At 65.0% G+C, this 115,343-nt stretch carries 107 protein-coding genes, 1 other RNA gene, 1 pseudogene and 1 riboswitch (1 of these 110 running past the window's edge); of the genes and pseudogenes, 47 read left to right on the top strand and 62 right to left on the bottom strand.

Annotated elements, in window-relative coordinates:
* The 22 genes from ileS to ACFI9K_RS09895 form a co-directional block, all read right to left on the bottom strand.
* On the bottom strand, nt 1-583 hold the beginning of the coding sequence (gene ileS / locus ACFI9K_RS10000) for an isoleucine--tRNA ligase (protein WP_462663349.1). The gene continues 2,555 nt to the left of window position 1, outside the view; the window shows 583 of its 3,138 coding nt (coding positions 1-583); it begins with the start codon at nt 581-583; its stop codon lies beyond the left edge, outside the window.
* Nucleotides 584-872: 289 nt separating this feature from the next.
* Nucleotides 873-1,049: a hypothetical protein gene (locus tag ACFI9K_RS09995; protein ID WP_462663348.1), complete on the bottom strand. Its 177-nt coding sequence runs from the start codon at nt 1,047-1,049 to the stop codon at nt 873-875.
* A gap of 81 nt (nt 1,050-1,130) precedes the next feature.
* Nucleotides 1,131-1,982 (bottom strand): DivIVA-like cell division protein Wag31, encoded by an 852-nt coding sequence (gene wag31 / locus ACFI9K_RS09990; protein ID WP_462663347.1) that lies wholly within the window; start codon nt 1,980-1,982, stop codon nt 1,131-1,133.
* A 159-nt stretch (nt 1,983-2,141) separates the two neighbouring features.
* Nucleotides 2,142-2,429 carry a YggT family protein gene (locus ACFI9K_RS09985; protein WP_032379036.1) on the bottom strand — a complete coding sequence of 96 codons (288 nt, stop codon included), beginning with the start codon at nt 2,427-2,429 and terminating at the stop codon, nt 2,142-2,144.
* A gap of 82 nt (nt 2,430-2,511) precedes the next feature.
* Nucleotides 2,512-3,159 (bottom strand): cell division protein SepF, encoded by a 648-nt coding sequence (locus ACFI9K_RS09980; RefSeq protein ID WP_462663346.1) that lies wholly within the window; start codon nt 3,157-3,159, stop codon nt 2,512-2,514.
* An 82-nt stretch (nt 3,160-3,241) separates the two neighbouring features.
* The gene (locus tag ACFI9K_RS09975; RefSeq protein WP_462663345.1) at nt 3,242-4,000 is read right to left on the bottom strand and encodes a YggS family pyridoxal phosphate-dependent enzyme; all 759 of its coding nucleotides are present in this window, start codon (nt 3,998-4,000) and stop codon (nt 3,242-3,244) included.
* A gap of 19 nt (nt 4,001-4,019) precedes the next feature.
* Nucleotides 4,020-4,787, bottom strand: a complete 768-nt coding sequence (gene pgeF, locus ACFI9K_RS09970; RefSeq protein ID WP_462663344.1) for a peptidoglycan editing factor PgeF — start codon at nt 4,785-4,787, stop codon at nt 4,020-4,022.
* Nucleotides 4,784-6,052 carry a cell division protein FtsZ gene (gene ftsZ, locus ACFI9K_RS09965; RefSeq protein WP_462663343.1) on the bottom strand — a complete coding sequence of 423 codons (1,269 nt, stop codon included), beginning with the start codon at nt 6,050-6,052 and terminating at the stop codon, nt 4,784-4,786. Before ftsZ ends, pgeF begins: the two co-directional genes overlap by 4 nt.
* Nucleotides 6,053-6,224: 172 nt before the next feature.
* Entirely contained in the window at nt 6,225-6,944 is a 720-nt protein-coding gene (locus tag ACFI9K_RS09960; RefSeq protein WP_462663342.1) for a cell division protein FtsQ/DivIB, read from the bottom strand.
* Between the two features lie 71 nt (nt 6,945-7,015).
* Nucleotides 7,016-8,485, bottom strand: a complete 1,470-nt coding sequence (gene murC, locus ACFI9K_RS09955; RefSeq protein ID WP_462663452.1) for a UDP-N-acetylmuramate--L-alanine ligase — start codon at nt 8,483-8,485, stop codon at nt 7,016-7,018.
* Nucleotides 8,486-8,587: 102 nt separating this feature from the next.
* On the bottom strand, nt 8,588-9,730 hold the full coding sequence (gene murG, locus ACFI9K_RS09950) for an undecaprenyldiphospho-muramoylpentapeptide beta-N-acetylglucosaminyltransferase (protein WP_462663341.1): 1,143 nt from the start codon (nt 9,728-9,730) through the stop codon (nt 8,588-8,590).
* Nucleotides 9,727-11,340 (bottom strand): putative lipid II flippase FtsW, encoded by a 1,614-nt coding sequence (gene ftsW / locus ACFI9K_RS09945; protein ID WP_462663340.1) that lies wholly within the window; start codon nt 11,338-11,340, stop codon nt 9,727-9,729. The genes murG and ftsW overlap by 4 nt, the downstream gene beginning before the upstream one ends.
* The gene (gene murD / locus ACFI9K_RS09940) at nt 11,337-12,797 is read right to left on the bottom strand and encodes a UDP-N-acetylmuramoyl-L-alanine--D-glutamate ligase (RefSeq protein WP_462663339.1); all 1,461 of its coding nucleotides are present in this window, start codon (nt 12,795-12,797) and stop codon (nt 11,337-11,339) included. Before murD ends, ftsW begins: the two co-directional genes overlap by 4 nt.
* A gap of 3 nt (nt 12,798-12,800) precedes the next feature.
* Nucleotides 12,801-13,886 (bottom strand): phospho-N-acetylmuramoyl-pentapeptide-transferase, encoded by a 1,086-nt coding sequence (gene mraY, locus ACFI9K_RS09935; protein ID WP_462663338.1) that lies wholly within the window; start codon nt 13,884-13,886, stop codon nt 12,801-12,803.
* On the bottom strand, nt 13,883-15,388 hold the full coding sequence (locus tag ACFI9K_RS09930; protein WP_462663337.1) for a UDP-N-acetylmuramoyl-tripeptide--D-alanyl-D-alanine ligase: 1,506 nt from the start codon (nt 15,386-15,388) through the stop codon (nt 13,883-13,885). The genes mraY and ACFI9K_RS09930 overlap by 4 nt, the downstream gene beginning before the upstream one ends.
* Nucleotides 15,385-16,986, bottom strand: a complete 1,602-nt coding sequence (locus tag ACFI9K_RS09925) for a UDP-N-acetylmuramoyl-L-alanyl-D-glutamate--2,6-diaminopimelate ligase (RefSeq protein ID WP_462663336.1) — start codon at nt 16,984-16,986, stop codon at nt 15,385-15,387. Before ACFI9K_RS09925 ends, ACFI9K_RS09930 begins: the two co-directional genes overlap by 4 nt.
* 157 nt (nt 16,987-17,143) lie before the next feature.
* A complete protein-coding gene (locus ACFI9K_RS09920; RefSeq protein WP_462663335.1) occupies nt 17,144-19,000 on the bottom strand; it encodes a peptidoglycan D,D-transpeptidase FtsI family protein in 1,857 nt (618 codons plus the stop codon).
* On the bottom strand, nt 18,997-19,836 hold the full coding sequence (gene ftsL, locus ACFI9K_RS09915; RefSeq protein WP_462663334.1) for a cell division protein FtsL: 840 nt from the start codon (nt 19,834-19,836) through the stop codon (nt 18,997-18,999). The genes ACFI9K_RS09920 and ftsL overlap by 4 nt, the downstream gene beginning before the upstream one ends.
* A complete protein-coding gene (gene rsmH, locus ACFI9K_RS09910; protein ID WP_462663333.1) occupies nt 19,833-20,864 on the bottom strand; it encodes a 16S rRNA (cytosine(1402)-N(4))-methyltransferase RsmH in 1,032 nt (343 codons plus the stop codon). Before rsmH ends, ftsL begins: the two co-directional genes overlap by 4 nt.
* Nucleotides 20,865-21,083: 219 nt before the next feature.
* Entirely contained in the window at nt 21,084-21,515 is a 432-nt protein-coding gene (gene mraZ / locus ACFI9K_RS09905; RefSeq protein ID WP_027497352.1) for a division/cell wall cluster transcriptional repressor MraZ, read from the bottom strand.
* Nucleotides 21,516-22,043: 528 nt separating this feature from the next.
* A complete protein-coding gene (locus tag ACFI9K_RS09900) occupies nt 22,044-22,481 on the bottom strand; it encodes a DUF3040 domain-containing protein (protein WP_462663332.1) in 438 nt (145 codons plus the stop codon).
* A 227-nt stretch (nt 22,482-22,708) separates the two neighbouring features.
* Nucleotides 22,709-23,164 carry an SAV_6107 family HEPN domain-containing protein gene (locus tag ACFI9K_RS09895; protein ID WP_462663331.1) on the bottom strand — a complete coding sequence of 152 codons (456 nt, stop codon included), beginning with the start codon at nt 23,162-23,164 and terminating at the stop codon, nt 22,709-22,711.
* Between the two features lie 195 nt (nt 23,165-23,359).
* Between ACFI9K_RS09895 and ACFI9K_RS09890 the strand changes: the two genes are divergently transcribed.
* From ACFI9K_RS09890 to ACFI9K_RS09870, 5 genes are read left to right on the top strand one after another with little or no spacing between them, the layout of a single operon-like run.
* Nucleotides 23,360-23,977, top strand: coding sequence for a GNAT family N-acetyltransferase (locus ACFI9K_RS09890; RefSeq protein ID WP_462663330.1), 618 nt, complete (start codon nt 23,360-23,362; stop codon nt 23,975-23,977).
* A gap of 4 nt (nt 23,978-23,981) precedes the next feature.
* Nucleotides 23,982-25,589: a phytoene desaturase family protein gene (locus ACFI9K_RS09885; protein WP_462663329.1), complete on the top strand. Its 1,608-nt coding sequence runs from the start codon at nt 23,982-23,984 to the stop codon at nt 25,587-25,589.
* Nucleotides 25,586-26,449, top strand: coding sequence for a carotenoid biosynthesis protein (locus ACFI9K_RS09880; RefSeq protein WP_462663328.1), 864 nt, complete (start codon nt 25,586-25,588; stop codon nt 26,447-26,449). Before ACFI9K_RS09885 ends, ACFI9K_RS09880 begins: the two co-directional genes overlap by 4 nt.
* A 27-nt stretch (nt 26,450-26,476) precedes the next feature.
* On the top strand, nt 26,477-27,232 hold the full coding sequence (locus ACFI9K_RS09875; RefSeq protein WP_462663327.1) for an LppM family (lipo)protein: 756 nt from the start codon (nt 26,477-26,479) through the stop codon (nt 27,230-27,232).
* Entirely contained in the window at nt 27,229-28,392 is a 1,164-nt protein-coding gene (locus ACFI9K_RS09870; protein ID WP_462663326.1) for a glycosyltransferase family 2 protein, read from the top strand. The genes ACFI9K_RS09875 and ACFI9K_RS09870 overlap by 4 nt, the downstream gene beginning before the upstream one ends.
* Before the next feature lie 11 nt (nt 28,393-28,403).
* Here the strand turns inward: ACFI9K_RS09870 and ACFI9K_RS09865 are convergent, their stop codons facing one another.
* Complete coding sequence (locus ACFI9K_RS09865) at nt 28,404-29,330, bottom strand: methylenetetrahydrofolate reductase (RefSeq protein ID WP_462663325.1); 927 nt, start codon at nt 29,328-29,330, stop codon at nt 28,404-28,406.
* A gap of 198 nt (nt 29,331-29,528) precedes the next feature.
* Here ACFI9K_RS09865 and ACFI9K_RS09860 point away from each other — a divergent pair, with 198 nt between their 5' ends.
* From ACFI9K_RS09860 to ACFI9K_RS09845, 4 genes are all read left to right on the top strand, one after another.
* Nucleotides 29,529-30,635 (top strand): polyprenyl synthetase family protein, encoded by a 1,107-nt coding sequence (locus ACFI9K_RS09860; RefSeq protein WP_462663324.1) that lies wholly within the window; start codon nt 29,529-29,531, stop codon nt 30,633-30,635.
* 11 nt (nt 30,636-30,646) lie between these two features.
* Nucleotides 30,647-32,230, top strand: coding sequence for a phytoene desaturase family protein (crtI, locus tag ACFI9K_RS09855; protein ID WP_462663323.1), 1,584 nt, complete (start codon nt 30,647-30,649; stop codon nt 32,228-32,230).
* Nucleotides 32,231-32,388: 158 nt separating this feature from the next.
* Nucleotides 32,389-34,026 (top strand): alpha-(1->6)-mannopyranosyltransferase A, encoded by a 1,638-nt coding sequence (locus ACFI9K_RS09850; RefSeq protein WP_462663322.1) that lies wholly within the window; start codon nt 32,389-32,391, stop codon nt 34,024-34,026.
* 13 nt (nt 34,027-34,039) lie between these two features.
* Nucleotides 34,040-35,005 (top strand): phytoene/squalene synthase family protein, encoded by a 966-nt coding sequence (locus ACFI9K_RS09845; RefSeq protein ID WP_462663321.1) that lies wholly within the window; start codon nt 34,040-34,042, stop codon nt 35,003-35,005.
* On the opposite strand, the gene ACFI9K_RS09840 is transcribed toward ACFI9K_RS09845, so the two are convergent.
* Nucleotides 35,002-35,373: an Rv2175c family DNA-binding protein gene (locus ACFI9K_RS09840; RefSeq protein ID WP_462663320.1), complete on the bottom strand. Its 372-nt coding sequence runs from the start codon at nt 35,371-35,373 to the stop codon at nt 35,002-35,004. The genes ACFI9K_RS09845 and ACFI9K_RS09840 overlap by 4 nt on opposite strands.
* A 203-nt stretch (nt 35,374-35,576) precedes the next feature.
* Here ACFI9K_RS09840 and pknB point away from each other — a divergent pair, with 203 nt between their 5' ends.
* Nucleotides 35,577-37,562, top strand: a complete 1,986-nt coding sequence (gene pknB / locus ACFI9K_RS09835) for a Stk1 family PASTA domain-containing Ser/Thr kinase (protein WP_462663451.1) — start codon at nt 35,577-35,579, stop codon at nt 37,560-37,562.
* 18 nt (nt 37,563-37,580) lie between these two features.
* On the opposite strand, the gene ACFI9K_RS09830 is transcribed toward pknB, so the two are convergent.
* A complete protein-coding gene (locus ACFI9K_RS09830) occupies nt 37,581-38,966 on the bottom strand; it encodes a class II 3-deoxy-7-phosphoheptulonate synthase (protein WP_462663319.1) in 1,386 nt (461 codons plus the stop codon).
* 45 nt (nt 38,967-39,011) lie between these two features.
* Nucleotides 39,012-39,503, bottom strand: a complete 492-nt coding sequence (locus ACFI9K_RS09825) for a polyadenylate-specific 3'-exoribonuclease AS (RefSeq protein WP_032379547.1) — start codon at nt 39,501-39,503, stop codon at nt 39,012-39,014.
* Between the two features lie 78 nt (nt 39,504-39,581).
* Here ACFI9K_RS09825 and ACFI9K_RS09820 point away from each other — a divergent pair, with 78 nt between their 5' ends.
* On the top strand, nt 39,582-40,871 hold the full coding sequence (locus ACFI9K_RS09820) for a glycosyltransferase 87 family protein (RefSeq protein ID WP_462663318.1): 1,290 nt from the start codon (nt 39,582-39,584) through the stop codon (nt 40,869-40,871).
* A gap of 20 nt (nt 40,872-40,891) precedes the next feature.
* Here ACFI9K_RS09820 and ACFI9K_RS09815 read toward each other — a convergent pair whose 3' ends face one another.
* From ACFI9K_RS09815 to ACFI9K_RS09790, 6 genes are all read right to left on the bottom strand, one after another.
* Entirely contained in the window at nt 40,892-41,620 is a 729-nt protein-coding gene (locus ACFI9K_RS09815) for a lysophospholipid acyltransferase family protein (RefSeq protein WP_462663317.1), read from the bottom strand.
* Nucleotides 41,621-41,797: 177 nt separating this feature from the next.
* A complete protein-coding gene (locus ACFI9K_RS09810; RefSeq protein WP_462663316.1) occupies nt 41,798-42,772 on the bottom strand; it encodes an ROK family protein in 975 nt (324 codons plus the stop codon).
* A 63-nt stretch (nt 42,773-42,835) separates the two neighbouring features.
* On the bottom strand, nt 42,836-43,402 hold the full coding sequence (locus tag ACFI9K_RS09805) for a hypothetical protein (RefSeq protein WP_462663315.1): 567 nt from the start codon (nt 43,400-43,402) through the stop codon (nt 42,836-42,838).
* 25 nt (nt 43,403-43,427) lie between these two features.
* Nucleotides 43,428-44,669, bottom strand: coding sequence for an ArsA family ATPase (locus ACFI9K_RS09800; protein ID WP_462663450.1), 1,242 nt, complete (start codon nt 44,667-44,669; stop codon nt 43,428-43,430).
* Nucleotides 44,670-44,701: 32 nt separating this feature from the next.
* Nucleotides 44,702-45,136, bottom strand: a complete 435-nt coding sequence (locus ACFI9K_RS09795) for an SRPBCC family protein (RefSeq protein ID WP_462663314.1) — start codon at nt 45,134-45,136, stop codon at nt 44,702-44,704.
* Nucleotides 45,137-45,286: 150 nt separating this feature from the next.
* On the bottom strand, nt 45,287-45,661 hold the full coding sequence (locus tag ACFI9K_RS09790; RefSeq protein ID WP_462663313.1) for a polyketide cyclase / dehydrase and lipid transport: 375 nt from the start codon (nt 45,659-45,661) through the stop codon (nt 45,287-45,289).
* Between the two features lie 133 nt (nt 45,662-45,794).
* Here ACFI9K_RS09790 and ACFI9K_RS09785 point away from each other — a divergent pair, with 133 nt between their 5' ends.
* Nucleotides 45,795-47,597 carry an AMP-dependent synthetase/ligase gene (locus ACFI9K_RS09785; RefSeq protein ID WP_462663312.1) on the top strand — a complete coding sequence of 601 codons (1,803 nt, stop codon included), beginning with the start codon at nt 45,795-45,797 and terminating at the stop codon, nt 47,595-47,597.
* A gap of 25 nt (nt 47,598-47,622) precedes the next feature.
* Here ACFI9K_RS09785 and ACFI9K_RS09780 read toward each other — a convergent pair whose 3' ends face one another.
* The 5 genes from ACFI9K_RS09780 to ACFI9K_RS09760 form a co-directional block, all read right to left on the bottom strand.
* The gene (locus tag ACFI9K_RS09780) at nt 47,623-48,747 is read right to left on the bottom strand and encodes a glycosyltransferase family 4 protein (RefSeq protein WP_462663311.1); all 1,125 of its coding nucleotides are present in this window, start codon (nt 48,745-48,747) and stop codon (nt 47,623-47,625) included.
* A gap of 23 nt (nt 48,748-48,770) precedes the next feature.
* Entirely contained in the window at nt 48,771-50,108 is a 1,338-nt protein-coding gene (locus ACFI9K_RS09775; protein ID WP_462663310.1) for a hypothetical protein, read from the bottom strand.
* Nucleotides 50,109-50,138: 30 nt separating this feature from the next.
* Complete coding sequence (locus ACFI9K_RS09770; RefSeq protein ID WP_462663309.1) at nt 50,139-51,200, bottom strand: C40 family peptidase; 1,062 nt, start codon at nt 51,198-51,200, stop codon at nt 50,139-50,141.
* A gap of 321 nt (nt 51,201-51,521) precedes the next feature.
* Nucleotides 51,522-52,076 carry a C40 family peptidase gene (locus ACFI9K_RS09765; RefSeq protein ID WP_462663308.1) on the bottom strand — a complete coding sequence of 185 codons (555 nt, stop codon included), beginning with the start codon at nt 52,074-52,076 and terminating at the stop codon, nt 51,522-51,524.
* 16 nt (nt 52,077-52,092) lie between these two features.
* A riboswitch (cyclic di-AMP (ydaO/yuaA leader) is annotated at nt 52,093-52,255 on the bottom strand.
* Nucleotides 52,256-52,370: 115 nt separating this feature from the next.
* Complete coding sequence (locus ACFI9K_RS09760; protein WP_462663307.1) at nt 52,371-52,595, bottom strand: hypothetical protein; 225 nt, start codon at nt 52,593-52,595, stop codon at nt 52,371-52,373.
* 229 nt (nt 52,596-52,824) lie between these two features.
* On the opposite strand from ACFI9K_RS09760, the gene ACFI9K_RS09755 reads away from it, so the two are divergent.
* Nucleotides 52,825-54,540: a DEDD exonuclease domain-containing protein gene (locus tag ACFI9K_RS09755; protein WP_462663306.1), complete on the top strand. Its 1,716-nt coding sequence runs from the start codon at nt 52,825-52,827 to the stop codon at nt 54,538-54,540.
* A 110-nt stretch (nt 54,541-54,650) separates the two neighbouring features.
* Nucleotides 54,651-54,926 (top strand): Lrp/AsnC family transcriptional regulator, encoded by a 276-nt coding sequence (locus ACFI9K_RS09750; RefSeq protein ID WP_462663305.1) that lies wholly within the window; start codon nt 54,651-54,653, stop codon nt 54,924-54,926.
* A 24-nt stretch (nt 54,927-54,950) separates the two neighbouring features.
* Here ACFI9K_RS09750 and trpD read toward each other — a convergent pair whose 3' ends face one another.
* Together trpD and ACFI9K_RS09740 are read right to left on the bottom strand one after the other, a co-directional pair.
* The gene (trpD, locus tag ACFI9K_RS09745) at nt 54,951-56,012 is read right to left on the bottom strand and encodes an anthranilate phosphoribosyltransferase (RefSeq protein WP_462663304.1); all 1,062 of its coding nucleotides are present in this window, start codon (nt 56,010-56,012) and stop codon (nt 54,951-54,953) included.
* A 50-nt stretch (nt 56,013-56,062) separates the two neighbouring features.
* Nucleotides 56,063-56,539: a hypothetical protein gene (locus ACFI9K_RS09740; protein WP_462663303.1), complete on the bottom strand. Its 477-nt coding sequence runs from the start codon at nt 56,537-56,539 to the stop codon at nt 56,063-56,065.
* A gap of 151 nt (nt 56,540-56,690) precedes the next feature.
* Between ACFI9K_RS09740 and ctaE the strand changes: the two genes are divergently transcribed.
* From ctaE to ACFI9K_RS09715, 5 genes are all read left to right on the top strand, one after another.
* Entirely contained in the window at nt 56,691-57,302 is a 612-nt protein-coding gene (gene ctaE / locus ACFI9K_RS09735) for an aa3-type cytochrome oxidase subunit III (protein WP_057476090.1), read from the top strand.
* 83 nt (nt 57,303-57,385) lie between these two features.
* A complete protein-coding gene (gene qcrC, locus ACFI9K_RS09730; protein WP_462663302.1) occupies nt 57,386-58,234 on the top strand; it encodes a cytochrome bc1 complex diheme cytochrome c subunit in 849 nt (282 codons plus the stop codon).
* On the top strand, nt 58,231-59,409 hold the full coding sequence (gene qcrA, locus ACFI9K_RS09725) for a cytochrome bc1 complex Rieske iron-sulfur subunit (protein WP_462663301.1): 1,179 nt from the start codon (nt 58,231-58,233) through the stop codon (nt 59,407-59,409). The genes qcrC and qcrA overlap by 4 nt, the downstream gene beginning before the upstream one ends.
* Entirely contained in the window at nt 59,406-61,193 is a 1,788-nt protein-coding gene (qcrB, locus tag ACFI9K_RS09720; RefSeq protein WP_462663300.1) for a cytochrome bc1 complex cytochrome b subunit, read from the top strand. Before qcrA ends, qcrB begins: the two co-directional genes overlap by 4 nt.
* A gap of 224 nt (nt 61,194-61,417) precedes the next feature.
* A complete protein-coding gene (locus ACFI9K_RS09715; RefSeq protein ID WP_462663299.1) occupies nt 61,418-61,693 on the top strand; it encodes a helix-turn-helix domain-containing protein in 276 nt (91 codons plus the stop codon).
* A 410-nt stretch (nt 61,694-62,103) separates the two neighbouring features.
* On the opposite strand, the gene ACFI9K_RS09710 is transcribed toward ACFI9K_RS09715, so the two are convergent.
* Both ACFI9K_RS09710 and ctaC read right to left on the bottom strand, forming a co-directional pair.
* A complete protein-coding gene (locus ACFI9K_RS09710) occupies nt 62,104-62,520 on the bottom strand; it encodes a cytochrome c oxidase subunit 4 (RefSeq protein WP_462663298.1) in 417 nt (138 codons plus the stop codon).
* Nucleotides 62,521-62,538: 18 nt separating this feature from the next.
* Entirely contained in the window at nt 62,539-63,618 is a 1,080-nt protein-coding gene (gene ctaC / locus ACFI9K_RS09705; protein ID WP_462663449.1) for an aa3-type cytochrome oxidase subunit II, read from the bottom strand.
* Nucleotides 63,619-63,842: 224 nt separating this feature from the next.
* Here ctaC and asnB point away from each other — a divergent pair, with 224 nt between their 5' ends.
* On the top strand, nt 63,843-65,771 hold the full coding sequence (gene asnB, locus ACFI9K_RS09700; RefSeq protein WP_462663297.1) for an asparagine synthase (glutamine-hydrolyzing): 1,929 nt from the start codon (nt 63,843-63,845) through the stop codon (nt 65,769-65,771).
* 42 nt (nt 65,772-65,813) lie between these two features.
* Here the strand turns inward: asnB and ACFI9K_RS09695 are convergent, their stop codons facing one another.
* From ACFI9K_RS09695 to ACFI9K_RS09685, 3 genes are all read right to left on the bottom strand, one after another.
* Nucleotides 65,814-66,788 carry a carbohydrate kinase family protein gene (locus tag ACFI9K_RS09695; RefSeq protein ID WP_462663296.1) on the bottom strand — a complete coding sequence of 325 codons (975 nt, stop codon included), beginning with the start codon at nt 66,786-66,788 and terminating at the stop codon, nt 65,814-65,816.
* A gap of 107 nt (nt 66,789-66,895) precedes the next feature.
* Nucleotides 66,896-67,261, bottom strand: a complete 366-nt coding sequence (locus tag ACFI9K_RS09690; protein WP_222094231.1) for an iron-sulfur cluster assembly accessory protein — start codon at nt 67,259-67,261, stop codon at nt 66,896-66,898.
* A gap of 66 nt (nt 67,262-67,327) precedes the next feature.
* Nucleotides 67,328-68,401: a glycerate kinase family protein gene (locus ACFI9K_RS09685; RefSeq protein WP_462663295.1), complete on the bottom strand. Its 1,074-nt coding sequence runs from the start codon at nt 68,399-68,401 to the stop codon at nt 67,328-67,330.
* Between the two features lie 101 nt (nt 68,402-68,502).
* Between ACFI9K_RS09685 and ACFI9K_RS09680 the strand changes: the two genes are divergently transcribed.
* The 4 genes from ACFI9K_RS09680 to ACFI9K_RS09665 are packed head-to-tail and all read left to right on the top strand — an operon-like array spanning nt 68,503 to nt 71,595.
* Complete coding sequence (locus tag ACFI9K_RS09680) at nt 68,503-69,162, top strand: DUF3043 domain-containing protein (protein ID WP_462663294.1); 660 nt, start codon at nt 68,503-68,505, stop codon at nt 69,160-69,162.
* Nucleotides 69,163-69,167: 5 nt separating this feature from the next.
* Nucleotides 69,168-69,737, top strand: coding sequence for a bifunctional adenosylcobinamide kinase/adenosylcobinamide-phosphate guanylyltransferase (gene cobU, locus ACFI9K_RS09675; protein ID WP_462663293.1), 570 nt, complete (start codon nt 69,168-69,170; stop codon nt 69,735-69,737).
* Complete coding sequence (gene cobT / locus ACFI9K_RS09670) at nt 69,734-70,831, top strand: nicotinate-nucleotide--dimethylbenzimidazole phosphoribosyltransferase (protein ID WP_462663292.1); 1,098 nt, start codon at nt 69,734-69,736, stop codon at nt 70,829-70,831. The genes cobU and cobT overlap by 4 nt, the downstream gene beginning before the upstream one ends.
* Before the next feature lie 2 nt (nt 70,832-70,833).
* Nucleotides 70,834-71,595, top strand: coding sequence for an adenosylcobinamide-GDP ribazoletransferase (locus tag ACFI9K_RS09665; protein ID WP_462663291.1), 762 nt, complete (start codon nt 70,834-70,836; stop codon nt 71,593-71,595).
* Here ACFI9K_RS09665 and ACFI9K_RS09660 read toward each other — a convergent pair.
* Both ACFI9K_RS09660 and gcvT read right to left on the bottom strand, forming a co-directional pair.
* Nucleotides 71,592-72,695: a branched-chain amino acid aminotransferase gene (locus ACFI9K_RS09660; protein WP_462663290.1), complete on the bottom strand. Its 1,104-nt coding sequence runs from the start codon at nt 72,693-72,695 to the stop codon at nt 71,592-71,594. The two genes, ACFI9K_RS09665 and ACFI9K_RS09660, sit on opposite strands and share 4 nt — an antisense overlap.
* A 41-nt stretch (nt 72,696-72,736) precedes the next feature.
* Nucleotides 72,737-73,837, bottom strand: coding sequence for a glycine cleavage system aminomethyltransferase GcvT (gcvT, locus tag ACFI9K_RS09655; protein ID WP_462663289.1), 1,101 nt, complete (start codon nt 73,835-73,837; stop codon nt 72,737-72,739).
* 99 nt (nt 73,838-73,936) lie between these two features.
* Between gcvT and ACFI9K_RS09650 the strand changes: the two genes are divergently transcribed.
* Nucleotides 73,937-75,460: a leucyl aminopeptidase gene (locus tag ACFI9K_RS09650; protein ID WP_462663288.1), complete on the top strand. Its 1,524-nt coding sequence runs from the start codon at nt 73,937-73,939 to the stop codon at nt 75,458-75,460.
* A gap of 41 nt (nt 75,461-75,501) precedes the next feature.
* Here the strand turns inward: ACFI9K_RS09650 and ACFI9K_RS09645 are convergent.
* Nucleotides 75,502-75,842, bottom strand: a pseudogene (locus ACFI9K_RS09645) (oxidoreductase).
* 378 nt (nt 75,843-76,220) lie between these two features.
* Between ACFI9K_RS09645 and sucB the strand changes: the two are divergent.
* The 5 genes from sucB to ACFI9K_RS09620 all read left to right on the top strand — a co-directional run bounded on the left by sucB (nt 76,221) and on the right by ACFI9K_RS09620 (nt 81,701).
* The gene (gene sucB, locus ACFI9K_RS09640) at nt 76,221-78,017 is read left to right on the top strand and encodes a 2-oxoglutarate dehydrogenase, E2 component, dihydrolipoamide succinyltransferase (RefSeq protein ID WP_462663287.1); all 1,797 of its coding nucleotides are present in this window, start codon (nt 76,221-76,223) and stop codon (nt 78,015-78,017) included.
* A 150-nt stretch (nt 78,018-78,167) separates the two neighbouring features.
* On the top strand, nt 78,168-79,058 hold the full coding sequence (locus ACFI9K_RS09635) for a TIGR01777 family oxidoreductase (protein ID WP_462663286.1): 891 nt from the start codon (nt 78,168-78,170) through the stop codon (nt 79,056-79,058).
* Nucleotides 79,059-79,079: 21 nt separating this feature from the next.
* Nucleotides 79,080-79,859, top strand: coding sequence for a lipoyl(octanoyl) transferase LipB (gene lipB / locus ACFI9K_RS09630; RefSeq protein ID WP_462663285.1), 780 nt, complete (start codon nt 79,080-79,082; stop codon nt 79,857-79,859).
* A 10-nt stretch (nt 79,860-79,869) separates the two neighbouring features.
* Complete coding sequence (gene lipA / locus ACFI9K_RS09625; protein WP_200936507.1) at nt 79,870-80,883, top strand: lipoyl synthase; 1,014 nt, start codon at nt 79,870-79,872, stop codon at nt 80,881-80,883.
* Nucleotides 80,884-80,945: 62 nt separating this feature from the next.
* Nucleotides 80,946-81,701 (top strand): DUF4191 domain-containing protein, encoded by a 756-nt coding sequence (locus tag ACFI9K_RS09620; protein ID WP_462663284.1) that lies wholly within the window; start codon nt 80,946-80,948, stop codon nt 81,699-81,701.
* A gap of 40 nt (nt 81,702-81,741) precedes the next feature.
* On the opposite strand, the gene ACFI9K_RS09615 is transcribed toward ACFI9K_RS09620, so the two are convergent.
* Nucleotides 81,742-82,206 carry an RDD family protein gene (locus ACFI9K_RS09615; RefSeq protein ID WP_462663283.1) on the bottom strand — a complete coding sequence of 155 codons (465 nt, stop codon included), beginning with the start codon at nt 82,204-82,206 and terminating at the stop codon, nt 81,742-81,744.
* 167 nt (nt 82,207-82,373) lie between these two features.
* Here ACFI9K_RS09615 and glnA (ACFI9K_RS09610) point away from each other — a divergent pair, with 167 nt between their 5' ends.
* The 6 genes from glnA (ACFI9K_RS09610) (at nt 82,374) to ACFI9K_RS09585 (ending at nt 88,684) form a co-directional block, all read left to right on the top strand.
* Entirely contained in the window at nt 82,374-83,810 is a 1,437-nt protein-coding gene (glnA, locus tag ACFI9K_RS09610; protein WP_027497406.1) for a type I glutamate--ammonia ligase, read from the top strand.
* A gap of 206 nt (nt 83,811-84,016) precedes the next feature.
* Nucleotides 84,017-84,667: an ABC transporter permease gene (locus ACFI9K_RS09605; RefSeq protein WP_462663282.1), complete on the top strand. Its 651-nt coding sequence runs from the start codon at nt 84,017-84,019 to the stop codon at nt 84,665-84,667.
* Nucleotides 84,660-85,880, top strand: a complete 1,221-nt coding sequence (locus tag ACFI9K_RS09600) for an ABC transporter ATP-binding protein (protein WP_462663281.1) — start codon at nt 84,660-84,662, stop codon at nt 85,878-85,880. The genes ACFI9K_RS09605 and ACFI9K_RS09600 overlap by 8 nt, the downstream gene beginning before the upstream one ends.
* Nucleotides 85,877-86,683: an ABC transporter permease gene (locus ACFI9K_RS09595; RefSeq protein ID WP_462663280.1), complete on the top strand. Its 807-nt coding sequence runs from the start codon at nt 85,877-85,879 to the stop codon at nt 86,681-86,683. The genes ACFI9K_RS09600 and ACFI9K_RS09595 overlap by 4 nt, the downstream gene beginning before the upstream one ends.
* Complete coding sequence (locus ACFI9K_RS09590; protein WP_462663279.1) at nt 86,683-87,666, top strand: glycine betaine ABC transporter substrate-binding protein; 984 nt, start codon at nt 86,683-86,685, stop codon at nt 87,664-87,666. The genes ACFI9K_RS09595 and ACFI9K_RS09590 overlap by 1 nt, the downstream gene beginning before the upstream one ends.
* A 34-nt stretch (nt 87,667-87,700) precedes the next feature.
* Complete coding sequence (locus ACFI9K_RS09585; protein WP_462663278.1) at nt 87,701-88,684, top strand: glycine betaine ABC transporter substrate-binding protein; 984 nt, start codon at nt 87,701-87,703, stop codon at nt 88,682-88,684.
* On the opposite strand, the gene ACFI9K_RS09580 is transcribed toward ACFI9K_RS09585, so the two are convergent.
* From ACFI9K_RS09580 to ACFI9K_RS09570, 3 genes are all read right to left on the bottom strand, one after another.
* Nucleotides 88,681-91,728 carry a bifunctional [glutamine synthetase] adenylyltransferase/[glutamine synthetase]-adenylyl-L-tyrosine phosphorylase gene (locus ACFI9K_RS09580; protein WP_462663277.1) on the bottom strand — a complete coding sequence of 1,016 codons (3,048 nt, stop codon included), beginning with the start codon at nt 91,726-91,728 and terminating at the stop codon, nt 88,681-88,683. The two genes, ACFI9K_RS09585 and ACFI9K_RS09580, sit on opposite strands and share 4 nt — an antisense overlap.
* A 142-nt stretch (nt 91,729-91,870) precedes the next feature.
* Nucleotides 91,871-93,211: a type I glutamate--ammonia ligase gene (gene glnA, locus ACFI9K_RS09575; protein ID WP_057476065.1), complete on the bottom strand. Its 1,341-nt coding sequence runs from the start codon at nt 93,209-93,211 to the stop codon at nt 91,871-91,873.
* A 102-nt stretch (nt 93,212-93,313) separates the two neighbouring features.
* On the bottom strand, nt 93,314-94,876 hold the full coding sequence (locus tag ACFI9K_RS09570) for an alpha/beta hydrolase (RefSeq protein ID WP_462663276.1): 1,563 nt from the start codon (nt 94,874-94,876) through the stop codon (nt 93,314-93,316).
* 83 nt (nt 94,877-94,959) lie between these two features.
* Between ACFI9K_RS09570 and ACFI9K_RS09565 the strand changes: the two genes are divergently transcribed.
* The 4 genes from ACFI9K_RS09565 (at nt 94,960) to pip (ending at nt 99,110) form a co-directional block, all read left to right on the top strand.
* Entirely contained in the window at nt 94,960-96,690 is a 1,731-nt protein-coding gene (locus ACFI9K_RS09565) for an NAD+ synthase (protein ID WP_462663275.1), read from the top strand.
* A gap of 118 nt (nt 96,691-96,808) precedes the next feature.
* A complete protein-coding gene (gene panB / locus ACFI9K_RS09560) occupies nt 96,809-97,660 on the top strand; it encodes a 3-methyl-2-oxobutanoate hydroxymethyltransferase (RefSeq protein ID WP_222094255.1) in 852 nt (283 codons plus the stop codon).
* 42 nt (nt 97,661-97,702) lie between these two features.
* A complete protein-coding gene (locus ACFI9K_RS09555; protein ID WP_462663274.1) occupies nt 97,703-98,152 on the top strand; it encodes a hypothetical protein in 450 nt (149 codons plus the stop codon).
* Between the two features lies 1 nt (nt 98,153).
* Nucleotides 98,154-99,110, top strand: a complete 957-nt coding sequence (gene pip / locus ACFI9K_RS09550) for a prolyl aminopeptidase (protein WP_462663273.1) — start codon at nt 98,154-98,156, stop codon at nt 99,108-99,110.
* Here pip and ACFI9K_RS09545 read toward each other — a convergent pair.
* From ACFI9K_RS09545 to rnpB, 3 genes are all read right to left on the bottom strand, one after another.
* A complete protein-coding gene (locus ACFI9K_RS09545) occupies nt 99,100-100,530 on the bottom strand; it encodes an RNB domain-containing ribonuclease (protein WP_462663272.1) in 1,431 nt (476 codons plus the stop codon). The two genes, pip and ACFI9K_RS09545, sit on opposite strands and share 11 nt — an antisense overlap.
* Before the next feature lie 2 nt (nt 100,531-100,532).
* Nucleotides 100,533-100,715, bottom strand: coding sequence for a hypothetical protein (locus tag ACFI9K_RS09540; RefSeq protein WP_222094260.1), 183 nt, complete (start codon nt 100,713-100,715; stop codon nt 100,533-100,535).
* Nucleotides 100,716-100,775: 60 nt separating this feature from the next.
* Nucleotides 100,776-101,217, bottom strand: an RNA gene (rnpB, locus tag ACFI9K_RS09535) — RNase P RNA component class A.
* Between the two features lie 63 nt (nt 101,218-101,280).
* Between rnpB and ACFI9K_RS09530 the strand changes: the two genes are divergently transcribed.
* Both ACFI9K_RS09530 and ACFI9K_RS09525 read left to right on the top strand, forming a co-directional pair.
* On the top strand, nt 101,281-101,805 hold the full coding sequence (locus ACFI9K_RS09530) for a DUF1697 domain-containing protein (RefSeq protein ID WP_462663271.1): 525 nt from the start codon (nt 101,281-101,283) through the stop codon (nt 101,803-101,805).
* Complete coding sequence (locus ACFI9K_RS09525) at nt 101,802-103,052, top strand: SLC13 family permease (RefSeq protein WP_462663270.1); 1,251 nt, start codon at nt 101,802-101,804, stop codon at nt 103,050-103,052. The genes ACFI9K_RS09530 and ACFI9K_RS09525 overlap by 4 nt, the downstream gene beginning before the upstream one ends.
* A gap of 11 nt (nt 103,053-103,063) precedes the next feature.
* Here the strand turns inward: ACFI9K_RS09525 and ACFI9K_RS09520 are convergent, their stop codons facing one another.
* The 4 genes from ACFI9K_RS09520 to cobC form a co-directional block, all read right to left on the bottom strand.
* The gene (locus ACFI9K_RS09520) at nt 103,064-104,215 is read right to left on the bottom strand and encodes a bifunctional RNase H/acid phosphatase (protein WP_462663269.1); all 1,152 of its coding nucleotides are present in this window, start codon (nt 104,213-104,215) and stop codon (nt 103,064-103,066) included.
* A 5-nt stretch (nt 104,216-104,220) separates the two neighbouring features.
* Nucleotides 104,221-104,958: a zinc ribbon domain-containing protein gene (locus tag ACFI9K_RS09515; protein ID WP_462663268.1), complete on the bottom strand. Its 738-nt coding sequence runs from the start codon at nt 104,956-104,958 to the stop codon at nt 104,221-104,223.
* A 124-nt stretch (nt 104,959-105,082) separates the two neighbouring features.
* Nucleotides 105,083-106,204: a Nif3-like dinuclear metal center hexameric protein gene (locus ACFI9K_RS09510; protein ID WP_462663267.1), complete on the bottom strand. Its 1,122-nt coding sequence runs from the start codon at nt 106,202-106,204 to the stop codon at nt 105,083-105,085.
* A 14-nt stretch (nt 106,205-106,218) separates the two neighbouring features.
* A complete protein-coding gene (cobC, locus tag ACFI9K_RS09505; protein ID WP_462663266.1) occupies nt 106,219-107,280 on the bottom strand; it encodes an Rv2231c family pyridoxal phosphate-dependent protein CobC in 1,062 nt (353 codons plus the stop codon).
* A gap of 56 nt (nt 107,281-107,336) precedes the next feature.
* Between cobC and ACFI9K_RS09500 the strand changes: the two genes are divergently transcribed.
* The 3 genes from ACFI9K_RS09500 to ACFI9K_RS09490 are packed head-to-tail and all read left to right on the top strand — an operon-like array spanning nt 107,337 to nt 109,474.
* Complete coding sequence (locus ACFI9K_RS09500; RefSeq protein WP_462663265.1) at nt 107,337-108,029, top strand: HAD-IA family hydrolase; 693 nt, start codon at nt 107,337-107,339, stop codon at nt 108,027-108,029.
* A complete protein-coding gene (locus ACFI9K_RS09495) occupies nt 108,026-108,499 on the top strand; it encodes a low molecular weight protein-tyrosine-phosphatase (protein WP_462663264.1) in 474 nt (157 codons plus the stop codon). Before ACFI9K_RS09500 ends, ACFI9K_RS09495 begins: the two co-directional genes overlap by 4 nt.
* Before the next feature lie 18 nt (nt 108,500-108,517).
* The gene (locus ACFI9K_RS09490) at nt 108,518-109,474 is read left to right on the top strand and encodes an SURF1 family cytochrome oxidase biogenesis protein (RefSeq protein ID WP_462663263.1); all 957 of its coding nucleotides are present in this window, start codon (nt 108,518-108,520) and stop codon (nt 109,472-109,474) included.
* Here ACFI9K_RS09490 and ACFI9K_RS09485 read toward each other — a convergent pair.
* Together ACFI9K_RS09485 and ACFI9K_RS09480 are read right to left on the bottom strand one after the other, a co-directional pair.
* Nucleotides 109,415-110,383 carry a cobalamin biosynthesis protein gene (locus ACFI9K_RS09485; RefSeq protein WP_462663262.1) on the bottom strand — a complete coding sequence of 323 codons (969 nt, stop codon included), beginning with the start codon at nt 110,381-110,383 and terminating at the stop codon, nt 109,415-109,417. The genes ACFI9K_RS09490 and ACFI9K_RS09485 overlap by 60 nt on opposite strands.
* 46 nt (nt 110,384-110,429) lie before the next feature.
* Entirely contained in the window at nt 110,430-110,555 is a 126-nt protein-coding gene (locus ACFI9K_RS09480; protein WP_462663261.1) for a hypothetical protein, read from the bottom strand.
* 398 nt (nt 110,556-110,953) lie between these two features.
* Between ACFI9K_RS09480 and ACFI9K_RS09475 the strand changes: the two genes are divergently transcribed.
* Nucleotides 110,954-112,120: an iron-containing alcohol dehydrogenase gene (locus ACFI9K_RS09475; RefSeq protein WP_462663260.1), complete on the top strand. Its 1,167-nt coding sequence runs from the start codon at nt 110,954-110,956 to the stop codon at nt 112,118-112,120.
* Here the strand turns inward: ACFI9K_RS09475 and ACFI9K_RS09470 are convergent.
* Nucleotides 112,117-113,526, bottom strand: coding sequence for an amino acid permease (locus ACFI9K_RS09470; protein WP_222094276.1), 1,410 nt, complete (start codon nt 113,524-113,526; stop codon nt 112,117-112,119). The genes ACFI9K_RS09475 and ACFI9K_RS09470 overlap by 4 nt on opposite strands.
* Before the next feature lie 113 nt (nt 113,527-113,639).
* On the opposite strand from ACFI9K_RS09470, the gene ACFI9K_RS09465 reads away from it, so the two are divergent.
* Nucleotides 113,640-114,581, top strand: a complete 942-nt coding sequence (locus ACFI9K_RS09465) for an NAD(P)/FAD-dependent oxidoreductase (protein ID WP_462663259.1) — start codon at nt 113,640-113,642, stop codon at nt 114,579-114,581.
* Nucleotides 114,582-114,592: 11 nt separating this feature from the next.
* On the opposite strand, the gene ACFI9K_RS09460 is transcribed toward ACFI9K_RS09465, so the two are convergent.
* Nucleotides 114,593-115,267: a nitroreductase gene (locus tag ACFI9K_RS09460; protein WP_462663258.1), complete on the bottom strand. Its 675-nt coding sequence runs from the start codon at nt 115,265-115,267 to the stop codon at nt 114,593-114,595.
* Between the last annotated feature and the right edge of the window lie 76 nt (nt 115,268-115,343).

Below are 115,343 nucleotides of genomic sequence, written 5' to 3'. Positions count from 1 at the left end.
CCCGGTAGCCCTGATAGATCAGGCCCTTGTCGTGCAGCGTCTTGAACGCCCACATGACCGACTCCATGAAGTCGACGTCGAGCGTCTTGTAGTCGTTGTCGAAGTCGACCCACCGTGCCTGACGCGTGACGTAGTCGCGCCACTCGTCGGTGTACTGCAGAACCGACTGCTTGCAGTAGGCGTTGAACTTCGCCAGACCCATCTCGTCGATCTCGGACTTGTCCTTGATGCCGAGTTGCTTCTCCGCTTCCAGTTCGGCAGGCAGGCCGTGGCAGTCCCAGCCGAACCGCCGTTCGACCTTCTTGCCGCGCATGGTCTGGAAACGCGGGACCAGATCTTTGACGTATCCGGTGAGCAGGTGCCCGTAGTGCGGCAGACCGTTGGCGAAGGGAGGACCGTCGTAGAAGACGAATTCCTCGGCATCCGCGCGGTTGTCGATACTGGCTCGGAACGTTCCGTCCTCGGCCCACTCGTGCAGAACGATGCGCTCGAGATCGGGAAAAGGAACACTGCCCGAGCGTCCCTCGGCCAGATCCACCAACGGGTACGACGAGCCCGTAGGCCGTGCGCTCTGTTCTGTCATGATCTGTCTCCTCCGTGCCGGACGCGTACGAAACGCGACATCTGTTGGCACGGGGACGACATCGGGCGATCTGGACGCCCGGTACCGCGGTACCACCCCGCTTGCTCGCACTCGACGGCGTCACCGTCGGCGCGAGCCACTCCACGTGAGCTGTGACGGGCTCACCCGTTCGGTTCTACTGAACGTCGCTGGGAAACACCGAGGCATTTCCATGGACGTCGTTCTTCCGAAGGCTCCCCGGTGATGGCCGGATCGACGCCTGATTGTTCATTTGTGGTCGAAGGCGATGTTACCTGTCCACTTCGGGCGGTGGTCGACGGCCTGTCAGCGCACCGACCAGGAGCAGGATCGCGCCGACGACACACACCACGATGCACGCCCATGCCCACACCACAGAGCCCGTCATCAAGGCGAGAACCAAGAATCCGAAGCCGATCGCCGCTGCGCCGAGAGTCAGGACCAACACGGGATTCCTCGCTCACCACTCGCCTCGACAACCGAATCCGACGCTGCCGTACTCGGCAGCGTCGGCGGACGCAGTGGTGCCTCAGTTGCCCTTGGCGTACGACTGGCTGTACCCGGACGACTGGTTGTCCTGATTGAAGTTGTCCTGACCGTTGTCGACCGGCAGAGCCGAAGAACGGTTCTCGAGCTCTTCGAGCTGCGATTCGAGGTACGACTTCAGGCGAACACGGTACTCACGCTCGAACGTCTTGAGCTGCTCGATGCGTCCTTCGAGAACGGACCGCTGCTGGTTGATCGTCGCCATGATCTCGGTGTGCTTGCGCTCGGCATCCGCCTGCAACGCGTCGGCCTTTTCTTTGGCCTGACGAAGCTGAGTCTCGGAGCGAGTCTGAGCGTCGGACAGCAGCGACTCGGACTTCTGGCGTGCCTCGGACATCATCGACTCGGAGCGCGTGCGCGCATCGGACACCAGACGTTCGGCATTGGTGCGAGCGTTGCCGAGCAGCTGCTCGGACTCCGACTTGGCGTCACCGGTGAGACGGTCGGCCATCTCCTGAGCGAGACCGAGGATCTTCGCGGCCTGCATGTTGGAGTCGCCACCCTGCTGCGGGGCTGCAGCTACCGGTGCGACCGGTGCGGGCTGCTGAACCACGGGCGCGGGCTTGGGAGGATCCACCGGGCGCGGCGGCTCGACCTTCGGAGCCGCAGCCTGGGTGGGCTGCGGGTTCTGCCGAGCCGAGCTCTTTGCATCAGCGAGCTCCTGATCGAGCTCACCGACTCGCTGGCGGAGGTCGGCGTTCTCTTCGATCAGTCGCGACAGCTCTTGCTCGACGAGGTCGAGAAAAGCGTCGACCTCGTCTTCGTTGTAACCACGCTTACCGATAGGCGGCTTGCTGAACGCTACGTTGTGCACATCAGCTGGAGTCAGCGGCATGGAAGGATCCCTTCACGCGTCTTGGGGCGGTAGAGCAAGCATTCAGTTATATGCCATTCCGCGCGAGTGCAGAACAATCAAACTGTAACTGGCGTCCATTCTGTCACACAGGACACGCAGCCTGCGCGCGTCCCGCGTTCTAACATTCCATCTTCGACCTCAGGCGGCGAGACCGCTGGTCACATTCCACGCGATGAAGACGACGAACAGCAGGACCATAATCGACAGGTCCAGCCGAACTCCACCCAGGTTGAGCGGCGGAATTATCCTCCGAAGGAACTTCACCGGCGGGTCGGTGACCGTGAAGATCGCCTCGAGCAAGATGACGACGACCCCCGTCGGTTGCCAATCCCTCGCGAAAGTTCTGATGAACTCGACGATGATTCGACCGATGAGAAGGAGCCAAAAAAGAAACAATACGATGTTGATCACCGTGAACACGATCACGGCTATACTCTGCCTGACTTCGCCGAGCTGAGCAAAGCGCGCTGGTCACAGCCCCGATTTACCGATGCGGACTGAGAATCTCTCACTGCTGACTGTAGAAGCCGGTCTCGGCGATACGCCTGCGCTCCTGCGGCGACACATCGACGTCCGCCGGCGAGAGCAGGAAGACCTTCGTCGCCACCTTGTCGAAGGATCCGCGAAGCGCAAAGGCCAGGCCTGCAGCGAAATCGACCAATCGCTTGGCGTCCGCATTGCTCATCTCCACCAGGTCCATGATCACCGGAGTGCCGTCCCGGAACCGCTCACCGATGGTACGAGCCTCGCTGTAATCACGGGGGCGCAGCGTGGTGATCTTCGACAGCGGGCCACCGTCGTCGGCGATCGGGCTGCGGCGGGTCTCCGCACGCACGTCCATACGAGTGTCCATCGCCAGCGCTCCTCGAGTTGCCGGGCCGCGCGTGGACGGAGCCGAACCACGTCCCCGACCACCGATGGGGGCGAGTGCGGCAGCCGGACGCGGTGCCTCGTAGTCGTCGTAATCGTCGTCGAGTTGCGCATGCCGAGATCCACCGAACGACGGCTTCACGAACTCGCGCTCGTCGATGTCGTCGTAGCTGTCACGCCCACCGCGAGGGCTACGCCGCGCATCGGGATCGTCGAGGTAGTCGTCCTCGTAGTCGGCGAGCGGAACCATGCCGAAGTACGCCTTGAACTTGTGCAGGGTGCTCATCGTTCTGCCTTCCGTGGAGGTGTGTCTACCGTCGATCCCCAGGTTCGCAAGTGTCTGTTGTGACTGATGTGATCCTGGACCGTTATTGCGAGGTTATCGGCCGGGCCCCGAGTATTGCGGTACCGACACGCACGCACGTCGATCCGTGGCGCACAGCAGCTTCCAGGTCTCCGGTCATGCCCGCGGACAACTCGACTGCCTCGGGATGATCGAGCAACAGGGACTGGTGAAGGTTCTCGAGGTCGGCGAACGCGGCGTCCGGTTCGGCGTCGAGCGGCGGCACTGCCATCAACCCCGCCAGGCGCAGACCGGGTGCGTTCGACACGGTCTCGGCGAGCTCGTGGAGGTCGTCACGTTCGACTCCTCCGCGGTGCACATCCCCGTCGAGACTGACCTGCAGGAGCACATCGAGTTCTCTCTGCCGTACGCCGTCGTCCAGGGCCGATGCGACCGCTTTGGACAGCGCGGCCACCAGCCTCGCGCTGTCCACCGAGTGGATGGAATGCGCCCAGGCCGCGACGGCCTTCGCCTTGTTTCGCTGCAGATGTCCGATCATGTGCCACCGGGGCGGATCACCGACGAATTCCTCGGCCGTGTCGGCCACCTTCGGAGAGGCGTCCTGCTCTCGGGATTCGCCGAAGTCGCGGCAGCCGAGACGATACAGAATGCGTAGGTCCGATGCCGGAAAGAACTTGGTCACCGGGAGTAATGCCACTTCGGCAGGTGAACGGCCCGCGTCCACGCACGCACTACGGAGTCTCTCGCGCACCGCCGTCAATGCAGTCTCGATCTCGGCGGCGCGCGCGCTGCCCGCCCCGCCGTCGACGATGGGCTCGTTCATGACATCCCTTTCCGCCGGTTCAGCGATCGACCGCTGTGGGCCGCTCGCCGGTCGATGCACTGTCCATCCACACCACGCTCGCAATCCGGCCGGTCGACCCTTCTCGGCGGTGGCTGAACAGAGTTCTGTCCTCGATGGTGCAGCGCGGATCCTGCGCTACCGCGGACACTCCCGCCGCGAGCAGTTGGGCCCGCACGCCGGCGGGGATGTCGAGCCCGGGAGTCTTGCGAACCGTTGTGGTCGCGCTGCCAGGGAGATGCTTCTCGACGTCCGCACGCATGGCCGCGGGCACCTCGTACTGGCGTCCACTGGCGGCAGGGCCCAGAAAAGCACCGATTCTTTCGGGCACCGCGCCGAGGTCGATCATGGCCTTCAGGACCCGGGGCACGATGCCTATACGCGCCCCCACCCGGCCCGCGTGCACGGCGGCGATCACGCCGGCGTCCTCGTCGGACAGCAGGATCGGCACGCAATCGGCGGTCAACACCACGAGCCCCAGATCACGCTGCGTCGTCACCAACGCGTCGGTCATCGGCACCGGCTCGGTCACCGGCCCGTCGACCACGGTGACGGTGCGTCCGTGCACTTGTTCCATGAAGACGAGCCGCTCGACTCCCATTCCCAGTCTCTCGCCGAGACGACGGCGATTGGCCTCGACCGCAGAGGGCTCGTCACCCACATGATCGCCGAGATTGAAGGTGTCGAACGGGGGTGCCGACACACCGCCCGCCCTCGTCGTCGAGACGCGTCGAACGCGGAACGAACCAGCGGATACGGGGTCGGTCACCGCCGCATGAAGGACGGCACGTCGACCTCGTCTTCGCCGTCGTCCTCGGCGACGGGAACCCGGCGGCCGGAACCGACGGACTCACGCCCCTGCCCACCCGAATCGCGACCGTGGCCCGATTCGCGGCTGGAGGATTCACGATTGGACGAACTCGACGAGTTCAGCGGTGGCAGGCTGCTGCCACTCGGTGCACCGACGGGGTCGCGGAACACGGCACCCTCGGAGCTCTCGTTCGTGCGAGAAGACACCTCGCCCGAGCGGGCCGATCCGATCGGACCACGCGTGGAGGTGGCAGCTTCCACCGGTCGGCGCGTCGGGGTGCCGCCGTCGAAGCCTGCGGCGATGACGGTCACGCGGACCTCATCGCCCAGCGAGTCGTCGATGACCGTTCCGAAGATGATGTTGGCGTCGATGTGGGCTGCTTCCTGCACCAGCGACGCAGCCTCGTTGATCTCGAACAGGCCGAGGTCCGAGCCGCCGGCAATGGACAAGAGCACACCGCGCGCCCCTTCCATCGATGCTTCGAGCAAGGGCGAGTTGATCGCCGATTCGGCGGCCTTGATCGCGCGGCCTTCGCCGCGGGAGGAGCCGATGCCCATCAGTGCACTGCCCGCGCCGGACATGACGCCCTTGACGTCGGCGAAGTCGACGTTGATCAGGCCCGGGGTGGTGATGAGGTCGGTGATGCCCTGGACACCGTTGAGCAGTACCTCGTCCGCGCTGCGGAACGCATCCATCAAGCTCACTGCGGCGTCGCCGAGCTGGAGCAGGCGGTCGTTGGGAATGACGATGAGCGTGTCGCAGGACTCGCGAAGCTGCTGGATGCCGGTATCGGCCTGCCCGCCGCGGCGCTTGCCCTCGAAGGAGAAGGGCCGGGTCACGACGCCGACGGTCAGCGCACCGAGCTTGCGAGCGATGTTGGCCACGACGGGAGCGCCGCCGGTACCCGTGCCGCCGCCCTCACCTGCGGTGACGAACACCATGTCGGCACCCTTGAGCACCTCTTCGATCTCGTCCTTGTGATCGTCTGCTGCGCGGCGGCCCACCTCGGGATCGGCACCTGCGCCGAGCCCGCGGGTCAGTTCGCGGCCGACGTCGAGCTTGACGTCTGCATCACTCATCAGCAAGGCCTGAGCGTCGGTGTTGACCGCGATGAACTCGACTCCCTTGAGTCCCTGTTCGATCATGCGGTTGACCGCGTTCACGCCGCCGCCGCCGATGCCGACGACCTTGATTACGGCGAGGTAGTTGTGCGGGGGCGTCATGGGCTCTCGCCTTCCGTGGAGTGTTGCGTGAAATGTGGAAAACTCTCAACCTAAACCACAGGCTTAGAGTTATGTCAAGTACTGAACTGCTCGGAACGCTATTCATCCCCGACGGGTATCGCCATTAGGCGCGCCGACGCCACGCCGGAAATATGCGTCTTTCGCGCCGAAACTATTTCGTGGTGGGCAGATCCGGACTGGACACGTCGAAAATCTGGCCCGGCTGTGAGAGCAACGCGATCGCCACCGCGGACTTACGGTCGGAGTCGTCCTTGCTTCCCCACACCACGGTGCGTCCGTCGAGCAGCCGGATCGAGATGTCGGACAGGGTGCTCGCTCGCAGCTCGCCCACCTGATCTCGCAACAGCGGCGGCAACGTATCGAGCACCGCCAGAGCATCTTTCGTCACCGGATCGCCGTACACAGGGTTCTCGGTGACCAATCGCACGACTCCGGGCGGCGGCGGTGCGACGGCGAAGTCGACCCCGGTGGAATCGAGCAGATGCGTGCCGTCCGGAGAATCGAAAAACGCCACCGGTATTCGCTCCTCCACCGTCACCTGCACGGTCGACGGGTACTTGCGCTGCACCCGCACCGTCGCCAACGCCGGAATCGTCGCCACCCGCTGCGCGGCAGCAGCCGTGTCGACCCGAACGAGTGGGATACCGGCGGGAACATCGAGCAACTCGAGGATTTCCTGCTCGGACACCGACGACTCCCCCGTGACCGAGATGCTTCGAACGGAGAGCAGCGGTGTGAAGTACACCAGCGCAGCCGATCCCACCACCACCAGGACGACGGCGAGCACGATCAGCACGGCCTTGCGACGCGAGCGCTTCACCCGCGCCCGCTCCTCTTCCCTGGCCTGAGCGCGTACCTGCTTGTCGCTCATCTGGGGTGGCGAATCTTTTTCTGTTGCAGCTGTTCCCGACCTCGAAGAACGAACTCGATCGGAGCGGCGGGTCACGGTGTCGGCCGATCCTTCGAGACGCCGCGGCCGGTCGCAGCACCGAAATCCGTCTTCGAGCGAAGTGCGTCCAAGATCGGCCCGCCGAGCATTGTCACATCGCCGGCACCCATGGTGATGACCACGTCGCCGGGCACGCTCAGATGCGCAACTTGCTTGGCCACCAACGACAGATCCGGTTGGTAGTTCACCGGTTTGGTCACCGAGGCGGCAACCAGTGCCCCCGTCACACCGGGCAGCGGCTCCTCCCGCGCGCCGTACACGTCGAGCACCACGATCTCGTCCGCCAACGACAATGCGGCACCGAACTCCTCGGCGAAGGTGGCGGTTCGCGAATACAGGTGCGGTTGGAACACCACCACGACTCGTCCCCGTTCGAGACCTGCGCGGTCCTGACCGTCGACGAGAGCCTGCGCTGCGGTCAACACCGCACGCACCTCGGTGGGATGGTGCGCATAGTCGTCGAACACTCGAACGCCGTGCTCTCGACCGGTGAACTGGAAACGTCGGTGGACTCCGCCGAACCCGGTGAGCCCCGCCAGGAGCTCCTCGGTACCGGCACCCACCTGACGCGCCGCGACGAATGCCGCAAGGGCGTTGAGTGCGGTGTGCCGGCCCGGAACTCCGAGCCGAACCGTGCGCGCCGCATCCTCGCCGGCGATCTGTAGCTGCGCGACGCCGCCCACGTCCTCGGGCTCCCACGCCAGCAGACGAACGGCCATCTCGACCGGTCCCGCGTCCACGTCGGACGAACCGTAGCCGAGCACGGTGACGCCGGGCAGATTTCTCTCGACCACCCGACGGGCCAGGGCTGCCGAACCGGGGTCGTCCATGCACGCGACCAGTACGCCGCCGGGGCGCAGCACGGCGGCGAAGTCGTCGAACACCTGCACGTAGGCCTCGGTGGTACCGAAGTGGTCCAGATGATCGGCCTCGATGTTCGTCACGATGATGACGTCGGCCGTGTACTGCAGCAGTGAACCGTCGCTCTCGTCGGCCTCGGCCACGAACACGTCGCCGCTCCCGTGGTGCGCATTGGTCCCGGCCTCGTTGAGCTCTCCCCCGACGGCGAACGATGGATCGAACCCGCAGTGCTGGAGCGCGACCACCAGCATCGACGTCGTCGACGTCTTTCCGTGGGTACCCGAGACCAGAAGAGTGCGGTATCCCTGCATCAGGGAGGACAGCACGGCCGGGCGCAGAATGACTGGAATTCCGCGTTCGCGGGCCTCGACCAGCTCGGGATTGGTCTTGGGAATCGCGGCGTGAGTCGTCACCACGACGGTGGGGCCGCCGTCGATCATGTCGAGTGCGCCGGCGTCGTGACCGATACGAACCTGTGCGCCACGTGCACGTAGCGCGAGCACCCCGCGAGATTCCTTGGCGTCAGATCCCGATACCTGTCCGCCGCGAGCCAACAGAATGCGCGCGATCCCGGACATCCCGGCACCGCCGATGCCGACCATGTGTACACGTTCGAGCTCTGCCGGCAACTCCGACCTCGCTGCACCGTCAATTGTCACGCGGACGTCTCCCTCGTTCTCTTCGCAAGCGCGACACCGCCCGGATCAGCGCCTCGCCGCATGCGCGGTGTCGAGCACGATCTGCGCGACGGCAGCTGCTGCCCCTTTGTGCCCGGCACCGGCCGCGGCCCTGGACATGACGGCAATCTTCTCCGAGTCCTTCAGCAGCGTGACCACCGTGTCGGACACGTAGTTCTCGGTCAGTGTCGCATCGGACACCAGGATGCCACCTCCGGCGTCGACGACAGGACGGGCGTTGAGCTCCTGCTCGCCGTTGCCATGAGGTAGGGGTACGTAGAACGCAGGCAGGCCGGTTGCGGACACCTCGGCAACCGTCATGGCTCCGGACCGACAGATGGCCAGGTCGGCCGCCGCGTACGCCAGATCCATCCGGTCGATGTACGGCAACGCGACGTAGGGCGCGTCCGGATTGCGCTGATCGACGTCGAGCGAGTTCTTCGGTCCGTGCGCGTGCAGTACCGAGATACCGGCCGCAGCGAGAGCGGACGCAGCACCGGACACTGCCTCGTTGAGTGACCGGGCTCCCTGCGAACCGCCGAACACCAGCAGCACCGGGCCGTGCTCGGGCAGACCGAAGTGCTTCCGGGCCTCTGCGCGCATCGCCGGTCGATCGAGTCCGGTGATGCTGGGGCGCACGGGAATTCCGATCACTTCCGCGTCGGTTGCGCCGTGCGCGGCTATTCCCGATCCGGCAACGGCTGCCAGCACTCGCTGCGCGGACCGTGCCCCGACCTTGTTGGCTATGCCCGCCCTGGCGTTGGCCTCGTGGATGACCACGGGAAGTCTGCCGCCTCGACCGAGCAGCCGACCACGCGCAGCGAGATACGCCGGCAGCGCGACGTAACCGCCGAACCCGACGAGGACGTCTGCTTCGACGGTCGCGAAGATCTCCCTGGTGCGGCGTACCGATCGCACGACGCGGACCGGAAGTTTCAGTAGATCGACGGTCGGTTTGCGCGGCAGCGGAACGGGTGGAATCAATTCGAGGGCGTAGCCACGTGCCGGGACGAGCGTCGTCTCGAGTCCGCGGCTGCTACCCAGAGCGGTGACGGTGACGGTGGGGTCGAGGACACGCAGGGCATCGGCCACGGCGAGCGCGGGTTCGATGTGCCCGGCCGTCCCTCCCCCGGCGACCACGACGGAAATCGGCCTGGAAGTCTGCTTCACCGTCGATATCCTCGCTCACCCGAACGAACGGGTGGGCGACCGGGTTCCGGTTCCGGTCGCGGACGATACGAATTCTGAGGTTCCGGTCGCGGCCGAGGGAACGACCGGGATCCGGCGGGGTACCCGGCCGGATCACGGCGCTGCGGTTCGGGCCTGCGGGCCCGACCGCGGACCGATTCGCCCCGTCGCTCGGTCGATTTCGGCGACATCGTATCGGTGCGCGAACTCGATGCTCTGATCCGTCCCGGCTCGGGTGTCCGCGCTTGCCGACCGTTGTTGCCCCTGCGGGCCTCGAGACGCTTGCGGTCCTGCGCGGCCAGGGTGGGGCGAGTGGACCTCGAGCGGGCCATCGCGGCACGTTGAGGCGAGAACACCGCGGGCAACGGAAGCTTGAGGGCACGAGCGATCCGACCCTCCTGCCCGGCATGCAGGGCCGCGATCGCCTCCGGTTCGTGGCGGGCCGCGCTCGCGATGATGCCGAACATCAGCAGGGTGATCGCCGTCGACGTGCCACCGTAGGACACCAGCGGTAGCTGGAGACCGGTCACCGGAAGCAATCCGACGACGTAGCTGATGTTGATCATGGCCTGACCGAACACCCAGCAGGTTGCACCGGCCGTCAGCAGGCGCAGGAAGGGATCGACCGAACGCATGGCGATGCGCAGGCCGGTGTAGACGAACAGGCCGAACAAGCCGATGACGGCCAGGCAACCGATCGTGCCGAGCTCCTCACCGATGATGGCGAAGATGAAGTCGTTGTGCGCGTTCGGAAGATAACTCCACTTGGCGCGGCTCTGCCCCAATCCGCGACCGAACAACCCGCCGTCGGCCAGCGAATACTTGGCCTGCGTCGACTGGTACGACAGCCCCGACGTGTCCTCTCCCGGGTTGAGCCAGGCCTTGACGCGGTTGGAGCGATAACCGGCGGTGAACGCGAGCACCGTCGCCAGCGCGAGGCCCGTCATCAGCACCGCGCCGAACAGCCGGGCATTGAGGCCGGCGAACCACAACAGCGCCACCAGGATGATGCCGAGGGCGATCGCCGTACTGAGGTTCGGCTGCAGCACCACCAGCAGACACATCAGCAGACCCGCAGGCAGCAGTGGCACCAGCAACGACTTGATGTTGCCGTGCTCGCTGCGCCGTGAGGCCAACAGGTGCGCGCCCCACAGCACCAACGCGACCTTGGCCAGCTCGGACGGCTGGAAGGAGACGACGCCGAAATCGAACCACCGCCGTGCACCCTGACGCGCAGCGCCGATGCCGGGAATCAGCACGAGCATCAGCATCGTGAGCGAGACCAGGAACAACGGAAACGACAGTTTCCTGAGGTAGCGAACCGGGAGCCGGAGAGCGACGTAGAACGCAACGACTCCCAGTGCGACGCCGATCAGCTGCTGAGTGAACAGCGCGTAGCCGGACTCGTCGGCGGCGAAGGACTCGGCGGACGAGGCCGACAGCACCATCACCAGACCCAGCACCGTGAGGAGTACGGCGATGGTGACGATGAGGTGGAACGACGCCAACGGGCGGCCGAACCACAGGCCGATTCGCGTGCGGGGCGGCGAGGTACGACGAGGTGGGCGCGGCGGCTGACCAGCGGTGCTCACGAGCGGGGCGATCCGATGTCGGTCACGCTCAGCGCCTGCACGGACTCGGCGAAGCTTCGGCCGCGGTGGCCGTAGTCGACGAACATGTCCAGCGATGCTGCAGCGGGAGCCAGCAGGACGGTGTCCCCCGGCGCGGCACGTCCGGCCGAGTGGGCAACAACCGCCCGCATCACCGCATCAGCATCTTCAGCACCATGAGTCACACCAGCATCGTCTCCCGAAGGGAGCCTGACGACCGGAACATCGGGCGCGTGTCGCGCCAAAGCCTCTGCGATCTGCATCCCATCGCGGCCGAGCACCACCGCAGCAACGAGTCGATCGGCGATTTCCACCACCAGATCGTCGATCACGGCACCCTTGAGCAACCCACCCGCGATCCACACGACTCGCTCGTGCGCCAGGATCGACGAGCGAGCGGCATGCGGGTTCGTCGCCTTCGAATCGTCGATGAACGTCACTCCGCCGAGTTCGCGCACCACCGCCGCCCGATGCGGTCCCACCCGATAGCTCTGCAGACCGCGTCCGACAGCCTCGGCCTGCACCCCGATCGAGCGGGCCAGTGCGGCCGCCGCGAGGGCATCGAGAACCCCTGACGGGCCGCTCGGCTCGACGTCGCCGGCCGCGAGAAGTTCGACGTTCTCACCGAAGGCATTGTCCACCAGAACCCCGGACCGCACTCCCAGCTCACCCGAGGCAGGTTCGCCCAGCCGAAAACCGACGACCCGGCCGGACGGCGAACCGGCAGCCAGACTCGCCGCTCGCGCATCGTCGAGACCGACGACGGCGACATCACCTGACAGAGCTCGAGCCTTGGCAAGGACGTAACCGTCCATGCCGCCGTGCCAATCGAGGTGATCTTCGGCAATGTTGAGCACCACCCCCGCCGCCGGATGCACCGACGGAGCCCAGAACAACTGGAACGACGACAACTCGACGGCGAGCACGCTCGGCCGTGGGGTACCGCGCAACGCGTCGGCGATGGGGAGTCCGATGTTGCCGCAGGCCACCGAATCGATACCGGCAGCGTCGAGAATCGACGCCAGCATCGAGGTGGTGGTCGTCTTTCCGTTGGTTCCGGTGACGACCAGCCAACGAGTTCTGGGGCCGTAGAGCTCGGCGCGGTCCACGTGCCAGGACAACTCGACGTCCCCCCACACCGGTATGCCCAGCTCCGCAGCAGCGGCCAACACGGGCGAATCGGGACGGAAGCCGGGACTGGTGACGACGAGCGAGAACGCTGCCAGAGCCGCCGGATCGCCGAGCAGGTCGTCCTGCAGCACCACCGCGGCACCGATGCTCGACGCCGCATCGAGTGCACCGCGATCGGAATCGGTGACCGTGACGACAGCCCCGAGATCCAGCAACGGACGCACCACGGCGAGGCCGGATACGCGGGCACCGGTCACCAGGACCGAACTACCGCGTAACCAGGACAGGTCGGTCGGAGATACGTCCATGCCCTATCCGCCGACTGCAGCGAGGTACTCGCTGTAGAAGAGGGCGAGTCCGACGGCCGACGCGATCGCGGCCAGCAACCAGAACCGGATGATCACCGTCGTCTCGGCCCATCCCGCCAACTCGAAGTGATGGTGGAACGGGGCCATGCGGAACACGCGTCGGCGACTGGAACGGAACACCGCCACCTGGATGACGACCGACGCGGCCTCCGCGACGAACAGCGCGCCGATGACGACCATGATCAACTCGGTCTTGGTGACCACCGACAGACCGGCGATCAGACCGCCGAGAGCCAGCGATCCGGTGTCACCCATGAATATCTTGGCCGGCGCGGCGTTCCACCACAGGAAGCCGATGCAGGCACCCGCAGCGGACGCGCAGACCAGCGCCAGATCCAGCGGATCTCGAACGTCGTAGCACCCGGGAGCGGGCCCGGCGAGGCCGGCGCACGCTTGCCGGTACTGCCAGAAGGTGATCACCGTGTATGCACCGAGCACCAACGTCATGGACCCGGCGGCCAGGCCGTCGAGGCCATCGGTGAGGTTGACCGAGTTGGACCACGCGATCACCAGCAAGCAGACGAAGAACACGAAGACGACAGCAGACATCGACCAGGTGGCGATGTCGCGAACGTAGGAAAGTTGGGTACTGCCGGGAGTGAGCCCGCTGTCGCTGCGGAACTGCAGGACCAGGATTGCGAACAGCACGGCCGCGGTGATCTGGCCGACGTATTTGCCGGTCGCATTCAGGCCGAGGTTGCGTTGCTTGCGGATCTTGATGAAGTCGTCGAGAAAACCGACGAGCCCGAGCACCGTCGTCAGTCCGAGTACGAGCAGAGCGGAGGCCGACGGACCCTCGGCGTCGTACCCGATCCCGATCAGGTGCGAGCCCCAATAGCCGGCCCAGATTCCGACCAGGATTGCCACGCCGCCCATCGTGGGCGTGCCGCGCTTGGACTGGTGACTAGCGGGCCCTTCCACGCGAATCTCTTGACCGAAGCCCTGTTTCGAGAAGGTCTTGATCAGTATCGGCGTGAGCAGAATCGCAACGGCGAGCGCGATGCCACCTGCGAACAGGATCTGCCTCACTGCTCGTCCTCCGCCGGACCGCTCGTGTCGGCCAGCACGGCATCCGCGACGGTCCACATGGCTCCGGATTGCGATGCTTTCACCAGGACGATGTCGCCGGGAAGCACCTCCTCGCGCAGCACGGCGATCGCCGTCTCGCGGTCGGGTACGAGCATCGACTCCTCGCCCCACGAACCTTCCATGACGGCGCCTTGATGCAGTGCCCGCGTGGGACGGCCCGAGTCGACGATGATCAACCGGTCGACATCGAGTCGGACGGCCAGCCTGCCGATCGCATCGTGCTCGACCACCGAGTCGGCACCGAGTTCGCCCATCTCTCCGAGCACCGCCCAGCTGCGACGCTTCGGACCGTCGTCACGGCGGGACATCGAGACCAGCGCCTTGAGTGCGGCGCGCATCGAATCGGGATTGGCGTTGTAGGAATCGTTGACGACGGTGACCCCGTCGGCGCGCGTACGCACGTCCATCCGCCTGATCGACGTGGGGGCAGCGGTGGACAGAGCGTCGGCCACCTGTGCCAACGTTGCGCCGCATTCGAGCGCGACGGCGGCTGCCGCGAGCGCGTTGCCGACCTGATGCTCACCGTGTACCGCAAGGGTGATCGCTACCGTGCCCGCCGCGCATTCGAGCGTGAACGACGCCCGGGCGTCGGTGTCGACCTGTACGTCGACAGCCCTGACGTCGGCGTCGGCGCTGCGTCCGACCGTGACGACGGATGCCGTGGTGCGCGTTGACATCTCGGCAACCAGTCGGTCGTCGATGTTGAGAATCGCCACTCCCCCGTCGGCCGCACTCGGCAGTGCTTCGACGAGTTCGCCCTTCGCCAGAGCGATGGCCGCACGCGACCCGAACTCGCCCAGGTGCGCCGTGCCCACATTGAGCACCACCCCGATCCGCGGAGGCGCGAGCGAGGCGAGTTCGGCAATGTGGCCGATTCCTCGGGCCGACAGTTCGAGACACAGGAAGTCGGTGTCGGCGTCTGCTCGCAGAGCCGTCCACGGGTGACCGAGTTCGTTGTTGAACGACCCGGGCGGGGCCACCACCGATCCGAGCGGTTCGAGTACCGCCGAGATGAGGTCTTTGGTGGAGGTCTTTCCCGACGACCCCGTCACACCGACGACCGTCAGCCCGTGCTGCGCGGTCAGCTCCAGCACCGATTCACGCGCCAGAGCACCGAGTGCGGTCAATACGGCAGCACCCGAGCCGTCCGGATCGTGTTCGAGTGCCATCGCGTTGCTCTCGTGCGGAACCGGGCGCACCACCACGGCCGGCACTCCGACCGGACGCGCGCCCAGGACCAACGCCGCACCTGCGGCAACCGCGTCGGCGGCGTGCACGTGACCGTCCACCTTTGCCCCGGGAAGGGCGAGAAAGATGCTGCCGGATGTCACCTTGCGGGAGTCGAACTCCACCGGACCGGACACTTCGACCGTGGGATCGGGCACGTCGTGCAGTGTGCCTCCGACGATCTCGGCGATACGGCCGACAGTCAGCGGGATCACCGGACGCCCGCGCTCGTGCCGACCAGCCGCGCGTCGATAGCCGAGGCGAGTATCACCCGGTCGTCGAAGGGGTGTTTCACTCCTGCGATCTCCTGGCCGGTCTCGTGCCCTTTTCCTGCGATCAACACAACGTCCCCTTCGCGCGCCCACACCACGGCTTGTTCGATCGCCGCCGCGCGGCCTGCCACATTTCTGACTTCACCACGAATATCGTCCGGCACCGACAGCGCCCCGTCCTCCACGGCCTGCCGAATGGCGGCCGGGTCCTCGCTGCGCGGGTTGTCGTCGGTCACCACGAGCAGATCGGCTCCGCGGGCCCCGGCCGCGCCCATCAGCGGGCGCTTGGCGGTGTCGCGGTCTCCACCGGCTCCGAGGACCACCGCGATCCGTCCACGGGACGATTCACGCAACGTTGCCAGCACGGCCTCGACGGCCGCGGGCTTGTGCGCGTAGTCCACCACGGCCAGGAAATCCTGACCTCGATCGATTCGCTGAACGCGACCGGGCACGTCGACCGCCGCGAGCCCCGACGCCGCCGTCGGCACGTCCGCACCGGTCGCCGCGCAGGTCGCCAGCGCCAGCACGGCATTGGCCACGTTGTAGCGGCCCGGCAGGCGGACGGAGACCGGCAACGCGACGCCGTCGGGATCGGCGACGACGAACGACTGCGTGCCGTCGTCGTGCTTGGCCCAGTCCGAGACCGTCCACTGCGACTCGTCACCGGTCGAGGCGGTCACCACCGTCGACCCGGCAGCTCGGGCGATGTCCGCCATTCGCACACCCCACGCGTCGTCGACACACACGACAGCGGTGTCGGCGCGGACCGCCGAGTCGGCCGCGAACAGCCGGCTCTTGGCCAGAAAGTAATCCTCGAGCGAGTCGTGGAAATCGAGGTGGTCCTGCGAAAGATTGGTGAACGCTCCCACCGCGAAGCGGGTTCCGTCGACTCGGCCCAGCGACAGAGCGTGCGAGGAGACTTCCATCACGACGGTGTCGACCCCCTCTTCCACCATCACCGCGAAGAGTGCATGCAGCTGTGGTGCCTCGGGTGTGGTGAGGGCGCTCGGAACGTATCGACCGGCCACCCGCGTCTCGATGGTGCCGATCAGCCCGCATCGACGCCCTGCGGCCGTCAGGCCCGCCTCGACCAGATATGACGTCGTCGTCTTGCCGGACGTACCGGTGATTCCGACGACGGTCATCTTCGACGAGGGATTGCCGTAGATCAGCGCGGACACGGCCCCCAGTACCTGGCGCGGACGCTCGTGCAGCAGAACCGGGACCGGTCGGTCGACGCCGGCGAGGGCGGACACCACGGTCTCGAGGCCGGCGGGGTCGGTGAGAACTGCAACAGCACCGCGACCGACCGCATCTGCCGCGAACTCCGCTCCGTGCCGAGCCGAACCGGGCAGCGCCGCGAAGAGATCCCCGGGAAGGATGGACTGCGCGCGAAGATCGATGCCGGTCACGACCACGCCTGCGGGGTTTCCGGAACCGATGGTTGCTCCGACCGCGGACGCCACCTCGGACACCTCGGTGTGCGGTGGGCGCGCCGGACGTGTACCCGGAGCGGGTTGTGAATCCGTCGAAACTGTCACTCCTGCTCCCTTCCTCTCTACTGCGGGCGCGCGCCTGACCCGGCTCCATCACGCCGCAACGGTCGCGTACCGACGCGACCGACCGATGTGTCAGATTACCGGCGGGCGGGATCGCGATGTTGCCGCCCCGACCAGAGGGACCGGCACGTTCGTCGAGTCAGTCCGCCTGCAGCACCAGCTTGGGTCCGGGGTCTGCCGACATGGGCACGCTGTCCCGTTGCAGCATCCAGCTGGCGATGTTGTGGAACAGAGGCGCTGCCGACTGGCCGCCCGAGCCGTCGGCGCTGCGCGTCGGAGCGTCGAGCATGATTCCGATCACGTAGCGCGGATTGTCCGCGGGCGCGATCCCTGCGAAGGTGATCCAGTAGTTCGAGTTGGAGTAGCACTTGCATTCCGGATCGACCTGCTGCGCTGTACCCGTCTTGCCGCTGATCTGGTAGCCCTCGACTCCGGCGGCCACTCCCGTTCCGCGCTGGTTACCCGTGTCGTCCTGGGTGACGGAACGGAACATGTTGCGCACGGTCTTCGCGGTGTCGGGGCTGACGACGTAGACCCCGTCCGGCTGCGGGGTCTCGGTCCGCTGACCGTTCGCGTCCACGGTCGCTTCCACGATCCGCGGCGGAATGCGGACACCGTCGTTGGCGATCGCCTGGTACATCCCCGTCATCTGCAGCAGCGTCATCGACAGACCCTGACCGATGGGAAGGTTTGCGAACGTACCGCCCGACCATTGGTCCCGACTGGGCACGCTTCCGGCACTCTCGTTGGGCAGCCCCACATCGCTGCGCTGACCCAGGCCGAACCTGCTGAGCATGTCGGCGTATCGGTCCTCGCCGACCCGCTGCGCCAGCATGAGGGTGCCCACGTTGGAGGACTTCCCGAACACTCCGGTCGAGGTGTACGGCGCGACGCCGTGGTCCCACGCGTCCTTGACCGACACACCGGACATGAAGATGCTTCCCGGCACCTGCAGCACCTCGTCCGGGGTGGTGAGTCCGTACTCGATCGCCGCGGCCGCAGTGATGATCTTGTTCACCGAGCCCGGCTCGAACGGAGTGGTGACGGGAAGATTTCCCATCTCCTTGGTGCGCTCGTTGTTGCCGACACCGATGCCGGCGTTGAAGGTGTTGTCGTTCGACATCGCCAGCACTTCACCGGTCCGTGAATCCTGCACGTACGCCGACGCATTCTTGGCTCCGGACAGGTCCTTGGCCAACTGCACCTGTTGCTGCACGTAATACTGGAGGTCTGCGTCGATGGTCAGTTCTACGTTGGAACCGTTGACCGCAGGCTGCTTGTCGCGCCAGCTACCGGGAATGACCGCACCGTCGGACCCGCGGTCGTAGGTCTGCGAACCGTCGGTTCCGGCGAGGGTCGCGTCGAGTGAATCCTCGAGACCGAGCAGGCCGTGCCCGTCCCAGCCGGTGGCCCCGACGATGTTCGCGGCCAGCGATCCACCCGGATACTCTCGAATGTCCTGGCGCTCGAGCCCCACCTGCTTGAAATCCGCGCTGATCTTCGACGCCACAGTGGCGTCCACACCCCGTGCCAGATAGGTGAATTCGTCGTTGCTCTTCAATTTCGCCAACAGATCCTTCTCGCTGATCACGTCACCGAGATCACCGTGGATCCGCGCAGCGATGTCCTTCAGATACTGCTCGGTCTCCGGTTCGGTCACATCCTTCGCCCTGGCCTCGTCGAGTTCACGACGAACCCGAACGGGCTGGAACGTCAGCGCTTTCGCTTCCATCGTGAAGGCGATCGGGTTCCCGTTGCGATCGAGAATCGACCCCCGCATCGCCGGATCGACGAGGGTGGTGGTGCGTTGCGATGCAGATTCGGCCGACAGTCTCGGACCGTCGAACCCCTGGATCCACAGCAGTTGCGCCGCAGCAACGGCAAGCGCGACATACATGAGAATTCGGCCGGTCCCGTGCCGGAACCGAAATGTGGACGAGTCGAGACGCTTTCGGCTCGGCGGCCGTCGGCGGGGACCAGGCGTAGGCCTGGTCACTGCCCGTCACCCGCGGCTTCGTCGGTGGCCGGAGCCGCGGGAGTATCGGACGACGGGGCTTCGGCCGACGGCGTCTCGAGCGAGGGGATGCTCATAGGAATGAATTGTTCAGCAAGCGCGGTGTTTCCAGCGCCATTGCTCGTGTTCGGCGTGGCGGCACGGGTATCCACCGTGCCCGGCGTCCGATTGGGCTGCGAAGCACTGCGCGGGCTCTGCTGCTGCGACTGTGCCGACGCGTTCGGCACAGAGGCGTCGCCTGCCGCTGTGGGAGCGACCGGATCGAGCGGAGCCACCGGCGCACCGTCGGCCGGAGCCGGCGTGCCGACGACCTGCTTGCTGCCATCGGGACCAACGATCAGGCGGGCCGGATTCTTGGCCGGAACCATTCCGAGCTCGGCGGCCTTGCGCGCCAACTCGGGAGCCGACTCCGCCAACTCGACGTCGCGCTGCAATGCTGCCCGCTGCTGAGCCAGCTCGGTGTTGACGGCCTTGGCGGCGCTGAGATCGTAGGAGTCGCCCGCAGACCGCGTGGTGAGCAACAGCGTCATACCGAGACCGAGGGCAAGCAAGCCGATAATCAACGCCACGAACGGAATTCGCGCAGCGATAGCGCTTCCGTCGATGGACCGACGAGCGCCGGACCCCCGAGCGGAATCCGACGTGTGTACAGATGCGCGCTGCTGCCTGCGCTCGTACGCACGAAGAGCGGCACCGGATCGTCCACCGCCCTTACCCGTACGTTCGGGGCGCGAGAGTGGAGCCTGTGGAACGACCCTGTTCCGGGCTGCCGGAACCCGATTGCGTCGTGTTCCGACAGTGGCGTCTGGAACCGTCATTCCGCTCTCCTTGCAATCCGTTCGGCACCTCGTAAACGCACCGGGGCCGAACGTGGGTTGACGTCGATTTCTGCATCCGAGGCACGCTCGGCACCTCTGGTCAGGAGCCGAAACTCCGGACCCAGTCCGGGAAGCTCGACCGGCAGCCCTTCGGGGCTCCGGGACTTGATCCGAGGTGCCAACTCCTGCTTGACAACTCGATCTTCGAGCGACTGATAGGACATGAAGACCACTCGGCCACCGATGGCCAACGCGTCGAGCCCGGCAGGAACCGCGGACTTCAGCGAGTCGAGCTCGCCGTTGACCTCGATACGCAGGGCCTGGAAGGTGCGCTTGGCCGGGTGCCCACCGGTACGACGGGTGGCGGCCGGGATTGCGGCGTAGAGCAATTCGACCAACGGACCACTGGTGGTGAACGGAGTGTGCTCGCGCCGTCGAAGAACGGCAGAGGCGATCTTGCCCGCGAATCGCTCCTCGCCGTAGGTGCTGAGCACCCGCGCGATGTCGCCGTGCGAGTAGGTGTTGAGTACGTCGGCAGCAGTGATGCCCACCGTCGGATTCATCCGCATGTCCAGTGGCGCATCGACGGAGTAGGCGAACCCACGATCGGACTCGTCCAGTTGCATCGACGACACCCCGAGATCGAACAGAATGGCGTGCACGGACCCGAGCTCCGGCAGTCCGGCTTCGTCGAGTGCCTCGGCAATACCGTCGTACGTTGTGTGTACCAATGTGATTCGATCGGCGAAGGGAGCCAACCGGAGGCCGGCCAATCGCAGCGCCTCGGGATCACGATCGAGTCCGATCAGGTGCAGGTTCGGGTAGGTGCGAAGAAAGTGTTCGGCATGACCGCCGAGCCCGAGGGTGGCGTCGATCATCACGCGGGGGCTGTCGGCGGAATCGATTGCGGGGCCGAGTAATTCATCGGCCCGACCGAGCCGAACCGGTACATGGAGCGGACCTGCGGATCGACGGTGGGTTCGATCGGCGGACGGTGTGTTCTCGTCCGGCCCGTCACCCTCCGCCATGGTTCCTCCCGGTCGTGCGTACGTACTTCTCGCCCGGGTCCGGGCCGTGCGGGTGCCCACGGGCGCCGGTGCAAATGCTTCGAGGTCCCTGTCCGATAGGGGAACCTGGCGTTGGGGAAGAACGTCAGGGTCCTGATCTGCGAAACCTGGCGTTGGGGAAGAACGTCAGGGTTCTGATCGGGCAGAGGCCTCGCTGCACTCGCAGGCGACCAGGGCGGGTTACAAGATTCCTCCGAGGGATTCGTCGAACGCGTCGGAGAAGTCCTGCTCGTTTTCAGCGGAGTAGCGAGCCCATGCTTCGTCGTTCCAGATTTCGATGAAATCCATCGAACCGATCACCACGCAGTTTCGTTCGAGTCCCGCGTAGCGACGGTGCTCCGGACTGATGGTGATCCGCCCCTGTCCGTCCGGCCTCTGCTCATCGGTTCCCGAAAAGAACTGACGAACGTAGGCACGGGCTTTCGGGTTGGCACGAGATGCCGCCGTCAGTTTCCGAGACCGTTCCGCGAAGTCTGCCGCGGTGTAGACCGCGAGGCTGAAATCCTGCCCCTTGCTCACCATGACACCTCCCGCAAGCGCATCCCGAAACTTGGCCGGCAACGTCAGTCGACCCTTGTCGTCGAGCTTCGGCGTGTAGGTACCGAGAAACACTCGCCACCTCCAGCCTCGACTCTCCGCTGCGGACCACTTTACCCCACTCTCCCCCACTTCGAACCATTCCCAGCATGAATTTTCTGGTCGAATCCGCATTTCTGCAGCTCAGCCGCGTCAGGACGGCTCGAATTTTCACTGTCATCGGGCAATCGGTCGGCCACGTCCACGGGGCCGGTAACGTGCCGTCGCCTGCTGTTCAGCAGGTTGACCAGCGCTTTTGCGCGAGTAGTGGTGAACCGGGATGGTCATGACACGCCACAACATGCCGATGTGGGGGGAAGTGGGGAAATTCGCTGATCGTGGGGCGAAGTGGGGCGGCAGCCCCAGATGCGTGCGTGCACGGACACTTGCGGCCGCACCGGCCGGGGCGGGGTCCGATCAGCAGAGGCCGCAACGCAGCGCGTCGGTACCTGACAGCTTCGAACGACAACAGCACCTCACCCGAAGGTGAGGTGCTGTTGTACGTGACGCGTGAAGTTGTGGGAGAGGACCGATGCGGTACGGGTTCGCTGGAACCCGGTCGATTCAGTCCTGCTCGAACCTCTTACGGAACCGGTCTTCCATGCGAGAGGTGAAGCTGCCGCTCTTGCGACCACCCTTCGACTTCGACCCGGCACCACGACCGGAAGATTCGGAGGCACTGTTGGCGGCGCCACCTTCGTCCGACGTCGCTGCGGCTCCCTTCTTGGAGCCGCCGAACAAGAACAGTGCACCGGCACCGAACATGAACAAGAATCCGATGAGACTGACGACGAGAAAAGCCAAGCTGTTCGTCGACAAAGCAACACCGGCGACGAGCAACACGAGTCCCACTACGAACAACGCGGCAGCCTGAAACCGCCTTCTGCTCGACGCCGCGCGAACGCGACCGCCTCTCACATGAGACGCGAACTTGGGGTCCTCGGCGTAGAGAGCGCTCTCGATCTGATCGAGCATGCGCTGCTCGTGCTCGGAGAGTGGCACGGTACCTCCCCCTGCACAGATATCGAAGGTCGTTTCGGTTGAGAAACGACGGGAAGCTGACCTTGGCGGCTACCTAGTGTCGATGATACGAGCTGAATCCGCTGCTTACCACCTACTCGCACGATGTGTTCCTGATAATCGCCCAAGTTTTCGAGACGGCCGTCCCGGAAACTACGTCCGAACACCGTGTGACGTGGCGATTCACGCCCGGCGAACGACTCGGTCGGCTATGCCGACAAGGGGGTGGCCATCGGATCGACGGAGGCGAACCGCGACTGACCGCCGAGTCGATCGTCGACCGAGTTCAGAAAACGACTCACGTGTCGATAGAAGTCATCGGCATCGAGATCGGCAATCGTGCTCGACGCGCCTGCTTCGACAGCGGCACGAGTGGCCGAAAATGACGCGAAGTAGTCCGACCACACAGCGAGTTCCGGTGCCGCCTTCGCCATCAAGACCCACGCGCTCCGCGAACGCGGGCGTGCACCGATCGAATTGGGCAGCGACGCCAGCACCGCTGCCGCTCCCTTGAGCGCCGCGGCATAACTTGCGAGAAACCGATCTCCCGCGTCGCTCTCCCCGATCGACTCCGACAGCAGTGCGTCTGCCCGACCGAGCAGGACCCGGGCCTGGCGCGGCACCGGCGACCGCACGCCGGCATCGAATGCCCTCGTGATCGTCATACTCGAACACCTCCAGTTCGAATCTCCGGTGCGTACCTGACGCGCCCGGAACCGTGGCGAAGCCTTACAGTCGAACTCCGGGAGTTTCGACCCGTGATCCGAGACGAAGCCACCGGCGCACTCGGCCCCGATCATCGAACACCCGTTCGACGCTTTCAATATAGCTGTGCCCACCGACAAGTTCCCGAAGAAAGGTTGAGAACAGTCGTCACCGATGCGCGGACAACGCCGTACCTGGTCGATCTGACGCCCCCGGAATTCCGCCAGCGGCTGCTCGAAGCACTGGCGATCTACGTCGAGGCCATGGGTTACCCACGCGGAACCGAGCAGAGCCGGGCTCCGATGTGGAGCGAACATCTGCACCGTCCGGGCTGGCGAGCGGTCGGAGCTCTGCTCCCCGACTCAGACCCGAACCGGCCCGATTCACTGGTCGGCGTCGCATACGGCTACCACGGTGCACCGCACCAGTGGTGGCATCAGCAGGTTCGCGACGGCCTACGTCGCTCGGGGCACACCACGCGCAGCGTCGAGTCGGCGCTGGAGAACTACTTCGAGCTGACCGAATTGCACGTGCTTCCCAGTGGTCAGGGGCACGGCCTCGGCGGGCGACTGTGCCGTCGATTGCTCGACGGTGTGAGCGCGGACAACGTGATGTTGTCCACACCCGAGGTGGCACGGGAGGACAACCGAGCCTGGCGACTATATCGGCGACTGGGCTTCGTCGACGTGCTGCGCGACTTCACGTTCGCGGGTGATCGACGGCCCTTCGCCGTCTTGGGTCGCAGGCTGCCGCTGGACGGGCCAGTAGCCTGAAGACGTGATCGACGCTGTGGTGGTGGGCTCCGGCCACAATGCCCTGACCTCCGCCTGTTACCTGACCGACGCTGGATGGTCCGTGGAGATACTCGAACGGGACACCGTCGCCGGTGGCGCGGTGTCGACCGTGGAGCGTTTTCCCGGACACCGGGTGGACAGGGGTTCGTCCGCCCACATCATGATTCGTCACACCGGCATCATCGAGGAGCTCGGCCTCGCCGATTTCGGCCTGCGCTACATCGACTGCGATCCGTGGGCGTTCGCACCAGGTGCCGTCGACACCGACGAGCGCGCCATCGTCTTCCACCGCAGCCTCGAGCGCACCTGCGAGTCGATCGCGGCCGCATGTGGGACGGCGGACGCCCGCGCCTACCGCGCCTTCGTCTCGGTCTGGGGTCCCCGCAGCGAACGCACGATGCGCGCGTTCGGCGGGCCGCCCACCGGACCGAAGCTACTGCGCTCCTTCTGGGGTCTCGGTGCCCCGGACGGCGGCAGCATGCTCTCCCGGGAGTTTCTCGCCACCGGCGATTCCTTACTCGATGAAATGTTTTCGAGCGAACGACTCAAAGCCGCACTGGCGTGGTTCGGCGCGCAATCGGGGCCGCCGATGTCCGAGCCCGGGACGGCACCGATGGTCGGTTTCGCCGCTCTCATGCACACCCTTCCGCCGGGCCGCGCCGTGGGCGGCAGTGGTGCACTGACCGAAGCGATGATCGCCCGGTTACAACAGGACGGCGCTGTACTCGCCCTCGGCGACGGCGTGACCTCTCTCACGCGCCGTCCCCATGGCTGGACCACCAGAACCGCGTCGGGACGAGAGGTCGACAGTCGAGTGGTCGTGGCCGGTTGTCATATTTCGACGACCCTCGACCTGCTCGTCGCCGGCGGGCACGACCCGGCGCAGGTTGCCCGGTGGCGCAGCACGATTCGGGTGGGTCCGGGACTCGGAACTGCGGTCCGGTTGGCCACCGACGCCCTTCCTGATTATCCGAGCGCCGAGAACGTCGAGGACGGTACCCACGGCCTCGCGCTGCTGGTACGCGATCGCAGCCAGCTGCGCCTGGCGCACGGCCACGCACTGGCCGGTGATCTGCCGCCGACCCCGGCCGTGCTGGGAATGTCGTTCAGTTCCATCGACCCCACCATTGCGCCGCCGGGACAACATCAGATCTCGCTGTGGTCGCAGTGGCATCCGCACACGCTCGCCGACGGCAGGCAATGGCGTTCGAACGTTCCGGGCGAACGCTCGCTCGCCGAGTTCGAGGCGGACCGGATAGTGGCCGAAATGGAGCGGTACGCACCGGGGTTCGCCGATGCGGTGCTCGATCGACACGTCCAGTCCCCGCCCGACATCGAGCGTGAACTCGGGCTGATCGGAGGCAACATCATGCACCTGGACATGTCTCTGGACCAGATGATGATGTGGCGGCCCCATCCCCAACTGGCCGGTCACCGGGTCCCCGGGGCACAGGGGCTGTATCTGACCGGAGCATCCACCCACCCCGGTGGCGGGGTCACCGCGGCCAGTGGCCGGTCGGCCGCACGAATCGCGATCGCCGACGCCCGCGCCGGACGCCGTCGCGAGTTCTTCCGGAGGAGCCGAGCATGAGGATTGCACCCATCGTCGTGGCGGCCGCTGCTGTCGGCTGCCAGATCGTCTACCCCTTGGTGTCGGGGTCGACCCGGGACGCGGTGACGGTGGCTGTGGTCGGTTTGCTCGCACTTGCCTCGATCCTGCATGCCGTCCTGCATCGAGGACCGCTGTGGGCCACAGTCCTGGTAGTCGTTACGGCGGGCACCGGGTTCGCATCCGAACTCGTCGGCACAGCTACCGGATTCCCGTTCGGTGAGTACTTCTACGCCCAGAATCGTCTGGGCCCCAGCCTGTTCGAGGTGCCGGTGGTGGTCCCGCTGGCCTGGACGGCCGGCTTCTATCCGATTTGGTGCGCGGTGACCTTCGTCGTCCGCCGTCTCGACACGACACGGTTCCGCTCCACCGGCCTCCGGATCGCCGCGGTAGCGGTGGGCATGGTCGGCTGGGATCTCTATCTCGATCCGCAGATGGTCACCGACGGCCAGTGGACCTGGACGTCCGGTGCCGCCGGTCTGCCGGGCGTGCCGTCGATTCCGCTGACCAACTACCTCGGCTGGCTCGTCGTGGCCACGTTGATGGCAGCGGTCGTGGAGGCGCTCGACCGTGCCGTCGACGCCCGTCGATCGTCCGACGTCCGGTTGCAACCGTTCGACGATGCGGTACCGATCGCACTGTTCCTGTGGACGTGGCTGGGATCGGCCCTGGCGCACGCGGTATTCCTCGACGGACCGGAACTTCGATTCTCCGCGGTGTACGGGTTCCTCGTGATGGGTGCGGTCGGGGTACCGCTGGTGTGGATGGCGGGCCGTGAGCGCTCGCTCCGCGCACGATCGCGCGCAGCGGTCTCCGGTCGCGGTACCGACACGCCTCGCTGACAACCCCTGCCGACTGACATCGGGTCGATGCCCTGGCACGATGTCGCTGTGCAGTCGACATCGCGAACATCTCACCGAACCCACCGCCGCAGAATTCTGTCGGTGGTCGCACTGGCGCTGCTGGTTGCGCCGATGCTGGCCGGGTGCCTGCGGGTGCAGGTCACGATGGGAGTGTCGGCGAACGATCGGGTGGCGGGCCAGATCGTTGCGGCCAGCGTGCCGACCTCCGACTCCGATACCGGTCCGGAGCTGGTTGTTCCGTCCTCGATCGAGAACAAGGTTCGGGTGGAGCCGTACAACCAGGACGGATACGTCGGCTCCCAGGCAATCTTCGACGATCTCTCGTTCGGCGACGTGCAGACCCTCGGGTCCATCTTCCAGAACGCCGCAGGATCGTTCCAGCTCGAGCTCCAGCGATCGGGCGACACCGTCACGCTCGCAGGCAATGCCGATCTGTCCTCGGTTCCGGCTCAGGGTTCGGACGTGCAGTTCACGATCGCATTCCCCGCCCGCATCGGAACCACGAACGGCACTCGCGAAAGCGACAACTCGATCTCCTGGAAGTTGCCTGCCGGCGAAGTCACGTCGGTGCGCGCCGAGGTCAACTACCCCGATCCCAATACCAGGAGCTTCGCCGGCTGGGCCGGCATCGTCGGTGGAGTGACCGTCGGCGTCGCAGCCATCATCGGCGCCATGGCCTGGGTCTCGCGCAACCCACCGGTACGGACTCGACAGACGAGGGGCCCCGAGTCGGACAGCCCGATCGACAGAACGTCGGTGTGACCGGACGACGTCGTACCCGAGCAACGGCGACCGCCGCGGCCCTGTCCGCGGCGTCGGCTGCCATGGCGCTGCTCAATTCTCGCTTCATGCCCGGCCTGCATGCTCCCCACCACGACGTCACCGAACGCATCGTCGTCTGCATACCCGCCCGCAACGAGCAGGCGACGTTACCGTCGTTGATCGGCGATCTGACCCGTCAGCGATCGTGCACGGATCTGCAGGTCATCGTCCTCGACGACGACTCGAGCGATGGAACGGCCTCGGTGGCCCGCACGGCCGCCGCCGGTGACTCCAGGATCCGCGTCGTGACCTCCCACGCCGCTCCCCCGGCCGGCTGGACCGGTAAGGCAGCGGCCTGCGCAGAGCTGGCACGCCTGGCCGACGAAGGCGACCCGCACCCGTCGCTGATCGTGTTCGTCGACGCCGACGTGCGACTCGGTCCCGATGCAGTGGCGGCCGCGGCCGCAGCGCTACGGCTTTCCGACGCTGCGTTGCTCTGCCCGTGGCCCGAGCAGCTGCTCGGCAGTGTCGCCGAGCGACTCGTTCAACCTTTGCTCGCGTGGTCGTGGATGTCCACGCTTCCCGTGCCGGTGGCCAATTGGACGCTGCTGCCCTCGATGGCAGTGGCCTGCGGACAGTTCATGGCGTTCGACGCCGCTGCGTATCGCGCCATCGGAGGCCACGGCAGCGTCGCGGCCAGCGCAACCGAGGACCTCGACCTGGCACGCACCCTCCGCCGTGCGGGGAAGTCGACGGTGGTGGTCTCGGGAGCAGGTTTCGTCCGCTGTCGGATGTACGGTTCGGTTGCCGACCTGAGATCCGGGTACAGCCGGTGGCTGTGGAACGAGTTCGGCGGACCGGTCGGTTCGGCCACCGCAACCCTCGCCTCGGCCGCGATCTATCTGGTGCCGCCGGTAGCGGCGCTCACGGCCTCCGGCTCTGCGCGTCGGTTCGGTTGGGCCGGATACCTCGCGGGCACCGTCTCTCGAATGGCCGCGCGTCGACGCGAATCGGGACCGCATTTCGGCGTCGACGACGTTGTCGATGCCGCGCTGCACCCGGTGTCGATTCTCGCCTTCGGCACGCTCGTCGCCGAATCCCATGTCCGCAGGCTGCGCGGGTCGTTGACGTGGAAGTCGCGTTCGCTGCCCTCGCCGTAGCGCCGACCCGGTTACACCCGTGCGGGGGCGAGCCCCAGGTTGCTCAACACCTCACGGGTGGCGCGAGCGAAGTTCAAGGTGATGAAGTGCAATCCGGGAGCACCCTCGGAAATCAACCGCTCGCCGATGTTCGAGGCGAGTTCGATACCCACCTCACGAACGGCGGCGCGGTCCTCCTCGGGACCGGATCCTGCTGCGCGAGTGAACTTTTCGTCCAAGGCGGGCGGCAGCGTCGTGCCGGAGAGCTCGAGCATGCGGCGAACGGACCGAAGTGAGGTGATCGGCATGATCTCGGGGATGATCGGCTTGGCACCCTGTTCGGGGTCGTATGCGCTCACGCGATCGCGCAGCCTCAGGTAGTCGTCCACATCGAAGAACATCTGGGTGATCGAGTACTCGGCCCCGGCCCGGAGTTTGCCGACCAGGCATCTGGTGTCCTGTTCGAGGTCGCCGGCCCGGTGATGTCCCTCCGGGAACGACGCCACGCCGACGTGGAAGTCGCCGAGATCGCGCACCAGCCTGACCAGTTCCTCCGCGTATTCGACTCCCTCGGGATGCTTCTCCCAGTCACCGAGTGGATCTCCGGGCGGGTCGCCGCGCAGCACCAGGATGTTGGTGATGCCGCGATCTGCATAGGACCCGACCATCGAGCGCAGTTCGTCGACGCTGTGCGAGACGGCTGTGAGATGTGCCACCGGAAGCAGCGTCGTTTCCTCGGCGATCTGGCCGGTGACCCGCACGGTTCGGTCGCGGGTGGAGCCCCCTGCGCCGTAGGTCATCGACACGAACGCCGGTTGCAACTGCTCGAATTCTCGTACGGCGCGCCACAGTCTCGCCTCGGCAGCTGCATCGCGCGGCGGCGAGAACTCGACCGAGAACGGGATTCTGGCCTCCGGTTCGGTGCGCAGTCGGTCGACGATCGACGGAGTATTCGTCATGAACCCTCGGCTCGATCGCCCCCGGACGGAATCTTCGCTCACCCGAAGATCATAGGTTGCGCACCGGCGCAGCCGGTCGGGCCGCCCGGGCGTCGGTGTTCGTCGCACGTCGGCGCGGGGGTGTGAACGGCCACTAGTCTGGGAACAACATCCCGACGCACCCACTGCACACCTTGGAGGATCGTTCTGTCCGGAGACTTGTCTTCGCCCGTCGCCGACACCCCCGCCGCACTCGGACCGGAGGCATTGCGCGCTGCCGTGGACGAAAGACTCGCCGAGTTCTTCGCCACGCGCCGCGAGGTCGTCGACACCGTCGGCGGCGGCTACCCCGCAGCCGTGGCGGATCTCGAAGCCTTCGTGCTGCGCGGTGGCAAACGCATGCGCCCCGCGTTCGCCTGGACGGCATGGCTCGGTGCCGGCGGCGCTCCCAGCGGTGCGCGAGCCGACGCGGTGCTCGGTGCCTGCTCGGCGCTCGAACTGATTCAGGCCTGCGCCCTGATTCACGACGACATCATCGATTCGTCCGACACGCGACGCGGATTTCCGACCGTGCACGTCGGCTTCGCCCAACGGCATCGCGACGCGGGCTGGTCCGGCTCCTCCTCTCACTTCGGTGAGTCGGCCGCCATCCTCGTCGGCGACCTCGCACTGTGCTGGGCCGACGATCTCCTCCGCGAATCCGGCATCGACGACGACGCGGCGCGCCGGGTGCAGCCGGTGTGGTCGGCCATGCGCACGGAAGTTCTCGGTGGCCAACTCCTCGATATCGAGGCAGAAGCGGGCACCGACGAGGGCGTTGCCGCTGCGATGAGAGTCAATCGCTACAAGACCGCCGCGTACACCGTGGAGCGACCGCTGCACCTGGGCGCAGTTCTGGCCGATGCAGACGATCACCTGATTGCTGCGTATCGCAGCTTCGGAGCCGACATCGGGATCGCGTTCCAACTGCGCGACGATCTGCTCGGAGTCTTCGGCGATCCCGAGGTCACCGGAAAACCGTCGGGCGACGACATCACCGAGGGCAAACGCACCGTGCTCATCGCGTCGGCGCTGAAGGTGGCCGACGAGACCCGGCCTCATCTCGCAGCCACCATCCGAGCCAGCCTCGGAACCGAACTCGACGCGGACGCTGTGGCCGACATCCGGTCGATTTTGGTCGAACTCGGAGCGGTCGACGCAGTCGAACGGCAGATCGACGATCTCGGCACTCGGGCCGTCGCAACCCTCGACAAGAGTTCGATCGAGCCGATTGCTGCCGCGCATCTGCGCGCCATGGCAACCGCCGCAATCAAGCGGCAGTACTGAAAGTGAGCGGCATGTCTTCTATTCGCACGGTCACCGGACCCACCGACACCGTTGTGGTGGTGGGAGCCGGATTGGCCGGATTGGCCGCAGGTCTGCATCTGCTGGGTGCCGGTAAGAAGGTCACCGTCGTCGAGCGTGAAGAGACCGTGGGCGGCCGGGTGGGTGTGTACCCGGTGTCCGATACCGACGGCTCCCATCTGTACAGCATCGACAACGGTGCAAGTGTGTTGACCATGCCGAATCTCGTACTCGAGGCCCTCGCTGCCGTCGGTGCCGACTTCGAATCGACGACACCGAAGATCCGGCTGAAAGCTCTGTCGCCGTCGTATCACACGCGGTACGCCGACGGCACGTCGATCGACGTCTACGCCGATCCCGAAGCCATGACGGCCGAGGTGGAACGGACCTGTGGGCCCGCCGAAGCGCAGGGATACCGCAACCTGCGGCGGTGGCTCGCCGACATCTTCGATGCCGAATTCGACCGGTACATCGACTCGAACTTCGATTCCCCGCTCGATCTCGTGGGCTCCAAGGCCGCCGTGCGCGACACCGCCACGCTGGTCAAGCTGGGCGGCTTCGGCAAGCTCGGACCTCGCGTCGACAAGTTCCTGAAAGACACCCGGCTCCGACGGGTGTTCACGTTCCAAGCGCTGTACGCAGGCATGGCACCGCAGAAAGCCCTCGCGGTCTACGGGGCCATCGCCCACATGGACACCTCGCTCGGCGTCTTTTTCCCCGACGGCGGCATGGCCTCCATCGCCGAAGCCATGGCCGACGCGTTCGTCACCGCGGGCGGAACTCTCGCGCTCGGTACCGAGATCGTCGACATTACCGTCGACCGCGGCCGCGCCGACTCCGTGCTGACTGCGACCGGCAGTCGTATCGCGTGCGACGCACTCGTTCTCACCGCCGACCTGCCGGTGGTCGATCGACTCCTCGACCGCGCATCGGTGTCGAAGAAGGGCAGGCGCAACGGCTACGGCGTCGTGTCGCCGTCGGCGGTCGTCGCGCACGGGACCATTGCCGTCGAACACACCGCCGAGTGGCCCGCTCGCGCGCATCACACCATCGATTTCGGTGACGAATGGGCCGAGACCTTCCGCCGGATCACTGCCAAGTCCGGCAAGGGATCGTTGATGGCCGATCCCTCGTTGCTCATCACCCGGCCTTCGGTGAGCGATCCCGGCCTCGAAGTGGTGCGTGGCGGTGTCCGCAGTGAGCCGGTGTCGATCCTGGCACCGTGTCCCAACCTGGACAGCGCCCCGCTGGCGTGGTCGGAGTTGGCGCAGCCCTATCTCCGCGAGATCCTGACGACGATGGAGGGGCGCGGGTACACCGGGCTCCTGGACGGGTTCGTACTCGATCACATCGACACACCCGAGACCTGGGCGCAGAAGGGAATGATCGAAGGGTCGCCGTTCTCGTCCGCTCACGTCTTCCGGCAGACCGGGCCGTTCCGACGCAAGAACATGGTCTCCGGACTCGACAACGTGGTTCTCGCCGGCTCGGGCACGACGCCGGGTGTGGGCGTTCCGACGGTTCTGGTGTCCGGAAAGCTCGCCGCCGAGCGGGTGACCGGACGCTCGGGACGGTAGCTTCGTTCGATTCACTGCAGCGACCAACTAAGCTGAACGCGATCGTTTGCCGGTCGCGTTCATTGCTGCGACCATGATCGTTCGGCGACCGGCTTTCATCACATCGGATTCACGTGCTGATCGCGAACCATTTCGTTGCAGAGGAGGAGTAGGCGGCAATGTCTTCGATTTCGTCGCACTCCACCTCCGAGGATCGATCGTCGAACGACTCCCCCGCGTCGACGGCACCGCGGCCGTCGAGAAGGACGGCCACGGGAAACTTCCTGCGTAGTCCGGAGGGCAAAGCCGCCGTTCTCGGTGTGGTCGGTGCCATCTGCATCACGTTCGGCGGCTTCGGCGCAGGTAGCGTGCGCCGACGCGATCCGCTGCTCGAGGAAATGCACCTGTCGTGGCTGCGATTCGGGCACGGATTCGTACTGTCGACCGTCATCGTCTGGGTCGGCGTACTGCTGATGATCACCGCCTGGGTTCGGCTCGGGCGCGCCACCCTGCACGGACGCACCACGGTCGGCGAACTGAGATGGATCGTGCCGGCATGGACGGCACCGCTGCTGCTGTCGGTACCCATGTTCAGCCGCGATGCCTACTCCTACCTGGCTCAGGGCGCTCTGCTGCGTGACGGTTTCGATCCGTACGGCGTCGGCCCCGTTGCCAATCCAGGAGTTCTGCTGGACAACGTCAGCAACGTCTGGACCACCACGACAGCCCCGTACGGACCGCTGTTCCTGCTGCTCGGTCGCGGCATCACCAGCGTGACCGGCGACAACGTCATCGCGGGGACCATGCTCCTGCGCCTGACCATGCTCCCCGGTCTGGCGCTGATGATGTGGGCGGTCCCGCGGCTGGCCAAGCACCTCGGAGGCCGAGCAACGACTGCTGTATGGCTCGCGGTACTCAACCCCCTGGTTCTGATCCACCTGATCGGCGGAGTGCACAACGAGCTGCTCATGGTGGGTCTGATGACGGCCGGGATCGTGTTGGCGCTCGAACATCGCCACGTTGCCGGCATCGCTCTCGTGGCGATCGCGGTGGCGATCAAGGCAACGGCGGGCCTGGCCCTGCCCTTCCTGGTCTGGATCTGGATGTTGCACATCCGGGACCGAGCGCGCACCGACGGTCGGACGCCGCCGTCGCCGTGGCTGACGTTCACGAGAACCGCGGGCATCGGAGCCACGGTCTTCGTTGCGGTGTTCGCCGTCTCGTCTCTGGTCGCCGGCGTCGGCATCGGGTGGCTCACGGCGCTCTCAGGGTCGGCCAAGATCATCAACTGGCTCTCGCTCCCCACGATTCTCGCGCACCTGGTGACGGTCGGTACCTCGTGGTTCCTCGATCTTCGCCTCGATCCGGTTCTCTACGTCACGCGTCTGCTGTGCTCGGTCGCCCTGGTGGTAATACTCGCTGCAGCCTGGTGGTGGGGCCGCAGGTCCGAACGTGACGCCGTCAAGGGCATCCTGATCGCCCTCGTCGCCACGGTCGTCCTCTCCCCTGCCGCACTGCCCTGGTACTACTCGTGGCCGCTGGCGATCGCCGCCGGGTTCGCATTGTCTCGAACGACGCTGATGATCCTGACCGGCCTGTCGACGTGGCTCATGCTCGTCTTCCAACCCGACGGTGCCATCGGGCTGTACAACGTGGTGCACGTGGCGTTGGCCGTCATCGCTGCCGTGGTCGCCGCACTCGCGTTGACGCGCGTCGACCCGCTGCGTTTACGATCGGACCGGTCCAGGGAACACCGTGCCGTGCCGAACGCCCCCAAGACCTCCACAGCCGAACCGGCCGGAGACGAATCCCCGTGATGAGGTCCCCGCGATGAAAGAACTGGACAACATCGATCCGGCGCTGCACGAGGCGTATCGGATCTGCCGCGAGCTCAACGCCCAGCACGGCAAGACCTACTTCCTCGCAACCCGCCTGCTGCCGACCGACAAGCGCGCCGCCGTGCACGCCCTGTACGGATTCGCCCGCATGGTCGACGACATCGTCGACCTCGAAGGCACCGACATCGCCGTGGGATCGGACGAGCTCAACGCTCGCCGCATCGTCGAGCTCGACGTGATCGAAACCCGGGTGCGCGACGCCCTGGCCGGAAAACCGTTGCCGCACAGCGTGACCGACCAGGTTCTCAGTGCCCTGTGCGACACCGTGATGCGGTACGACATCCCACACGACTACTTCTTCGCATTCATGCACTCGATGCGCATGGACATCCCGGGAAGCGACGTGTTCGTCTCGCGCTACCGAACGATGGAACAGCTACAGGAGTACATGTACGGCTCCGCTGCAGTCATCGGACTACAGATGCTGCCGATTCTGGGGACCGTCGTCGAACGGAGCGAGGCCGAGCCCCCTGCCGCGGCGCTCGGCGAAGCGTTCCAGCTGACGAACTTCATCCGGGACATGGGCGAGGATCTCGATCGCGATCGCATCTATCTGCCCACCGACGAGCTGGCAGCCTTCGGAGTAGACGAGGACATTCTCCGGTGGTGTCGCACGACGGGGCAGGTCGATGCCCGGGTCACCCGCGCGCTCGCACACTTGATCGCCGTCACCCGCTCGATCTATCGCACCTCCGACGCCGGCATCGAGATGCTGGATCCGCGGGTGCGTCCGTCCATGCGTACGGCGTCGATTTTGTACGGCCGAATTCTCGACGAGGTCGAGTCCCAGGGCTACCGCGTACTCTCCCAGCGGGCGACGGTACCGCAGTGGACACGAGCCCGAATCGCACTTCCGCAGTTCGCCGTCACCGGCTTCAAGCGCGCGACCGTTCGCTAGAAGGCCATCGCCTGTGCGCGCCTGATCACTTCGCGCATCAGGTCGCCGTGCAACGCGACGACGGGCGTGCCGGGCAGGCTCTCGTCTTCGGTGAACAGCCACCGCAGGATTTCCTCGTCCTCGTAGCCGCCGTCGTGGAGCACGGCCAACAGGCCGGGCAGACCTTTGACGATGGTTCCCTTGTCCGCATCGAGGAACTGCTCGGGAACACCGGGCACGCGAGAGCGCTTGAGAGCCAGCAACTGACGATCTCGTACGAGCTGTTCGACACGTGTCTTGGGAACGTCGAGGATCTTCGCGACGTCGGCGAACTGCAGCACAGATACCGACGGATCGAGCACGTCGTCGGCGTAGGGAATGGCACTCACGCAGGTAACGTTAACGGGTCCGGCCTCGAGACTTCAAAAGCGGCGGACGCGGCAGGGAGACCACGAACACGATCGCAGATCGCCGGACGAGGCACCGATACGATCGGGTCGTGGTTCCGGTACCGAAGGTCCGGTCCCGAAAGCGGATTGCGCGCCAACCAGTACAGAGGACGACGAGAGGAGGTTCGGTGATACCGGGTTCGATGCTCGATCGTCGGTACCGTATCGACGGACCGATCGCACGTGGCGGCATGTCGACCGTCTACCGCGGCCTCGACACCAGGCTCGATCGCCCGGTCGCGGTGAAGATCATGGATCCGAAATTCGCCGAGGATCCACAGTTCGTGCAGCGATTCGAGTTCGAGGCGCGGGCAGTGGCCAGGCTCAGCCATCCCGGCCTCGTCGCCGTCTACGACCACGGGCGGGACGGCGAACACGCCTTCCTGGTCATGGAACTCGTCGAGGGTGGCACGCTGCGTGAGCTCCTGCGCGAGCGTGGCCCGATGCCGCCGCACGCGGCGGTGGCCGTGGTCCGGCCGGTTCTCGAAGCGCTGGCCGTCGCCCACCGAGCAGGGTTGGTGCACCGCGACATCAAACCCGAGAACATCCTGATCAGTGACGACGGCGACGTCAAGATCGCCGACTTCGGGCTCGTACGCGCCATAGCTGCGTCCACGGTCACGTCGAGCAGTGTGATTCTGGGCACCGCCGCGTACCTGTCTCCGGAGCAGGTCACTACCGGATCGGCGTCCGCAAGCAGCGATGTCTACGGCGTCGGGGTGGTGCTGTTCGAGCTGCTGACCGGACGGACCCCGTTCACCGGCGACACCTCGCTGTCCATCGCCTATCAGCGCATCGACAACGACGTACCGCTTCCCTCCACCTTCATTGCCGGTGTTCCGCCGGAGTTCGACGAGGTGGTTCGACACGCAACCGTTCGCGCTCCGGAACATCGGTACCGCAATGCCGACGACATGGCGCGCGCGCTGCGCGGGGCTGCGTCGGCGCTGGCGTTGCCCGAGTACCGAGTACCCGCGCCCAAGCGGTCGGCCGAGCATCTGAGCTCCGCGGCGGCGGGAGCGCCGACGACGGTGGCCGGTGATCGCGCCCCGTCCGCTCGCACCCAGGTGGTCCAGGATTCCCCACCCCCGCCACCGCAACACGGGGTGCAGCACACCCGCGTGGTGACGTCACCGACCTCCCGAGATGCCGAGTACGGCCCCGAATACGACGATTCGCCTCCTGCCGACCCACCGGCCACCAGCAGCCGAGGGCAGTACCGTTTCCCGGACTTCGAGGCAGATCGGCAGCGCTCGCGTCGCGCCATCGTCGTGTGGCTTCTCGTCGTCGTCCTGCTCGCCGTACTCGTCGGCTTCGGTGGCTGGTGGATGGGGTCCGGTCGCTACACCGCTGTCCCGATGGTCGACGGTCTCGACACCACCGGTGCCACCAGCGCCGTCGAGGCCGCAGGACTCGAGGCCGAGGTGCGAGGAACCTACTCCGACTCGGTCGACACCGATCTTCTGATCGGCACGGACCCCACCGGAGGTTCACGAATCGCCAAGGGCGACACGGTGTTTCTCCTGGTGTCACTGGGTAGTCCGAGTGTTCCCTCGATCGATGCGAGTGCGTCCGTCGACGACATGGAACAGCAGCTGCGCGACCGCACCTTCACTCCCGTGGACGGTGGCGAGGCCTTCAGCACCACCGCTCCCATCGGTGGAGTCGCGGCGTTGGACCCGCCGCCCGGCACTGTCTTGAACACCGGAAGCTCGGTCACGGTGCTTCGCAGCAAGGGCGCTCCGCCGGTGCAGGTCCCCGACGTCCGCGGTCAGAGCGTCGACCAGGCTCGCACGACGCTCGAATCTGTGGGCATCACCGTCGGCGAGGTTCGGGAAACGTTCGACGAGGACACCGACGGCGGAAAAGCAATCGGCACGAATCCGAAAGCGGGCCAGACCGTCAAGTCCGGGACCACAGCCGTCCTCGACGTCTCGACCGCCGTCACCGTGCCGTCGCTCCTCGGACGGTCGGTCGGGTCTGCCCGCACAACCCTCGCGGCACTGGGTCTGACGATCGACGTCCGTCAGGTGGTCGATACCAACGGCTCGCTGGTGATCACCCAGAGCCCCGGAGCCGGTTCCCGGGTGGAACCGGGCTCCGAGGTCATGGTCGTCTCGCTGCCCTGAGCCGGACTCGCGACCGAATCAGTCGCGGAGCATCTCCGCCACGAGGAAGGCCAGTTCGATGCTCTGTTGCGTGTTCAGCCGCGGGTCGCAGGCCGTCTCGTAGCGGCCGGCGAGGTCCAGATCCGAGATGTCCTGGGCACCGCCGAGGCACTCGGTGACATCGTCACCGGTCAGTTCGACGTGAATTCCGCCCGGATGCGTACCGAGGCCGTTGTGCACCTCGAAGAAGCCCTGTACCTCGTCGACGATGCGATCGAAGTGTCGCGTCTTGTATCCGGTCGACGCCTCGTGGGTGTTGCCGTGCATGGGGTCGCACTGCCAGATGACCTGATGGCCGGTGGCCTGGACCTTCTCGATGATGGCGGGCAGGATGTCGCGCACCTTGCCGTTGCCCATCCGTGAGATCAGCGTCAATCGTCCCGGCTTGTTGGTCGGGTCGAGGCGCTCGACGTACTCGACGGCCATCTCCGGCGTCGTCGTCGGTCCGATCTTGAGGCCGATCGGGTTCGAGATCAGCTCGGCCAGGGCAATGTGCGCTCCGTCGAGCTGACGGGTGCGGTCCCCGATCCACAGGAAATGCGCCGACAGGTCGTACAGCTTGGGGTGATCGTCGGTGTTGTCCAGGCGAAGCATCGCTCGCTCGTAGTCGAGAACCAGCGCTTCGTGGCTCGCGAAGATCTGGGCGGTGTGCAGATTCGGGTCCGAGACACCGCAGGCATCCATGAACCGGAGGCCGCGATCGATCTCCCCGGCCAGGGCCTCGTAGCGAGCACCCGCAGGTGACTGAGCCACGAACTCCCGGTTCCAGTCGTGCACCTTGTGCAGATCTGCCATTCCGGCACCGGTCAATGCGCGCACCAGGTTCATCGCCGCGCTGGCGTTGGCATAGGCGCGCACCAGTCGCGACGGATCATGGCCGCGCACGCTTTCGTCGGCCACCAACGAATTGATCATGTCGCCTCGGTAGGACTGCAGTCCGAGCGCATCGATGTTGGACGAGCGAGGCTTGGCGTACTGGCCAGCGATGCGCGCCACCTTCACCACCGGCATGCTCGCACCGTAGGTGAGCACCACAGCCATCTGCAGCAGTGTGCGGATGTTGCCCTTGATATGGGGCTCGGTGTTGTCGACGAACGTCTCGGCGCAGTCGCCACCCTGGAGCAGGAACGCCTCGCCGCGGGCGACGGCGGCAAGTTTGTCCGAGAGTGCCTCGACCTCGCCTGCAACGGTGATCGGCGGAACGCTCTCGAGGACCTTACGCATCTCGCCGGCCTGCTCGGGATCCCATTGCGGCTGCTGCGCAGCCGGCTTGGCCAACGCGTCGTCCAATCGAGTGCGCAACGTCGGCGACAACGGTGGCAGGTCGGGCAAGCGATCGATGGGTACGTCGACAGTCCAGTTCACCGGTACAGGATATTCGTACCGTCGTCGCCGCAGGACAACGGGTGTTCACCCGCGGTGCGAGTACTCCTCTATCGCCTGGAATTTGGCCAGATTGTGGCGTGCGTCGGCCAGCGCGTCGTGAGCGTCATCGGGCACCGACGGCAACTCGGGGCTGCCCCGATCCTCCCAGTGCTGACGCAGTTCACGAGTGAACCGCGGCAGAGATCGCGGCAACTCCGTCATCGAACCCCACAGCTGACACAGTGCTACGTGGTCGTATGCCGCCACCCAGGCCCACAGTTCGACCTCGGCCCCGTAGTGCGGCACCAGGAACTCGAGTAGCTCGTCACGGATTCGAGAACGACTCATCCACAACGGCGACGAGTACGGTGGCAGCTTGGGCAGCACATTGCGCCGAACCCAGCGGCCTGCCCGCTCGGGATCGAACTCGGAGGACACCGCATAGAATTCGCGACCGTCCTCGGAAACAACACCGATCGAGACCAACTCGATCGTGCGACCATCCTCGATGAACTCTGTGTCGTAGAAGTAGCGCACGCGGCTCACCCTAGCGCGTGTCCCGACACCTCCCCCTGCACCGGTTGCCGAACCCGAACAGTCTCGAAAGGCCACGTTGTGACATCGCCCGACACCAACCGTCCGCTCGCCGAGGCTCCGGAGCCATCCGGCCCGACGCCGAGTAGGTGGCCACGGTGGGCCGTCGCGTCGAGCAGGGTCGTCGTCCTGATCGCGGCCGCAGTCGGCGTCACGTTCCATATCAACGGGTTTCCGGGTCTACGCATGCTGGGCGAGCACTATCGACTCGATCTGGACGTGTACCGACTCGGCGGTCAGGTGTTCGCCGAGGGCGGAGATCTCTACGGCCAGTTGCCGCCTATCGCGACCGGCACGACGCTGCCGTTCACCTATCCCCCGATCGCCGCGGCGATCTTCAGCCCGCTGTCGTCGGTATCGCTGTACGCCGCGTCGATAACCGTCACCGTGCTGTCCATGCTGCTGCTACTGCTCACCCTCGTCATCACCCTCACCTCGCTCGGTATTCGTCCGCGCACCCTCGTGTGGTGGTTCGCCGGAGCGGTGTTCGCGTTGTCGGTGCTCGTATTGGAACCGGTTACCTCGACGCTGAACTACGGGCAGATCAACATCGTGCTGATGGCGTTCGTGGCGCTGGACTGCCTGCCGAAGAAGACTCCGTGGCCACGCGGGGTCCTGATCGGTCTCGTGGCCGCCGTCAAGCTCACTCCTGCCGTCTTCGTCCTTTTCTTTTTGTTGCGCAAAGACTTTCGCGCAGCTGTGATCTCGGTCCTGAGTTTCGCGGCCTTCACCGCAATCGGGTTTTTACTGACGTGGTCGGACTCGGTCAAGTACTGGACCGAGACCATCGTTGATTCCGATCGCATCGGTGGCCCGGCATACCCGCCGAACCAGTCGATCACCGGCGTGCTCGCGCGCCTGGGATTGGACGAGCTGCCCCGGTCGATCCTGTGGATCGCGTTGTCGGTGGTGGTACTCGCCATCGCGGCAGTGGCGATGCGAAAAGCATTCGCGGCCGAGCACACCGCCCTGGCTCTGACGATCAATGCCATGTTCGGCTTGCTGGTCTCACCGGTGTCGTGGTCCCACCACTGGGTATGGGCGATTCCGTTCACCGTGGTGCTGGCCGTCCTGGGCTATCGCCGCCGCAATGCGCTGCTGCTGACGCTGGTTGCCGTCGGATTGGCGCTGATGGTGTATCCGCCGCACTGGAAGCTCGGCGAGGGACGCTCGAGCGGGCTCGGCTGGCCCTTGGTGGACCAGTTCGCGGCCTCCGCTTACGTGTGGTGGGCACTGGCGTCGATAATCGCCCTCGCAGCCATCACCTTCACCCCTCGTGCCCAGGTGCCGGGCACCGCCGTGACCGACTGATCACGACGTCGGTGGGAAATTCAGCTGGCCTTGGAGTCCGGGATGCGCCGAGCCGCGGGAGCTGAATCCTCCACCGGTGCAACCTTCTTCAGAGAAGCGGCGTAGACGTCGACGTACTCCTGACCCGACAGCAGCATCAGATCGTACATCACCTCGTCGGTGACGGCGCGCTCGACGAACCGGTTGCCCGCCATCCCCTCGAACCGTGAGAAATCGATGGGCTTGCCCACTCGAATGGTGACCTTCGCCGGACGCCACACTCGCGAACCGATCGGGTTCATCTTCTCTGTGCCGATCATCGCGACCGGCACCACCTGCACGCCGGTCTGCAGCGCCAAACGGGCCATTCCGGTCTTGCCCTTGTACAGCCGACCATCGGGCGAGCGCGTGCCCTCGGGGTAGATCCCGAGGACCTTGCCGGCTTCGATCACTCGTACACCGGCATTGAGTGCATCCTGCGCCGCGTCGGCTCCGGTCCGATCGATCGGCACCTGACCCACGGCGGTGAAGAACCACTTCTGGAACGCGCCCTTGAGTCCTGATCCGGTGAAGTACTCGCTCTTCGCAAGAAACGTGATGCGTCGCGGAGTCTTGAGCGGGAGGTAGAACGAGTCGAGAACGGCTTTGTGGTTACTCGCCAGGATCACCGGCCCTCGCGTCGGGATGTTCTCCGCACCCTCGATCGTGGGCCTGCCCAGGGCGACGAGCAAGGGCCCGACGATTACGAATTTGAACAGCCAGTACCACATTGACGTGCTCCCTGATCATGGTCCGAAACAACTTGGTGCCGGCTCCCGCGAGCGAGAACCGACCGCGGCCGTGCGTCCTCGAACCGTGCCGCGTAGTGAACTGTACCCACGGTTTATGACACCAGCCACATCGTCTGCGACTCCGGGACGGAGCTCACACGATCCGGGCTCGCGCGGTCAGCGTACGCCGGTGACGAACTGGGCTCGGGCCAGCTCCGCAGCCCCGATCATGCCCGCGGCCTCGCCCAGTTGCGTACTGCGGATACGAGCCAAGGGACGATGGCCCGCACCGGTCACCAGCTCTGCGTACTTGTCGGTGGCGCGTGCGAGAAACTGACTCGACGACGTGGCCACACCCCCGGCCAGCACGATCAGATCGGGGTCGTACACGTCACCGACGATCGACAGCCCGACGCCGAGCCATTGCGCGAAATCTTCCATGGTGCGCCGCGCGATCGCATCACCGTCGTGCGCCGCGCTTGCAATCCGACGGCCGGTCAACGAACCCGGATCGAGGAACACCTCACGGGCCAGAGTCGTCGACGACGACGGGTCGGCGGCAAGCAACTCGACCGCGGTGTCCACCAGCGCAGTACCACTGCAATACCGCTCCCAGCAGCCGCGCTTGCCGCAGGGGCAAGCCCTGCCGTCCGGGACCACCTGAATGTGGCCGAGTTCCGGGGCGACGCCGTGACTACCGCGATAGATCCTGCCGTCGATCAACAACGCCGCACCGATTCCGGTACCGATGGCCACCATCACCACGTTGCGACCACCGGATGCCGCACCGAAGCGATACTCCGCCCACGCTGCCGCATTGGCATCGTGCTCGAGCAGCACCGGCAGTCCGAGGCGCTTGCTCATCTCGGTAGCGACGGGGGTGTCCACCCACGGCAGATGCGGAGCGAACCGAACCGTCGTGCGTTCGGAATCGATGAATCCTGCAACCGCGAGACCGACGGCGGCGATGTCGTGTCGCCCGGCCAACTCCTGCACGGCGCGATCGAGACCACGCTCGAGAGCGCGTGCGGTGTGCGGGGTGGGAGCAGCCGTCGAGTCGAGCACTTGCCCATCGGCGTCGACGACGGAGGCACGCAGGCTCGTCCCGCCCACGTCGATACCGACCGTCAGCCGCTCGTGATGTCGCTTCATTTCTCGATGCCTTTCTCCGCCGTCCCCCACACGGCCCTCACCGATCGGCCGCAGACTCGCCCGTCACGAGCGACCCGCAGTATCCGATCCCGAATTCTTCACTCGAACGGTAATCGGAACGAACGCGGTTCGACGCTCGCCCGGCAGATTCGTGTCCACCGACACGTTCGAGAGATCGAGCGGATCGGACGAATCGTTGTCCGGCCCTGGCCCCGAGGCCGCGGGTTCCGCGGCGGTGGAACCGGTCCGAGCAGCCTCCCGTTCGGTGCTCGTATGGTCGGTGCTCGCGTGGTCGGTGCTCGTGTGGTCGGTGCTCGTGTGGTCGGTGCTCGTGTGGTCGGCAAGAAGCTGGCGCAGCAGCCCGATGATCACTGTGCCTTCGGAAGCCACCAGCTCCACGAGATCGTGCCGCTCGCCGCGTACGAGTGCAGCAAGCGCACACACCGGACACCAACTGCAGCTCTGTTGGTCACGCTCCTGCTGCGTCTCCGCAACGCGGCGCAGAATGGGGTCGAGTCGCGTCAACACGGTGTCGGCCAAGGCCAACAGATCGGCCCCCAACTCGGAATGCCCGGAGCTCATCGCTGCACACCGATTGTCGTCCGCAATGCCGTCGAACATGGCTTCCATGTTCTCCCGAAGGCCGCGAGTCCGCTCACAGTGGCCACACATCGGGATTCGGGCGGAAACGCACAACCAGGTAAGGCCCGTCGAGCTCGGCGGAATCTGCGACGCACCGACGAAGCACCGACGCCAATCCGATTCGACGTCGCCTCCCGTCGGCACTGACTATCAAGTCGTCCTCCACTCGCCCTACACCCAATGTCGTCGAATCCACCACCGGCAGAAGCATTCTCATCGCGTAAACGGATTCGAGCCCACGCCCCGACTCGAGAACCAGGGAGGGCAGCTCACCCCGGTCCGGCGCACGCCGTTCGAGCACGGTCGATTCCAGCCGATCGGCCACCTCCTGCAAGGGGCCCAACCCTACCGGTTCACCAGCGGCTCGTTCCACCTCCACTATCGGAACGGTGCCGATACGTCGACGCAACTCGGCGATGGCACCCTGCTGCGCGGCCCGCCAGCTCTCGAACCAGAACACCGCTGGATGAGCGCCGACCAGGCCAACCGACGACGAGTTGAGCCGCGGCAGAATCTTGTTGACGAGAACCCGATCGATTCCGATTCCGAGCAGTGCCGCGGCCGACAGAGCTCGTTCTGCGTCGGCAACCGAGAGGTGTTCGGCAGTGACGACGACGGTTGCGCCGGTGCGCGCAGGGTCGGTGATCAGCGACCGAACCGCGTCGACCTGGGCGAGAACTCGCTCGATCATTGCCACCACGAGCGTGAGCCGGACGTTGGAACCGGTACCGGACACCATTCGGTCGTGACGCGGCCAGATGCGCTCCACGTACGCGGTCACGGTATCGGGCAACTGCAGAGTTCTCAACGCATCGGCCGATGCGGGCAGATCCACTATCACTGTGTCCCAACGGCCTTCGTCCACCAGACGACAGACCTCGTGCATTCCCAGCAGCTCTTCGATTCCCGGAAAGCCCAGCAGTTCCTCCGGCTCGATCGCCCCGAAGCTCACCCCGTGCTCGTGGCCCGCCGACGCCATGGCCATCAACGAACCGAGTCCTCGATACCGCGTCTCCAGCAGATTCAGCGTGTCGATTTCCACGACGTCGAGGCCCTCGGTGACGGGTCGGACCACGGACGTCTGCGCGGTTTCGTCACCTGGTGCGACGACGGGTATGCCCGCGAACACGTCGACCAGTGACGGCGCCTGATCCACCGACGCGATCAGAACCCGCTCGCCGGCCTGTGCGAGCCGTAGGCCCGTCGCCGCCGCCAGCGTCGTTTTACCCGCACCACCTTTGCCGAGGAACAGCATCACCGTGGTGCGGGGTTCGGAGCGAGCTTCGCTCAGCCTTCGACCCGCTTCTTCAATTCCTTGAGTGCAGTGTCGGTGATGACCTTTTCTGCTTTGCGTTTGAACAGGCCGATCATCGGGATGTTCAGGTCCACGGTGAGCTCGTAGGTCACGTCGGTGCCGCTGCCGGTCTCGCGCAACGTGTACGACCCCTTCTGCGACTTCTGCATCTCACCCGACACGAGGTTCCACGAGACCGAGCTTCCGTCGGCCGCCCAGTCGTACTCGAGTTCGTAGGTGTCCTTGACCATGCCCGCATCGAGCACGAACTTCACGCGCTTACCGCGTCCGTCCGCGCCCACGTCGAGAACCTCGACCGACTTCGCGGCCGAGACCCACGTGGGGTACGCATCGAAATCGGCGATGACATCCATGACCTGGTTGGGCGGGGCTTCGACGACGATCGACCTCTGGGTTTTCTCCGCCATGACTTCTCGTCCGCTTCCTTTCGGGTACTTCGACCGATTCGTACGCTGTAGTGCCGTGACACAGGCGGCAGGCCTATCTCACACGATCGATCCGGGGACGCACAATGCGAACCGGTCGACCGCAGCGCAGGGTTCGATCGTGAGCTGGTTTCACGCTACGTGGCTCGGTGCCTCACCCGCAGGCCGACCGGCCTCGAGTTCGAGTTTGAGCTCGAAGGTCATGGCGCGGCCTGCGACCCGACGAGCATGCTGGAGCTCCGCGGTCTCGCCGGAACCGACGGGCTCCGCATGGAGGAAGTAGTGGACGACCACTCCGTCGAGCGCGCGCTCGAGCCACAGCTCCATCGTTCCGACGACGCCGCCGCGCACGGTCCAGCGGATCCCCTTCTCTCCCCGGTCCTCGGTGACGGTCAGGTTCAGATCCGGCCACCATCGACGCCAGCGCTCGGGCGAGGCGAAAGCCTGCGCCACCCGTTCACCGGGAGCGGCCACGAATGTCTGATCCGCAACTTGAATACTGCTCATCGACAGAGCTTCACACACGGGCCTCGACCCGCGAGCGTCGAGGCGCATTCATGCCTTCTCGGGCCGGGTCTAGAGTAAGCGTGAAGCCGAGCTGTCGACTTTCGTTCACCCCGTTCTACCCGGAGGTAATCCCGTGCGCGAGTTCACCGCCGCCGCAAAATACGTCATCGAAGACACCGACTCGGCTGTCGACACCGTGTTCCTCCGCGCGCGCAACACGCCCGACGCCGTCGTGTTCCGCCGCCTCGTCGACGGCCGATGGACCGACGTCACCGCGGGCGAATTCGAGCAGCTGGTCGTGGGAGTTGCGCGTGGACTCATCGCCGCAGGCATCGAACAGGGCGACCGAGTTGCGCTGATGTCGTCGACGCGATTCGAGTGGTCCGTCATCGACTACGCGATCTGGGCCGCGGGCGGGGTGACCGTACCGATCTACGAGACTTCCTCCGCCGGGCAGGTCGAGTGGATTCTCGAAGACGCCGAGCCGGTGTTGCTCGTTCTCGAGAACGAGCAGCACGTGCAGGAGACGAAGGACGTCGTGGCAGCGGCGCAGTCGGTGCGTCGGACGTTCGTCATCGAGTCGGCCGACACCGGCGCGGTGCAGGAACTGATCGACGGCGGAGCAGATGTCACCGAAGACTCGGTGCATCAACGAGTTTCGGCACTGAGCTCTGCCGACCCGGCAACCTTGATCTACACCTCGGGTACCACCGGTCGCCCCAAAGGCGTCCAGCTGACCCACGCCAATCTCCTCGCGGAGTCGCTCGGCATTCGCGAGACGTCTCTGAAATCGTTGATGACGCAGGGCCGAAGCACCCTGATGTTCCTTCCTCTCGCGCACGTCCTGGCCCGAGCGGTGAGCATCGCGTCGTTCGACGCCGGGGTCACGGTCGGCCACACCCACGACATCCCGAACCTGGTCGCGACATTCGGAACCTTTCGACCGGACTTCATCCTGTCGGTGCCGCGCGTCTTCGAGAAGGTCTTCAACACCGCGAAGCAGAAGGCCCACTCCGACGGCAAGGGTAAGATTTTCGACGCGGCCACCGAGTGCGCGGTGGCGTGGAGCGAAGCCCAGGACACCGGTGGTCCCGGAATCGTGTTGCGCGCCAAGCACGCCGTGTTCGACAAGCTGGTGTACGGCAAGCTACGCGACGCGCTCGGGGGCAAGTGCGAACTCGCCATCTCCGGTGGCGCTCCCCTCGGTAGCCGGCTCGGCCACTTCTACCGGGGCATCGGGGTCACCATCTACGAGGGCTACGGACTGACCGAAACCACTGCGGCGTTCGCAGTGAACACCATCGGGTTTCAGAAAGTGGGTAGCGTCGGGCGGCCTCTGCCCGGCAACACCGTTCGCATCGCCGACGACGGAGAAATCCAACTGCGCGGACCTGTCGTGTTCGACGGCTACTGGCGCAACGAGGACGCAACGGCAGAATCTTTGGACGAGGGCTGGTTCCGCACCGGCGATCTCGGCAGCGTGGACGAGGACGGCTACATCACCATCTCCGGTCGCAAGAAGGAACTGATCGTCACCGCCGGCGGTAAGAACGTCTCACCGGCCGGCCTGGAAGACCAGCTCCGGGCGGGCGCTCTGATCAGTCAGGCCGTTGTCGTGGGAGATCAGAAGCCCTTCATCGGTGCGCTCATCACCCTCGACCCGGAGGCATTCGATCGTTGGAAGTCCGAGCACGGCAAGGATTCCGAGGCCACCGCGGCAGATCTGCAGAAGGATCCGGATCTCGTTGCCGAGATCGATGCTGCCGTCGCCGACGCGAACAGGTCCGTTTCGCATGCGGAGTCCATCAAAAAATATCGACTCCTCCCCCATGACTTCTCGGAGGAAAGCGGCGAGCTGACCCCGACGATGAAGCTCAAGCGCAACGTCATCACCAAGACGTACGCCGACGAGATCGAATCCATCTACGCGCGTTGAGGCGCGCCGATCGGAAAGACGGACGCTAGATCAACGATCGCAGCTTTTCCGTCAGTACGTCCCAACGCCACTCGGCGTCCACCCACGCGCGACCGGCGTTACCCATCTGCGTTGCCATCGTGCGATCGGACAGGATGCGCACGATGGCGTCGGTGATCTCCGAGACCGACGTTCCGTCGACCACGAGCCCGGTCTTGTTGTGCTGCACAGCTTCCGGCGCACCCCCGGACGTTCCGGCGACGACGGGCACACCACACGACGACGCTTCGAGATAGACGATTCCGAGGCCCTCCACGTCGAGACCCGCGCCACGGGTGCGGCTCGGCATTGCGAACACGTCCGCGATGGTGTGATGAGCGGCCAGCTCGACCGACGGCACCGTACCGGTGAACACCACGTGCTGCTCCATTCCGGTCGCTCGGACCAGCTCGCGCAGAGTGTTCTCGTACGGCCCGCCTCCCACGATCACCAGAACGGCACCGTCGACGGCCCGACGAATTCCCGGCAGCGCTCGGATCAAGAAGTCCTGTCCCTTTCGGGGCACGAGTCGCGAGAGACACAGCACGGTAGGTCGGTCGCCGAGGCCGTAGCGCGCGCGAAGTTCCGCTCGAGCGGCGTCGTCGGGGACGAAGCGATCCGTGTCGACTCCGGGCGGCAGGTGCTCGAGCGCCGCGTTCGGACCGAAAGCCGAGCTGAATCGACCCCGGGTGTATTTGCTGACGTAGGTCACCACGTCGGTGTTCTCGCCGATGGTGCGTAGGGTCGCCCGCCCGCCCGGCACCATCGACCAGCCGACCTCATGACCGTGGGTACTCGCCACGATGCGCTCGGCCCCGGCCTTGCGTAAGTGCGACGACATCACTGCCAACGGTGCCGATGCCCCGAACCACACCGAATCGCACCGACGCGACTTCAGTATGCGAGCCGCGCGGCGCGCAACGAGCGGAGTCGGGAGCATCAGTGTCGTCGGATGGCGGACTACCTCGAACGGCTGCCGGGCGTCGAATTTCCGGTGTGAGTCACCGCGCCACCGCGGCGCATACACCACGAGCTCGTCCGCGGGCAGTTGCGAGGCGAAACTGTGCAGGTAGGACTGGATTCCACCCGGGCGAGGTGGAAAGTCGTTCGTCACGAGCAGAGTACGACGCATGGCGTCAACCGTAGCGCCCGACGTCAGCGCACCGTGGCAGCCACCCAGTTACCCCACGAGGCGACGAACTGGGCGCGGTCCGTTCCGAGGACCGACGCGAAGGCCGAATCGATCGAATCGTCGGACATCGGTCGAGACGCCAGCGCCTCGTACAGGCGGCGCAACGTCGACTCACCGTACCGATCGGCCACGAAGGCGAACACCGACCACGCCGACTCGTAGGCCACACTCGACCGAGCCCCACCGGCACCGAAATCCTCGTCCTTCGGCAACACCGACGGCGGACCACCCGACTTCACGATCGCCGTGAGGGTCGGAGCAAGCCGGGCAAAATCGGCACCGGAGTTGCGATAGCCGGAGTAGTCGGCAAACCCCTCCGCCACCCACAGCGCCGTTCCTTCCGCCGTACGAGCCCTCGCCGCAACATGGGTCAACTCGTGTCGAAGTACCGACCGGACGGTGAACGGAGTCAACCGCGCCGCGGCGTCAGGACCGAAGACGACCCGTTGGCCGGTCGGACGTGAGCCGTCCGCAACTACCGCGTCGGACACCGTCACCGCGGCCACGTCGGTCGACGGGTCGGATCGTGTCAACTCGCCGAACTCCTCCGCGGACGATGCAACGAACACCAGACCGTCGCGCGCCCAGTCGTCTCCCCAGAAGTCGGTGACTGCATCGATTGCCGACGGAAGCTCGGCGGCAAGGTTCCGGGCGAACTGCTCCCGGTCCGGATGCCCCATGACCACCGAAGTCCCGGCCGCGGTGGGCACCGAAGAGACGTTCAACGGTCCGAAGTCCCACGGCCCACGCCACGTGTGGCGTCGATATTCGGGCAGGTCCGCGTCGTCGACGAGCCTCCACTGTCCGTCACGCTCGGCGACGACTAGCGAGACCGGTCGACGCGTCGACGACGCGTCGGGACCGTCCACGGCGTAACGCAGATACACCGGTGGTGCCCAGACGTCTGTGGCGTTCAGAGATTCGGCGATCGAAGGCGGCACCGGAGTTTCCGGTTCGTCGCCCAGGTCGTAGCCGAAATCCGAGAAGGGCACGCTCGGAACGACTGCTGTCCGGCGACGTTGCGCCTCGACGAAATCTGGATCGGCTCGCGGGTCCATCAGACCCTGCAGCGCTTCCACATCACCGGACCGAACCGCTCCCGCCCACTGGTCGAGCAGGACGGTCACGTCGGCTCGCCGCTGCTGATCGTAGGTCGGTTGGGTCTGACGCTCGGACGTCTCGGCACGAGCTCCCTCGGACGAAGTCTCGGTGCTGTCGGCTCGATGGAGCACAACGATCGAGATGGCCACCACGGCGACGAGAACGGCCGCAATCCACCTGTTCCGCACCGGCCGCGTCATACGAGCATCGATCGGTCAGCGAAGGTCACCTCAGTAGCGACGCGCCCCGTAGTACGGGAACGATGCCATCGACTGCACCTTGACGGGAACGCCGAATGTGGAGGCATGCAACACGTTTCCGTTACCGGCGTAGATTCCCACGTGCGAGGCGTCCGGATAGAACAACACCACGTCCCCTGGCTGCAGATCTTTCTGGTCGATCGGTGTCCCACCTTCGGCCTGCGCCTGACTGGACCGAGGGAGCGTCTTCCCCACCTGCTTGTACGCCCACACCACCAGCCCTGAACAGTCGAAGCCGTCCGGTCCCGTGGCACCCCAGACGTACGGCTTGCCGATCTGCGTCAGACCGGCCTGCAGTGCGCTGGTACCCGACCCCGGCGTCAAGTTCTGCAGGATCGTCGTGGGATCGAAACCGTCGGGCAGGGAGGATCCGGCCAGCGCGAGCTGCTCGGACGACGACAGCGCACTGTAGGCAGCCATCACCTCGGCGATCTGTCCCTGCAGTTCGCTCTGCTTGGCTTGGAGATCGTCACTGACTGCCTTGGCCTGCTCGGCCGCGACTCGAGCTTGGTCTGCGGCTGTCGTGGCCGCCTGCTCGGCCGCAGCAGCGTCCGAACTCGCCTGCTGGAATTGGGCTACTTGACCGGCCGTCTCCGCCGAGATCACATCGAGCGCCGACATCTGATCGAGCAGTTGCTGAGGTGAGTCGCTGACCATCACAGCGAACAGACGATTCGTCCGTGCACCTTGATAGTTGACGTTGGCCACCTTGTCCATGGCCGGCTTGAGCTGGGTCAACTGCGCCTGCGCTGCGTCGAGAGCAGCGCGGCTGTTATCGACGGCCGCCTGAGCATCGAGTTGCTGCGCGGTCTTGGCGTCGAGGTCGATCTGAGCGTTGTGCAGAGACTCGTTCGTCTGTTCGGAGTCTCGGGAGAGCTCGGCGAGCTTGGTCTGAGCGTCGGACGCCGAGTCGAATCCCGGCTGAGCGCCGGCCGTTTGTGTCGGCACGACGACGATGCAAGCAGCCAACGCGGCAGCAACCACCGAGTTGCGGGCCAGCCGCCATCCTCGGTTCGATCTCGATTTCGCCACGAAAAGCGACTCTCCGTCCTTCGTTCTGCCGCCTTCACGAGGCGGCGGTTGGATAAGAAGTCCGAAACGAACCATACCCATGCTCATGCCGGCACGGACGTGAACACCGTCTGAAATCGAAGGGGTTCGTCGGTGATAGATCACAGAATAAACGTCGACCAGGTCTCGATCAGATTACGAAAGACGGCCCTTGCTGTCCACCGTACCGGCATGTCGTCTGCACGGTGCCCGGACAACGACGACAGGGCCGGGCCGGTGTGCGGCCCGACCCTGTCGGTCGATCACAGCAGACGTCTGCTGCTCGAATCAGATCTGGTCGAATCAGTAACGACGAGCACCATCGAACGGCATCGAGGCAAGCGGAGCGACCTTGACCGGCACGCCGGACGTGGACGCGTGCACGACGTTGCCGTTGCCGACGTAGATGCCCGAGTGCGAGCCACCGTAGAACGAGACGACGTCACCGGGGGCCAAGCTGTCGCGCGAGACCGGGGTGCCTGCGGCAGCCTGGTCGTAGCTCGTGCGAGGAAGGCTGATGCCGGCCTGCTTGTACGCCCACTGGACGAGGCCCGAGCAGTCGAAGGAATCCGGGCCCGATGCGCCGTACACGTACGGAGCGCCGATCTTGGACTCTGCAGCCTGAACAGCCTTGGCCGCGGGCGTGACCTGGGGCGCAATCGCCGCACCCGGAGCGGGCAGGCCCGGAATGTTGAGGGGAGGGAGGCCCGGGATGTCAGGAATCTCGAAAGTTCCGACGCCGGGAATGGTGAGGGGGGCCGCCATTGCGGGTGCAGCGGGAAGAATGACCACGCCTGCCGTGAGCGCTCCGGCTACGAGTACTCGTCGCAATGATCGGTTGGAAAGTTGTGACGCCACGAAAGATGGTGCTCCGTTTCTTCCTATCGTCCGCCGACCGAGTTAGCTGACGGGTTCGGGCTGGGAAGAGCAGCCCTACCCACCGGCCACTGTGCGTGGCTCAGCGGGATTCACCCCAGTAGATATCGGGTTCCCGGTACGAACACTCTCGCGAGTGAACGATTAGGCGGTGACTTGCGACGCCACTCCGGTTTGGACTGGCGAGACTCCGCAAGGTCTCAGGAAGGTTACGAAATGGCATACCCCTGTGTCGACCCCAACGCGCCGAAGCATCGGAAATCGGCCCGAAATTCGCTAACCGGCGCGCTGATCCCCCGGTGTGTCACGAGTCGGTAACGACGGAACTCCGTCGGCGTCGTCCTCGTTCGTCACGAGCTTGAGCGCGGGCACCAGACCGACATCCGCGAGTACCCCCATAGCACCGAGTTCTTCCTGCTCGAGCGTGATCGGCGCGGGTGGTCCGACCCATCGTCCGTCCGATCTCGACGGCATTCCCGGCGGCCCCAGAAGCACGGTCACGACGCAGTCTGCACAGGCGATGTCACGGACAAGGCAATCACTGCAGTCGATGATCATTGTGATCCTCGTCTCTTTGTTGTTTCCGGCGGCCGAATCGGCCGATCGAGCGAAAGGTAGCGCCCGCCACCGACAGGTTTCGTGAACCGTCACGGACGGGGTACGACGACACGGTCCGGGTGCAATCGAGCAATCCGAGTTCTTGTCGGGGGTCGGACCTACCGTCGTCCGCGTGAGCCTGCCCATCCAGCTGTCGTTCGACGAACTGGACACCCCACTGCACGACACCACGTTCGTCGTCGTCGACCTCGAAACCACCGGGGGCAGCGCGGATACCGAGGCCATCACCGAGATCGGAGCAGTCAAGGTTCGCGGAGGTGAAATCCTCGGCGAGTTCGCCACCCTCGTGGATCCCGGTAGGTCCATTCCGCCGTACATCGTCGAACTCACCGGCATCACGTCGGCAATGCTGATCGGCGCGCCTCGAATCGAGCGCGTCCTGCCCGGATTCCTCGAGTTCGCCCGAGGCTCGGTGTTGGTGGCCCACAACGCAGGCTTCGACACCGGCTTCCTCAAAGCCGCAGCCAGTCGACTCGACATCGTGTGGCCCCGGTTTCAGGTGCTGTGCACCGTCAAGCTGGCTCGACGAGTTCTCACGCGCGACGAGGCACCATCGGTCAAACTCTCGGCGCTGTCCACCCTGTTCCGATCAGGCACTCGGCCCACCCACCGCGCGCTCGACGACGCTCGTGCGACGGTGGACGTGCTGCACGGCCTCATCGAACGAGTGGGAAATCAGGGCGTGCACAGTTACGCCGAACTGGTCGACTACCTTCCCGCAGTGTCCGCCGGCCAGCGCGCCAAACGCGGCCTGGCCGCTCACCTGCCCGGCACGCCCGGCGTCTATCTCTTCCGCGGACCGTCCGACGAGGTGCTCTACGTCGGCACCTCGAACAACCTCAAACGCCGGGTGCGCAACTATTTCACCGGTTCGGAGACCAGGGGCCGCATGAAGGAGATGGTCTCTCTGGCCACCCGCGTGGATCACGTCGAGTGCGCGCACGCACTCGAAGCCGGTGTCCGAGAACTGCGGCTGCTCTCCGCGCACATCCCTCCGTACAACCGCCGTTCCAAGTTTCCCAAGAAGGGTTGGTGGATCACCCTTACCGATGAGGCATTTCCACGTCTGTCGATAGTCCGCACGCCGACGCCCAACAGTCTCGGGCCGTTCTCGGTTCGCGGTGACGCCGCGGAGGCTTCCGCACTCGTGGCCGAGTTCTGTCGTCTGCGTACGTGCACTCGCCGGCTGGCTCGATCGCTTCGGCACGGCGACGACTGCCCGGCAACGGACGTCGGCGGGTGCCCAGCGGCCTTCTCCGGTCCGTTGACGGCCGAGGAGTACTCAAGTGCACCCACGCAGTTTCTTGCGCTCGTGTGCGGCCAGGACGATGCGATCCTGTACTCGATGCGTCGGCGAGTCGCCGAACTCGCGGACAGGGAGCTCTACGAGACCGCGGCGCGCCTGCGCGACCGGATCGCAATCACCGTGGACGCGCTACGTAGAATGCATCGATCGGCGGCGGTCGCCGCGATAGCCGAACTCGTGGCGGCGCGGCGGACCGTGGACGGCGGCTGGGAATTGATCGTGGTGCGATTCGGTCGACTGGCAGGAGCTGCGGTTGCGCCACGCGGAGTGCACCCCATGCCGGTGGTCGACGCCATCACCGCGTCCGCCGAGACGGTGATACCCGACATGACACCGCTGCGAGGCGCGCCCCCGGAAGAGGTAGGCCTCATCGCGTCCTGGCTACGCACCGAGGGAGTCCGCATCGTCCGAACGAGCAGCGGCTACTGCAGTCCGGCACGCTCGGCGGGCTCTTGGGAGGAGTGGTGTCGAACGGCGAGAGAAGCCGCGCGACAGGAGTGGAGCCCGCGGAACAACCCTTAGGGCGGGAGTGGAGCCCGCGGAACGACCCTTGAGGCAGGAGTGGAGCCCGCGGAACTAGAGTTCTGGTGAGGCTCGTCGGATATCGGGCTCGGGACGCATGAGGAGCACAGATGATCAATGCCATCGTCTTGATCGACGCCGAGGCCGATCTGATTCCGGAGGCAGCGCAGGCCGTTGCCGATGTCGACGGCGTCTCGGAGGTCTACTCCTGCGCCGGCGACGTCGATCTGATTGCGATCGTAAAAGTCCGCGATCATGCCTCGATTGCCGAGGTGATCACCCAGCACATCAACCGGGTGCGTGGAGTGAAGAACACCACGACTCATATTGCGTTCCAGTCGTATTCGAGCGCCGACGTCGACGCAGGATTTTCGATCGGCGAATAGGGGCGCCCAGAAAGGCGTTGTTCGTCAGCCGGCGAGAGCGGTGGTGCAGCGAGCCCAGTCGGCGAGTAGGCGTGCAGCGGAACCGTTGTCGACAACCGTTGCCGCAGTTACCAATCCGGCTTCCATCCGCTCGTGCAGGTTTCCCGAGACGCCCTGGTGAGCGGCCATAGCCGCGGCGGCATTGAGCAATACGGCGTCGCGTACGGGTCCGTGCTCGCCCGCAAACACGCGATGCGCCACTGCGGCATTGAATTCCGCGTCGCCACCTTTGAGCGCCTCGATCGGTGCCCGGTCGATTCCGAAGTCCACCGGATCGATCGATTCGACGGTCACCGAGCCGTCGGCCACCACGTGCACGGTGGTGGTGGTGGACAGCGTGATCTCGTCCAGTCCGTCGTCGCCCCGCACGACGAGCACCGAACTGCCTCGGCCGGCGAACACGTCGGCCATCACCGGAGCCAAACTTTCGAAGGCACAGCCGATCAGGCCTGCGCGTGGGCGGCCCGGGTTGGTCAGTGGACCAAGCACGTTGAACACCGTCGGGATGCCGATCTCCTTGCGCGGGGCCGCCGCGAAGCGAAGCGCGGGGTGATGGATCGGCGCGAAGCAGAACCCGATTCCCACCTGTTCGACGCTCGACGCCACGGCATCGGCCCCCAGAGTGACCCGGACACCCAACGCCTCGAGCACATCGGTGGTGCCACTCTTGGACGACGCTGCGCGGTTACCGTGTTTGACCACTCGTATTCCGCTGGCGGCAACAACGATCGCCGCCATCGTGGAGATGTTGACGGTGTCGGCGCCGTCGCCTCCGGTGCCCACGACATCGACGGCATCGGTATCGGTGTCCACCAGCACCGCGTGGGCCAGCATGGACTCGGCCAGCCCGCTCACTTCCGCCGGGGTGGGACCCTTCATTCGGAGAGCAACCCCGAACGCCGCGATCTGTGCCGCTGTCGCGTTGTCGGCCATGATCTCGTCCATCGCCCAGCCGGTGTCGGCGCTGGACAGATCGGTACCAGTGCTGAGCGCACCCAGGATTCGACGCCAGGTTCGCGGCTGCTCGTCAGTGGTCGGTGCGTTCATGGCTGGATCCGTTCGTCGGTCCGTGGCGACGGACATGGGGCGGTGGAATCTTAGCCAGAGGCCGGGTCGGGCTCGGCCGGCTGCAGTGCGTCCCAGCCGAGCACGGCTCCACCCCGGCGTTGGGCGAGGCCGGCCATTCGCGATCGCTCCTGCGAGCAATGCAGCGCGTCCAGCACCTGCACACGCTGCAGAACCAAGGGAACTCCGCCGTCGACCTGTGGGCGATATCCGTCGACGTCCGGCACTTCGGCCGCCGGACCCACTTCGTAGTCGTCCTGGGCGGCGACCGCGGCCGCGTCGTCCACTTCGTGCGCCGGCAGCAGCAGATGGTGCCGAAGCAGCACTTCCGACGCCTCCGTCCACACCGGCGGGGTTCGCGCCGCGTCGTCGAGGACGGCCGAGCACGCCTGTGCGTCGTCGAAGCAACTCGCCACTATCACCAGATCATCGCGCGTGGGGTCCAGACGTTCCGCTTTCGACCGCGAGAACAACCTTCGAAACCACCCACCTGCACTGCTCTTTGCCATGAGGCCAGCCTTGCACGACTGGACCCTACCGGCCCGTACAGGGCCTCCCACCTGGACGGGAACCACAGCGCATTCGGATTCGTTGTGTTGCGACGCGCCCAGAGCGGACCCGGATATGCCTTCCGTACTACGACGGGTCATACTTCTTTCTGTGACGAGCGCAGTAGGGACTCAAGGATCGGCAATCACCCAACGCGTGCACTCGCTGAACCGTCCCAATATGGTCAGCGTCGGCACGATCGTGTGGCTGTCGAGTGAACTCATGTTCTTCGCCGGGCTGTTTGCGATGTACTTCGTCGCACGCGCGCAGGCGAACGGAAACTGGCCGCCGGAGCCGACCGAGCTGAACCTCGGTTTGGCCGTTCCGGTGACGGCCGTGCTGATCGCTTCCTCGTTCACGTGCCAGCTGGGCGTGTTCGCTGCCGAGCGCGGCGACGTGTTCGGTCTGCGGCGCTGGTACATCGTCACGCTGGCAATGGGCGCGTTCTTCGTGTCCGGCCAGGCGTACGAGTACTACCACCTGGTGCACGAGGGCACGACGTTGTCGAGCAGCGTGTACGGATCGGTCTTCTACATCACGACCGGCTTCCACGGACTCCACGTCATCGGCGGACTCATCGCCTTCGTCTTCCTGATCACCAGAACGCTGGTCAGTAAGTTCACGCCTGCGCAGGCCACCGCCGCAATCGTCGTCTCGTATTACTGGCACTTCGTCGACATCGTCTGGATTGCCCTGTTCGCGACGATTTACTTCATCCGCTAGTGACAGTCAGCACGCCAAAGATAACGAACGAACGGATTCAGCCCCCGACGTTCGGCCCGTCCCGACACGACAAGGGATAGAAGATGAGTACATCTCCCCCAGCAGCATCCGTCGACAAAACCGCCGCCAAGACGCGACGGCAGCGTAAGACGCGCCGTCGCATCACAGGTGCTCTCGTTCTGATGATGGGCCTTCTGAGCGCCGGCTTCCTTGCTTCGGCCCTCACTCCGACTCCGCAGGTCGCCACGGCCGACACCGACTCGGCTGCGCTGATTCGCGAAGGCAAGCAGTTGTACGACACGTCCTGCGTGACGTGCCACGGTGCCAACCTGCAGGGTGTTCAGGACCGCGGACCGAGCCTCATCGGCGTCGGCGAAGCAGCTGTCTACTTCCAGGTGTCGAGCGGCCGCATGCCCGCTGTTCGTAACGAGGCCCAGGCGCTCCGCAAGCCGCCGAAGTTCGACGACAAGCAGGTCGACGCCCTCGGTGCCTACATTCAGGCCAACGGCGGTGGCCCCACCGTCATCCTCGACGACAACGGCGAGGTTGCTCAGGAGTCACTGGTCGGCGACGACGTGGCCCGCGGCAGCGAGCTCTTTCGTCTGAACTGCGCGTCCTGCCACAACTTCACCGGTCAGGGCGGTGCCCTGTCCTCCGGCAAGTTCGCTCCGGACCTCGGTCCTGCCAACGAGCAGCAGATCTACACCGCGATGGTCACCGGTCCGCAGAACATGCCGAAGTTCTCCGATCGTCAGCTGACGCTCGAGGAGAAGTCCGACATCATCGCGTACGTCAAGTCGGCTCAGGAGACCAAAGCTGCCGGCGGTTGGGGCCTGGCGGGCTTCGGTCCCGGTACCGAGGCGATCGCGCTGTGGGTTGTCGGAATCGCCGCTGTCGTCGGCGCAACATTGTGGATCGGAGCAAGGTCATGAGCGACGGTGATTCCGGCCGCAAGGACGCGGCGAACACCAGTGGTGTGGATGCCGACAAGAAGTACACCGACGAGGAACTGGGTGCGCTGAGCCGCGACCAGCTGGTCGAACTGGGCACCAATCTCGACGGCGTCGACGTTGCGTTTCGTCGCAACCGCTGGGCGGTCGAGGGAACGCGCGCCGAGAAGCGTGCCGAGCGCAGCGTAGCGATCTGGTTCGCCATCGCAGGTCTTTCTGCCGTCGCATTCATCGCGGTCTACCTGTTCTGGCCGTGGCAGTACGCCGGAATCGGTGACGAAAACTACCACCTCTACTCGCTGTACACGCCCCTCATCGGCGGCACGATGGGCCTGGCGATCCTCGCAGTGGGCGTCGGTGCCGTGCAGTTCACCAAGAAGTTCATTCCCGAAGAGGTCTCCATCCAGGACCGTCACGACGGAAGTTCGTCGGAGACCGACCGAAAGACCTTGGTCGCAGAACTGGGCGACTCTCTCGACACGTCGACCATCGGTCGCCGCAAGGTGATCAAGCGCTCACTCTTCTTCGGCGGCGGCGCACTCGGTGTCATGGCATTGCTGCCGCTCGGCGGCCTGATCAAGAACCCGTGGGCCAAGGGCGAAGATTCTCCGTTGTGGGTATCCGGCTGGACTCCTCGGTACGATGGGGAGACCATCTACCTCCGACGAGACACCGGGCGACCGGAAGATGTCGTTCTCGTTCGGCCCGAGGACTTGGACGCTGGTGCCATGGAGACCGTATTTCCGTTCCGCGAAGCGGACCGCGAGAGCGAACACGAACTGCTCACGTCCCTGCGTGGAATCCGCAACGCCGTCATGCTCATCCGCTTGCGTCCCGATGCCGCGAGCACGGTCATCAAACGCAAAGGCCAGGAGAGCTACAACTACGGCGATTACTACGCCTACTCCAAGATATGCACGCACCTGGGTTGCCCGACATCGTTGTTCGAGCAGCAGACAAACCGCATTCTCTGCCCTTGTCATCAGTCGCAGTTCAACGCGCTCGAGTACGGCAAGCCGATCTTCGGACCGGCCGCGCGCGCGCTGCCCCAGCTTCCCATCACTGTCAACGAGGAGGGATATCTAGTGGCACGAGCCGATTTCAAGGAACCACTGGGTCCCGCCTTCTGGGAACGTAAACCGGAGCGTGATTCATGAGCCCTTCACTGCAAACCCTCGCAGCCAAGCAGGCCGACGACGTCGACAGTCGTTATCACTTGGCACCAGGATTGCGCCGTCAGATCAACAAGGTGTTTCCCACCCACTGGTCCTTCCTGCTCGGTGAGATCGCGCTGTACAGCTTCGTGATCCTGCTGATCTCCGGCGTTTTCCTCACCCTGTTCTTCGATCCGTCGCTCAGCGAGGTCGTATACCAGGGCTCGTACACCCCCCTCAACGGCGTGACCATGTCGCGTGCGTACGCCACTGCCCTCGACATCACGTTCGAGGTCCGCGGCGGTCTGTTCATGCGACAGATTCACCACTGGGCGGCACTGATGTTCGCCGCGTCGATCATCGTGCACATGGCCCGTATCTTCTTCACAGGTGCGTTCCGTCGTCCCCGCGAGGCCAACTGGGTCATCGGCTGCTTGCTGCTGATCCTGGCGATGTTCGAGGGCTTCTTCGGATACTCCCTCCCCGACGACCTGCTCTCGGGCACCGGTCTTCGCGCCGCCTTCTCCGGTATCACGATGAGCATCCCGATCGTGGGCACCTGGATGCACTGGCTGATCTTCGACGGCGACTTCCCGGGGACCATCATCATCCCTCGCCTGTACGTAGCCCACGTGCTGCTACTTCCCGCGATCATCCTGGCGTTGATTGCAGCTCACCTCGCGCTGGTCTGGTACCAGAAGCACACTCAGTTCCCCGGACCGGGACGCACCGAGAAGAACGTCGTCGGCGTTCGTATTCTGCCGGTGTTCGCGGTCAAGTCCGGTGCATTCTTCGCCGTGACCTTCGGTGTTCTGGCTGCAATGGGTGGTTTGCTCCAGATCAACCCGATCTGGAACCTCGGCCCATACAATCCGTCGCAGGTGTCGGCAGGTTCGCAGCCCGACTTCTACATGATGTGGACCGACGGTCTGGCTCGACTCTTCCCCGCATGGGACATCTACATCGCCGGTCGTTACACCATCCCGGCCGCGTTCTGGGTGGCAATGATCATGGGTCTCGTGTTCGCGGTCATGATCGTCTACCCGTGGATCGAAAAGCGCCTCACCGGTGACACTGCGCATCACAACTTGCTGCAGCGTCCCCGCGACGTGCCGGTCCGTACGGCCATCGGCGCGATGGCCATCGCGTTCTACGTCGTCCTGACGCTGTCCTGCGTCAACGACCTGATTGCGTACAAGTTCGACATCTCGCTCAACGCCATGACATGGATCGGTCGCATCGGCGTCCTGATCCTGCCTCCGATCGCCTACTTCGTTGCCTACCGGTTCTGCATCGGTCTGCAGCGAAGCGACCGGGCTGTGCTCGAGCACGGAATCGAAACCGGAATCATCAAGCGACTCCCGCACGGCCAGTACGTGGAAATCCACCAGCCGCTCGGACCGGTCGACGATCACGGACATCCGATTCCCCTCGACTACCAGGGCGCGCCGGTACCGAAGAAGATGAACAAGCTCGGCTCGGCCGGTAAGCCCGGCTCGGGATCGTTGTTCACCCCGGACCCTGTGGCGCAGAGCAAGGCACTCGAAGATGCACTGCACAAGGGCGAACACGAGCAGCTCGCGATGCTCCGCAACTACCAGGCGGGAATTCTCGGCAACGGCTCGAACGGCAACGGTCACTCGAACGGCAACGGCCATTCCAATGGCAATGGTCACTCGAACGGACATGCCAACGGCAACGGCCATTCCAATGGTCACTCAAACGGCAACGGTCACGAAGACGCTGCCATCACGTCGGGTCGTCAGGACAGCGACAGAGATCACTGACATCTGACACAGCATCGAAGAAGGGCGGCACCGGCAACGGTGCCGCCCTTCTTTGCGTTCTCCACCGACCCGATCGGGTTCGAGACCATGTGGCTCGCCCGAGGCACCGCTCCCCTCCCCCGGCCTCGGTGCCGCCCTCCACGAACTCTCGTCCTCGTGGAGCTGTGTCCGGTGCGCTCGCCACCGATCGCGTCGATCGGCCGTACCGGTATTACTATCGGCTCATGGTCCGCATTCCCCTCACCCCCGGCGAACTCGCTCGCGGTGCCAGGCTCGGCGCAGCTCTACGACGCCACCGAGGCAGCCGCACCATGAGCGACGTCGCCGACACCGCCGGGATCTCGGTAGAGACGCTCAGAAAGATCGAGACCGGACGCATACCGACTCCTGCGTTCTTCACCGTTGCCGCACTGTGCGAGGCTCTGAACGTTTCACTGGACGCCGTGGCCGATTCGACATCGGACTCGGCTTCCGGGCACTCCGAGGCCGACGCCTCCTGATACGTGCCACTGCGCATTCCGCAGAACGATATCGAAAAGCACGGCACTTTCCCGGCGCGCACGCATCGTTCGACTGTCGGCCGCTCTAGGGTCATGTCGGTGCCTGACGCGCACTGTCACCACCTAGCGCGCATCGTCGCCAACTAGCCGCGCACCGTCACCACCCAGCGCGCACCGTCGGCCTCAGCGGTGCAGTGAGCCTGCTGCGGTGCAGTGGAGTCTGCTGCGGTGCAGTGAGCCTGCTGCGGTGCAGTGGAGTCTGGTTGCGCTGCACCGAGTCCTCCGCGGCACCCTGCGGTCTCTGAGGCCCGCCAGGCCCACTCCCTCACACAAACCCGGACACAGACACAGACGGAAAGGGCCCCGATCGTTCTCGCGAACGATCGGGGCCCTTTTCGTAGCTGTGGAGATCAGTGGCGTTCGGCACCGAGGTGGTACTCGAACACCAATCCTGCGGCTGCTCCGATGACGCACACCACTCCCAGGGCGATCAACCATGGCTGGAAGAACACGAATCCCAGGGCTGTGATGGAGGCAGCGCCTGCCAGCACGATCGGCCAGAAGCTGCCGGGGCTGAAAAAGCCCAGATCCCCTGCACCGTCGCTGACCTCGGCGTCGTCGAAGTCCTCCGGACGGGTGTCGAGGCGTCGGGCAACGAACCGGAAGTACGTGCCGACGATCAACGTCAGACCGACAGACAGGAAGATCGCGGTGACGCCGGCCCACTCCACGCCCGTACGGCTCAGGCCCGTGAACAACGCGTACACGATGCCGACCAGGAGGAAGAAAACAGTCAGGATCTCGAAGATCTTGGCTTCGATTTTCATATCAGCATGCTTCCTTGGTCAGTTGCCTTCGGCGACGGTGGCGGTACGGACGGTGCGATCGGTCTCGAACGGGGAGGTACTCGTTGCGAGTGGGCTCTCACCGATGGCTTCGAGCGCCTGCGCGTTGGTGAGTGCTTCGCCACCCTCGGACACCGGCTTACGCGATTCGATGTACCGCTCGAACTTGTCCGGTGACACCGCGCGAACCTCGAAGTTCATCATCGAGTGGAAGGTGCCACACATTTCGGTGCACCGACCGACGAACGATCCTTCGCGTTCGATCTCGCTGATCTGGAACACGTTGTCGGAGTGGTTCTCTTCGGGGTTCGGCATGACGTCACGCTTGAACAAGAACTCGGGAACCCAGAAGCCGTGGATCACGTCGGAGGACGCGAGCACGAACTCGATGCGCTTGCCGGTGGGCAGCACGAGTACCGGAATCTCGGCGCTCGATCCGACGGTTTCGATCTTGTTGTAGTGCAGGTAGGACAGATCCTGCGGGATTGCTCCGTGGATTGCTCCGGGAACGAACTCGCCGTCCTCGCTGCCTTCGGCACCTTCGCCCGGAGTAGCTGCGGCTTCCGCGGCCGCCTGCTCCTCTTCGTCGGTGCCCTCGTACTTGGCGGCACCGTCCTTGAGGTCGATGGTTCGGTATCCGAACTTCCAGTTCCACTGGTAGGCGGTGACGTCGACCTGTACGTCGGGATCTGCTTGCTTCTCGTCGACGTAGTTCTGCACCACGACGGTGAAGTAGAACAGGACGGCGATGATGACGAACGGCACGGCCGTGTAGAACAGCTCGAGCGGAACGTTGTACGCGGTCTGGCGGGGGAACTCCGGCGAGCTCTTCTTCTTACGGTGGAAGAGCACCACCCAGAAGATCAGGACCCACACCACGATGCCCATGACCAGGGCGGCGATGACCGACCAGGTCCACAGGTCACCGATGCGCTTTCCCTGCGGCGTGACGCCGGAGGCGAAGCCGAAATTGAGTACGTTGTCACTGCTGATGGAACAGCCCGACAGCATCAACGCGGCTACACCGAGAAATGCTGTCAGCCCCGCTCGCCGAAGGATCCGACTATGCGCCACGTTCACGCCTTCCTGATTGCCCACCACTGAAGAATAAGGGCTTCCACATGGAGATGCCCTAGTACTACGCAGCGTAGACCAAAGCCGGCCGGGGACCACCCTCGGGTCGTTACCGATGTTCGTGCGTGTCTGCGGCATACTCGGTTCCTGACCTACTGTCCCGCTGACGACACTCGCGGAGATCAGGCCCCCTGCACTGTCCCCAACTGCGAGAAGAGGTAGCAGACGCTGTGTGTGGACTGCTCGGAGTACTCACATCCCACGGAACGACCGCCGCCGGAGTCGAACTGGTGAAATCGGCCACCCACTGCATGCGCCACCGAGGCCCGGACGAGCCCGGCGGCACCTGGCACGACGACGACGTGGTTTATGGGTTCAATCGGTTGTCCTTCATCGACATCGAGCACTCGCATCAGCCGATGCGATGGGGTCCGCCCGAATCTCCGAACCGGTACGCGCTCGTCTTCAACGGCGAGATCTACAACTACCTCGAGCTGCGTGCAGAGTTGGCGCGCGATCACGGGGCCGAATTCGCGACCGAAGGTGACAGCGAATCGATCGTCGCGGCATTCCACTACTGGGGCGCTGCCGCGGTGCAGCGACTGCGCGGCATGTTCGCCTTCACCATCTGGGATACCGAGACTCGCGAGATGTTCATCGCACGCGATCCCTTCGGCATCAAGCCGCTGTTCTACGCCACGGGCCCGGGCGGAACCGCGTTCGGCAGTGAGAAGAAGAGCGTCCTCGAGCTGATGGAGGTGCTGGGAGTCGATCTCGATCTCGACCCGCGGGCCATCGAGCATTACACGGTGCTCCAGTACGTCCCTGAGCCCGAAACTCTCCACGCGGGGATCCGACGGCTCGAATCCGGCTGCTACGCCACCCTCTCCCCCAACACCGCACCGAAGGTCACTCGATACTTCACGCCCACGTTCCCGGTCCGCCCCTTCGCGCCCGGCAGCGAGAAGGCCCGTTACCAGGAGATCGCCGAGGCGCTGGAAGACTCGGTCGCCAAGCACATGCGCGCCGATGTGACCGTCGGTTCGTTTCTCTCCGGCGGCATCGATTCGACGGCCATCGCCGCGCTGGCAATTCGACACAATCCCGATCTGATCACGTTCACCACCGGCTTCGAGCGTGAGGGCTATTCCGAGGTCGACGTGGCTGCGGAGTCTGCGGCCGCCATCGGTGCACGTCACATCGTCAAGGTCGTCGGGCCGGAGGAGTTCGCGGCATCCATCCCCGAGATCGTCTGGTATCTGGACGATCCGGTGGCGGATCCGGCCCTCGTACCCCTGTATTTCGTCGCCAAAGAGGCGCGCAAGCACGTGAAGGTCGTGCTGTCCGGCGAAGGGGCGGACGAGTTGTTCGGCGGGTACACCATCTATCGCGAGCCGCTGTCACTGAAGCCGTTCGAGTCGCTGCCTGCATTCCTCAGGCGCGCTGCCGGCTCGTTGAGCGAGCGCATTCCGGAAGGCACGCGCGGAAAGAGCCTGCTGAACCGTGGGTCGATGACCCTCGAAGAGCGGTACTACGGAAACGCCCGCAGCTTCAACGATGCTCAGCTGCGATCCGTGCTGCGCGAATTCCGCCCTGAATGGACCCACCAGGACGTCACTGCGCCGATATACGCGCAGTCGCAGGGATGGGATCCGGTGGCTCGCATGCAGCACCTGGATCTGTTCACGTGGTTGCGCGGCGACATCCTCGTCAAGGCCGACAAGATCACCATGGCGAATTCGCTCGAACTGCGAGTTCCGTTTCTCGACTCGGAGGTCTACCGGGTAGCCGAGAAACTGCCGCTCGAACAGAAGATCACCAAGACCACCACCAAGTACGCACTTCGACAGGCCCTGGAAGGGATCATTCCCGGTCACGTACTGCATCGCGCAAAACTGGGATTCCCGGTGCCGTTGCGCCATTGGCTACGCGGCACCGAGCTCTTCGATTGGGCACACCAGCAGATAGCGGACTCGCAGACCGATCACCTGCTGAACAAACCCGCCATCATCGCCATGCTCGACGACCACCGTGCAGGCAAGTCCGATCACAGCCGCCGGCTCTGGACCTTGCTGATCTTCATGGTCTGGCACGGAATCTTCGTCGAGAAGCGCATCGTGCCGCAGATTGCCGAACCCGAGTACCCGGTCAACATCTGAACCGACGTCTTCCCGCCCCCACCGGGGCGGGAAGCTGCGGCTTCATGCGGGCAGCATCGCGCCGATCTCGTCGCCCGCCTCGGTGCCGTACGCCGCGCCCAGACGCTTGATAGCGTCGTCGCGGTTCAGGCTCCACTCCTGAGTGCCGGTGGTCTCGAGAACCAGAACGGCGACGAGAGAACCCAACTGCGCGGCACGCTCGATACTCGCGCCGGCCAGATGCGCGGTCAGAAAGCCTGCCCGGAAACCGTCTCCGACACCCGTCGGATCGACCTTGCTCGTCTCCGGCACGACACCGATGTGGGTGTGCTCGCCGCTCTTGGTGACGATGTCGACGCCCCGCTTGCCCAACGTGGTGACCCGAAGATCCACCTTGTCGGCGATGTCGGCATCGGACAGGCCGGTCTTCTGCTTGAGCAGCGCCCATTCGTATTCGTTGGTGAACAGGTAAGCGGCACCGTCGATCATCTCCATTGCCTGCTCACCGTCGAGTCGAGCGAGCTGCTGGGACGGGTCGGCCGCGAACGGGATTCCGGCGGCGCGGCACTGCGCTGTGTGGGCCGTCATCGCGTCGGGATCGTTGGCACCGATGAGCACCAGGTCGAGCTCGTGCTGCGCAGCCAGAGCCGAGATGGAGATATCTCGTGCTTCGCTCATGGCACCGGGATAGAACGACGCGATCTGAGCCATGTCCTGGTCCGTGGTGCACACGAAACGCGCGGTGTGTGCGGTGGCGGAGACGCTCACGCCACTGCAGTCGACGCCGTGGTCCTCGAGCCAGCTGCGATATTCGGCGAAGTCGGATCCGACGGCTCCCACGAGCAGCGGCGATCCGCCGAGGACTCCGAGTGCGTAGGCGATGTTGCCGCCCACCCCTCCCTTACGGATGACCAGGTCGTCCACCAAAAAGCTCAACGAGATGTTCGAGAGCTGGTCGGCGACGATCTGCTCGGCGAACCGTCCGGAGAATCGCATCAGATGGTCGGTCGCTATCGAGCCGGATACCGCGAGAGTCACGAAGAAGGGCCTTTCGGATGAAGGTGCTGGATTGCTGACGGGCAGGCAGACACGACTGTGACCGATACACGCATGCGTGTATCGGTCACAGTCGAATACGAGTCAGCTCAGTTGAACGAGTCGCCGCACGCGCACGAGCCCGTGGCGTTCGGGTTGTCGATGGTGAAGCCCTGCTTCTCGATCGTGTCCACGAAGTCGATGGATGCACCCTCTACGTAGGGGGCGCTCATTCGGTCCACGGCGAGGGTGACGCCACCGAAGTCGACCGCGAGGTCTCCGTCGAGGCTACGGTCGTCGAAGAAGAGCTGGTAACGCAGTCCTGCGCAGCCACCAGGCTGCACGGCGATGCGCAGCGCGAGGTCATCGCGGCCTTCTTGATCCAGCAACGCCTTCGCCTTGGCCGACGCGGTCTCGGTCATGGTGACCTTGTGCGCCGTGGTCTCGGTCGTTGTGGTCTCACTTGAAACGGTCATGGGCTCTCCCTATCAGTCGTACAAAACCCGTGAACGTCTCAACCGTACTCTCGGTGGCTCTATTCCTCACGCCCGCCGCCTCGGATCGACGTCGGCGTGTGCGATATCGCCGGCGACCCGCGCGGCGAGGAGTTCCAGTTGATTCGCCGCATCGGACATCGCCAACTCCACCGAGCCGGCGAACTCGGTGATCGAGTGCGCTGACTCGATACCTGCCGCTGTCAGTTCGTCCTGGGTCAAGGTGACCTGGCCCGCCAGCACGATCGTCTCGACGCCGGTCGCGCTACCGGCCGCGGCGATTCTTGTCACCAACTTGCCCCGCAAGGATTGTGAGTCGAACTTTCCCTCTCCGGTCAGAACCAGGTCGACGGCTCCCAGCAGCTCCTGCTGTGCGGTGCGCTCGGCCACCACGACGGCCCCGGGCTGCTGGGCGGCACCGAGTGCGAACAGGGCACCGCCGAGGCCACCCGCAGCTCCCGCGCCCGGCCGGTTCGCCACGTCGTGACCCGCTGCGGACAGGACGGCGGCCCAGTCGGCGTTCAGGTCCTCCAGGCGATCGACCGTCTCGGCGTCGGCACCCTTCTGCGGTCCGAACACCCGAGCCGCGCCCCACTCACCCAGCAGCGGGTTCTCGACGTCCGACGCGGCAACCAGATCGATTTCCGACAATCGCGCGACCGCCGATCCGAGCCCACCCAGCGCTCTGATCAGTCCACGACCGCCATCGGTGCAACTGCTGCCGCCGAGCCCGACGAAGATCGTTCGGACCCCCTTGCCGATCGCCGCGTCGATCAACTGGCCGACGCCGTAACTACTCGCCTTCAGCGCAGACAACGGGCTCGGCGGACCGTCGAGCAGATGCAGTCCGCAGGCCTGCGCCGATTCGATATAGGCCGCGGTGCCGTCGAGCAGCCACCGGGCTCGGACCGGGGTGCCGAGTGGTCCCTCCACGTCGGCCACCTGCACCGCGCCGATGCGCGAGGCCAGCACCTCGACGAATCCGGGCCCGCCGTCGGATTGAGGGGCGAGCTCGAGTTCGTCCTGCTGTCGAACCGACGCCCACCCCCTGGCGATGGCCGCAGCCGCGGCCGCGGCGGTCAAGGTGTCTCCGAACGAATCCGGCGCAATCATCACTCGCATCGTGGAAAGTCTAGGGCCGCAGCATCCTGACGGCATCTGTTGATCTACGAGCTGACCTGGCCGGTGTTCGATATCGATATGTCATCCCATAGTCTGGATGCGTGAAGCTGCTACGCCGTGGAAACTCCGACAATCCGGACGAACAGAACTCGCACGAATCCGAGTCGACTGCGCCCGAGAACGATGCGGCATCTCCGGTGTCCCTCGGCAAGGGCCGGCCGACACCCAAGCGCCGCGACGCCGAGTCTCGCAGGCGCGGACCGGTTGCCCCGGCTCCTCTGACGAGCAAGGAAGCACGCGAGCGGCGCAAGGCGAACAAGGGCAGCAAGGAAGATCGCAAGGCCGCGTCCAACGAACGTCGCGCCGCCGCAGCCGAACGCCGCGCACGCATGCTCGCCGGTGACGACAAGTACCTGCTCCCCCGCGACAAGGGTCCGGTTCGCGCCTATGTTCGCGACATCGTCGACTCGCGGCGCAATCTCGTCGGGCTGTTCATGCCGCTCGCACTGATTCTGATCTTTGCGCTGTTCCTGCAGCCTGCAGTGCAGCAGTACGTCACTCTGGGCATGTTCGTGATGATGCTGTTCATGGTCGGCGAGGGCATCTACCTCGGCAAGATGATCAACAACAAGATTCGGGTGCGCTTCCCCGAGACCACCGACGGAGGCTTCAAGATCGGGTGGTACGCCTTCGTCCGCGCATCCCAGATCCGCAAGATGCGTGCACCCAAGCCGCGAGTCAGCGCCGGCGCGGCTGTCTGACGTCGGTGGGTGAACCGGTTCGAACCCTCGTACTCGGTGGAGCCAGATCCGGTAAGTCCGCATACGCCGAGTCGTGTGCCGTCACCGAGCCGGTTCGCTACCTCGCGACCGGTAGGCGCGACGACACCGACCAGGATTGGCAGCGTCGGATAGACCTCCATCGGGCGTCGAGACCTCAGCACTGGTCCACCGTCGAAACGGTCACCACGTTGGCAGCATCGATTTCCGAATCCTGGGACGGCACCACCTTGGTCGACGACCTCGGAACGTGGCTGACGGGGATGCTCGACGACGCTCGGGCGTGGGAGCGGCCGCGCGGCACGATCACACCGGCCGTCGACGATCTGGTCGAGGCAGTCGCGATGTGCACGTCCACGGTGGTGTTGGTCAGTCCCGAAGTAGGTCTGTCCGTGGTGCCCGAGTCGCGATCCGGACGTCTGTTTCGTGACGAACTGGGGTTACTGAACTCTCGACTCGCTGCGGTGTGTGACAGGGTTCTGCTGGTGGTCGCGGGACTCGCACTGACTCTGAAGGAACCACCAGCAGACTTCTTCACCGCGAAAGGCCAAGTGTGACTACTGTTTCGGCGGAAGATTCGTCGCCGTTTCGTCCGGTGACCGCTCCATCGGACTCCGCGCGGTCGGCGGCCGGGGCTCGTCAACGTGAACTCACCAAGCCCGCCGGTAGCCTCGGCAGGCTCGAGAAGCTCGGCGAATGGATCGCGGCATGCCAGGACAGCTGCCCGCCGCGCTCGCTCGACCGGGTACGTGTCGTCGTCTTCGCAGGCGATCACGGGATCGCAGCGCACGGTGTATCCGCGTACCCGCCCGAGGTGACGGCTCAGATGGTCGAGAACATTCGCGCCGGCGGCGCGGCGGTCAACGTCCTTGCGGACACCGCCGGTGCCACGGTGCGGGTGGTCGACATCGCTGTGGACGCCGAGACCGATTCTTCGGTGTCCGCGTTCAAGATTCGACGATCCAGCGGGTCGATCGACCGCGAGGATGCCTCGAGCGAGGACGAGATTCGAGCGGCGCTTGCTGCGGGAGCGGCCATCGCCGACGAGGAGGTCGACGGCGGCGCAGATCTGCTCATCGCAGGTGATCTGGGCATCGGAAACACAACTCCCGCAACGGTATTGACGGCGATTCTCACCGACACCGAACCTGTTGCGGCCGTCGGTCGAGGCACCGGAGTCGACGACGCCGGGTGGATCCGAAAAACTGCCGCGATCCGCGATGCCATGCGTCGAGCACGACCGGTTGCCAACAACCCCACGGACCTACTTCGGGTGGCCGGCGGTGCCGACTTCGCGGCGCTGGCCGGATTTCTCGCACAGGCCGCCCATCGACGCACCCCGGTGATTCTCGACGGCCTCGTGGTGACGGCGGCCGCGTTGGTCGCCGAGGACGGGGCGGCCGGGGCACGTGACTGGTGGATAGCGGGGCACCGCTCGGCCGAGCCCGCTCACACACTTGCACTGCGCCATCTGCGTCTCGAGCCGGTCGTCGAATTGGACATGAGACTGGGAGAAGGAACCGGTGCGCTCGCAGCGCTGCCTCTGGTTCGTGCGGGCGTGGGCGCGTTGAACTCGATGGCGACCTTTGCCGACGCCGGTGTCAGCACCACCGGTGACAGCGAAGCCCGCAGCAGCATCGAGGACAACTGACGGTGCGCGGGCGAGCCGATGGACTGGTGCTCGCGTTCTCCTGGTTGACGGTGCTGCCCGTGCGCGCGCCGAACAACGTCGATCGGCACTCGGCCGGGCGGGCGATAGTGTTCGCGCCGATCGTCGGGTTTGCTCTCGGCGGCATCTGCGCCGGTTTGCTGTGGGTGTCGGTCGTCGCCGGATTGTCCCCGTTTCTCGGCGGACTGATCGGCGTCGCCGCTGCTGCTCTGCTGACCAGGGGCATGCATCTCGACGGCCTGGCCGACACCGCAGACGGGCTCGGTTGCTACGGGCCTCCCGAGCGCGCGAGAGAAGTCATGAAATCCGGCAGTGCCGGACCTTTCGGAGTGGCCGCCATCGCCCTCGTCCTGGCAGTTCAGGCCGCGAGCCTCGGTCAGCTCGCTCAGCAACACCTGTGGTGGGCCATCGTCATCGTGCCGGTGATCGCTCGCGTGTCGGTGGTGCTCGCCTGCCGCACAGGTGTGGATGCGGCAGCGCCGAGCGGCTTCGGCGCGCTCGTGGCCGGCACCCAGTCGACGGCGGCTCGGGCTGTGTGGATCGTCGCAGCACTGGGCATATCGGTGTTCGCTCAGGCCGGCCGGCCGTGGCAGGGACCGCTGGTGGTCGTCGCCGTGCTCGCCCTCGGTGTGGTTCTCACGCGGCACTGTGTCCGACGATTCGGTGGACTCTCCGGAGACGTACTCGGAGCCGGAATCGAGACCACCACCGCCCTGACCGCGATCGGCATGCTCGTCGGGAGCTAGCGGAGTGTGGTCATCCAACCGTGGGTATCGGCGAAGGTGCCGCGCTGGATACCGGTGAGTGTGTCTCGCAGTGCGAGCGTGATCTCGCCGGGTTCGCCGCCTGCTATCTCGAACGATCCTTCGGCCGACTTCACGCTGCCGACCGGGGTGATGACAGCTGCCGTGCCACACGCGAACACCTCGGTGATCTCACCGGCCTCCGCACCCTTGCGCCACTCGTCGGTCGAGATGCGGCGTTCCTCGACGGGAATACCCGAGTCCGTTGCCAACGCCAGCAACGAGTCGCGCGTGATTCCGGGCAACAGCGAACCGGACAGCGAGGGCGTCACCAGCCGAGCGTCGGAACCCGAGCCGAAGACGAAGAACAGGTTCATGCCGCCCATTTCCTCGACGTAGCGACGCTCGGTGGCGTCGAGCCACACCACCTGATCGCAACCCTCGTCGCTGGCCTGGGCCTGCGCCAGCAGCGACGCGGCGTAGTTACCCGCGAACTTCGCGGCACCCGTTCCGCCCGGTGCCGCCCTAACGTACTCGGTGGACAGCCAGACGCTCACCGGCTTGACGCCACGCGGAAAGTACGCGCCTGCGGGCGAGGCGATCAGCATGTAGCGGTAGGAATCGGCGGGGCGCACCCCGAGACCGGCTTCGGTGGAGAACATGTAGGGCCGCAAGTAGAGCGCATCCTCGCCGCCCGCTGCCGGGACCCATTCGTGATCGAGCTCGAGCAGCTTCTCGATCGACCCGATGAACAACTCGTCCGGCATCTCGGGCATGGCGAGCCGCTTGGCCGAGGTGCGGAATCGTTCGGCGTTGGACTGCACTCGGAACGTGGACAAAGCCCCGTTGGGCTGGCGGTAGACCTTCAGACCCTCGAAGATCGCTTGACCGTAGTGCAGGACCATCGCGGCGGGGTCGAGTTCGATCGGACCGTACGGAGCGATCGTCGCATCGTGCCAGCCGCCGTCGCGGGTGTAGTCGATACTCACCATGTGGTCGGTGAAGTGCTTTCCGAATCCGGGTGCGGCCAGCACCGCGTCGCGCTCCGCGGGGGTTGCGGGCGAGGGATGCTGCACGTATGTGAACTCGGAAACACCTGTCATGCCGGTGATCCTATCGCGGGGTTCGTGGTGCCCTCGCGCGGTCACCGGGTCTTGGCGGCGACGAACGGCGGAGCAACCACCTCGCAGCGTAGGGCCCGACCCCGAACGTCCACCTCGACCTCCGTGCCTACCGCCGGAGCGGCCTCGGCGTCGAGCAGGGCCAGGGCGATACCCACCTTGAGCGACGGTGAGAACGTCCCGGAAGTAGTCGTGCCCAGAGTCCGGCCCGACGATCGCACGCTGAGACCGGGCCGGAGTACGCCACGGTCGAGAGCCTTCAGTCCGCGCAGTGTTCGCGCCGGGCCGTTCGCTTTCTGGGCCGTCAGTGCTTCCTTGCCCCAGAACGAGTCCTTGCTCCACCCGATCGCCCAGCCGCATCGGGCTTCGAGGGGCGAGATGTCCAGCGCCAGTTCGTGTCCGTGCAGTGGGTACCCCATTTCGGTACGCAATGTGTCTCGCGCTCCGAGCCCGCACACCTGGCCGTTCCGAGATCGCACCGCGGCCAGCAGCGCCCGGAACAGCGGTTCCACGTCCCCGGCCGGCGGAATCAGCTCGTAGCCCTGCTCGCCGGTATAACCGGTTCGGCACACCCGCACTGCCACCGAATTCCAGGTCGCGTCCTCGAACGCCATGTAGTCCATATCGGTCGGTAGACCCAATTCCTGCAGCACCTCGGACGCTTTCGGCCCCTGCACGGCCAGTACTCCGAACTCGCGGTGCCGGTTCGTCACCGACACTCCGTCGGGGGCCGCGGCGGCCATCGCGTCGACCACTGCTGCGGTATTGGCAGCATTGGGTACCAAGAAGACGTCGTCGTCGGAGACGTAATACGCGATGAGATCGTCCACGACGCCGCCGGATTCGGTGCAGCACAGGGTGTACTGCGCTTTACCCGGCTCGATCCGGCCGAGGTCGTTCGTCAGGACGGAGTTCACGAATGCGGCCGCGCCGGGTCCGGTGACCGACGCCTTGCCCAGGTGGCCGACATCGAACAGGCCCACGGTTTCGCGCACTGCAGTGTGCTCGACGACGACACCGGCGTACGAGACCGGCATGGTCCAGCCGCCGAAAGGTGCGAATGTCGCGCCCAATTCGGTGTGTACGGCGTGCAGCGGTCCCTCGATCAGGTCGGTGTCGGTCATGGCGGCCACGCTAGCTCACATCACGGCTCGTTCGGGCTGCGCCGTGGGTCGTCATTAGGATCGAGGTACTTACACGTCAACCCCTACAGGAGCAGCCACGTGCCTTCACCTTCGACGCTATCCCGCACTCTCGGACCCGACCTGGTCCTCGCGGGCAAGCTCGGCAAGAAAGTCGACGTTCTCGTCGTCGCGCTGAGTACCAGTGACGACGGCCTCGAGCTCGCCATCACCGACGACATCTCGGACGACGCCGTTGCTGCCGCACTCCTGGACGCCTTCGAGTCCGTCGGTGCCACCGGAAAGGCCGACGAGCTGGTGCGTATCCCGGCTCCGTCCGGCCTGTCCGTCTCGAGCGTCCTGGCTGTGGGCCTCGGCAACGCTGCGGACATCGATACCGAACGCATCCGTCAGTCGGCCGGTACTGCGGCACGCTCGTTGAAGGGTGTCGATACCGTCGCGACGACGTTGTCCGCACTCGATCTCGGAGCAGCCGCAGAGGGGTTCTTCCTGGGCGCGTACCAGTTCACCGAATTCAAGTCGGAACTGTCGGCACCGAAGTCCGACGGACTTCCCCTCGCCCGCGTCGAGTTGCTGGTTGCCGATGCTCGTTCCAAGGACGCGAAGAACGAGCTGGCGCGCTCGGTCGCCATTGCCGAATCAGTGGCGGTGGCGCGCGATTTCGTGAACACGCCGCCGAGCCACCTGTATCCCGAGGAGTTCGCGGAACAGGCGAAGGCCTTGGGATACGCGGCAGGGTTGAAGGTCGAGATCCTCGACGACAAGGCCCTGGAAAAGGGTGGTTACGGAGGCATTCACGGCGTCGGCAAAGGATCTTCCCGCTTGCCGCGCCTGGTTCGCCTGACGCACTCGGGCGGCAAGCGCGGCGCGAAGAAGGTGGCGCTGGTGGGCAAGGGCATCACGTTCGACACCGGCGGCATCTCGATCAAGCCGGCTGCCGGCATGGAGAACATGACCTCGGACATGGGCGGTGCGGCAGCGGTCATCGCGACGGTGATTCTGGCTGCCAAGGTCGGTCTGCCGCTCGACGTCATCGCGACCGTCCCGATGGCGGAGAACATGCCGTCGGGTACCGCGCAGCGTCCCGGTGATGTGCTGACGCAATACGGCGGAATCACTGTCGAGGTCATCAACACCGATGCCGAAGGCCGCCTCGTGCTCGCCGACGCGATCGTGCGTGCCTGCGAGGACGATCCGGACTACCTGATCGATACCGCGACGCTCACCGGTGCTCAGGTCGTCGCACTCGGAAACAGGACTCCCGGTGTGATGGGTACCGACGATTTCCGCGACCGAGTCGCTGCGATCTCTCGCGCTATCGGCGAAAACGGCTGGGCGATGCCGCTGCCGAAGGAGATTCGACGCGAACTCGATTCCAAGGTCGCGGATCTGGCGAACGTGACCAACGGTCGAGCAGGCGGAATGCTCGCGGCGGCCCTGTTCCTGAAAGAATTCGTCGCCGACGGTGTCGAGTGGGCTCACATCGACGTCGCGGGTCCGGCTTACAACACCGGAGGACCCTTCGGATACACCGGCAAGGGTGGCACCGGAGTCCCCGTGCGGACGATGTTCGCCGTTCTCGAGGACATCGTCGACAACGGCTGATCGCACTCGTCCGTGCGCGCATCTGCGCGCACGGACGAAGGTCACCGGTCGCGCTGTTGTTGTTCGCGCTTCTCGATGATCTTCTGGCGCGCATCGTGATCGCGCATCCGCTGGGGATAACCGGTCTTGCGCACGTCGTACACCGGAATCTTCAGGTCGCGTCCGATCTTTCGTGCATTTTTTTCATCGAGGGGTCGCCGGGTCCATTCGCCGTCGTTCGCAACGAAGACGACAGTCAGCGGGGTTACCGTCGTCTTGGGTCCACGTAGGCCTCCACACCGATTCGGGCGGTCGTCCAATCGGCCAGGTACTGGGCGACAGACCCCTCGGGGCCCCGTTTCGCGGACCCGCCGCTTCGTTTGAGTCGATCGAACAATCCCACGAGAACATCCTTTGCGTACGACAGCGGATCACCGGCTCTCCGGCCGGAAATGTTGTTACCCGCCAGTTTGCCAGGCGTGTTATGCGCCCTAGGGGAACGGCGAGGCGATATCAATGGAAGGATGCCTGTAGAGGGTTCAACTCTCTTGATCGATAACCGAGGCTCGTGAAGTGAGTGAGTGAATTGCCGAGAGGGAGTGTCGACGTGGGCGCTGTGTCGAGCCGTACATGCTCGGTCGGCATCCGGTGCACCGGTGCCTCCGTCGAACCGAATCACGTAACTCTCGTCCATGAACCCTGTTCCGCCAGCACAATGGTCTGCGACCACAAGTCGTAAGAACTACATCACCCGCATACAACTGTCGAGGAGTCAACAGACATGGCCTTCTCCGTCCAGATGCCAGCTCTCGGTGAGAGTGTCACCGAGGGAACTGTCACGAGGTGGCTCAAACAAGAAGGCGACACCGTCGAAGTCGACGAGCCATTGCTCGAAGTCTCCACGGACAAGGTCGATACCGAGATCCCGTCGCCTGCTGCCGGTGTTCTCACCAAGATCGTCGCTCAGGAAGACGACACCGTCGAGATCGGTGGCGAGCTCGCTCAGATCGGTGACGCAGACGAGTCCTCCTCGTCCGACGCACCCGCCGAGGACGCCGCTCCCGCCGAGGAGTCGGCACCGGAACCTCCTGCCGAGGAGCCCACTCCCGCAGCCGAGCCCGAGCCTCAGGCCGAGCAGGAAGCTCCCGCAGCGAGTTCGTCCTCGAGCTCGTCCGACTCGTCCGGATCCGGCACGCCGGTGACGATGCCCGAGCTCGGTGAGTCCGTCACGGAAGGAACCGTGACTCGTTGGCTCAAGGCCGTCGGCGACGAGGTTGCCGTCGACGAACCGCTGCTCGAGGTCTCCACCGACAAGGTCGATACCGAGATCCCGTCTCCTGTCGCCGGCACCCTTCTCGAAATTTCCGCCGAAGAGGACGACACAGTGGCCGTCGGTGGACAGCTCGCTGTGATCGGTTCCGGCTCGCCCGCCGAGAAGGCTCCCGAGCCCGAGGCAACCCCGGAGCCCGAGGCCCCGAAGGCCGAAGAGCCCAAGGAAGAGCCCAAGCAGGAAGCCCCGAAGCAGGAAGCACCCAAGCAGGAGGCTCCCAAGACCGAGCCCAAGCCGGAGCCGAAGCAGGAGGCCCCCAAGGCCGCTCCCGCCAAGGAACCGGCATCGTCGGGCGATTCGAGCCCGTATGTCACTCCCCTGGTGCGCAAGTTGGCGTCGGACAACGATGTCGATCTGTCGTCCGTCAAGGGCACCGGCGTCGGTGGACGAATCCGCAAGCAGGACGTTCTTGCAGCAGCCGAGGCCAAGAAGGCTCCTGCTGCTCCGGCCGAAGCCGCAGCGCCCGCCGCTGCGTCGAAGCCCGCAGCACCGGCAACCGCGGGAGTTCGTCCCGAGCTCGCACACCTGCGCGGCACCACGCAGAAGATCAACCGTATTCGTCAGATCACCGCGAAGAAGACGCGCGAGTCGTTGCAGACTTCTGCCCAGCTCACGCAGACCTTCGAGGTCGACGTCACGAAGATCGCCGGTCTGCGTACGAAGGCCAAGGCAACGTTCGCCGAGAACGAGGGCGTCAACCTGACGTACCTGCCGTTCTTCGCCAAGGCCGTCGTGGAGGCTCTCAAGGCGCACCCCAACGTCAACGCGAGCATCAACGAGGACGCCAAGGAGATCACGTACCACGCCGATGTCCACCTCGGCATTGCCGTGGACACCGAGCAGGGTCTGCTCTCCCCCGTCATCCACAACGCGGGCGATCTGTCTCTTGCCGGGTTGGCCCGGGCGATCAACGACATCGCGTCCCGTGCCCGCTCGGGTGGACTCAAGCCCGACGAGCTGTCCGGTGGCACGTTCACGATCACCAATATCGGTAGCCAGGGCGCGTTGTTCGACACCCCGATCCTGGTTCCGCCGCAGGCGGCGATGCTGGGTACGGGCGCAATCGTCAAGCGCCCCGTGGTCGTCAAGGACGACTCGGGCAACGAGTCCATCGGTGTTCGCTCGATGTGCTACCTGCCGCTCACCTACGACCACCGCCTGGTGGACGGAGCCGACGCGGGACGCTTCCTGACGACCATCAAGCAGCGTCTCGAAGTGGCCTCGTTCGAGGCCGATCTGGGTCTGTAGACAACCGGCGAGTTTCCCGCTCACGTATTCTCGAGTGAGCGCGAAACATTCGCATCGGGGTCTCGTTCACCAGAGGCACGAACAGAGCATCCGGGGCATCATTCGTTCGCGAATGGTGCCCCGGAGTGCGTCAAGGAGGCTTTCGTTCATATGCGCGTAGTCATTGCAGGTTCATCAGGATTGATCGGTACTGCTCTCGTCGCAGCGTTGCGCGGCCGAAGCCACGACGTCACCCGGCTGGTTCGGCGCTCGCCGGCAGGACCGGACGAGTCCCAGTGGGATCCGTCCCGCGGAAGCATCGACGCGGCCACGCTCGACGGGGCCGACGCGATCGTCAACCTCTGTGGTGTCGGTATCGGCGACAAGAGGTGGTCCGGCGCGTACAAGCAGCTGGTGCGAGACAGCCGAATCGCTCCTACGGAAGTGCTCGCCCGAGCTGCCGCAGACGCCGGAGTGCCGACGTTGATCAACGCCAGTGGCGTGAATTACTACGGCGACACCGGCGATCGGGTGGTCGACGAGAGTGCCCCGGTCGGTGCAGGATTTCTGGCCGAAGTCTGTCGCGACTGGGAGGACGCCACGTCCGCGGCGTCCGATGCCGGTGTCCGCACGATCATGCTGCGCAGCGGTGTCGTTCTGTCTCAGCGCGGCGGGATGCTGGGCAAGCTTCGCCCGCTGTATCTGTTCGCTCTGGGCGGTCGGCTCGGCAGCGGGCGTCAGTACTTCCCGTGGATCTCCCTGGAAGACGAGATCGGAGCCATCGTTCACGGGATCGAGAACGATGCCCTGCGTGGACCGGTGAACATGGTGGGCCCCACCCCGGTGACCAACGCACAGTTCAACAGTGCGATGTCGCGTGCGGTGCACCGCCCGGCACCGTGGGTCGTCCCCGGTTTCGCCTTGAAGGCAGTCATCGGCGAATTCGCGGAAGAGGCGATTCTCACCGGCCCACGTGCCATTCCGAAGGCTCTCGAGGACGCGGGTTACAGCTTCGAGCACAACACCGTGGGTGAGGCACTGCGAGTGGCTGTGGGCAGCTGATGCGGCGTAGCGTTCCGAACCATGAGTGACGCGAACTCTACGTCCGTCCGAGTATCGGCACGTGCGAGCACCGATCCCATCGACGTGCGGGAACTGGGCACGGTCGAGTACACCGAGGCCTGGGCTCTGCAGCGTGAAACAGCCGACGCCCGCGCCGAGGATCGAGGCTCGGACACACTGCTGTTGCTCGAGCACCCATCCGTCTACACGGCAGGCCGACGCACTGCCCCGGAAGACATGCCACGAGACGGCACTCCGGTTGTCGAGGTGGATCGCGGCGGCAAGATCACCTGGCACGGTCCGGGCCAGCTGGTCGGGTACCCCATCGTCAAACTGGCGCAGCCCATCGACGTGGTCAAGTACGTGCGCCGCGTGGAAGAAGCGTTGATTTCCGTCGTATCCGGGTACGGAATCGAATGCGGCCGCGTCGACGGGCGCTCAGGGGTGTGGCTGGCAGCCGAACTGCGCGACGGTGTGTGGCTCCCCGAGCGCAAGATCGCCGCCATCGGCGTTCGGGTGCAACGGGGAGTGACGCTGCACGGCTTCTCGTTGAACTGCAACTCGGCCATGACGGGTTTCGACGCGATCGTCCCGTGCGGCATCGCCGACGCGGGAGTGACGTCGCTGTCGCTCGAGCTCGGTCGGGACGTGACGACCGGCGACGTCACCGCCGCAGTCACCACCGCGATCCTGGCCGCCTTGGACGGGGAGATGCCGGTGCAGGACCACGACATCGGGCATGTGACGGCAGTCGGCCCGTCGATCAACCCGCAGTTCACCACCGTTCGGTTCGGCGCGTAGCATCGAAACCGTGACTGTGGCCCCAGAAGGACGCAAGCTGCTCCGCCTCGAGATCCGAAACGCGGAGACCCCCATCGAACGCAAACCCAATTGGATCAAGACCAAAGCCAAGATGGGCCCGGAATACACCGAGCTCAAGGGTCTTGTGAAGCGTGAAGGTCTGCACACGGTGTGCGAGGAAGCCGGCTGCCCCAATATCTACGAATGCTGGGAAGATCGCGAAGCGACCTTCCTCATCGGCGGAGAACAATGCACCCGGCGTTGCGACTTCTGCCAGATCGACACCGGCAAGCCGGAAGATCTCGATCGAGACGAGCCGCGCCGCGTGGCGGAGTCGGTGCAGGCCATGGGTCTGCGCTACTCCACGATCACCGGTGTCGCACGAGACGATCTCGAAGACGGCGGCGCGTGGCTGTATGCCGAGACGGTGCGCTTCATCAAGAAACTGAACCCCAACACCGGCGTCGAGCTGCTGATCCCCGACTTCAATGCCAAGCCCGATCAGCTGGCCGAGGTGTTTTCCTCACGCCCGGAGGTGCTGGCCCACAACGTCGAGACCGTGCCGCGCATCTTCAAGAGGATCCGTCCGGCCTTCCGCTACCAGCGGTCGATGGACGTCATCACCGCGGCCCGCGACGACGGTCTGGTCACCAAGTCCAACCTCATCCTCGGTATGGGCGAAACCCCCGAGGAAGTGCAGGAAGCGATTCGAGACCTGCACGAAGCGGGTTGCGACATTCTGACCATCACCCAGTACCTGCGTCCGTCGCCGCGGCACCACCCGGTGGAACGGTGGGTCAAGCCGGAGGAGTTCGTCGAGCACTCCGATTACGCCACGGAGATCGGGTTCGCCGGAGTGCTGGCCGGGCCGTTGGTCCGCTCGTCCTACCGGGCCGGCCGCCTGTACGCGCAGGCCATGGCTCATCACGGACGTGAGCTCCCCGAGAGCATGAGCCACCTCACCGACGGCGGCGAGGCATCGCAGGAAGCCAGTTCGTTGATGGCACGTCTGGCCGCTCGCTGATCCGTCGTCCCCAATCCGGAGCGGTGCGAGTGAGCGTCCGCACAGGACGTATCCTGTGAGGTATGGCGAACGGCAGTAAGGCTGGCAAAGCAGCAAAGCCCAGCAAGGAAGTGAAAGCGGCCGCCAAGGCGGCCCGCAAGCAGGCCTCGAAGGAACGCCGCAGTCAACTGTGGCAGGCGTTCCAGATGCAGCGCAAGGACGACAAGGTCCTCCTGCCGCTGATGATCGGGGCGGTGGTCGGGCTGGGACTGCTCGGCTTCCTCATCGGGCTGGCCTTCGGCTTCCAGTGGTTCCTGCTCCCCATCGGCCTGTTGCTCGGCGTGTTGGTCGCGTTCATCATCTTCGGTCGTCGAGTGCAGAAGTCGGTGTACAAGAAGGCAGACGGCCAGGCCGGCGCGGCAGCATGGGCACTGGACAACTTGCAGGGTTCGTGGCGGGTGACCAATGCCATCGCCGGCACCACTCATCTCGACGCAGTGCATCGGGTGATCGGCAAGCCCGGCGTCATTCTGGTTGCCGAGGGTGCACCGCAACGCGTGAAAGCACTTCTGGCACAGGAGAAGAAGAAGACCGCTCGACTGGTCGGCGATACTCCGATCTACGACGTCATCGTCGGCAACGGCGAGAACCAGGTTCCGCTCTCGGGTCTGCAGAAGTACTTGTCGAAGCTTCCGAAGAACATCGACGGAAAGCGGATGGACACCATCGAGTCACGGCTGGCCGCGTTGGGCACCAAGGGTGGACCGGCAATGCCGAAGGGCCCCATCCCCGGAGGGGCAAAGATGAAGGGTGTTCAGCGGACCATGAAGCGTCGCTAGCAAAGATCCACGCTCCACAGCAGCCCTGGTGCGCGCCCGGTCAACGGGTTCGCAGCAGGGCTGTTCCCGTTGCTCGGTCGTGCATTCCGCGTCCGTCCATGTCGGTGATGACAGCGGGGACGACGAAGAGCAGTATCAGCTGACGAACCAGCGCCCGGACGAAGCCGACGCGGGCGTGGGCGTCGATGCGACCCACCTGGATGCCGACGACGAACTGCCCCGGGGTGAAAGAGAACAGCGAGACCGTCGCCAGTCCGACGGCGAACCACACCCCCAACACGATCGTCGAGATCAGTCCACTCGTGGTGTATCCGCCGAGTATCAACGACGCCACCCCGGTGGCCATTGTCCAGTCCAGCAGCAGCGCCAGGATTCTGCGCCCGGTTCCCGCGAGCGCACCGACGCCCTGTGCAGGCAGACCCAATTGTTCCCCGCGGAAATTTTGTGGCGGTCGGGGGTTCGCGGCCGCCGGTCCGGACAACCAGGACCCTGTCATTCGTGCCATGATTCCCAGGATAGGCGCGGCTCGGCACACGGAAAAACGGGTGGACGTACTGTTGTTCGTGCCAACCGTGCACCACGACGCGTAACACGGGCGAAACACGAGCTTGACGGGCGGGCAACACCGAGTCCATACCGTCAGTTCGACGGACTCAACTAAGGAGCAAAAGCGTGGCGTTTTCCACGGCCCAAGAGGTCATCAAGTTCATCGCAGATGAAGGAATCGAATACGTCGACATCCGGTTCACCGATCTGCCGGGTGCACAGCAGCACTTCTCCATCGCTGCCAAGGCGTTCACGGCCGATACCCTGGAAGACGGCCTCGCGTTCGACGGTTCCTCCGTCCGCGGCTTCCAGTCGATCCACGAGTCCGACATGATCCTGCTGCCGGACTACGCCACTGCTCAGATCGACCCGTTCCGCAACGCCAAGACGCTGAACATGGACTTCTTCGTCCATGACCCGTTCACGCGTGAGGCCTACAGCCGCGATCCGCGCAACGTTGCCCGCAAGGCCGAGGAGTACCTGGCCAGCACCGGCATCGCCGATACCGCGTTCTTCGGTGCCGAGGCGGAGTTCTACATCTTCGATTCGGTTCGTTTCGATTCGCAGGCCAACGGCGCGTTCTACGAGCTCGACTCGTCCTCGGGCTGGTGGAACACCGGAGCCGAGACCGAGGCCGACGGCGGCCCCAACCTCGGCTACAAGGTCCGCTACAAGGGTGGCTACTTCCCCGTCGCGCCGTACGACCACTACGTCGACCTTCGCGACGAAATCTCCACCAACCTGCAGAACGCCGGCTTCGAGCTCGAGCGTGCGCACCACGAGGTGGGCACGGGCGGCCAGCAGGAGATCAACTACAAGTTCAACACGCTGCTCCGCGCGGCCGACGATCTGCAGCTGTTCAAGTACATCGTCAAGAACACCGCCTGGAAGAACGGCAAGTCGGCTACCTTCATGCCCAAGCCGCTCTTCGGCGACAACGGCTCGGGCATGCACGTGCACCAGTCGCTGTGGAAAGACGGCAAGCCCCTCTTCCACGACGAGGCCGGATACGCGGGACTGTCCGATCTGGCGCGTCACTACATCGGCGGCATCCTGCATCACGCCCCGTCGCTGTTGGCGTTCACCAACCCCACGATCAACTCGTACCACCGTCTGGTGCCGGGCTACGAAGCTCCCATCAACTTGGTGTACAGCCAGCGCAACCGCTCCGCTGCGGTCCGCATCCCGATCACCGGCAACAACCCGAAGGCCAAGCGCCTCGAGTTCCGCGCACCGGACTCCTCGGGTAACCCGTACCTCAACTTCGCCGCTCAGATGATGGCGGGCCTGGACGGAATCAAGAACAAGATCGAGCCGATGGCTCCGGTCGACAAGGACCTCTACGAGTTGCCGCCCGAGGAAGCCAAGAACATTCCTCAGGCACCCACCTCGCTCAACGCGGTCATCGACCGTCTCGAGGCCGATCACGATTACCTCACCGAGGGTGGCGTGTTCACCACCGACCTGATCGAGACGTGGATCTCGCTCAAGCGTGAGCAGGAGATCGCTCCGGTCAACCTGCGTCCGCACCCGTACGAGTTCTCGCTCTACTACGACGTGTGATGTCTCGGCTCGTCCTCGACGATGAGCCGTGATGATGTGACAACGCCCGGCCGGGTTCCCGGCCGGGCGTTCGTCGTTTCGAATGATGCACTCCCCGCCTTCATTTCGGCGATTCGCTGCACAAAACGTTCACCTGAGGGTTTGAATGGACCAAGACGGGGTACAGGAAAACAACCGATTTCGGCCGAACAGAGGAATACAACTGCATGGACGCTCTGTGGGACTTCGTAGTCGGGCGGCGAAGGCAGTTGGCGATAGATTCGTATCTCCATGTGTCGGCTGTCATTCAATGCGTCATCATCGCAACCATCATCGGCGTGGCGATCGGAATTCTCGTCTACCGCAGTCCTGCCGGCTCTGCGGTCGCCACCGCGCTGGCGAGCACCGTCCTGACCATCCCGTCGTTTGCTCTGCTGGGTCTGCTCATTCCCATTCTGGGATTGGGTGTTCGACCGACAGTGACAGCATTGGTCCTGTACTCGCTGCTCCCGATCATCAGGAACACCGTCGTCGGTCTCGATGCAGTGAACCCGGCGGTCACCGATGCCGCCCGCGGAATCGGTATGAGCCGCGCTCTCGTGTTGCGGCGCATCGAAATTCCGCTGGCATGGCCCTCGATTCTGACCGGCATGCGAATCAGCACTCAGCTGGCCATGGGCATCCTGGCCATCGCCGCATACGCGAAAGGCCCTGGCCTGGGCAACCTTCTGTTCTCCGGGCTCGCGCGGGTCGGCAGCCCCACCGCCGTTCCACAGGCACTGACCGGCACCATCCTCATCGTTCTGCTGGCGCTGATCCTCGATGGGATCTACGTCGTGATCGGCAAACTGACCACCTCGAGGGGTATTCGTGAGTGAGAAAACGACCGTATCCGGTGCAGAAATCGTGCTGGAGAACGTGACCAAGAGTTACTCGGGGCAGAAGGATCCCGCCGTCGACAACGTGTCGATGACGATTCCGGCCGGCGAGGTGGTGGTCCTGGTCGGTCCGTCCGGCTGCGGCAAGACGACGACCATGCGCATGATCAACCGACTGATCGAGCCGACGTCGGGCCGTATCACCATCGGCGGCAAGGACGCACTGTCGATCAACCCGAACGAACTCCGCCGCACCATCGGCTACTCCATCCAGCAAGCAGGGCTGTTCCCGCACATGACCATTGCCGAGAACGTCGGCATGGTTCCCGGGCTGATCGGCTGGAAGAAGTCGAGGATCTCCGATCGCACGGACGAAATGCTCGATCTCGTCGGTCTCGATCCAGCGTTGTACCGAGACCGCTACCCGCGCCAACTGTCCGGAGGTCAGCAGCAACGGGTCGGTGTTGCACGCGCTCTGGCCGCCGATCCCCCGGTGCTGTTGATGGACGAGCCGTTCGGTGCCGTCGACCCCATCACCCGCGGCCTGCTGCAGGACGAATTGATGCGCCTTCAAGCAGAATTGGGCAAGACCATCGTGTTCGTCACCCACGATTTCGATGAAGCAGTCAAGCTCGGTGATCGAATTGCCGTGTTGGGGAACCAGTCTCGAATTCTACAATTCGACACTCCCGAAGCAGTGCTGGCCAACCCAGCCGACGAGACGGTCGCCGGATTCGTCGGTGCCGGTGCCGCCCTCAAGCAGCTGACGCTGATGCGTGTGCGCGACATCGAGTTGTCCGACGTTCCGGTCATGGGCGAGGACCAGCCGGTCGAGTCGATGAATGCCGCTCTCGGCAACGACCCGGAAGCATGGGGAATCATCCTCGACGCGCGCAACCGACCCATCCGGTGGACCGATCGTCGTCACCTCACCAACGCCAAGAGCCTGCGCGACGTCGGTGTGCCGATGGGAGAAATGGTGTCGACTCAGTCGACTCTGCAAGATGCTCTGGAAGCGCTTCTCGCCGAGGGCAATGCGACCGCGACGGTCACCGGCAAACGGGGCGAGTACGCCGGTACCATCACCATCGAGCAACTGATCGACACCATCAAGACCATCCGTTCGCAGCATGCTCACGACCATGACGACGTCACTCACGACCACGACGCAGATGGCGCTGTCGACAGCGTGGCCACCGGAAGCGCGTCGTGACGACGTCCGCCGAAGCGTCGGTCGACGCCGCCTCGGACGACAACACTGCGCAGGCAGCGAAGCAGGCCGCCAAGCGCGCGGAACGTATTCGCCTCCTGGTACAGCCGGCCATCATCGCAGTGGTGGTCATCGCACTGCTCGTCTACACCTTCACCCGTGATCTGACTGCCACGCAGAAGGAGACACTGACCGCGAGTTACCTGCTCCAGAGAACGACCGAGCATGTCGTCATCACGATCGTCGTCACTGCCTTGGTGCTCGCCATCGCCGTTCCGTTGGGAATCCTGCTCACTCGCAACGGTTATCGAAAGTTGGCCCCGATCTTCATCGGTATCGCCAACATCGGTCAGGCCGCTCCGGCCGTCGGCCTGCTGGTGCTCCTGTTCCTGGCAACAGGCAAGACCGGTTTCTGGATCGGCGTACTCCCCATCGCGTTCTACTCCCTGCTTCCCGTTCTCAGAAACACGATGCTGGGCTTCCAGCAAGTGGACCCGAGCTACATCGATGCTGCACGCGGACAGGGCATGTCGAGCAGCGGCATCCTGTGGCGTATCGAATTTCCACTGGCGGTTCCGTACATGTTGGCCGGTCTGCGCACGTCGCTCGTGCTCGCCGTCGGTACGGCCACACTGAGTTTCCTCGTGGGAGCAGGCGGCCTCGGAGTGCTGATCGACACCGGATACAAGCTCTACCAGCCACTGATCCTCGTTGTGGGAGGCGTCCTCGCCGTAGCCCTCGCGCTGTTCGTCGACTGGCTCGGGGCTCTCGCCGAGGCGTATCTCGGGCCGAAGGGGCTGCGCTGATGCGGCGCTCGACACGGCAAATCGTTTCCCTTTGCGCAGTGGCCACGATTGCACTCACGGGTTGCGGTCTGCAGTCCGGTAGCGCAGTGCCACTGTCGGTAGAGCCCGGCAGCATCAAGCCGGTGCCGGGCCTCGAAGGCGCGAAATTGACTGTCGGCTCGAAGGACTTCACCGAGCAGATCGTGCTGGGCTACATCCTCGAGTTCGCGATGTCGGCAGCGGGCGCAGACGTTCGAGACCTGACGAACATTTCGGGCTCGAACAGCACCCGCCAGGCGATGGTCTCCGGGCAGGTCGATCTCACCTACGAGTACACCGGAACCGGCTGGATCAACTACCAGGGCAACGAAAGTCCCATCACCGACGCCACCGAGCAGTTCGTCGCCGTGCGCGACGCCGACGTCGCCAACGGACTCACGTGGGTCAACCCCGCTCCGATGGACAACACGTACGCACTCGCGATGAATCAGGCGACCGCGGCCGCGACCGGAGTCAAAACTCTCTCCGATTACGCCGCTCTCGTGGCACGCGATCCGGCCGCGGCCGCAACCTGTGTGGAGACCGAGTTCAACTCGCGCCAGGACGGATTCCCGGGCCTGGCGGCAACGTACGGTTTCGACGCCAACACCGTTCCCCGTCAGATTCTGCAGACCGGAATCATCTATCAGGCAACGGCCGACGGTTCGCAGTGCAAGTTCGGCGAGGTGTTCACCACCGACGGCCGCATCAAAGGTCTCGATCTGGTCGTGCTCGACGACGACAAGAAATTCTTCCCCCGGTACAACGCCACCGTGGTGATCCGCTCCGAAGTCGCCGACGAGTACCCGCAGATCGCCGAGATCACCGAGCCGATCTCGGCTGCACTGACCAACGACGAAATCACCGAATTGAACAAGCAGGTCGACGTCGACGGCCGGGAACCAGCCGACGTCGCGCGTGACTGGATGGTCAAGGAAGGCTTCGTCACTGCCGGTGCGGATTAGCCGCCTCCTACATCGAACCGTGAGGACTGAGCTGATGAGGCACTCGACACGAGCGCTTGTTGCCCTGTGCGCCGTCGTGATGACGACACTGACGAGTTGCGGTCTGGAGTCGGGCAGTGCAGTGCCCCTGTCCGTCGAACCCGGCAGCATCCAACCGGTGCCGGGCCTCGAGGGTGCGAAATTGATCGTCGGCTCGAAGGAATTCACCGAGCAGGTGATCCTGGGTTACATACTCGAATTCGGGCTGGTGGCGGCCGGAGCGGACGTCCGCGACCTCACCAATATTTCGGGATCCAACAGCACCCGCCAGGCCATGATCTCCGGGCAGGTCGACGTCACCTACGAATACACGGGTACGGCGTGGATCAACTTCCTGGGCAACGAAACTGCCATCCCGGACGCCACCGGTCAGTTCGAGGCCTTGCGTGATCAGGATGCCGCCAACGGAATCACCTGGGTCAACCCCGCGCCGATGGACAACACGTACGCCCTGGCGATGAATCGGGCAACGGCAGAGGCAACCGGTATCGAGACGCTGTCGGACTATGCCGCTCTGGCCCAGAGCGATCCGGCCTCGGCGAAGACCTGCGTGGAAACAGAATTCAACTCCCGCCAGGACGGGTTCCCCGGTATGGCGGCCGCGTACGGTTTCGACCCCAATGTCGTTCCGCGGCAGGTATTGCAGGGCGGCATCATCTATCAAGCGACGGCCGACGGTTCGCAGTGCACATTCGGTGAGGTGTTCACCACCGACGGCCGTATCAAAGGTCTCGATCTTGTCGTGCTTCAGGACGACAAGAGCTTCTTTCCCCGCTACAACGCCACTGTCGCGATACGGACCCCAATTGCCGAGCAGTACCCGGAAATCGCCGATGTCACCGCGCCGATCTCCGCGGCGTTGACCAACGACGAGATCACCGAACTCAACCGGCAGGTGGACATCGACGGCCGCGAGCCCGCCGACGTCGCTCGCGATTGGATGGTCGCGAAGGGCTTCGTCACCGTCGGGAGCGACTAGAGCCCGCCGAAGGTCCTCTCCACCACGGCCTTTGCTCGACGCGTGACACGCAGGTAGTTGTCGAGGAAGGCTCCGGCGTCGCCGTTCTCCCACCCTGCAACTTGGGCTACGGCGGACAACACCGCACCCGGAGCCGGGAGCTGATCGGTCGGTTTGCCGCGCACCAGAACCAGCGCGTTGCGCGCTTTGGTCGCCAGAATCCATGCCTCACGCAGCAATTCGATGTCCGTCTCGCTCATCAGTTCGGCGGCCCCGATGGCGTCGAGGGATTGGAGCGTCGACGTGTTGTGCAGCGACTGGACCTTGTGTGCGTACCGCAGCTGAATGAGCTGCACGGTCCACTCGATGTCGGCCAGTCCCCCGCGTCCGAGCTTGGTGTGGGTCGCCGGGTCCGCTCCCTTGGGAAGCCGTTCGGAGTCGATGCGAGCCTTGATGCGCCTGATCTCACGGACTGCGTCGGCGGACACTCCGCCTTCCGGGTAGCGAACCTGGTCGGCCATCAGCAGGAAGCGAATACCCAGGTCTTGGTCCCCCGCGACCTGGTGGGCGCGCAGTAGAGCCTGCACTTCCCACGCCTGAGCCCACTGCGCGTAGTACGCGGCGTAGGACGACAGCGTTCGGACCACCGGGCCGTTACGGCCTTCCGGACGCAGGCCGGTATCCACTTCGAGGGGTGGATCGGTGCTCGGTGCGCCGAGCAGCTTCCGGATGCGATCGGCAATGGTGTTGGCCCACTTGACCGCAACGGTCTCGTCGACGCCGTCCACCGGTTCGCAGACGAACAGGACGTCGGCGTCACTTCCGTAGCCGAGCTCTCCGCCGCCGAGGCGTCCCATACCGATGACGGCCAACGTCGCCGGTGCTGGTTCGCCGCGCTCCTTTTCGCTCGCCCGCACGGCCGCTGCCAGTGCGGCGTTGATGACCGCGGCCCATACCGAGGACAGCGCCCGACACACCTGAGGGACGTCGAGCATGCCGAGGATGTCGGCCGACGCCACCCGAGCCAGTTCGTGGCGTCGCAGCGCCCGGGCGGCGTTGATCGCGCGAACCGGGTCCTCGTAGCGGGCGGACGACGACAGGATGGCGCGGTAGGTCTCTTCGGGTTCGGCGTCGAGCAGACGGGGGCCGGTGGGCCCGTCGGCGAACAACCGGATCACCTCGGGGGCCTTGATCAGTAGATCCGGCACGTACGCCGAGGACCCCAGCACGATCATCAGCCGCTGCGCCACGGCGCCCTCGTCGCGCAACACCCGCAGGAACCACGTCTGTTCGCCGGCCGATTCCGAGAGTCGTCGGTAGTTCAGCAGTCCCGCGTCGGGATCGGGAGTGTCGGCGAGCCATTCCAGCAACGTCGGCAGGAGCACAGCCTGAATCTGACCGCGGCGGGTGCCGGTACCCACCAGTGCGCGCAGGTGGCCCAACGCATTCTGCGGAGTGGCATACCCGAGGGCTGCGAGCTGACGCGTCGCGGCGTCGGGGGTCAAACGCACTGTCTCGGAGTCGAATTTGACCACCGAATCGAGCAACGGGCGGTAGAAGAGCTTCGCGTGCAGACGACGGATGCGCTGCGCGTTCCGCTTGATCTCTGCGTTCAGCACGCCGAGCGCATCGCGATTGCCGTCCGGCCGCATGTGCGCCGAACGGGCCAACCAGCGCAGTGCCTCTTCGTCGTCCTGCGGAGGCAGGGTGTGAGTGCGACGCATCCGCTGCAATTGCAGTCGGTGCTCGATGAGCCTGAGGAACTCGTAGGACGCGGTGAGGTTCGCAGCATCGTCCCGGCCGACGTAGCCGCCCTCGGTCAGGGCCGTCAGCGCATCGGTCGTGCCCAGTACGCGCAGCGACTCGTCGGTGCGACCGTGCACCAATTGCAGGAGCTGGACGGCGAATTCGACGTCGCGCAGACTGCCGCGTCCCAGTTTGATCTCGCGTTCGCGCAGCTCGGTCGGCACCATCTCCTCGACCCGTCGCCGCATTGCGCGCACTTCCGGTACGAAGTCCTCGCGCTGACTGGCCAGCCACACCATGGGATTGACGGCATCGACGTAATCGTTGCCGAGTGCGATATCACCGGTCATCGGGCGCGCTTTGAGCAGTGCCTGGAACTCCCAGGTCTTCGCCCAGCGCTTGTAGTAAGCCACGTGCGAGTCCAGCGTGCGGACCAACTCACCGCGCTTGCCCTCGGGACGCAGGGCTGCGTCGACCTCGAAGAATGCCGATGATCCGATGCGCATCATCTCCCCGGCGATGCGGCTGGCCTGCGCGTCTGCGGGTTCGGCGACGAACACGACATCGACGTCCGATACGTAATTGAGTTCGCGCGCACCACATTTGCCCATGGCGATGACGGCCAGGCGCGTCGGACACGGGGCGTCCGGGCACACGGTCGCCACAGCGACTGCCAAGGCGGCCGTGAGCGCCGCGTCGGCCATGTCGGAAAGTTGAGAGCCCACCACCGTGTACGGCAGAACTGGTTCGTTCTCGACGGTCGCGGCGAGGTCGTATGCAGCCAACACCATGATCTGATCGCGGTACTTCTTGCGCAGCGCGATCACCGCAGGCGGTCCGATCAGGGACGCGCGGTAGAGATCGGGTGCGGCGTTGGGCCCGGTCTCCGGCTCGGCTCCGACGGCGTCGAGCAGCTCTGCGACCAGCGTTGCCTTGCTGGGTAATTGGATCTTCGCGGAGACGCCGGTGCTCTGACCCTCCGCGGTCAGCAGCAGTCGCCAGGTGGTGTCGTCCGCGACGAGATGGTCGGCGAGCGCACTGGATGCACCGACGAGCCCCAGCAGTCGGCCGCGGAATCCCTTGTCGCTACGCAGCGCCCTGTCGAATTCGGCCCAACCACTGCCGAGCATCTCGTACATCCGAACCAGGGTGCGCAATGCCAAGTCGGCATTGGGTGCGCGCGAGAGCGACCACAGCAGTTCGAGACTGTCCTCGTCCGTCCACCCCAGCGTCCGCAGATCGGACGGCGCGGTCTCCTCGACGAGACCGAGGCGACCGGGTCCGGGTACGACGGACCGGGAAGTGGGAGGACGCACCATCAGAATCCACCTCGGGGTGCCACAGTTCTACCTCGTCGTCAGTAATGCGACGCGAGGGTGCCCACGCCGGCATCGAAACTACATTCGGGATCGACTAGAACGTAGCTCATGACACCGCCGGGTTGTCACAGACCCCGCTGCTCTACAGCCCGAGGTAGGCCCTCAGCTCGTACGGCGTCACGTGACTGCGGTACTCCTCCCACTCCCGACGCTTGTTGCGGAGGAAGAAGTCGAACACGTGCTCGCCCAGTGCTTCTGCGACCAGCTCGGAACCCTCCATCGCGTTGAGCGCTTGATCGAGGTTTCCGGGAAGTTCCTTGTAGCCCATGGCGCGACGCTCGGCGGAGGTCAATGCCCACACGTCTTCCTCGGCCTCGGGCGGCAGGGTGTATCCCTTCTCGATTCCGCGGAGGCCGGCCGCGAGCAGCACCGCGAACGCCAGATACGGGTTGCAGGCGGAATCGGGGCTGCGAATCTCGACGCGGCGCGAGGACGCCTTGTTCGGGGTGTACATCGGCACGCGGATCAAGGCAGACCGATTGGCCGGTCCCCAGGATGCAGCGGTCGGGGCCTCACCACCACGCACGAGGCGCTTGTAGGAGTTGACCCACTGGTTGGTCACGGCACTGATCTCGTTGGCGTGCTCGAGAATACCGGCGATGAACGACTTTCCGGTTTCCGACAGCTGCATCGGGTCGTCCGGGTTGTGGAAGGCGTTGGTGTCACCCTCGAACAAGCTCATGTGCGTGTGCATCGCCGAGCCGGCCTGATCGCTGAACGGCTTGGGCATGAACGTCGCGCGCACGCCCTCTTCGATGGCGACTTCCTTGACCACGTAGCGGAAGGTCATGATGTTGTCGGCCATGGACAGCGCATCCGCGTACCGCAGATCGATCTCCTGCTGACCCGGCGCTGCCTCGTGGTGGCTGAATTCGACCGAGATGCCCATCGACTCGAGCGCGTCGATGGCGTGCCGGCGGAAGTTGGGAGCCGAGTCGTGGACGGCCTGATCGAAGTAGCCACCGTTGTCCGCCGGGGTGGGCGGTGAGCCGTCCTGAGGAGCGTCCTTGAGCAGGAAGAACTCGATCTCGGGGTGCACGTAGCAGCTGAATCCGAGGTCCGCTGCCTTGCTGAGCTGACGACGGAGCACGTGCCGCGAATCGGCCCAGGACGGCGAACCGTCGGGCATGGCGATATCGCAGAACATGCGAGCAGAGTGCTGGTGACCCTTGCTCGTCGACCACGGGAGGATCTGGAACGTCGAGGGATCCGGCTTGGCGACGGTGTCCGCCTCGGATACACGAGCGAACCCTTCGATGGCGCTACCGTCGAAGCCGATTCCCTCGTCGAACGCACCTTCGAGCTCGGCCGGGGCGATGGCCACCGATTTCAGGTAGCCGAGGACGTCGGTGAACCAGAGGCGGACGAAACGAATGTCGCGCTCTTCGAGGGTCCGGAGCACGAATTCCTTTTGACGATCCATGAACGCGAGAGTAAGCAAACGGAGTTAAATCTGTGTTACATCGTGAATTCGGTCTCACTTCGTGAAACTCTCTGCCCACATCGCGGCCGGTGAGGTAACTGGTCAGCAGCGCAATCCGTCGCCCGGCGGCACCAGATCCACCAGGTACGTCACCAAGGGATCGTCGATGCACTCGACACCCGAGAACGCCACCGTGTGCTGGGTGCCGTCGAACGTCACAAGGTTGCCTCGCAGCTGCGCAGCGAGCTCTACTCCCGCCTGATAGGGAGTGGCCGGATCGTTGGTGGTCGACACCACCACCAGCGTCGGCAGTCCCTCGGCATCGACGATGTGAGGGTCGCTCGTGTTCGGCACCGGCCAGAACGCGCACAGATCCAGTGGCGCGTTGCCCGTGGCTCGTCCGTCGTCCAGGTACGGCGCTGCGGCGCGGAACCTGGCGTCCGCCTCGTCGGCAGCTGCTCGGTCCGTGGTCGGGGGTCCGTCCACACACCGGACGGCGTTGAACGCGTCGTCGATGTTGGTGTAGCTACCGTCGTCCAACCGTCCGGAGTACGTGTCGGCCAGACGGAGCAAGGTATCGCCTCGGCCGTCGCGTAGTTCGTTCAATCCCGCTCGCAGCAGCCGCCACAGCTGCTGCGAGTACAGAGCCTGCTGAGTCCCGGTGATCGCATCGTCGTAGCTCAGTCCGCGCGGATCGGTCGTCTCGGCGGGCTTGTCGATCAGCGGGTCGACCAGAGTCCGGAACTCCGCCACTGCCCGAGCCGGATCGGTGCCCAGCGGGCAGGTGTCGGTCTGCGCGCAGTCGGCTGCGAATTGATCGAACGCCTTCTGGAACGCCGCGCCCTGGGCGACGGCCTCGTCCACGGGCGATTGATCGGGGTCGAGGGCACCGTCGAGCACCATCGCTCGCACGTTCGACGGGAATTCCTCGGCGTACGCGGTACCGATGCGGGTGCCGTACGAGTACCCCACGTAGGTGAGCTTCTCGTCGCCCAGAACCGCCCGGATGACGTCCATGTCTCGCACCACCTCCCGGGTACCGACGTGTTCCAGCACATCTGCGCCGGTGCGTTCGACGCACTGTGCGGCGTAGTCACGATGGTCGGCCTCGGTGGCCGCGATCCCCTCGGGGCTGACATCGACGTCCGGCTCGCGGCGTTCCTCGTCGACACCCTCCGTCGTCAGACAGCGCACCTGAGGTTCGGAGGCACCGATGCCGCGAGGGTCGAACCCGATCCGATCGAAGCGGTCGGCAATGGCCGTGCCATCGGCCTGCGTGGCCAGATACAGACCCGACGAGCCAGGACCGCCGGGGTTCATCAGGATCGATCCGATCTTCTCGCCCGCCGCCCGAGTTCGGGATACGGCGACCTCGATGGTGGTGCCGGCGGGATCGGCGTAGTCCAGCGGCACAGTGACCATCGCGCACTCGACGGAGTCGCCCAGCACACTGCCGTCGGTGTTGTAGCTTTCGCAGGACTCCCACTGGAGAGTCTGGTCGTAGAACGCCTCGAGACCCGCGGGTACCGGACCGGCAACCGGCGCCGACGACGAGGGACCAGCGGAGGACTCCGGTGCGGCAGTGGGCTCGGGGCCGGAGCAGCCTGCGAGCAACACGGCGACTGCGGACATCGCCACGGCCGTGTTCCTGGTGCGCGTTCTCATGGCACGATCGTGCCAGGTCTTTCCGATCACCCTCCATTCTCGCTGCCCGGCAGGGACGGCGTCCGCGCACTAACGTCTCCGGGGTGCAGGCCCTTCGACTCGCCCTTGCCCAGATCAACTCCGTCGTCGGTGATCTCGCGGCAAATTCCGCCGCAATCGTCGAGTGGACGGTCCGCGCCGCCCACGACGGTGCCAACGTGGTGGTGTTTCCCGAGATGGCTCTGACGGGGTATCCGGTCGAAGACCTGGCTCTTCGGCCCTCGTTCGCCGCCGCCTCCGCCCGAGCCCTCACCGCCTTGGCCGGTGCGCTCGATGCGGCCGGGTGCGGCGACCGCATCGTGGTGGTGGGTTACCTCGATCGCGATGCCGAGGGCTCACGCAACAGCGCCGCGGTGATCGTCGACGGACAGGTGACAACTCGGTACGACAAGCACGCACTTCCCACCTATCGAGTGTTCGACGAGGCCCGTTATTTCGCTCCCGGATCGCGCTTGAGCATCGTCACGGTCAACGATCTCAGGCTTGGAATCGTTGTCTGCGAGGACATTTGGCAGCCCGGCGGCCCGGTGCCTGCGTACGGAGCAGCGGGAGTAGACATGATGCTGTGCCTCAACGCCAGCCCCTTCGAGCAGGGCAAGAACGAGATACGCCATTCCATCGCCGCCAGCCGGGCCACCGAGATCGGCGTCCCTCTCGCATACGTCAACGTGGTGGGCGGACAGGATGAGCTGGTGTTCGACGGGGCGAGCTTCGTCATCGGCCCCGACGGTTCCACCTGGGGACGCGCCCCGCAATTCGTCGAGCATCTACTGATCGTCGACGTCGATGCGCCCACGGATCCGGGTCCGGATGCCGAGGCGGTTGCGGGGTGGAGCATCGATCGGACGACTACGCCCGACGTCGCGGTCTCCGGCTGGCAGCGAGCCGAGGCCTTTATTGCCGACGTTGCCTGCGCAGAGGAGCAGGTGTGGGGCGCTCTGGTCACCGGGTTGCGAGACTACGTGCACAAGAACGGTTTTCGGTCGGTGACTCTGGGATTGTCCGGCGGTATCGATTCGGCGGTGGTGGCCGCCATTGCCGTCGACGCCCTAGGTAGCGATGCAGTGCACGCGGTCGCGATGCCGTCGACGTACTCCTCGGTTCACTCCCGGACCGATGCCGAAGACTTGGCGTCGCGCACCGGCATTCACTTCCGCGTCGAGCCCATTGCCGACATGGTCGCCTGCTACGTCGACCGGCTCCACCTGACCGGCCTCGCCGAAGAGAACATTCAGGCGCGCTGCCGAGGCATGGTCCTGATGGCACTGTCGAACACATTCGGCCATCTGGTGCTGGCGACCGGCAACAAATCCGAACTGGCCGTGGGTTATTCGACCATCTACGGCGATGCCGTCGGCGGCTTCGCACCGATCAAGGACGTGCCGAAGTCGCTGGTGTGGGAGTTGGCGCGATGGCGGAACAAGTCCGCTGCCGACCGCGGAGACATTCCTCCGATCCCCGAGTCCAGCATCGACAAGCCGCCGTCCGCCGAGCTCAGGCCGGGTCAACTGGACACCGACTCGCTGCCCGACTACGACCGACTCGACGCAATCCTGTTCAGGTACATCGACAACGATCAGGGATACGACGACATCGTCGCGGCAGGGTTCGACCCGGCCGTGGTGGCCGACATCATGCGCAAGGTCGACGCGTCCGAGTACAAACGTCGTCAGTATCCGATCGGCAGCAAGATCACCTCGCGTGCCTTCGGGCGCGACCGCCGAATGCCCATCACCAACGGATGGCGGGACTGTGCAGCTGCTGACCGAGTGTGACGAATTGCACTGACGGGATCGCTCCGCCAGGTGGTGGGCGGTGGCAGACTCGACCTCGTCATCACACCCCATCCCGGGGACCCGCCGAGCGGGCCTCGAGGACCAGAAAGGGACAAAGATGTCCGAAACTGCTGTGTACGGCGGCTCGTCCCAAGAAGTATCCGCCACCGCCTTGACCCGCAAAACCCGCACCCATCACCTGCTGCAGATGAAGGCAGAGGGTGAGCGCTGGGGAATGCTCACCGCATACGACTACTCCAGTGCCCGAATCTTCGAAGAAGCCGGAGTTCCGGTCTTGCTCGTCGGTGATTCCGCGGCCAACGTCGTCTACGGCTACGACACCACCGTCCCGATCACGGTCGACGAACTGTTGCCATTGGTCCGCGGCGTGGTTCGCGGTGCACCGCACGCCCTCGTCGTGGCAGATCTTCCCTTCGGCACCTACGAGGCCTCGCCGCAGCAGGCCCTCGAGACCGCCGTTCGTTTCATGAAGGAAGGCCTCGCAGGCGCGGTCAAGCTCGAAGGCGGCGAGCGCGTGGCCGGCCAAATCGCCGCGATCACTGCCGCAGGCATCCCCGTCATGGCTCACGTGGGCTTCACCCCGCAGAGTGTCAACACTCTCGGTGGCTTCCGGGTGCAGGGCCGCGGCGACGCGTCCGAGCAGCTGGTGGCCGACGCCATCGCGGTTCAAGAGGCCGGTGCGTTCGCCGTCGTCATGGAGATGGTCCCTGCCGACATCGCCGGTCAGGTCACGCGCAAGCTGACGATTCCGACGGTCGGCATCGGCGCGGGCAACGAATGCGACGCGCAGGTACTGGTGTGGCAGGACATGGCCGGATACACCAACGGAAAGACTGCGAAGTTCGTCAAGAAGTTCGCCGACGTCGGTGATTCGTTGCGGACCGCGGCCACCACGTACATGTCCGAGGTGCGCTCGGGAGTCTTCCCAGGACCCGAACACAGCTACTGAGCGTCCTCGTCCCGTCGACGTTCGGATGGCACACTCGGGGCCATGACAATCAGACGGGGATCGACCTCCAGTACCCGACGAGGCGTAGTCGCAGCCGCAAGCGCGGCTGCGCTTCTCGCCGTGTTGGGTGCGTGCAGCACCGATACCACCAACACCGGTTCGTCGTCCACGACGACGACGGTCGCACCGACCACCACGGTCACCTCGACGCCCGTGGAATCGGTGATCACCGATGCGCAGAAGCAGCAGTTGTGCACCGATCTGGAAGCGCAGCTGTCCAACTGGCGTGTGCAAGGACCCACGCTCGGACGCGGCGGTCTGAACATTCTGGTGCAGACCTGGGCGGCACAGAGCGGAGTCATCAACCTGCAGGTGGTGCAGAACCGGGCGATCGTCGACGACGTCACGAAACAGACGTGTTCGGAGGTTCGAGACGAGGCCATCCGCTCGCTCGACATCCCGGATCTGGCGTCCGGTCTGGTGGGTTTCTGAGGTGCGGACTCTGTATCCCGAGATCGAACCTCTCGAAACCGGGCACCTCGACGTCGGCGACGGTCAACACATCTACTGGGAGGTCTCCGGAAACCCGGATGGGGCACCGGTGGTGTTCGTACACGGGGGTCCGGGCGGTGCCACGAATCCGCTGCAGCGGCGCTACTTCGATCCCGAGGCCTACCGGATCGTGTTGTTCGATCAGCGTGGTTGCGGGCAATCGACCCCGCATATCGCCGACGGCGGCGATCTGTCCGTCAACACCACCGACCGGTTGATCTCGGACATGGAGAAGCTCCGCGAGCACCTGGCTGTCGACACGTGGTTGGTATTCGGCGGTTCGTGGGGCTCGACGCTGTCGCTGGCCTACGCCCAGTCGCACCGCGATCGGGTCCGCGGACTGATCCTTCGGGGGATCTTTCTCGTACGACCGTCGGAGATCGACTGGTACTACGGGGGCGGTGCCGGCCACATCTTCCCCGATCTGTGGGAGCAGTTCCTCGCGCCGATTCCTACGAGCGAGCGCGACGGCGATCTCGTCGAGGCATATCACCGGCAGTTGATGTCCGCCGACCTCGAGGCAGCGACCACCGCCGCGGTGGCGTGGTCCTCCTGGGAGGCAGCGACAAGCTACCTTCTACCGAAACCTGATGCAGTACAGGATAATTCGGATCGACGATTCGCCTTGGCGTTCGCCGGGATCGAAAATCACTACTTCCGCAACAACTGCTTTCTCGAGGAGAATCAATTGCTGCGTGACGCCCACCTGCTCGACGGGATTCCGGGCGTCATCGTGCAGGGCCGCTATGACGTCGTCTGCCCGGCGACGAGTGCATGGGCACTGCACAAGGCCTGGCCCGCTGCGGATCTGGTGATCGTCGACGACGCCGGGCATTCGGCGGCCGAGCCGGGCACCGTGCACCACCTCGTCGAGGCCACCGACCGCTTCAGGCCGTGACAGGCGAGTAATCGAAAGCGACCTTGCGTGAGTCGGTGTCGGCCCGGGTGAGCCGGACCGTCACCGACTCCCCCGCCGGTGGTTCGCCGTCGCACGTTCCGATGACGATGGGCTCCGACACGAGCACCTCGGCATCTCGCTTACCCTCGGCACCGCGAAGAACTACCGCGTCGAACGTCTCACCCACTCGGGCTTCCAGAACGTGCGCCTCGGTGAGGTCGATGCAGGCGCGGTCGACTTTCGATGCCGCAGAATCGGATCCTCGCATGATGGCAGGCAGTTCCGGCAAGGCCTCCGCCGCCCAACCCGGCACCGGCGTTCCGGCGACGACCGCCAGGCACACTTCGGTGGCGAAGCGATCCGACAGCCGACGCAACGGCGCCGTGACATGGGCATAGGGCGCGCCTATTCCCGAGTGCTCCACCGTCGCGTCACCGGCGGCCGGGCCGGTCGTGCGATCGAACGCGAGGTAGTCCGCTCCGCGGAGCAAACCGGTGGCCTGACTCATCATCGCCAGCGTCGACGGTGAATCTGCAGGCAGGCCGGCCAGAACAGCGCCCGCCGATGCTCCTGTGGGCCACTCGATTCCGAGTGCGGCGGCCGTCTTCTTCAGCGTGTCGACGGCTTCGGGTGCCGCGGGCGGGAGAGTACGGACAATACCGATTCCGGCGTCGAGCATGATCCTGGCGGCGCACATTCCCGTCAGCAGTGACACCTCGGCGTTCCAACCGTCCACCGCGGTGCGTGGCTGCAGGACGATGCGCCAGCCCTGTCCGTCGGGCACCACTTCTTGCTCGGGCAGGGTGATGTCGATGGCTCCGCGCCGTCTGGCTGCAGCTTCACGCTGCGCCCCGAATTCGGCCAGCGCAGCGATGGACGGATGCGGTGTGCCCGCGTCCACACTTGCCTGCACCGCGGCGTAGTCGAGCCGGGCGGTCGATCGAACAAGAGCGCGGGTGACCGTCCACGCGGCCGCCTCACCGGCGTCGTCGAGTTCGATCGTCCACAGTGCTGCGCAGCGAGTCTGTCCCTCCAGCAAGCTTCCCGAGCCCTCCGACAACTCACGTGGATGAAGCGGAACGGATCCGTCGGGAAGGTAGAACGTCTGGCCGCGCCGGCGGGTTTCGGTGTCGAGCGCTCCCCCCGGCAGCACCAGTGCACCCACGTCTGCAATTGCGTAGTGCACCACCAATCCGTTGGACGTCTTCTCGATATGGACGGCTTGATCGAGGTCCTTGGAACCGGGCGGGTCGATGGTGACGAACGGAATGTCGGTGCGGTCGACCCTGTTGTCGGCGTGCAGATCTCGCGCGCTGCGCGCCTCCTGCACCACCGCTTCCTCGAAGACGTCGGACAGACCGAACTCGGACCTGATGGCCTCGAAATCGAAGTTCGGAGCCTTCAGCCGGGTGAGCAGCACCGTCAGTTGTTCCAGTCGTCTTCGGAGTCGGCGGCCTTGTTGCGTGCGGCGGCGATCTTCAGCGCCTGCTCTGCGGTGGCCTTGTCCGGATAAGGACCCATGCGGTCGAGGGCATTGGTCTCCTTGCCCTGTACAACCTGCTTGGTGCTGATGTCGTAGTACCAGGAGCTGTCGTCGTCGGTCATGACTTCCAGTGTGCCCCATGGAGCGACACGACAGGAGAACTGCGAGAGAAAAGATGAGTGCGAACGAGTCGGCCTGTAAGCCGGATCCTGTCTGCCGTTCCTGCTTTCGCAGGATCGACGTCGACGACCATCCATCTGGGCACACCGTCGCCGGGTACCTCGAGCAGTCCACCCGCAGGCTCGGGCGAGCAGCCCTCGAGCACCTGCGCAGCTGCACCCCTTACGCGATGCAGCCTTCGACCTTGCTCCGGGCGGGGTTTACCTAGCCACCCCAGTCACCTGGGGTGCTGGTGCGCTCTTACCGCACCGTTTCACCCTGACCTGCCGTTCGATTCCGAAGAACCGATCAGCAGGCGGTCTGTTTTCTGTGGCACTGTCCCGCGAGTCACCTCGGGTTGCCGTTAACAACCGCCCTGCTCTGTGGAGTCCGGACTTTCCTCGGCCCGAAGCGCGACGGAAAAAATCCGCCGGTCCTTCGAGCCGCAGCCGTCCGGCCAACTCGTTCGCGGTTGCACAGCCTACTCGGCGCTCCATGCCTGCCGGTAACCGAACTACAGTTCCCTCTATGAGTGAGTGGGTCGTGTTGCTGCGCGGCATCAACGTCGGCGGCATCAACATCAAGATGGTCGACCTACGTGAGGCGCTGAGCGCGGCCGGCTTCACGAATGTCCGCACGATTCTGGCGACCGGCAACGTACTGCTCCAGTCTCCGCTGAACGCTGCCGCCCTGAAAGCACAGGTGGAAAGCACGCTTGCCCAGGCGTTCGGCTACCAGGCCTGGGTTGTCGTGCTGGCCGTGCCGACACTTCGAGCGATAGTGCAGTCCTACCCGTTCGACGCCGAACGTGAAGGCTGGCATCCTTATGTGGTGTTCGGTAGCGACGATAGCCATTTGACCGAATTGTCCGCTCTTGCAGGAGAACTCGACTCCGAGCTCGAGAGAATCGCCGAAGGGAACAACGTGCTCTATTGGGAGGTGCGTAAAGGCAGCACCACCGACAGCACGTTCGGGAAAGCCACGGCCAAAGCGAAGTACAAGGCAACGACAACGACGCGAAACGTTCGCACTCTCGTGAAGATTCTCGCGTGACCGTTCTCGCTGCGGCATTGGTCGCCGCCGTTCTCGTGTTCGCCATCGTTCGCCCGCGCGGTCTCCCCGAGATCGTTGCTGCGCTTCCGGCGGCAGCAGTGGTTCTTCTCGTCGGCCTCGTCAGCCTCGATGCTGCACGCGAGCAAGTGCTCGAACTCGCACCCACCGTCGTGTTCTTGGCATTCATCCTGATCCTGGCGCACCTGTCGGATGCACTCGGAGTGTTCACGTGGATAGCCGCGAAACTACGACGAGGATCCAAGGAAAGTCCGCGCAGACTGCTGACTCTGGTGTTCGCGGCGGCGGCCTCGACCACCGCGGTTCTCAGCCTCGACGCCACCGTCGTTCTGCTGACCCCGGCCATTATCGGGGCGGCTCGCATCCTGGGAATGTCGCCGCGCCCGCACAGTTACGCCACTGCGCACCTGTCCAATTCGGCATCGACTTTGTTGCCGGTCTCGAACCTGACCAACCTTCTCGCCTTCGCCGCGACCGGACTGACCTTCCTGCACTTCACCGCGCTGATGGCACTGCCGTGGATCTTCGCGGTCGCCATCGAACTCGCGGTGTTCCTGATCTTCTTCCGTAAGGACCTGACCCGTACCGCTGCACCGCAGGACACCCCGAACGAACAGAGCAACGACGACGTCCCCGCACCTCGAACCACGCTGGCGATTCTCGGCGCGACACTCATCGGCTTCGCCGTGGCGGGACTGTTCGACATCGAACCGTTCTGGGTCGCTGCGGTGGGATCCATTGCGCTCGCGATCCCGGCACTACGCGCTCGGCGAACCACACCTCGGGCCATACTGCGCGGTGCCGATCTGCCGTTCTGCGGCTTCGTCTTTCTGCTCGGCATCGTCGTTCTCGGCGTCACCACGGGACCGATCGGCGACTGGCTAGCGCGAATACTGCCGTCCGACACCACCTTCGCATCCTTACTGGCGGCGGCCGCCATTGCGGCGGTGGCGTCTAACATCGTCAACAACCTGCCCGCGACGCTGCTGCTACTGGCCGCATTCGGAGCGGACGCTCCCCCGGCTTTGTTGTTGGCCATGGTGATCGGGGTGAACCTCGGCCCCAACCTCACCTACGTCGGGTCGCTGGCGATCATGCTCTGGCGACGCGTCGCATCGGCCAACGACGAGCCGGCGGACCTGAGGACGTTCACCATTCTCGGCGTCATCACGACTCCCCTGACCATCGTCGGCGCAGTGGCGGGCCTTTGGGTGGCGCTGCAGATCTGACCGCGTAGGGATCAGTCCCGCCGGGTCAGATGCGAGGTGTCGTTGACCAGACGTACCGATGCCCCGCCGTCGGGGTAGAACTCGGCGATGCTCAGCGAGGCGAGGTCGAGGTGCAGTCGATACAGCAACGACGGGCCGACGTCGAGTGCGAGTTGCAGCAGCATCTTGATCGGGGTGACGTGGGTGACCACCAGAACGGTCTTCCCGGCGTATTCGGTGAGCAACTGATCGCGGGTCGCTTCGATGCGCACACGCACCGAGTCGAAACTCTCCCCGTTCGGCGGTGCTACCGAGGTGTCGCCCATCCACGCCTTGTGTACCTCGGGATGACGCTCCATGGCCTCGGTGAACGTCAGTCCCTCCCAGTCACCGAAGTCCGTTTCGATGAGACCGTCGACGGTGGTCACGGGTAATCCAAGCTTGCCCGCAGTCGCTGCGGCGGTCTGCTGAGCCCGTGCCAGCGGTGAGGCCACGATGGCGTCGATATCAGTGCGTACACCGAGAACCGTTGCGGCAGAATCTGCTTGGCGTTGCCCTAGTTCCGTCAAGTCAGGATTGCCGCGGCCGGAGTATCGTCGGTCGACCGACATGGGAGTCTGGCCGTGCCGCAACAGCAACAGGCGTGTCGGCTCCCCCACCGCACCGGTCCAACCGGGCGACATGGCCTTCTTCGCAACCGGCTCGGCGTTCTTTTCGACCGGCTCCGCCTTCTTCTCGACCGGCTCGACATCGGGCAGTTCAGTCAGGTCCACCCCCTCGGCGGCTGCGTCCATCGCCTCGTTGGCCAACCCATCGGCGTGCGAGTTCTGCGCGCGCGGGATCCACTGGTAGGTGACGGAATCGAATTCGCGAGCGAGTTGGGCCGCTTGACGCTGCAGCGGAATCATGTCCGGATGCTTCACTTTCCAGCGTCCGGACATCTGCTCGACGACGAGCTTGGAGTCCATCCGAACGGCAACCTCGCGGGCCCCGACATCGCGGGCCGCGCTCAGCGCAGCGATCAAGCCGTTGTACTCGGCAACGTTGTTGGTCGCTATCCCCAGCGATGCTCGACGTTCGGCGAGCACCTGCGAGCGATCGGCACTGAACACCACTGCGCCGTATCCAGCCGGCCCGGGGTTCCCACGCGATCCACCGTCGGCCTCGGCTACGACCCTCGACACCGGGCTCAAATTCCGGATTCCTTGGTGCGCACCAGAATTGCGTTGCACTCGGAACAGCGAATCAGAGCATCCGCAGGCTTGTTGGCGATGCTCGCGATTTCGTTGCGGTCGAGTTCGATGCGACACGCTCCACAACGGCGAGCCTGCAGCAATGCCGCACCACGACCGGTGAGCGCGCGCTGCTTCTCGTAGAGCGCAAGGAGATCCGCGGGCAACCCCGACACCAACGATTCGCGGCGCTCGGCGCTGCGCTTCTCGGCAGTATCGAGGTCCGCGACGGCGTCGTCGCGACGACGGCCGGCATCGACCAGTTCGTCCTCGATCTGCGTCAGCTGCGCACCGGCATGCTCGTAGTCCCGCTCGCTGGCCTCACGCTGCTCCATGACCTCGAGCAATTCCTCCTCGAGGATGCCCTGGCGACGCTCGAGGCTGCCGAGCTCGTGCTGCAACTCGGTCATCTGCTTCGGCGCGATGGTGCCGCTCTCGAGCATCTTCTTGTCGCGAGCCTCGCGTTGACGAACCGCGTCGACCTCGCCTTCGAGCTTTCGAATGTCCCGGTCGAGGTCGTCCATCGAAATCTGCACCGTCACCGCAGCGTCCTTGCGGGTGATGCGCTCGGTCTCGAGCTTGTCCACTTCCTGCTGCTCGGGGAGGCTTTTGCGGCGGTGGGCGATCTGCGAGAGTTCGGTATCCACACCGGCCAATTCGAGCAGCGAGGCCTGGACTTTGGGATCGACGTTCACGCTTGATGACTCCTGCGACTATGGAAGTTGGTAAGAGATCACCCTACCGGCTGCTCGAAATCGAGAACGCCGGATCGACTCCGACCGCTGGTCGCGGGTTTCCACAACCTGCGAAGTCCACCGTTCACAACGTCCACGGGTCGGTACGAACGTCGGTCACCCGGCTGCTCCACCCGTCGGTGCCACCGAAAGCGGCATCGACGATGCCGCGCGCCTGTTCACACCAGGGGAACTCCGAGGCCCAGTGCGCGGTGTCGATCACCGGGGGGCCGCCGGCACGCACGTGCTCGTCGACCGGGTGGTGCCGGAGGTCCGAGGTGACGTACACGTCGGCGTCGGTCCGCGCGACTGCAGAGAGGAACGAATCCCCCGCTCCGCCGCACATCGCGACCACCGAGACCGTGGCCTCAGGATTCCCTGCAGCGCGTACTCCCCACGTCGTGGCCGGCAATGCCGCGCGGACGACCTCGGTGAACTCGGCCAACGTCATCGGATCAGGCAGTCGACCGATGCGCCCCAGGCCGGTGCACGACGGTAGGGCCGCGGATTCGAAGACGTCGAACGCGGGCTCCTCGTAGGGGTGCGTGTGACGCAGAGCCGACAGGACTTGCGCGCGTTTCGATTCGGGCGCGACAACCTCGATGCGATCCTCCGTCTCCGTGTGCACCTCACCGAGAACACCCAGTGTCGGGTGGGCATCGGGGCCGGGGCGGAACTGACCGAGACCGGTGGTCTGCCAGCTCGCTTCGCTGTAGTCGCCGATCTGCCCGGCTCCGGCATCGAACAGGGCTTGCCGTACCGCGGGCGAGTCGCCGGACGGCACGAAGACCACCCACTTGTCATGGGCAGGAGCAGGAATGGGGTCCAGTGGCCTGGTATCGATTACACCGAGCGCGTCGGCGAGTGCATCGGAAACACCCGGGTCGGCCGAATCTGCATTGGTGTGGGCGGTGAACAGTGCGCAATCGGATTTGATGAGGCGATGGATCACTGCGCCTTTGGCGGTATTCGCCGCTACCGTGTCCACACCTTTGAGCAGCAGCGGGTGGTGGGCAACTATCAGATCGGCACCCCACGCGATGGCCTCGTCGACCACCGCCTCTGTCACGTCGACGGTGTAAACAACTTTCTGCACAACGGCTTCGGGATCGCCGCACACCAACCCCACGGAATCCCAGCTCTCCGCCAGATGCGGTGGGTACGCAGCGTCGAGTACCTCGATGACATCGGCCAGAGTCACTGCCATGTTCGTTGCTCTCCTCACAGAACGGTGTTCAACGCATCCACCAGTATGTCGACCTGCTGCGATTCTCGGACCGCCACGCGCAGATAGTGGCGATCCAGACCCGGAAACGTGTCCCCGCGTCGGACGGCAATGCCCATCGTGCGCAGCCGTTCTCGTACCGAATCGGCACCGTCGACGCGTAACAGCAGAAATGGGGCGCGGGCCGGACCGGCGATCTCGAGACCCAGGGTGCCGAGTCGCTCGATCATCGCGCGTCGTTCGCGATCGATGCGCTCGGATTCGATTCGCGCCTGGTCGACGGCGAACGGTTCGGTGCACGCGCGGATAGCTTCGATCTGCAGAGTCCCCAGCGGCCAGTGCGCGCGGCCGTGCTGCATCCGTGCCAGGACGTCAGGGTGACCCAGCGCGTATCCGCACCGCAATCCCGCCAACGCCCACGTCTTCGTCAGGCTGCGCAGGACCAGCACGTCCGCCGAGCTCTGCGACCCGGCCGACTCTCCAGCACCGAGCACCGCGTCGGCGAAGGCTTCGTCGATCACCACCGTGCGACCGGGGCGACGCAGGCGCAGGACCGTCTCGCAGGGGTGCAGGACCGAAGTGGGGTTGGTCGGGTTGCCGATGATCACCATGTCGGCGGCGTCGGGCACCAGGGCCACGTCGAGCACGAAAGGGGGCGGTAGGACTACCCGGTGTACCGGCACACCCGCCTGCGCCAGGACCCAATCGGGCTCGGTGAAAGACGGGTGAATGGTTGCCGCGAGGTGTGGCTCCAAGCGCGGCAGCATCGAGAAGCCCTCGGCCCCGCCGCTGAGCAGCAGCACCTCGTCCGGGGAGCGGCCGTGGTGCGCGGCCACCTGTTCTCGTGCGGCGTACTCGGCCGCGGCGCCCGGGTACGACCCCAGCGATGTCAGCGCTGCGGCAAGCCTGTCCCGAAGCCACGCCGGCGGACCGTCACCGCGCACGTTGACGGCGAAGTCGACGAATCCGGACTCGACCTCTACATCTCCATGGTGACGAAGGAGCTCATCCGGCGTGTGCCGAAGGAGCGAGTCGGGTTGGGCGGTTGCATCGGGCATCGCGACGAGCGTAGCCGCAGGGGTTCGCTTCGTAGGCGCACCGATAGGCTTCGAATATGCCTGCCGTTGCCCCCGCATCCGTCGTCCTGTTCGATCTCGACGGAACGTTGACCGATTCCGCGCCGGGCATTCATGCCGGTTTTCGCCATGCGTTGGCTTCTGTCGGAGCGCCCGCACCGTCCGAACAGCAGTTGTCTCTCGTCGTCGGGCCTCCTTTGATCGACACGCTGCGCGCGATGGGGCTGGACGAGGAGACAGCTCAGCGAGCACTTGCCGCCTACTTCGACCGCTACGACGAGCGCGGGTGGGCCGAGAACACCGTCTTCGACGGCATCGAGAAGGTCCTGGCAGGGCTGCAGGATCGCGGTGTTCGGCTGGGTGTCGCGACATCGAAGTCGGAGCGTTTCGCTGTGCGGATTCTCGACCACTTCGGGCTGTCGAGGTACTTCGAGTTCATCGGCGGTGCCAGCAACGACGGCACGCGACGGGCCAAGTCCGATGTCATCGCGCATGCGCTGAGAAATCTCGGCGTCGAACCGGTCGAGTCCGCGGACGGCGGCACCGTCGGCGTGGTCATGATCGGAGATCGTGACCACGACGTGCACGGTGCCGGTCGATTCGGCATTCCGACCGTTTACGTCGAGTGGGGGTACGGCATCGACGGAGAAAGCGATGACGCCGCCTTCACGGCCTCGAACATGGAAGAACTTGCTGCGGTACTCGAGCAGAACACGGCGCGCGAGCAGTGACCGAGCCGCAGCACGTGACATTCGTGTGCACCGGCAACATCTGTCGATCGCCGATGGCCGAGAAGGTCTTCGCGGCGCATCTCCGCGAGGCCGGTCTCGAGGACTCGGTCCGGGTGTCGAGCGCAGGCATCGACGGCTGGCATGTAGGCGACGGTGCCGATCCACGAACGGTCGCCGAGCTCGATGCCCACGGCTACGACAGCGAGCACGAGGCCGCTCAGGTGGGGCCGGATCACCTGGGTGCCGATTTGATCGTGGCGCTCGACACCGGCCACGCGAAGGCGCTGCTGCAGCTCGGTGCGTCGGCCGATCGGGTGGCCCTGTTGCGATCCTTCGACCCCGATGCCGACGACTCGTCGGTTGCCGACCCGTACTACTCGTCCGACGCGGCGTTCACCGAGGTTCGCGAGCAGATCGAAAGTGCGGTCCCCGGGCTGTTGAACTGGGCGCGGTCTCGGTTCTCCGGCTGACCCGGCTACCGTGGTGGGGTGGAGAAGTTAGGGTTCTTGCTGCGTCCGAAGTGGTTGGTGCTGGCCGCCGTCGCACTGGCTTTCGCGTTTCTGTGCTTCAGCGTGCTCGCTCCGTGGCAGCTCGGCAAGAACACCTCGACCTCGGCGCGCAACGATCTGATCACTCGGTCGGTCGACGCCGAGCCGGTACCCCTCTCGGAGGTCCTCACCGCCGACGGTTTTGCGGCCGACGACGAATGGCGTCGAGTGATTGCGACCGGCTCCTACCTGCCCGATTCCGAGGCGTTGGTACGGCTGCGCAGCATCCGTGAGCAGCCCGCGTACGAGGTCATCACCCCGTTCGTGATCGACGGTGGACCCACCGTGCTGGTCAACCGCGGGTACGTACTGCCGGTCGAGGGCACCCGACCACCCGACTTCGCGCCCGCGCCCACTGGCCAGGTCACGCTCGACGCCCGGGTGCGCCAGGCCGAGGGCACGTCGCGGGAGCCGATCGAGGAAGACGGTCACCTGCAGGTCTACAACATCAATCCGGAACAGATCGGAGCAGCGGTCGGCGTCGACGCGATCGACGGGTACCTGCAGCTCGACGACGATCAGCCGGGTGGCCTCGGTTTGATCGAATTACCGCAGACCGATGCGGGGCCTTACCTCTCCTACGGTCTGCAGTGGCTCGCGTTCGGCATCATGGCACCGCTGGGTCTGGCGTACTTCGTTCGCGCCGAGATCAGGGAGCGTCGTATGTCTCGTTCCGAGATGGCCGATGCACTGTCGGACGAGCCGGAACCGCTGCCCGACAACCGGACCGGCTCGGACGACCAACGCGGTTCAGAAGACCAACGCGGTTCAGAAGATCAGGAAGAAGAGTTCACCCTTCCCACCCGACGCGAGAAGCGGGCCAGAGCCCGCGCTGCGTCACGTCCGACGGTGCCGTCGAACCCTCGCCTCGCCGATCGCTACGGCAAGAATCGCTGACGCGATCACCGACAGTTCTTGCACTCGCGTAGACAGGGTGACCGCGCGGCGAAGATCGCGCGCTGTAGGCGACGGTCCGTCTCCGAGAGTCGGCCGGTTCTCGACGCCGTGGCGATATTGGGTTCTGCCTCCGAGGCGCAGTCCCAGCGCGCCGGCAGCTGCGGCCTCGGCGACGCCTGCATTCGGGCTGGGGTGCTTCGACGCGTCGCGACGCCACATCTTTGCTGCTTGGGCGGGCGAGCCGTCCACCAGCGGTGCCGCCAAGACCGTCGCCGTGCCGGTGGCCCGGGCGGGTATCAGATTGAGTACGTCGTCGATTCGCGCCGAGGCCCAGCCGAAGCGCAGATACTTCTCGGACCGGTAGCCGACCATGGCGTCGAGCGTGTTGCTCGCACGGTAGGCCAGGATTCCCGGCACGCCCGCAAGTGCTCCCCACACCAGGACACCCACCGCGGCGTCGGAGGTGTTCTCCGCGATGGATTCCAGTGCTGCGCGCGCGAGTCCGTCGGAGTCGAGTGACTCGGGATCGCGCCCGCACAGTGACGGAAGCAGCGCTCGCGCGCCGGTGAGGTCGTCGCTGTCGAGGTGATCGGCCATCCGGCCGCCTACTGCGGACAACGACGTTCCTCCCAGCGCTGCCCAGGTGGCGGCCGCGACCAGAGCGGCCTCGGCCGGTGCGCCCAGGCGCGCGGCACTGCGGCTCGAGCCGATACCGAGAGCGGTAATCGAACCGATCAGCGTCACGGCATGGAGAACCCCGGCACTTGTGCTGTCACGGTAGAGAAGTCGTTCCACGTGCAGTGCCGTCGTGCCGAATCCGGCAACCGGATGCCAGCGCTTCGGGTCTGCGAACACGCGATCGAGGCCGTAGCCGATCAACAAGCCGATCGCTCGGGGGTGTGTCCACATCCCACGAATCTTGCCAACTGCGCATCCGGTGCAGGAAACCGGTGTGTCAGGCCCAGCGCTGACGGTATGCGCCCGCCAGCTGGCGGTTGCGGAAGTCGATGTCGCTTCCGTCGTTGAGCAGTGCGATCGCCATTCCCACGAAGCCGACTGCTGCCATTACGAACATTGTCATGATTCCCCCAGAATCTCGAGTGGATCCGCTGTGCGGACTTGGCCGTACCCGATTGTTACCCGCCAGTAGGGCGTTTTCTACGCGATTGAGGCGGCCGTCACGTGTGTCTGTCATCACGAGACGTGCGTCTCATCCGAACGTCCAAAATCGAACGGCCACTGGTTAATTCGCACTGCGCACTTGTTCCGGGAATTCTGCGACGTAGGCGCGAGACGGTCCGAGTCGAACGCCCGCACCGACCGTCCACGGTGTGCACATATGCACGGCAGGCTGCGGATCTGGCCTTTGACATGTGCACCGACCCCAGTGAGACTCGAGACACACCGATGGGAGGGATCGAACGTCCGCGCCCCCTCGCCGGCAAAGCTCGGACCGAAAACTGACCGAAGGAGCACACCATGGTTGCCAATATTTCGTTTCCTCGGTTCCTCAAACTGGGCGGCGGTGCCGTCGACGAGTTGGGCACAGTCCTCACCGATCTCGACGTATCTCGCCCCCTGCTCGTCACCGATGCGTTCATGGCCGAGAACGGTTCCGCCGATCGTTTGATGCAGATCATGACCGAGGCCGGAAAGACGCCCGCGCTGTTCTCGGGCACCGTCCCGGATCCGACCACCGAGTCGTTGGTCGCCGGTCTCGAAGCGGTGCAGCAGCACTCGGCCGACTCGATCATCGGGTTCGGTGGTGGTAGTCCCATGGACACGGCCAAGGCGCTCGCCATTCTCGCGGTGCAGGGCGGAACGATGCGGGACTTCAAGGCTCCCGTGCTCTCGACCGGTCCTGCCCTGCCGATCATCGCCATTCCCACCACCGCCGGAAGTGGTTCGGAAGCAACGCAGTTCACCATCATCACCGACGTTGCCTCGGACGAGAAGATGTTGTGCCCTGGGCTGTCCTTTCTGCCGATCGCATCCATCATCGACTTCGAGTTGACGATGTCGATGCCGGCGCGTCTGACCGCCGACACCGGCGTCGATGCGCTGACGCATGCCATCGAGGCGTACGTCAGCAAGAAGGCCAACCCCATCTCCGACGGTTTGGCGCTCAGTGCGATTCGCACGATCGGAACGTCAGTGCTGCGGGCATACCGGGACGGCGACGACCGGCAGGCGCGCGAGGCGATGATGCATGCCTCGACGCAGGCCGGCATGGCGTTCTCCAACGCCAGTGTCTGTCTGGTGCACGGCATGAGCCGGCCGATCGGTGCGCATTTCCATGTGGCGCACGGGCTGTCGAATGCAATGCTCTTGCCCGCCGTCACCGCATTCTCGATTACCGGGGCATCGGCGCGCTACGCCGACTGTGCTCGTGCGCTCGGTGCGGCGTCGGAAAGCGATTCGGATCAGGTTGCCGGGGGCAAGTTGCAGGACGCGATCGTCACCCTGTGCCGTGACGTCGAAGTTCCGACGCCGGAGACGTTCGGAATCGACAAGTCGAGGTGGGACGAGCTGTTGCCGTTGATGGCCGACCAGGCTCTGGCCTCGGGCAGCCCGGGCAACAATCCAGTCGTCCCGACGGCGGAGCAGATCGTCGATCTGTACCGCCAGGTATACGCCGGGGTCTAGGCCGATTCACCGGGCACGCGGGCGGCAACGGTGTCGCGCCGCGTGTTTCGGCGTTGCACCAAAATGCCGCCGATGACCGTGACTGCTGCCAGCACTGCCGACAGCAGGATCGACGACCGCTGTTCCGGCCGGACCACCATCATCACCAGGACGAAGACGATGAACCCGATGGCCAAGTAGGTGAGCCACGGGTACAACCACATGCGGACGGCCGGGCGTTCGCCGTCGCGGTCGAGTTTGCGTCGCAACACCAATTGACTACTGGCGATGGCGAGGTACACGAACAGCGCGACGGCACCGGTGGTGGCCAGCAGGTAGGTGAAAAGCTTCTCGGGCAGTACGTAGTTGCCGACGACCGCCAGGAATCCGAGAACCATCGACGCGATCACCGCGACCCACGGCACTCCGTTGGACGTGATCTTCTTGACCGCGCGAGGTGCATCGCCTCGATCACCGAGTGAGTACAACATGCGCGACGCGGTGTAGAGCGCCGAATTCAAGCACGATGCGACTGCGGTCAGGATGACGATGTCCATGATGGTCTCCGCATGCGGAATTCCCATCTTGGACAACACGTACTGATACGAGCCGGTAGCCGGGTCCAACTCGTTCCAGGGCACCAACGCGACGATGATGAAGATGGATCCGAAGTAGAAGATCGAGATCCGCCAGATCACCGAGTTCGTCGCGCGGGTGATTCCCTTTGCCGGGTCCTTGGATTCGGCGGCGGCGATAGTGACGATCTCCGACCCCATGAACGAGAACATCGTGGTGAGCATGGCCGCGATCACGGCACCGAAGCCGAGCGGCATGAAGCCGCCCGAGGCCCAGAGCTGGTCCACACCACTGACTTCGGAGTTCGGCAGCCAACCCAGGATGGCTGCGATACCGAGACCGATGAACGCGATGATGGCCACTACCTTCACCAACGCGAACCAGAACTCGAACTCGCCGTAGTTGCCGACACTGATCAAGTTGGTCGCGGTGAGCGCAACGACGATGATCAAAGCCCACATCCACTGGGCACCGCCCAGCCAGTTGGTCAGGATGGCGGCAGCGGCCGTCGCCTCGACGGGGATCACCAGCACCCAGAACCACCAGTACAGCCAGCCGACCGAGAATCCGGCCCAATGACCCAGTGCACGTGTGGCATAAGTGGAGAACGAGCCGGTGTCGGGGTTGGCCGTGGCCATCTCCCCCAGCATTCGCATGACCAGGATGACCAGCAGCCCGGCAAAGAAGTAGGCCAGCAACACCGCAGGCCCGGCCGTTGCGATCGCATTGGCGGAGCCCACGAACAGGCCGGCACCGATGACTCCCGCGATCGAGATCATGGTCACGTGCCGCGGTTTGAGACTGGTCCCGAGTCCGTGTTCCCCGGTATCTGGCTTATCGGTAATTGCCATCCCAGTAGTCCAGCACACGGTCGGGCGTCCCGCAGCGAGTGACCGAATTGTCCAGACAGTCAGTGGTACATGCGGCGGGCTTACGGGCGACCTCCGCCGGGCATACTGGCGGCATGACAGTCGACGCTGGGCGCTCAACGGATTCGATCACTATCGTCGGCGCAGGCATCGCCGGTACCGCCTGTGCCCGAGTACTGCACGACGCGGGCGTTCCTTTCCGCATCGTCGATCGTGGACGGGCACCGGGCGGGCGCATGTCCTCACCCGAACTGCACGGGCGTCGCGTCGATCTGGGTGCCGGATACTTCACCGTCCGAGACCAGGACTTCTCGACGGTGGTTGCCGACTGGGAAGCGAGGGGTCTGGCGCGGCAGTGGGCCAATACGTTCGGCATTCTCAAGCCCGAGACGGCACCGTGCACCACCACCGGCCCGGTTCGATGGGCGACTCCGCACGGACTCCGTTCTCTGGTGCGAGACTTGCTGGGAGACTTCGACGTCGAAGGATCCTCGGAATTGATCGACCTACCCGACGGCCACGTCGTGATTGCGATGCCCGATCCTCAGGCGACGCGACTGACCGCAGTTCCCGACCCCGTCGATTACGAACCGGTCATCGCGGTGGCATGCGAATTCGACGGATTGGATGTGCCGTTCCGCGACGCAGCCTTCGTCAACGATCATCCCGATATCGCGTTCGTCGTCGATGACGGTGCCCGGCGGGGCGACGGTGCCCCAGTGCTGGTGGTGCATACAACCTCGGAGCGAGCACAACAGCACCTCGCCGATCCCGACGGCGCGATCGCCCCGGTCGTCGACGCGCTGCGCGAACTCTCGGTCGTCTCCACGACACCCAGCTGGACACACGCCCATCGATGGACGTTCGCAAAGCCTGCGTCGCAACACGACTCCACGTATGCGCTCGAGCAGCGCGATGGACGACTCGTCGGGTTCGCCGGCGATCAATGGTGTGCATCCGGAGCGCCTAGGGTCGAAAGTGCATGGCGTTCGGGCACCGATGTCGGTACAGAGTTGGTTCGCCGGCTTCAGGGCTGACGCGCCAGGGCCTAGTCGCTGACGAATCTCACTGTCTCGTCCAGAGGCGCGCGGTTGGTGCGGAACCCGTTGATCGGGTGTGTCTCGTCCGGGTAGCCGAAGGAGATGCCTGCCACTACCCGGCGGGTGTCCGGGATGTCGAACCACTGATGCAGAAACGGTGAGTACGCGGCCAATGCCGCCTGCGCGATAGCCCCCAGACCGAGGCTCTGCGCCGCGAGCAAGAAGGTCTGCAGATACAACCCACAATCGACCGCGCCGTACACACCGAGATCGGCGTCGGTGGTGATGATGGCCGCGTGCGGGGCGTCGAACAGCTCGTAATTGCGAATGAACTGACGCGTCGTTGCCTCGGTGTCGGACTTGACGACGCCGATGCTCTCGTAGAGCGCGCCGCCGCACTCACGTCGTCGAGCCCGATGCAGGGCGTTGTAGTTGGCCGGAAACGGGAAGTCCGGCTGCGGAACCCCGGACGCCACATGCTCGACCAACGCCTCGGAGAACTTACGGGTGGCGTCGCCTTCGGTGACGATGACCTGCCACGACTGAGTGTTGGACCAGGAGGGTGTACGCCGGGCGGCAGAGAGCAGTTGCTCGAGCACATCGCGCGAAACCTGCTTGGGCAGGAATTGCCGGCACGAGTAGCGCCCGTCGAGAAGTTCGGTCAGTGCTTCGTACCGGGTCACGTCGAAATCCGCCTCGTGTCAGTGCCGTCGGGTGCAGATCGAACGTAGCACCACCGCTGTGGGGGGCGGGGGGGGG

It is taken from the genome of Rhodococcus sp. PSi06, assembly GCF_054960675.1.
Note: the sequence above shows the minus strand (reverse complement) of the source record. Positions and strands in the feature narration are given on the sequence as shown.

Coding starts and splice junctions, on each gene's coding strand:
- ACFI9K_RS09470 (WP_222094276.1), bottom strand. CDS start 113,526: ATGGCAATTACCGATAAGCCAGATACCGGGGAACACGGACTCGGGACC.
- glnA (WP_057476065.1), bottom strand. CDS start 93,211: ATGGATCGTCAAAAGGAATTCGTGCTCCGGACCCTCGAAGAGCGCGAC.
- ACFI9K_RS09865 (WP_462663325.1), bottom strand. CDS start 29,330: ATGACGAATACTCCGTCGATCGTCGACCGACTGCGCACCGAACCGGAG.
- ACFI9K_RS09615 (WP_462663283.1), bottom strand. CDS start 82,206: ATGGCACGAATGACAGGGTCCTGGTTGTCCGGACCGGCGGCCGCGAAC.
- qcrA (WP_462663301.1), top strand. CDS start 58,231: ATGAGCGACGGTGATTCCGGCCGCAAGGACGCGGCGAACACCAGTGGT.
- ACFI9K_RS09465 (WP_462663259.1), top strand. CDS start 113,640: ATGACAGTCGACGCTGGGCGCTCAACGGATTCGATCACTATCGTCGGC.
- ACFI9K_RS09795 (WP_462663314.1), bottom strand. CDS start 45,136: ATGGCGGAGAAAACCCAGAGGTCGATCGTCGTCGAAGCCCCGCCCAAC.
- ACFI9K_RS09480 (WP_462663261.1), bottom strand. CDS start 110,555: ATGACAATGTTCGTAATGGCAGCAGTCGGCTTCGTGGGAATGGCGATC.
- rsmH (WP_462663333.1), bottom strand. CDS start 20,864: ATGGCGGAGGGTGACGGGCCGGACGAGAACACACCGTCCGCCGATCGA.
- pknB (WP_462663451.1), top strand. CDS start 35,577: ATGCTCGATCGTCGGTACCGTATCGACGGACCGATCGCACGTGGCGGC.
- ACFI9K_RS09585 (WP_462663278.1), top strand. CDS start 87,701: ATGAGGCACTCGACACGAGCGCTTGTTGCCCTGTGCGCCGTCGTGATG.
- ACFI9K_RS09850 (WP_462663322.1), top strand. CDS start 32,389: ATGTCTTCGATTTCGTCGCACTCCACCTCCGAGGATCGATCGTCGAAC.
- ACFI9K_RS09740 (WP_462663303.1), bottom strand. CDS start 56,539: ATGGCAAAGAGCAGTGCAGGTGGGTGGTTTCGAAGGTTGTTCTCGCGG.
- ACFI9K_RS09580 (WP_462663277.1), bottom strand. CDS start 91,728: ATGGTGCGTCCTCCCACTTCCCGGTCCGTCGTACCCGGACCCGGTCGC.
- ACFI9K_RS09980 (WP_462663346.1), bottom strand. CDS start 3,159: ATGAGCACCCTGCACAAGTTCAAGGCGTACTTCGGCATGGTTCCGCTC.
- ACFI9K_RS09780 (WP_462663311.1), bottom strand. CDS start 48,747: ATGCGTCGTACTCTGCTCGTGACGAACGACTTTCCACCTCGCCCGGGT.
- lipB (WP_462663285.1), top strand. CDS start 79,080: ATGAGTGACGCGAACTCTACGTCCGTCCGAGTATCGGCACGTGCGAGC.
- gcvT (WP_462663289.1), bottom strand. CDS start 73,837: ATGACCGACACCGACCTGATCGAGGGACCGCTGCACGCCGTACACACC.
- qcrB (WP_462663300.1), top strand. CDS start 59,406: ATGAGCCCTTCACTGCAAACCCTCGCAGCCAAGCAGGCCGACGACGTC.
- cobC (WP_462663266.1), bottom strand. CDS start 107,280: ATGCCCGATGCAACCGCCCAACCCGACTCGCTCCTTCGGCACACGCCG.
- ftsL (WP_462663334.1), bottom strand. CDS start 19,836: ATGACGGTTCCAGACGCCACTGTCGGAACACGACGCAATCGGGTTCCG.
- ACFI9K_RS09500 (WP_462663265.1), top strand. CDS start 107,337: ATGCCTGCCGTTGCCCCCGCATCCGTCGTCCTGTTCGATCTCGACGGA.
- ACFI9K_RS09570 (WP_462663276.1), bottom strand. CDS start 94,876: ATGAGAACGCGCACCAGGAACACGGCCGTGGCGATGTCCGCAGTCGCC.
- ACFI9K_RS09635 (WP_462663286.1), top strand. CDS start 78,168: ATGCGCGTAGTCATTGCAGGTTCATCAGGATTGATCGGTACTGCTCTC.
- ACFI9K_RS09485 (WP_462663262.1), bottom strand. CDS start 110,383: ATGTGGACACACCCCCGAGCGATCGGCTTGTTGATCGGCTACGGCCTC.
- sucB (WP_462663287.1), top strand. CDS start 76,221: ATGGCCTTCTCCGTCCAGATGCCAGCTCTCGGTGAGAGTGTCACCGAG.
- ACFI9K_RS09710 (WP_462663298.1), bottom strand. CDS start 62,520: ATGAAAATCGAAGCCAAGATCTTCGAGATCCTGACTGTTTTCTTCCTC.
- ACFI9K_RS09810 (WP_462663316.1), bottom strand. CDS start 42,772: ATGAAGCGACATCACGAGCGGCTGACGGTCGGTATCGACGTGGGCGGG.
- ACFI9K_RS09530 (WP_462663271.1), top strand. CDS start 101,281: ATGAGTGAGTGGGTCGTGTTGCTGCGCGGCATCAACGTCGGCGGCATC.
- ACFI9K_RS09540 (WP_222094260.1), bottom strand. CDS start 100,715: ATGACCGACGACGACAGCTCCTGGTACTACGACATCAGCACCAAGCAG.
- ACFI9K_RS09750 (WP_462663305.1), top strand. CDS start 54,651: ATGATCAATGCCATCGTCTTGATCGACGCCGAGGCCGATCTGATTCCG.
- ACFI9K_RS09590 (WP_462663279.1), top strand. CDS start 86,683: ATGCGGCGCTCGACACGGCAAATCGTTTCCCTTTGCGCAGTGGCCACG.
- ACFI9K_RS09475 (WP_462663260.1), top strand. CDS start 110,954: ATGGTTGCCAATATTTCGTTTCCTCGGTTCCTCAAACTGGGCGGCGGT.
- ACFI9K_RS09715 (WP_462663299.1), top strand. CDS start 61,418: ATGGTCCGCATTCCCCTCACCCCCGGCGAACTCGCTCGCGGTGCCAGG.
- ACFI9K_RS09690 (WP_222094231.1), bottom strand. CDS start 67,261: ATGACCGTTTCAAGTGAGACCACAACGACCGAGACCACGGCGCACAAG.
- ftsZ (WP_462663343.1), bottom strand. CDS start 6,052: ATGACGCCCCCGCACAACTACCTCGCCGTAATCAAGGTCGTCGGCATC.
- ACFI9K_RS09800 (WP_462663450.1), bottom strand. CDS start 44,669: ATGCTGTTCCTCGGCAAAGGTGGTGCGGGTAAAACGACGCTGGCGGCG.
- ACFI9K_RS09685 (WP_462663295.1), bottom strand. CDS start 68,401: ATGCGAGTGATGATTGCGCCGGATTCGTTCGGAGACACCTTGACCGCC.
- wag31 (WP_462663347.1), bottom strand. CDS start 1,982: ATGCCGCTGACTCCAGCTGATGTGCACAACGTAGCGTTCAGCAAGCCG.
- ACFI9K_RS09790 (WP_462663313.1), bottom strand. CDS start 45,661: ATGAGCAGTATTCAAGTTGCGGATCAGACATTCGTGGCCGCTCCCGGT.
- ACFI9K_RS09620 (WP_462663284.1), top strand. CDS start 80,946: ATGGCGAACGGCAGTAAGGCTGGCAAAGCAGCAAAGCCCAGCAAGGAA.
- ACFI9K_RS09775 (WP_462663310.1), bottom strand. CDS start 50,108: ATGACGCGGCCGGTGCGGAACAGGTGGATTGCGGCCGTTCTCGTCGCC.
- ACFI9K_RS09660 (WP_462663290.1), bottom strand. CDS start 72,695: ATGACAGGTGTTTCCGAGTTCACATACGTGCAGCATCCCTCGCCCGCA.
- ACFI9K_RS09845 (WP_462663321.1), top strand. CDS start 34,040: ATGAAAGAACTGGACAACATCGATCCGGCGCTGCACGAGGCGTATCGG.
- ACFI9K_RS09555 (WP_462663274.1), top strand. CDS start 97,703: ATGACAATCAGACGGGGATCGACCTCCAGTACCCGACGAGGCGTAGTC.
- qcrC (WP_462663302.1), top strand. CDS start 57,386: ATGAGTACATCTCCCCCAGCAGCATCCGTCGACAAAACCGCCGCCAAG.
- ACFI9K_RS09875 (WP_462663327.1), top strand. CDS start 26,477: ATGCCCTGGCACGATGTCGCTGTGCAGTCGACATCGCGAACATCTCAC.
- ACFI9K_RS09605 (WP_462663282.1), top strand. CDS start 84,017: ATGGACGCTCTGTGGGACTTCGTAGTCGGGCGGCGAAGGCAGTTGGCG.
- ACFI9K_RS09510 (WP_462663267.1), bottom strand. CDS start 106,204: ATGGCAGTGACTCTGGCCGATGTCATCGAGGTACTCGACGCTGCGTAC.
- crtI (WP_462663323.1), top strand. CDS start 30,647: ATGTCTTCTATTCGCACGGTCACCGGACCCACCGACACCGTTGTGGTG.
- ACFI9K_RS09880 (WP_462663328.1), top strand. CDS start 25,586: ATGAGGATTGCACCCATCGTCGTGGCGGCCGCTGCTGTCGGCTGCCAG.
- ACFI9K_RS09895 (WP_462663331.1), bottom strand. CDS start 23,164: ATGACGATCACGAGGGCATTCGATGCCGGCGTGCGGTCGCCGGTGCCG.
- murC (WP_462663452.1), bottom strand. CDS start 8,485: ATGGTCGGCATCGGCGGTGCCGGGATGTCCGGGATCGCGCGCATTCTG.
- trpD (WP_462663304.1), bottom strand. CDS start 56,012: ATGAACGCACCGACCACTGACGAGCAGCCGCGAACCTGGCGTCGAATC.
- ACFI9K_RS09975 (WP_462663345.1), bottom strand. CDS start 4,000: ATGAACGAGCCCATCGTCGACGGCGGGGCGGGCAGCGCGCGCGCCGCC.
- ACFI9K_RS09815 (WP_462663317.1), bottom strand. CDS start 41,620: ATGTGGTACTGGCTGTTCAAATTCGTAATCGTCGGGCCCTTGCTCGTC.
- murD (WP_462663339.1), bottom strand. CDS start 12,797: ATGGACGTATCTCCGACCGACCTGTCCTGGTTACGCGGTAGTTCGGTC.
- ACFI9K_RS09805 (WP_462663315.1), bottom strand. CDS start 43,402: ATGGAAGCCATGTTCGACGGCATTGCGGACGACAATCGGTGTGCAGCG.
- ACFI9K_RS09960 (WP_462663342.1), bottom strand. CDS start 6,944: ATGAGCGACAAGCAGGTACGCGCTCAGGCCAGGGAAGAGGAGCGGGCG.
- panB (WP_222094255.1), top strand. CDS start 96,809: ATGTCCGAAACTGCTGTGTACGGCGGCTCGTCCCAAGAAGTATCCGCC.